Source organism: Pedobacter zeae (assembly GCF_014196715.1).
Taxonomy (GTDB): domain Bacteria; phylum Bacteroidota; class Bacteroidia; order Sphingobacteriales; family Sphingobacteriaceae; genus Pedobacter; species Pedobacter zeae.
The window spans coordinates 1,264,627-1,379,969 of the sequence record NZ_JACIEF010000001.1; the positions used below are offsets into that span (position 1 = coordinate 1,264,627).

At 40.1% G+C, this 115,343-nt stretch carries 99 protein-coding genes, 1 tRNA gene and 1 other RNA gene (2 of these 101 only partly in view); 53 read left to right on the forward strand and 48 right to left on the reverse strand.

Annotated features, from left to right (window positions below):
* Positions 1 to 1,880 carry the 5' portion of a glutamate synthase large subunit gene (gene gltB, locus GGQ60_RS05310; RefSeq protein ID WP_183760581.1) on the reverse strand. The gene continues 2,620 nt to the left of window position 1, outside the view, so 1,880 of the gene's 4,500 nt are visible here — the first part of the coding sequence; its start codon is at positions 1,878 to 1,880; its stop codon lies beyond the left edge, outside the window.
* A 425-nt stretch (positions 1,881 to 2,305) separates the two neighbouring features.
* Here gltB and ffs point away from each other — a divergent pair.
* Together ffs and fsa are read left to right on the forward strand one after the other, a co-directional pair.
* Positions 2,306 to 2,405, forward strand: an RNA gene (gene ffs, locus GGQ60_RS05315) — signal recognition particle sRNA small type.
* Between the two features lie 90 nt (positions 2,406 to 2,495).
* Positions 2,496 to 3,155 carry a fructose-6-phosphate aldolase gene (gene fsa / locus GGQ60_RS05320; RefSeq protein ID WP_183760583.1) on the forward strand — a complete coding sequence of 220 codons (660 nt, stop codon included), beginning with the start codon at positions 2,496 to 2,498 and terminating at the stop codon, positions 3,153 to 3,155.
* Positions 3,156 to 3,316: 161 nt separating this feature from the next.
* On the opposite strand, the gene GGQ60_RS05325 is transcribed toward fsa, so the two are convergent.
* The 3 genes from GGQ60_RS05325 to GGQ60_RS05335 all read right to left on the reverse strand — a co-directional run bounded on the left by GGQ60_RS05325 (position 3,317) and on the right by GGQ60_RS05335 (position 6,484).
* Positions 3,317 to 3,823 carry a D-glycero-alpha-D-manno-heptose-1,7-bisphosphate 7-phosphatase gene (locus GGQ60_RS05325; RefSeq protein WP_183760585.1) on the reverse strand — a complete coding sequence of 169 codons (507 nt, stop codon included), beginning with the start codon at positions 3,821 to 3,823 and terminating at the stop codon, positions 3,317 to 3,319.
* Between the two features lie 155 nt (positions 3,824 to 3,978).
* Positions 3,979 to 5,265, reverse strand: a complete 1,287-nt coding sequence (locus tag GGQ60_RS05330; protein WP_183760587.1) for a sugar MFS transporter — start codon at positions 5,263 to 5,265, stop codon at positions 3,979 to 3,981.
* 103 nt (positions 5,266 to 5,368) lie between these two features.
* The gene (locus GGQ60_RS05335) at positions 5,369 to 6,484 is read right to left on the reverse strand and encodes a formylglycine-generating enzyme family protein (protein ID WP_183760589.1); all 1,116 of its coding nucleotides are present in this window, start codon (positions 6,482 to 6,484) and stop codon (positions 5,369 to 5,371) included.
* Positions 6,485 to 6,667: 183 nt separating this feature from the next.
* Between GGQ60_RS05335 and GGQ60_RS05340 the strand changes: the two genes are divergently transcribed.
* The 17 genes from GGQ60_RS05340 to GGQ60_RS05420 all read left to right on the forward strand — a co-directional run bounded on the left by GGQ60_RS05340 (position 6,668) and on the right by GGQ60_RS05420 (position 23,243).
* A tRNA-Lys gene (locus tag GGQ60_RS05340) sits at positions 6,668 to 6,740 on the forward strand.
* A 456-nt stretch (positions 6,741 to 7,196) separates the two neighbouring features.
* Positions 7,197 to 7,565 (forward strand): GNAT family N-acetyltransferase, encoded by a 369-nt coding sequence (locus GGQ60_RS05345; protein ID WP_221235879.1) that lies wholly within the window; start codon positions 7,197 to 7,199, stop codon positions 7,563 to 7,565.
* 151 nt (positions 7,566 to 7,716) lie between these two features.
* Positions 7,717 to 8,193 carry a nuclear transport factor 2 family protein gene (locus GGQ60_RS05350; RefSeq protein ID WP_183760591.1) on the forward strand — a complete coding sequence of 159 codons (477 nt, stop codon included), beginning with the start codon at positions 7,717 to 7,719 and terminating at the stop codon, positions 8,191 to 8,193.
* A gap of 251 nt (positions 8,194 to 8,444) precedes the next feature.
* Positions 8,445 to 9,125 carry a hypothetical protein gene (locus GGQ60_RS05355; protein WP_183760593.1) on the forward strand — a complete coding sequence of 227 codons (681 nt, stop codon included), beginning with the start codon at positions 8,445 to 8,447 and terminating at the stop codon, positions 9,123 to 9,125.
* A 33-nt stretch (positions 9,126 to 9,158) separates the two neighbouring features.
* Positions 9,159 to 9,860, forward strand: coding sequence for a hypothetical protein (locus GGQ60_RS05360; protein WP_183760595.1), 702 nt, complete (start codon positions 9,159 to 9,161; stop codon positions 9,858 to 9,860).
* A gap of 257 nt (positions 9,861 to 10,117) precedes the next feature.
* Positions 10,118 to 11,008 (forward strand): alpha/beta hydrolase, encoded by an 891-nt coding sequence (locus GGQ60_RS05365; RefSeq protein ID WP_183760597.1) that lies wholly within the window; start codon positions 10,118 to 10,120, stop codon positions 11,006 to 11,008.
* Between the two features lie 96 nt (positions 11,009 to 11,104).
* On the forward strand, positions 11,105 to 12,805 hold the full coding sequence (locus GGQ60_RS05370; RefSeq protein WP_183760599.1) for a ribulokinase: 1,701 nt from the start codon (positions 11,105 to 11,107) through the stop codon (positions 12,803 to 12,805).
* Entirely contained in the window at positions 12,802 to 13,503 is a 702-nt protein-coding gene (locus GGQ60_RS05375; RefSeq protein WP_183760601.1) for an L-ribulose-5-phosphate 4-epimerase, read from the forward strand. Before GGQ60_RS05370 ends, GGQ60_RS05375 begins: the two co-directional genes overlap by 4 nt.
* Positions 13,504 to 13,692: 189 nt before the next feature.
* Positions 13,693 to 15,183 (forward strand): L-arabinose isomerase, encoded by a 1,491-nt coding sequence (gene araA, locus GGQ60_RS05380; RefSeq protein ID WP_183760602.1) that lies wholly within the window; start codon positions 13,693 to 13,695, stop codon positions 15,181 to 15,183.
* A 270-nt stretch (positions 15,184 to 15,453) separates the two neighbouring features.
* Positions 15,454 to 16,104 (forward strand): SCO family protein, encoded by a 651-nt coding sequence (locus GGQ60_RS05385; protein ID WP_183760604.1) that lies wholly within the window; start codon positions 15,454 to 15,456, stop codon positions 16,102 to 16,104.
* Positions 16,105 to 16,226: 122 nt separating this feature from the next.
* The gene (locus GGQ60_RS05390) at positions 16,227 to 16,553 is read left to right on the forward strand and encodes a c-type cytochrome (RefSeq protein WP_229685093.1); all 327 of its coding nucleotides are present in this window, start codon (positions 16,227 to 16,229) and stop codon (positions 16,551 to 16,553) included.
* Positions 16,554 to 16,836: 283 nt separating this feature from the next.
* A complete protein-coding gene (locus GGQ60_RS05395) occupies positions 16,837 to 18,132 on the forward strand; it encodes a TolC family protein (RefSeq protein WP_183760608.1) in 1,296 nt (431 codons plus the stop codon).
* Between the two features lie 44 nt (positions 18,133 to 18,176).
* Complete coding sequence (locus tag GGQ60_RS05400; protein ID WP_183760610.1) at positions 18,177 to 19,373, forward strand: efflux RND transporter periplasmic adaptor subunit; 1,197 nt, start codon at positions 18,177 to 18,179, stop codon at positions 19,371 to 19,373.
* Positions 19,370 to 20,116: an ABC transporter ATP-binding protein gene (locus GGQ60_RS05405; RefSeq protein ID WP_221235880.1), complete on the forward strand. Its 747-nt coding sequence runs from the start codon at positions 19,370 to 19,372 to the stop codon at positions 20,114 to 20,116. Before GGQ60_RS05400 ends, GGQ60_RS05405 begins: the two co-directional genes overlap by 4 nt.
* An 11-nt stretch (positions 20,117 to 20,127) precedes the next feature.
* Positions 20,128 to 21,351 carry an ABC transporter permease gene (locus tag GGQ60_RS05410; RefSeq protein ID WP_183760613.1) on the forward strand — a complete coding sequence of 408 codons (1,224 nt, stop codon included), beginning with the start codon at positions 20,128 to 20,130 and terminating at the stop codon, positions 21,349 to 21,351.
* A 129-nt stretch (positions 21,352 to 21,480) separates the two neighbouring features.
* Positions 21,481 to 22,548, forward strand: coding sequence for a sensor histidine kinase (locus tag GGQ60_RS05415; RefSeq protein ID WP_183760615.1), 1,068 nt, complete (start codon positions 21,481 to 21,483; stop codon positions 22,546 to 22,548).
* On the forward strand, positions 22,545 to 23,243 hold the full coding sequence (locus tag GGQ60_RS05420) for a LytR/AlgR family response regulator transcription factor (RefSeq protein WP_183760617.1): 699 nt from the start codon (positions 22,545 to 22,547) through the stop codon (positions 23,241 to 23,243). The genes GGQ60_RS05415 and GGQ60_RS05420 overlap by 4 nt, the downstream gene beginning before the upstream one ends.
* A 49-nt stretch (positions 23,244 to 23,292) precedes the next feature.
* Here the strand turns inward: GGQ60_RS05420 and GGQ60_RS05425 are convergent, their stop codons facing one another.
* Both GGQ60_RS05425 and GGQ60_RS05430 read right to left on the reverse strand, forming a co-directional pair.
* Positions 23,293 to 24,609 (reverse strand): nicotinamide mononucleotide adenylyltransferase, encoded by a 1,317-nt coding sequence (locus tag GGQ60_RS05425; protein ID WP_183760619.1) that lies wholly within the window; start codon positions 24,607 to 24,609, stop codon positions 23,293 to 23,295.
* Positions 24,610 to 24,991: 382 nt separating this feature from the next.
* Positions 24,992 to 25,426, reverse strand: coding sequence for an Hsp20/alpha crystallin family protein (locus GGQ60_RS05430; RefSeq protein WP_183760620.1), 435 nt, complete (start codon positions 25,424 to 25,426; stop codon positions 24,992 to 24,994).
* Between the two features lie 68 nt (positions 25,427 to 25,494).
* On the opposite strand from GGQ60_RS05430, the gene GGQ60_RS05435 reads away from it, so the two are divergent.
* On the forward strand, positions 25,495 to 25,977 hold the full coding sequence (locus tag GGQ60_RS05435) for an acyl-CoA thioesterase (RefSeq protein WP_183760622.1): 483 nt from the start codon (positions 25,495 to 25,497) through the stop codon (positions 25,975 to 25,977).
* Positions 25,978 to 26,075: 98 nt separating this feature from the next.
* Here GGQ60_RS05435 and GGQ60_RS05440 read toward each other — a convergent pair whose 3' ends face one another.
* Complete coding sequence (locus GGQ60_RS05440; RefSeq protein ID WP_183760624.1) at positions 26,076 to 27,479, reverse strand: FAD-binding oxidoreductase; 1,404 nt, start codon at positions 27,477 to 27,479, stop codon at positions 26,076 to 26,078.
* Between the two features lies 1 nt (position 27,480).
* Complete coding sequence (locus GGQ60_RS05445; protein ID WP_183760626.1) at positions 27,481 to 27,849, reverse strand: dihydroneopterin aldolase; 369 nt, start codon at positions 27,847 to 27,849, stop codon at positions 27,481 to 27,483.
* A 113-nt stretch (positions 27,850 to 27,962) separates the two neighbouring features.
* On the opposite strand from GGQ60_RS05445, the gene GGQ60_RS05450 reads away from it, so the two are divergent.
* The 5 genes from GGQ60_RS05450 (at position 27,963) to GGQ60_RS05470 (ending at position 31,204) form a co-directional block, all read left to right on the forward strand.
* Positions 27,963 to 29,153 carry an acyl-CoA dehydrogenase family protein gene (locus GGQ60_RS05450; protein ID WP_183760628.1) on the forward strand — a complete coding sequence of 397 codons (1,191 nt, stop codon included), beginning with the start codon at positions 27,963 to 27,965 and terminating at the stop codon, positions 29,151 to 29,153.
* A 142-nt stretch (positions 29,154 to 29,295) separates the two neighbouring features.
* Positions 29,296 to 29,676 carry an SRPBCC domain-containing protein gene (locus GGQ60_RS05455; RefSeq protein ID WP_183760630.1) on the forward strand — a complete coding sequence of 127 codons (381 nt, stop codon included), beginning with the start codon at positions 29,296 to 29,298 and terminating at the stop codon, positions 29,674 to 29,676.
* 8 nt (positions 29,677 to 29,684) lie between these two features.
* Complete coding sequence (locus tag GGQ60_RS05460) at positions 29,685 to 30,497, forward strand: hypothetical protein (RefSeq protein ID WP_183760632.1); 813 nt, start codon at positions 29,685 to 29,687, stop codon at positions 30,495 to 30,497.
* 42 nt (positions 30,498 to 30,539) lie between these two features.
* Positions 30,540 to 30,755 carry a hypothetical protein gene (locus tag GGQ60_RS05465; RefSeq protein WP_183760634.1) on the forward strand — a complete coding sequence of 72 codons (216 nt, stop codon included), beginning with the start codon at positions 30,540 to 30,542 and terminating at the stop codon, positions 30,753 to 30,755.
* A 257-nt stretch (positions 30,756 to 31,012) separates the two neighbouring features.
* Positions 31,013 to 31,204, forward strand: coding sequence for a pinensin family lanthipeptide (locus tag GGQ60_RS05470; RefSeq protein WP_183760636.1), 192 nt, complete (start codon positions 31,013 to 31,015; stop codon positions 31,202 to 31,204).
* Between the two features lie 167 nt (positions 31,205 to 31,371).
* Here the strand turns inward: GGQ60_RS05470 and GGQ60_RS05475 are convergent, their stop codons facing one another.
* Genes GGQ60_RS05475 through GGQ60_RS05490 form a run of 4 tightly spaced genes read right to left on the reverse strand, consistent with a single transcriptional unit; the run spans position 31,372 to position 38,943 of the window.
* Positions 31,372 to 33,243 carry a lanthionine synthetase LanC family protein gene (locus GGQ60_RS05475; protein ID WP_183760638.1) on the reverse strand — a complete coding sequence of 624 codons (1,872 nt, stop codon included), beginning with the start codon at positions 33,241 to 33,243 and terminating at the stop codon, positions 31,372 to 31,374.
* A gap of 2 nt (positions 33,244 to 33,245) precedes the next feature.
* Complete coding sequence (locus GGQ60_RS05480; RefSeq protein ID WP_183760640.1) at positions 33,246 to 34,079, reverse strand: thiopeptide-type bacteriocin biosynthesis protein; 834 nt, start codon at positions 34,077 to 34,079, stop codon at positions 33,246 to 33,248.
* A gap of 7 nt (positions 34,080 to 34,086) precedes the next feature.
* Positions 34,087 to 36,729, reverse strand: coding sequence for a lantibiotic dehydratase (locus GGQ60_RS05485; protein WP_183760643.1), 2,643 nt, complete (start codon positions 36,727 to 36,729; stop codon positions 34,087 to 34,089).
* Positions 36,730 to 36,741: 12 nt separating this feature from the next.
* Positions 36,742 to 38,943 (reverse strand): peptidase domain-containing ABC transporter, encoded by a 2,202-nt coding sequence (locus GGQ60_RS05490; RefSeq protein WP_183760646.1) that lies wholly within the window; start codon positions 38,941 to 38,943, stop codon positions 36,742 to 36,744.
* A gap of 93 nt (positions 38,944 to 39,036) precedes the next feature.
* Between GGQ60_RS05490 and GGQ60_RS05495 the strand changes: the two genes are divergently transcribed.
* The 4 genes from GGQ60_RS05495 to GGQ60_RS05510 are packed head-to-tail and all read left to right on the forward strand — an operon-like array spanning position 39,037 to position 44,883.
* Complete coding sequence (locus GGQ60_RS05495; protein ID WP_183760648.1) at positions 39,037 to 40,476, forward strand: ABC transporter permease subunit; 1,440 nt, start codon at positions 39,037 to 39,039, stop codon at positions 40,474 to 40,476.
* On the forward strand, positions 40,463 to 41,887 hold the full coding sequence (locus tag GGQ60_RS05500) for a DUF3526 domain-containing protein (RefSeq protein WP_183760650.1): 1,425 nt from the start codon (positions 40,463 to 40,465) through the stop codon (positions 41,885 to 41,887). The genes GGQ60_RS05495 and GGQ60_RS05500 overlap by 14 nt, the downstream gene beginning before the upstream one ends.
* Positions 41,888 to 41,922: 35 nt before the next feature.
* On the forward strand, positions 41,923 to 44,178 hold the full coding sequence (locus GGQ60_RS05505) for a TonB-dependent siderophore receptor (protein ID WP_183760652.1): 2,256 nt from the start codon (positions 41,923 to 41,925) through the stop codon (positions 44,176 to 44,178).
* A 9-nt stretch (positions 44,179 to 44,187) separates the two neighbouring features.
* On the forward strand, positions 44,188 to 44,883 hold the full coding sequence (locus GGQ60_RS05510; protein WP_183760654.1) for an ABC transporter ATP-binding protein: 696 nt from the start codon (positions 44,188 to 44,190) through the stop codon (positions 44,881 to 44,883).
* A 116-nt stretch (positions 44,884 to 44,999) separates the two neighbouring features.
* Here GGQ60_RS05510 and lysA read toward each other — a convergent pair whose 3' ends face one another.
* Both lysA and GGQ60_RS05520 read right to left on the reverse strand, forming a co-directional pair.
* Entirely contained in the window at positions 45,000 to 46,172 is a 1,173-nt protein-coding gene (gene lysA, locus GGQ60_RS05515; RefSeq protein WP_183760656.1) for a diaminopimelate decarboxylase, read from the reverse strand.
* A 318-nt stretch (positions 46,173 to 46,490) separates the two neighbouring features.
* Positions 46,491 to 47,804: an aspartate kinase gene (locus GGQ60_RS05520; protein WP_183760658.1), complete on the reverse strand. Its 1,314-nt coding sequence runs from the start codon at positions 47,802 to 47,804 to the stop codon at positions 46,491 to 46,493.
* 184 nt (positions 47,805 to 47,988) lie between these two features.
* Here GGQ60_RS05520 and GGQ60_RS05525 point away from each other — a divergent pair, with 184 nt between their 5' ends.
* Entirely contained in the window at positions 47,989 to 49,725 is a 1,737-nt protein-coding gene (locus GGQ60_RS05525) for a phospho-sugar mutase (protein ID WP_183760660.1), read from the forward strand.
* A gap of 193 nt (positions 49,726 to 49,918) precedes the next feature.
* Here GGQ60_RS05525 and fabF read toward each other — a convergent pair whose 3' ends face one another.
* From fabF to GGQ60_RS05545, 4 genes are all read right to left on the reverse strand, one after another.
* A complete protein-coding gene (fabF, locus tag GGQ60_RS05530; protein ID WP_183760662.1) occupies positions 49,919 to 51,169 on the reverse strand; it encodes a beta-ketoacyl-ACP synthase II in 1,251 nt (416 codons plus the stop codon).
* 151 nt (positions 51,170 to 51,320) lie between these two features.
* Complete coding sequence (locus tag GGQ60_RS05535) at positions 51,321 to 52,091, reverse strand: SDR family oxidoreductase (protein ID WP_183760664.1); 771 nt, start codon at positions 52,089 to 52,091, stop codon at positions 51,321 to 51,323.
* 13 nt (positions 52,092 to 52,104) lie between these two features.
* Positions 52,105 to 52,590 (reverse strand): PaaI family thioesterase, encoded by a 486-nt coding sequence (locus tag GGQ60_RS05540; protein WP_183760666.1) that lies wholly within the window; start codon positions 52,588 to 52,590, stop codon positions 52,105 to 52,107.
* Positions 52,591 to 52,628: 38 nt separating this feature from the next.
* The gene (locus tag GGQ60_RS05545; protein WP_183760668.1) at positions 52,629 to 53,216 is read right to left on the reverse strand and encodes a TetR/AcrR family transcriptional regulator; all 588 of its coding nucleotides are present in this window, start codon (positions 53,214 to 53,216) and stop codon (positions 52,629 to 52,631) included.
* Positions 53,217 to 53,363: 147 nt separating this feature from the next.
* Between GGQ60_RS05545 and GGQ60_RS05550 the strand changes: the two genes are divergently transcribed.
* The 3 genes from GGQ60_RS05550 to GGQ60_RS05560 all read left to right on the forward strand — a co-directional run bounded on the left by GGQ60_RS05550 (position 53,364) and on the right by GGQ60_RS05560 (position 56,255).
* Positions 53,364 to 54,275 (forward strand): helix-turn-helix domain-containing protein, encoded by a 912-nt coding sequence (locus GGQ60_RS05550; protein WP_183760670.1) that lies wholly within the window; start codon positions 53,364 to 53,366, stop codon positions 54,273 to 54,275.
* 89 nt (positions 54,276 to 54,364) lie between these two features.
* Positions 54,365 to 55,198 (forward strand): SDR family NAD(P)-dependent oxidoreductase, encoded by an 834-nt coding sequence (locus tag GGQ60_RS05555; RefSeq protein WP_308421184.1) that lies wholly within the window; start codon positions 54,365 to 54,367, stop codon positions 55,196 to 55,198.
* 205 nt (positions 55,199 to 55,403) lie between these two features.
* Entirely contained in the window at positions 55,404 to 56,255 is an 852-nt protein-coding gene (locus tag GGQ60_RS05560; RefSeq protein ID WP_183760673.1) for an SDR family oxidoreductase, read from the forward strand.
* Between the two features lie 208 nt (positions 56,256 to 56,463).
* On the opposite strand, the gene arsB is transcribed toward GGQ60_RS05560, so the two are convergent.
* From arsB to GGQ60_RS05580, 4 genes are read right to left on the reverse strand one after another with little or no spacing between them, the layout of a single operon-like run.
* Positions 56,464 to 57,525, reverse strand: a complete 1,062-nt coding sequence (gene arsB, locus GGQ60_RS05565) for an ACR3 family arsenite efflux transporter (protein WP_183760675.1) — start codon at positions 57,523 to 57,525, stop codon at positions 56,464 to 56,466.
* Position 57,526: 1 nt separating this feature from the next.
* Positions 57,527 to 57,946 carry an arsenate reductase ArsC gene (locus tag GGQ60_RS05570; RefSeq protein ID WP_183760677.1) on the reverse strand — a complete coding sequence of 140 codons (420 nt, stop codon included), beginning with the start codon at positions 57,944 to 57,946 and terminating at the stop codon, positions 57,527 to 57,529.
* A 19-nt stretch (positions 57,947 to 57,965) separates the two neighbouring features.
* A complete protein-coding gene (locus GGQ60_RS05575) occupies positions 57,966 to 58,529 on the reverse strand; it encodes a DUF6428 family protein (protein ID WP_183760679.1) in 564 nt (187 codons plus the stop codon).
* 37 nt (positions 58,530 to 58,566) lie between these two features.
* Positions 58,567 to 58,896, reverse strand: coding sequence for an ArsR/SmtB family transcription factor (locus tag GGQ60_RS05580; RefSeq protein WP_183760681.1), 330 nt, complete (start codon positions 58,894 to 58,896; stop codon positions 58,567 to 58,569).
* A gap of 145 nt (positions 58,897 to 59,041) precedes the next feature.
* Here GGQ60_RS05580 and GGQ60_RS05585 point away from each other — a divergent pair, with 145 nt between their 5' ends.
* Positions 59,042 to 59,455 (forward strand): EamA family transporter, encoded by a 414-nt coding sequence (locus GGQ60_RS05585; protein WP_183760683.1) that lies wholly within the window; start codon positions 59,042 to 59,044, stop codon positions 59,453 to 59,455.
* A 181-nt stretch (positions 59,456 to 59,636) separates the two neighbouring features.
* On the opposite strand, the gene GGQ60_RS05590 is transcribed toward GGQ60_RS05585, so the two are convergent.
* Positions 59,637 to 61,922 (reverse strand): GH92 family glycosyl hydrolase, encoded by a 2,286-nt coding sequence (locus GGQ60_RS05590; RefSeq protein ID WP_221235882.1) that lies wholly within the window; start codon positions 61,920 to 61,922, stop codon positions 59,637 to 59,639.
* Positions 61,923 to 62,498: 576 nt separating this feature from the next.
* Between GGQ60_RS05590 and mnmA the strand changes: the two genes are divergently transcribed.
* The gene (mnmA, locus tag GGQ60_RS05595; protein WP_183760685.1) at positions 62,499 to 63,590 is read left to right on the forward strand and encodes a tRNA 2-thiouridine(34) synthase MnmA; all 1,092 of its coding nucleotides are present in this window, start codon (positions 62,499 to 62,501) and stop codon (positions 63,588 to 63,590) included.
* A gap of 123 nt (positions 63,591 to 63,713) precedes the next feature.
* On the opposite strand, the gene GGQ60_RS05600 is transcribed toward mnmA, so the two are convergent.
* Together GGQ60_RS05600 and GGQ60_RS05605 are read right to left on the reverse strand one after the other, a co-directional pair.
* The gene (locus GGQ60_RS05600; RefSeq protein WP_183760687.1) at positions 63,714 to 63,884 is read right to left on the reverse strand and encodes a hypothetical protein; all 171 of its coding nucleotides are present in this window, start codon (positions 63,882 to 63,884) and stop codon (positions 63,714 to 63,716) included.
* 87 nt (positions 63,885 to 63,971) lie between these two features.
* Positions 63,972 to 64,286, reverse strand: a complete 315-nt coding sequence (locus GGQ60_RS05605) for a hypothetical protein (protein ID WP_183760689.1) — start codon at positions 64,284 to 64,286, stop codon at positions 63,972 to 63,974.
* A 288-nt stretch (positions 64,287 to 64,574) separates the two neighbouring features.
* Between GGQ60_RS05605 and GGQ60_RS05610 the strand changes: the two genes are divergently transcribed.
* Positions 64,575 to 64,937, forward strand: a complete 363-nt coding sequence (locus tag GGQ60_RS05610) for a response regulator transcription factor (RefSeq protein ID WP_183760691.1) — start codon at positions 64,575 to 64,577, stop codon at positions 64,935 to 64,937.
* A gap of 67 nt (positions 64,938 to 65,004) precedes the next feature.
* Here GGQ60_RS05610 and GGQ60_RS05615 read toward each other — a convergent pair whose 3' ends face one another.
* Positions 65,005 to 65,700 (reverse strand): DUF4142 domain-containing protein, encoded by a 696-nt coding sequence (locus tag GGQ60_RS05615; RefSeq protein ID WP_183760693.1) that lies wholly within the window; start codon positions 65,698 to 65,700, stop codon positions 65,005 to 65,007.
* Between the two features lie 162 nt (positions 65,701 to 65,862).
* Between GGQ60_RS05615 and GGQ60_RS05620 the strand changes: the two genes are divergently transcribed.
* Entirely contained in the window at positions 65,863 to 66,171 is a 309-nt protein-coding gene (locus GGQ60_RS05620) for a hypothetical protein (RefSeq protein ID WP_183760695.1), read from the forward strand.
* A gap of 120 nt (positions 66,172 to 66,291) precedes the next feature.
* On the opposite strand, the gene GGQ60_RS05625 is transcribed toward GGQ60_RS05620, so the two are convergent.
* Positions 66,292 to 67,143: an SDR family oxidoreductase gene (locus tag GGQ60_RS05625; RefSeq protein ID WP_183760697.1), complete on the reverse strand. Its 852-nt coding sequence runs from the start codon at positions 67,141 to 67,143 to the stop codon at positions 66,292 to 66,294.
* 195 nt (positions 67,144 to 67,338) lie between these two features.
* On the opposite strand from GGQ60_RS05625, the gene GGQ60_RS05630 reads away from it, so the two are divergent.
* Together GGQ60_RS05630 and GGQ60_RS05635 are read left to right on the forward strand one after the other, a co-directional pair.
* Positions 67,339 to 68,688, forward strand: a complete 1,350-nt coding sequence (locus tag GGQ60_RS05630; RefSeq protein WP_183760699.1) for an alpha-L-fucosidase — start codon at positions 67,339 to 67,341, stop codon at positions 68,686 to 68,688.
* A gap of 165 nt (positions 68,689 to 68,853) precedes the next feature.
* Entirely contained in the window at positions 68,854 to 69,573 is a 720-nt protein-coding gene (locus GGQ60_RS05635) for a DUF481 domain-containing protein (RefSeq protein ID WP_183760701.1), read from the forward strand.
* Between the two features lie 104 nt (positions 69,574 to 69,677).
* Here GGQ60_RS05635 and GGQ60_RS05640 read toward each other — a convergent pair whose 3' ends face one another.
* Positions 69,678 to 70,286, reverse strand: coding sequence for a molybdenum cofactor guanylyltransferase (locus GGQ60_RS05640; RefSeq protein WP_183760703.1), 609 nt, complete (start codon positions 70,284 to 70,286; stop codon positions 69,678 to 69,680).
* Between the two features lie 254 nt (positions 70,287 to 70,540).
* Here GGQ60_RS05640 and GGQ60_RS05645 point away from each other — a divergent pair, with 254 nt between their 5' ends.
* Positions 70,541 to 70,741, forward strand: coding sequence for a hypothetical protein (locus tag GGQ60_RS05645; protein WP_183760705.1), 201 nt, complete (start codon positions 70,541 to 70,543; stop codon positions 70,739 to 70,741).
* A 160-nt stretch (positions 70,742 to 70,901) separates the two neighbouring features.
* Here the strand turns inward: GGQ60_RS05645 and GGQ60_RS05650 are convergent, their stop codons facing one another.
* On the reverse strand, positions 70,902 to 71,576 hold the full coding sequence (locus GGQ60_RS05650) for a competence protein CoiA family protein (RefSeq protein WP_221235883.1): 675 nt from the start codon (positions 71,574 to 71,576) through the stop codon (positions 70,902 to 70,904).
* A gap of 189 nt (positions 71,577 to 71,765) precedes the next feature.
* Between GGQ60_RS05650 and GGQ60_RS05655 the strand changes: the two genes are divergently transcribed.
* From GGQ60_RS05655 to GGQ60_RS22960, 5 genes are all read left to right on the forward strand, one after another.
* The gene (locus tag GGQ60_RS05655) at positions 71,766 to 71,984 is read left to right on the forward strand and encodes a DUF6965 family protein (protein ID WP_183760707.1); all 219 of its coding nucleotides are present in this window, start codon (positions 71,766 to 71,768) and stop codon (positions 71,982 to 71,984) included.
* 303 nt (positions 71,985 to 72,287) lie between these two features.
* Positions 72,288 to 74,375: a phosphate acetyltransferase gene (gene pta, locus GGQ60_RS05660; protein ID WP_183760709.1), complete on the forward strand. Its 2,088-nt coding sequence runs from the start codon at positions 72,288 to 72,290 to the stop codon at positions 74,373 to 74,375.
* 2 nt (positions 74,376 to 74,377) lie between these two features.
* A complete protein-coding gene (locus GGQ60_RS05665; protein WP_183760711.1) occupies positions 74,378 to 75,574 on the forward strand; it encodes an acetate/propionate family kinase in 1,197 nt (398 codons plus the stop codon).
* 44 nt (positions 75,575 to 75,618) lie between these two features.
* The gene (locus tag GGQ60_RS05670) at positions 75,619 to 76,692 is read left to right on the forward strand and encodes an aminotransferase class V-fold PLP-dependent enzyme (RefSeq protein WP_183760713.1); all 1,074 of its coding nucleotides are present in this window, start codon (positions 75,619 to 75,621) and stop codon (positions 76,690 to 76,692) included.
* Between the two features lie 135 nt (positions 76,693 to 76,827).
* Entirely contained in the window at positions 76,828 to 76,962 is a 135-nt protein-coding gene (locus tag GGQ60_RS22960) for a hypothetical protein (RefSeq protein WP_260300580.1), read from the forward strand.
* 256 nt (positions 76,963 to 77,218) lie between these two features.
* On the opposite strand, the gene GGQ60_RS05675 is transcribed toward GGQ60_RS22960, so the two are convergent.
* From GGQ60_RS05675 to pxpB, 5 genes are read right to left on the reverse strand one after another with little or no spacing between them, the layout of a single operon-like run.
* Positions 77,219 to 79,780, reverse strand: coding sequence for a M1 family metallopeptidase (locus tag GGQ60_RS05675; protein ID WP_183760715.1), 2,562 nt, complete (start codon positions 79,778 to 79,780; stop codon positions 77,219 to 77,221).
* A gap of 11 nt (positions 79,781 to 79,791) precedes the next feature.
* Positions 79,792 to 80,976, reverse strand: a complete 1,185-nt coding sequence (locus GGQ60_RS05680; protein ID WP_183760717.1) for an NRAMP family divalent metal transporter — start codon at positions 80,974 to 80,976, stop codon at positions 79,792 to 79,794.
* Positions 80,973 to 81,734, reverse strand: coding sequence for a 5-oxoprolinase subunit PxpA (locus GGQ60_RS05685; protein ID WP_183760719.1), 762 nt, complete (start codon positions 81,732 to 81,734; stop codon positions 80,973 to 80,975). The genes GGQ60_RS05680 and GGQ60_RS05685 overlap by 4 nt, the downstream gene beginning before the upstream one ends.
* Entirely contained in the window at positions 81,731 to 82,729 is a 999-nt protein-coding gene (locus GGQ60_RS05690) for a 5-oxoprolinase subunit C family protein (protein ID WP_183761306.1), read from the reverse strand. The genes GGQ60_RS05685 and GGQ60_RS05690 overlap by 4 nt, the downstream gene beginning before the upstream one ends.
* A 2-nt stretch (positions 82,730 to 82,731) precedes the next feature.
* The gene (gene pxpB, locus GGQ60_RS05695) at positions 82,732 to 83,472 is read right to left on the reverse strand and encodes a 5-oxoprolinase subunit PxpB (RefSeq protein ID WP_183760721.1); all 741 of its coding nucleotides are present in this window, start codon (positions 83,470 to 83,472) and stop codon (positions 82,732 to 82,734) included.
* Between the two features lie 360 nt (positions 83,473 to 83,832).
* On the opposite strand from pxpB, the gene GGQ60_RS05700 reads away from it, so the two are divergent.
* From GGQ60_RS05700 to GGQ60_RS05710, 3 genes are all read left to right on the forward strand, one after another.
* Positions 83,833 to 85,419 (forward strand): 7TM-DISM domain-containing protein, encoded by a 1,587-nt coding sequence (locus GGQ60_RS05700; protein WP_183760723.1) that lies wholly within the window; start codon positions 83,833 to 83,835, stop codon positions 85,417 to 85,419.
* 547 nt (positions 85,420 to 85,966) lie between these two features.
* A complete protein-coding gene (locus tag GGQ60_RS05705) occupies positions 85,967 to 86,284 on the forward strand; it encodes a hypothetical protein (protein WP_183760725.1) in 318 nt (105 codons plus the stop codon).
* Positions 86,285 to 86,297: 13 nt separating this feature from the next.
* Positions 86,298 to 86,681, forward strand: coding sequence for a response regulator transcription factor (locus GGQ60_RS05710; protein WP_183760727.1), 384 nt, complete (start codon positions 86,298 to 86,300; stop codon positions 86,679 to 86,681).
* A 16-nt stretch (positions 86,682 to 86,697) separates the two neighbouring features.
* Here GGQ60_RS05710 and cysM read toward each other — a convergent pair whose 3' ends face one another.
* The 4 genes from cysM to GGQ60_RS05730 all read right to left on the reverse strand — a co-directional run bounded on the left by cysM (position 86,698) and on the right by GGQ60_RS05730 (position 93,139).
* On the reverse strand, positions 86,698 to 87,570 hold the full coding sequence (gene cysM, locus GGQ60_RS05715; RefSeq protein ID WP_183760729.1) for a cysteine synthase CysM: 873 nt from the start codon (positions 87,568 to 87,570) through the stop codon (positions 86,698 to 86,700).
* 12 nt (positions 87,571 to 87,582) lie between these two features.
* The gene (locus GGQ60_RS05720; protein WP_183760731.1) at positions 87,583 to 88,395 is read right to left on the reverse strand and encodes a serine O-acetyltransferase; all 813 of its coding nucleotides are present in this window, start codon (positions 88,393 to 88,395) and stop codon (positions 87,583 to 87,585) included.
* A gap of 222 nt (positions 88,396 to 88,617) precedes the next feature.
* The gene (locus GGQ60_RS05725; protein ID WP_183760733.1) at positions 88,618 to 90,396 is read right to left on the reverse strand and encodes a heparinase II/III domain-containing protein; all 1,779 of its coding nucleotides are present in this window, start codon (positions 90,394 to 90,396) and stop codon (positions 88,618 to 88,620) included.
* Positions 90,397 to 90,532: 136 nt separating this feature from the next.
* Positions 90,533 to 93,139, reverse strand: a complete 2,607-nt coding sequence (locus GGQ60_RS05730) for a DUF7133 domain-containing protein (protein WP_183760735.1) — start codon at positions 93,137 to 93,139, stop codon at positions 90,533 to 90,535.
* A 467-nt stretch (positions 93,140 to 93,606) separates the two neighbouring features.
* On the opposite strand from GGQ60_RS05730, the gene GGQ60_RS05735 reads away from it, so the two are divergent.
* From GGQ60_RS05735 to GGQ60_RS05750, 4 genes are all read left to right on the forward strand, one after another.
* Complete coding sequence (locus tag GGQ60_RS05735; protein ID WP_183760736.1) at positions 93,607 to 93,777, forward strand: hypothetical protein; 171 nt, start codon at positions 93,607 to 93,609, stop codon at positions 93,775 to 93,777.
* Between the two features lie 442 nt (positions 93,778 to 94,219).
* Entirely contained in the window at positions 94,220 to 94,807 is a 588-nt protein-coding gene (locus tag GGQ60_RS05740) for a GDSL-type esterase/lipase family protein (protein ID WP_183760738.1), read from the forward strand.
* Between the two features lie 67 nt (positions 94,808 to 94,874).
* On the forward strand, positions 94,875 to 95,603 hold the full coding sequence (locus GGQ60_RS05745) for an esterase family protein (RefSeq protein ID WP_183760740.1): 729 nt from the start codon (positions 94,875 to 94,877) through the stop codon (positions 95,601 to 95,603).
* Between the two features lie 248 nt (positions 95,604 to 95,851).
* A complete protein-coding gene (locus GGQ60_RS05750; RefSeq protein ID WP_183760742.1) occupies positions 95,852 to 96,634 on the forward strand; it encodes an HAD-IIA family hydrolase in 783 nt (260 codons plus the stop codon).
* A 433-nt stretch (positions 96,635 to 97,067) separates the two neighbouring features.
* Here GGQ60_RS05750 and GGQ60_RS05755 read toward each other — a convergent pair whose 3' ends face one another.
* The 10 genes from GGQ60_RS05755 to GGQ60_RS05800 all read right to left on the reverse strand — a co-directional run bounded on the left by GGQ60_RS05755 (position 97,068) and on the right by GGQ60_RS05800 (position 114,653).
* Complete coding sequence (locus GGQ60_RS05755) at positions 97,068 to 98,570, reverse strand: alpha-L-fucosidase (RefSeq protein WP_183760744.1); 1,503 nt, start codon at positions 98,568 to 98,570, stop codon at positions 97,068 to 97,070.
* Positions 98,571 to 98,586: 16 nt separating this feature from the next.
* Positions 98,587 to 100,179 carry a beta-N-acetylhexosaminidase gene (locus GGQ60_RS05760; RefSeq protein ID WP_183760746.1) on the reverse strand — a complete coding sequence of 531 codons (1,593 nt, stop codon included), beginning with the start codon at positions 100,177 to 100,179 and terminating at the stop codon, positions 98,587 to 98,589.
* Positions 100,179 to 101,567 (reverse strand): alpha-L-fucosidase, encoded by a 1,389-nt coding sequence (locus GGQ60_RS05765; RefSeq protein ID WP_183760748.1) that lies wholly within the window; start codon positions 101,565 to 101,567, stop codon positions 100,179 to 100,181. Before GGQ60_RS05765 ends, GGQ60_RS05760 begins: the two co-directional genes overlap by 1 nt.
* A gap of 53 nt (positions 101,568 to 101,620) precedes the next feature.
* The gene (locus GGQ60_RS05770) at positions 101,621 to 102,991 is read right to left on the reverse strand and encodes a M60 family metallopeptidase (protein ID WP_183760750.1); all 1,371 of its coding nucleotides are present in this window, start codon (positions 102,989 to 102,991) and stop codon (positions 101,621 to 101,623) included.
* A gap of 6 nt (positions 102,992 to 102,997) precedes the next feature.
* Positions 102,998 to 104,437, reverse strand: coding sequence for a zinc metalloprotease (locus GGQ60_RS05775; RefSeq protein ID WP_183760752.1), 1,440 nt, complete (start codon positions 104,435 to 104,437; stop codon positions 102,998 to 103,000).
* A gap of 214 nt (positions 104,438 to 104,651) precedes the next feature.
* Positions 104,652 to 106,442, reverse strand: a complete 1,791-nt coding sequence (locus tag GGQ60_RS05780) for a RagB/SusD family nutrient uptake outer membrane protein (protein WP_183760754.1) — start codon at positions 106,440 to 106,442, stop codon at positions 104,652 to 104,654.
* 17 nt (positions 106,443 to 106,459) lie between these two features.
* The gene (locus GGQ60_RS05785; protein ID WP_183760756.1) at positions 106,460 to 109,588 is read right to left on the reverse strand and encodes a SusC/RagA family TonB-linked outer membrane protein; all 3,129 of its coding nucleotides are present in this window, start codon (positions 109,586 to 109,588) and stop codon (positions 106,460 to 106,462) included.
* 12 nt (positions 109,589 to 109,600) lie between these two features.
* Entirely contained in the window at positions 109,601 to 111,349 is a 1,749-nt protein-coding gene (locus GGQ60_RS05790) for a RagB/SusD family nutrient uptake outer membrane protein (protein ID WP_183760758.1), read from the reverse strand.
* Between the two features lie 11 nt (positions 111,350 to 111,360).
* On the reverse strand, positions 111,361 to 114,075 hold the full coding sequence (locus GGQ60_RS05795; protein ID WP_183760760.1) for a SusC/RagA family TonB-linked outer membrane protein: 2,715 nt from the start codon (positions 114,073 to 114,075) through the stop codon (positions 111,361 to 111,363).
* A gap of 143 nt (positions 114,076 to 114,218) precedes the next feature.
* On the reverse strand, positions 114,219 to 114,653 hold the full coding sequence (locus tag GGQ60_RS05800) for a CHRD domain-containing protein (RefSeq protein WP_183760762.1): 435 nt from the start codon (positions 114,651 to 114,653) through the stop codon (positions 114,219 to 114,221).
* Positions 114,654 to 115,225: 572 nt separating this feature from the next.
* Between GGQ60_RS05800 and GGQ60_RS05805 the strand changes: the two genes are divergently transcribed.
* On the forward strand, positions 115,226 to 115,343 hold the beginning of the coding sequence (locus GGQ60_RS05805) for a hybrid sensor histidine kinase/response regulator transcription factor (RefSeq protein ID WP_183760764.1). It continues 3,863 nt past the right edge of the window; only the first 118 of its 3,981 coding nucleotides appear in the window; it begins with the start codon at positions 115,226 to 115,228; its stop codon lies beyond the right edge, outside the window.

Here is a 115,343-nt window from a genome sequence, read left to right on the forward strand (position 1 = left end):
CTTAATACAATAACCTGGAAACCATCCTCAACTGCATCAACCGCGTAACGGCATAAACGGTCTAAAGCTTTTGCCATTGCCCCCGGCTTGCCATCGGCCCTGAAATAAGTTTGCAGCGTTTTAGCCTGAAAAACACCGGTATCGATACTTCTCAGTTTCTCTAATTCCTGGTTGGTTAAAATAGGATGTTTGATGGCAACGCAGTGTGCCTGACGTGGATTTTCATCTAACAGGTTACCGTTGCTGCCCATAAAACTGGCCAAACTCATTACTACCTTCTCACGAATGGGATCGATTGGTGGGTTGGTAACCTGGGCAAAAAGCTGTTTAAAGTATGAAGATAAGTGTTGCGGACGTTGTGATAAGATCGCGAGCGGTGTATCGGTACCCATTGAGCCGATCGGCTCCTTGCCCTCGAGAGCCATTGGTTTAAGTAACAGCTCTACATCTTCCCTGCTGTAACCAAAAACCTGCTGGTATTTAAAAATAGATTCTGAGGATAAGCCAGTAAACATTAAACGTGGCTCTGGCAATTCCTCTAAACGGATCTGGTATTGGTTAATCCAATCGGCATAAGGACTTCCTCCGCAAACCTGGGTTTTAATTTCCTCATCGCTGATGATCCGGCCCTGCTCCATGTCTACAACGAACATTTTACCAGGCGTTAAACGGCCTTTCTCAATGATCGTACTTTGATCAATCGCTAAGGCACCTGCTTCAGAACCCATAATTACACGGTCATCAGAGGTGATGGCATAACGTGAAGGACGTAAACCATTACGATCTAAGGTGGCACCAATTAATTTACCATCGGTAAAGGCAATGGCTGCCGGTCCATCCCATGGTTCCATTAAGGTAGCATGAAATTCGTAGAAGGCTTTTTTAACAGGATCCATATCATCGTTACCATCCCATGCTTCAGGCACCAACATCATTAAAACATGAGGCAAGGTTCTGCCGGCATGAAACAATAATTCGATCACATTATCTAAACAACCTGAATCTGAGTTGGTTTCATCAATAACAGGCAAAAGCATATCCAGCTCTTCCGGCGTAAAATGTGAAGAAGCCAATGATTTGACACCTGCCCTGAACCAGTTTAAATTTCCCTGTAAAGTATTGATCTCGCCATTATGTGCAATAAAACGGAACGGTTGGGCCAACCTCCATGAAGGGAAAGTGTTGGTTGCAAAACGCGAGTGTACCAAACCCAGGGCCGAAACCATGCGCTTATCGCTAAGATCAGTAAAATAGGTACGTACCTGTAGTGAAGTAAGCTGACCTTTATATATTATAGTCTGAGCAGAAAGCGAAACAATATAAAAGTCTTTACCACCATGAACGGTGTTTACGATCAGTTTAATCAGGTAATTTTTAAAAATATAAAGTTTACGTTCGAAATCTGCACCAGGCGCTACTGCATATGGGCGGGCAATAAATACCTGCTCAATTTCAGGCTCCACAGAAAGGGCCATATTGCCAATGTCTGTTGTGTCAACATCAACTTTTCTAAAACCTAAAATTTCAAGGCCTAGTTTTTCGGCGGCACGGTAAATCAATTCTCTGCACTCTTCTCTGGATCTGATATCCTTTGGCATAAATAACATGCCTACACCATAATTATTGGTTTCAGGTAAGCTAAAGCCAGCTTTTAAACATTCGTCATAAAAAAATTCGTGCGGAATCTGAATCATAATACCGGCACCATCGCCTGTATTTGGTTCCGCTCCACATGCCCCTCTATGATCTAGATTCTCTAAAATAGTAAGTGCATCAGAGATGATTTGATGCGATTTTCGCCCTTTCACATGTGCAACGAACCCAATACCGCAGGCATCGTGTTCAAATTGCGCATCGTACAATCCACTGTTTGGTTCCATTCTTTGCTCGTTAGTTGTTAGTGTATAGGAAACACTAAGATACAGAAAAAATAGTTTAAATTACAGAGTTGGCATAATTTTTAGAAAAATTCTAGTCCTTAAGTAATTTAAAGCATTTAAATTAAAAAAATGACAAAGATGTTGTGTGATATTTATCAAATTCATAATGGTTATATTGTGCAATAAATGCCCTTTTTAACGCTAAAATTAACTAGGAATCTTTTTGAGGACAGATTTATTTATGAATATATTTTTTTCATATAAATATTGTACTCCAAAAAACTGGATTAAACTGGATTTTCTTCAACCTGTTAAAACTTTGTATTTCGATTTTATTAATTTACTAATCAGTAAGATAGCAATAATCTATAAAAAATTAAAGAAATGGGTTTTGCAAAACAAGTTCTTTTTCTACCTTTGTGCCCGGGCAAGTCTTTTACGACCAGCTCCCTTTGAACTCCCCCAGGGTGGGAACGCAGCAAGGGTAGAAGGTTGTAGCGGTGCGATAGAAGGTGCTTGCCCTTTTTTACCCCCTTAATCCCCTGAAGGGGGGATACTAAATTCTTCAGGGGTTCCAACAGCAGAACCTAATAATCATTTTAAGAATTTATAAACATGAAATTTTTTATTGACACAGCAAATCTTGATCAAATCAGAGAGGCGCAAGATCTTGGCATTTTAGATGGTGTAACCACCAACCCTAGCCTAATGGCTAAAGAAGGTATTACCGGCGATGAAAATGTAATTAACCATTATAAAGCTATCTGCGATATCGTTGACGATAACGTAAGTGCAGAAGTTATTTCGACCACTTTTGATGAAATTGTAAAAGAAGGTGAAGCTTTAGCAGCTTTAAATCCTAAAATTGTGGTTAAAGTTCCGATGATTAAAGATGGTGTTAAAGCCATTAAATATTTCTCATCAAAAGGGATTAAAACCAACTGTACTTTAATTTTCTCTGCAGGTCAGGCTTTATTGGCAGCAAAAGCCGGAGCAACGTATGTTTCTCCGTTTCTGGGCCGTTTAGATGATATTTCAAGCGATGGTTTGGTATTGATCGAAGATATCAGGACTATTTTTGACAACTACGGTTACGAGACACAAATCCTGGCAGCATCAATCCGCGGGCCATTACACATTGTAAACTGCGCTAAATTAGGTGCCGATGTAATCACAGCCCCATTGGCTGCAATTGTAGGTTTATTAAAACACCCATTAACAGATACCGGTTTGGCTACTTTCTTAGCTGACCACGCTAAAGCAGCAGGTAAATAAGTTTGGAGTTTTCGGCCTGGAGTTTTGAGCTTCAGGCGCATAAAAAAAGTCCTGAGTTATTATTTAACTCAGGACTTTTTATTTAATGAATATTTTACACAGTCTGGATCTTGCGGTTTGGGTGTTTTGCTTATTCCAACCTTCCAATGCGAAACTCTGAACTAAACTAAAGATTCTCTTTTTAATACCTCTTTAACTTTTTCATAACTAATCTGTTCATCAGGTTCAATTAAAATTCCCTTCACTCCTGCCCCGTTTGCGGCTTCAACATCCCGGGGTTTATCACCGATCATAACCGATTGTGCCGGGTCAATATCGTACATATCAATGGCATCAAGGATCATTCCGGAGGCAGGTTTTCGACATTTGCATTCGCCGCCAACTGTTGGGTGATGCGGGCAATAATAAAACCCTGCAATATCTGCCCCTTTGGCCAAAAATGCATTTCTTAACATCTGGTGCATAATGGCCAGTTCCTGTTCTGTATAACGTTTAAGTGCAATGCCACCCTGGTTAGTGATGACGATTAATAAATACCCTTCGTCAAAGAATTTTTTGAGTACAGGGATCTGGTAATCTAATATTTTAAAATCTTCAACCCGGCAGATATAATCATAGATTTCGTGGTTAAGGACTCCGTCGCGGTCGAGAAAAATAGCTTTGTTCATTATTGAGATATGTGTATCGTGACATTAAGAGAATCAAGATTTAACTATCGAGATTCAGCCATTGTTATAATTTAGCCAAAATAACTGAAAATTAAGGATAAAAGAAAACCCGATCTGATTAAAGACCGGGCTTGAACATAAATTTATTAGTTTGCCTATTTGAGCTTTAGTCCTACTTTATGGCCTTTTATTGCAAAAAACAAAATATAAAGATAGCATGGCAATACCGTTAGCAGATAGGCCAATTGGAAATTGATGTGTAATTTTTCATTTAAAAAAGCATACAATAGAGGCATTAAAGCACCACCCGCAATACCCATGATCATAATGGCTGAACCAATTTTGGTAAATTTCCCCAAATGACTGATGCCAAGTGGGAATATAGCCGGCCACATTAATGAGTTTGCCAAACCCAGCAAGGCTACAAAAATTACCGCAAACCAAGTAGATATCGCGAAAGATAAAATGGCGAAAATGATTCCTAAAATGGCGCAAATACGCAATGCCTTTTGCTGAGAGATGTATTTTGGAATGGTAATGATACCTACTATATAACCGATTAACATGCTAAAAAGCGTAATCGACGTTAATTTTCCACTGATTTCAGGACTAATTCCCAATTCACGACCATAAATTCCGATAATATCACCGGCCATCACTTCGGCACCCACATAAACAAAAATACATAGCGAACCTAAAAACAGGTGTGGAAACTGGAAAACACTGTTGTGTTTGATCACTTCGCCCTTGGTTTCGTCAACCACGTCCTCTTCGACCTCTACTTCAGGTAAATCGGTAAATTTAATCACCACCGCAAAAACACAAAAAACAATGGCCAGTACGATATAAGGTATATTAACACGACCTAAAACCTCATTTAGCAATTGTTCGTGTGCAACGCCGGTTGCAGCCTGTATCTGCTTTTCAACCTCCGATGCATTTTTTAAGAACAGGCTCCCCATGATTATTGGCACTATCATTCCTGCAAATTTGTTGCAGATACCCGCCATACTAATTCGTTTTGCAGCACTTTCTATCGGGCCAATAATGGTTAAATAAGGATTTGAAGCGGTTTGGAGCAAAGCTAAGGCAGCACCTTGTACAAAAATACCGGTTAAAAAAAGACCGAAAGTACGGGTCTGAGCTGCTGGTATAAAGATGAGAGAACCTAGGCCCAAAATAACCAGGCCTAAAACAATCCCGTTTTTAAAGCCAACTTTTTTAAGTATCCAGGATGATGGCAGCGCTAAAAAGAAATAAGCCATATAGGAGGCAAAGGTTACGAAGAATGCCTGTAAGTTTGACAATCCGAAAGATAATTTAAAGAAAGGAATTAAAGTTCCATTAGCCCAGGTTACAAAGCCAAAAATAAAGAATAAGGCACAAATAATAATAAGTGGCTTTGGCCCTTGCGCATGGCCGGATTTTGTTGTTTGTTGCATAACGTTTTTGGTTCGGGTTAGTTTGTTTGGGCCAAACTAAACAATATTATTTAATAAAAATCAATCAAACGTTTGTGTAATTTTAAATTTAACAAAAAAGGTTCTAGTTGTCGCTCACACACCTGAAGCCCGTATGTTCCAAGCCTGTATCAACAGAAGTTTTCATTCTCGAAGTTACGCGGTAACCTTTACAATAAGCTGCATTACACATAAAGGAACCACCTCGTACTACGCGTTTTGGTACTGTTGGTTCCATCGGGTCGTAGCTATCGGCAGGCCCTTTAGGGTTATTGGCAACTCCTGAAAGTTTAGCATAATAATCCGGGCGATACCAATCGCTGCACCACTCCCAGACGTTACCGGCCATATCATAAAGGCCATAGCCATTGGCTTTGAAGCTTTTTACAGCTGCAAGACTGTTATATCCATCCCAATCCGTATTTTTTATAGGGAAACTGCCTTGCCAGGTATTGGCTTTGGGCTTACCTTTTTCTATATCTTCGTTGCCCCAGGGATATTTATTGTTTTTTAAACCGCCACGTGCAGCAAATTCCCATTCGGCCTCAGTTGGCAAGCGCTTACCCGACCATTTGCAGTAAGCCATAGCATCATCCCACGATATATGTACTACAGGAAAGTTTTCTTTTCCCTTAATGTTGCTATTTGGACCTTGAGGATGTTTCCAATCGGCTCCTTTAACCCAACGCCACCACTGTGACGCATCATTTAAAGAGATAACCTTTTTAGGTGCATAAAAAACCAACGATGCGGCAACAAAAACACTGTCAGGTGGTTTGGGTGTGCCAACCGGAAGTTGTTTTTTCATTTCTTCCCAATCTGGCTTTCGTTCAGCAGTAGTCTGGTATCCGGTAGCATCAACAAATTTTTTAAAACTGGCATTGGTTACTTCGGTAACATCCATCCAGAAAGAAGATACTTTAACCTGGTGTTGTGGGTATTCATCAGCTCTCCCCTCCTGGTCAGAAGCGCCCATGGCAAATTGGCCTGCCGGGATTAAAACCATCCCCTCGTGACTTACTTTATTATTGGCAAAATTCGATGAGTCTTTTACTGCACCAAAACGGCTGGGCATATTTTTTTCGCAAGATGCCAGCGAATCTTGCCGGTGCCTTGCCTCTTCTTCTTTAGCTTTATTCGGTTGGCAGGATAATAAGGAGAGGATAAACAAATAAAGTAAGGCAAGAAGTGATCTTCGCATGGGCGGACATTAAATTTATAGCGATAAAAATATCAAATCTATTTAAAAAAGAGAAGGCAGATAATTAATTCGCCTATAAATCAATATACTAACGCATTCCTCGATTTTTTATTTGCATGAAAGCGTCTTTAACTCTATATTTGCACCACTTTAAAGGAAACGGATAACGTTTTAAATAAAGTAGATTCCGTAGCTCAGCTGGTAGAGCATTACACTTTTAATGTAGTGGTCCTGGGTTCGAATCCCAGCGGGATCACAAAAAACCTCACAGAAATGTGAGGTTTTTTTGTTTTATCATCGCAAAAGCACCATTTTCGGCAAAAATTTTGACCTTACTATTGGAATCCTGACAACAGGAATGCTGCCATCCTTAGTGAAATTAAATACTTATGCATTTTTAAGGTTAATGTAGATTATATTTACAACATCATAGCTGGCGACGATCATTTGTGCATCAATAAAATCGTCGCCGGGTTTGAATTTTCAGAAGATAGCCACCTGAATAAGATTTTAAAAAAGTACAAAGGCGCAAGCCTGATGCGTTATACAAAAGTATTTAGGTTATAAATAAAACAACTGAAATGCTAGATGAAATTACAATCAGAACCGAACTGAGTCCCGGAGATATGTCGTATGTGGTCTATAAACAAACCTTGCTCTACCAACAAGAACATGATCTGGGATTGAGTTTGAATCTTATGCTTTTGCCGGCATGCATGAATTTTGCGAGAACTATGATCCCGAAAAAGACAGGGTTTGGGTTTGTGAACATAGGAAAAAGATCATTGGCTTCATTTTACTGATGCACCGCGAAAACAATTCTTCGCAGCTTCGTTATTTTTATATCGATGCTGAATACAGAGGTGTTGGATTGGGTAAAAAGCTTATGCATCTGTATATGGATTTTTTTAAGGAGAAAAATTACCAATCTTCTTATTTATGGACTTTCCAGGGATTGGACGCTGCCATTTCCCTGTATACAAGGTACGGCTTTAAACTGACGGAAGAAAAATTATCTGAAGCATTCGGGAAGCTGGTGAATGAGCAACGTTATGATTTATGGATCGGTGACGAAGGCTGAAGGACTGGCTTTTAATTCATTTCATTTTTATAATAAACCTGGTTCGCCTTACTAGGATACTGATCTCCCCTGTTTAACCTGCCTTTGGCCTGTAACAAAAATGACCCTGCTACGTCAAAAAAAAAACATTAATCCTAAGCAAAATAGTTCCATGATGTTCAAGAACAGTCTTTTCTTTTTTTTCTTGTTCCTGTTAATAGGCACCATCACAAAAGCCCAGCATCCTTTTCAACCGAAAGATCCCTCTCTGCAGCAGACCATTTTCAAGCAGGACAGCCTGCTTTTTGATGCTTTCAACAGGCAGGATATCAAAGCCCTGGGTACTTTTTTTTCACAGGATTTGGAATTCTACAATGACGGTGGCGGAAAAACAGACCTTAAAACGGCCATGGAAAACTTTGGGAGCCTGTTTGCACGCAACAAGGCCTCCAACCTGCGCAGGGAACTTGAAAAAGCCAGTCTGGAAGTCTATCTCATTCCAGGGTACGGCGCAATTGCCCTTGGTAATCACCGTTTCCTGCACACCGAAAACGGAAAGCAGGAAATAGGCAAGCAAAAATTCATCATCACCTGGAAATTAGACAATAACCAGTGGCTGGCAACACGGATCGTTAGCCTGGGACACTAGCCTTCCTCCTATTAGGAACAGTTGCTGATCAAGACGGGGCTAAATTCACTGTTCTTTTAATGGATAATAGGCAATATTGTGTAGGTATGTAGAGACATCCTACTTAAATTCAGATATTTCATTTTATATATAATTTTATAAGTCTACTGATTATCAAATCACAATTTATTTCCCGTTAGTTTTTGTAAAAATATTTAATAAGTGCTCAATCATTATTCTATATTTGCGCCCAAAATAAAATAAATATGTATATGAAATCAAAATTAACACTCTTAATTCTTCTTACTGTAGTTTTTATCGCTTGCAAAAAAACTACCAATGTTGACGTTAAACTTTCTACCAGCGGAAAACTGACTTACAGGCTAACTGATGATGCCGGAAAAGGACTGGCAAATGTAAAAGTATCTCTATTTGACCGCGCAGACGGTTACTATTCGAACTACAACATCCTGTTGGAAACCCGCGTAACAGATCCGAACGGTTTGGCCGACTTTGGAGACCTTAATCCAAACAATTACATGCTTGTTACCGATTCTGCAAAAGTTAACAATGTAGCGTATCTGGTTCAGGAGTATGTTCAGGTGATTACTGGTGCTGCCAAAGCTAAAGAAACCAAAGTGACAGATTTTTCTGGAACGTTTGCATTAACAGTTAGATCTTATAATAATCAACCTTTAAAAAATATAGGAGTGATTATGATCCCGTCTAATAAGTTCAATTATTCATCAACTACAGCTGCCAATTTAAAAGTAGCCGATTTTTCAGGGGTTACCAATGATGCCGGTTTGATCACTTTCAGGATTCCTTCAGCCAAGCAATATTTGGTATACCTTTATAATACGGTTACCAATGCTTCTTACAATTATAATAATGGCATTTCGGTACAAAAGGATGCTACGGTTAACTATTCAATGAGTATCTATCAACCATAGTTAGATCTTAACCGGACTTAGTTTTATAAGAATATGAAATGTAAAATCATGTTCCTGTTGGGACTGTTTATTTTAATGCTTTCCTGTAAAAAGATTACAAATGTTAATTTGGTTGATGGAGTGAATTCAGGCAAACTAAGTTATAAACTTGTAGATGATGCAGGGAAAGGTTTGCCAGGGATCAAAGTTTCGTTATACGATGCGCAGCAAGGTTTAAATACAAGTTCCCAAAGTTCCTATGCTGCAATAGCTTCAATAAAGACTGATCAGGATGGTATAGCTTATTTTTCGGGCTTATTGCCTAAAAACTACCTTGTAGCGTGCGATACCGCCGTTATCAACAAAGTAAGGTACCGTACTGATGAATTTATTCAGGTTGTTGCAGATGTAGAGAAAAAAAAGAGTATTAAGGTTTCTGAATTCTCAGGCCTTTTAAACCTCACATTGATATCTAACATCGATTACAGAACTCCATTAAGAAATGTGGGCGTGGTGGCTTATCCGGTCAATGCGATTAACCTTAATTCAGGTAATGTATTTGAGGTGATTAATTCTTCAACCCTTAAGGGGGTGACTGATGCTAACGGTTTTGTGTCAATAAAAGTGCCATCCAATATTAATTTCAGTTTTATTGTATATAACCTCACAAACAGGAATCTTGGTTATGGGTATAATACTTATAATGTGACAAAAGATGCTAAAATTAACGCTACGATCTACTCGTATCCGTTTTAACATAATGTATTCTAGATCAGAAGGTTGCTCATAAGAAAAACAAAGGGGTGTTCGAAAGAGATCGGACACCCCTTTTTAGTTTCATTCCTGAATATGGGCAGTCTGTAAAACAATCGCTCTGCCATATCAGAATTAAGATCAGTTAAATAAATGGCTTCCATCCTATCCAGATTGAAAATTTATGAATAGATCCGCATAAATTCTTAATTTTCGGCAAATCTGATCAATAAGACAGATTCTACTTAAAAAGCCATTTAATGAAAGTAAAACTACATACCTATAAAATTGCTCTCTTTACGTTACTTATTTTTTGCCAGCTAACGACTTTAGGCCAAGCTAAAAACCAGAAAACGGTAAACCGCGATAAACCTTTTGTACTTGGTGTGATAGACGAGATTCAATCAAAAACATTGTCAGAGAAAAGAATCCTGAATATCTATCTTCCGGAAGGTTATCAACCAAATGACACGACGAGATATCCGGTAATTTACTTGCTTGATGGTTCAGCTGATGAAGATTTTATCCATATTGCAGGGCTTGTACAGTTTAATAGTTTTGAATGGGTTAACCAGGTTCCAAAATCGATTGTGGTAGGTATTGCAACGGTTGATCGCAGAAGGGACTTTACATTTCCTACCACTATTGAAGCAGATAGGAAGAAATTTCCTACCGCAGGTCATTCCGATCGGTTTATTGCTTTTATAGGTAATGAACTGCAACCTTACATTGAAAAAAAATATAAAACAACAAGCAGTAAAACCATCATCGGACAATCGTTAGGTGGATTATTGATCACCGAGATTTTGTTTAAAAAACCTTCCTTATTTAATAAATATGTAATTGTTAGCCCCAGCTTATGGTGGGATAATGGTTCACTGTTCAATCAGGATTCGAAAATCAGTGAAAGCGCTTTTAACCCGCAAACCAGGGTTTACATTGCCGTTGGTAAAGAAGGGTTAACACCAACCGAAATCCCCAGGGTAATGGAGGTAGATGCAAATCTGCTGGCCGAGAAGATAAAAGGTTTTAATAATCAAAACGTAAAAGTGTATTTCGATTTTTTACCACAGGAAGACCATGCCACGATCATGCATCAGGCAGTCTCCAATTCTTTTAAACTCCTGTACCCTAAACCGAAAAAAGAATAGTGCAACCATCGCCTTAAATTGTTGTTTTTGATTAAAAAATCAATAAAATTTTTTAATTCAAATAAATAAACGTTAATTAGACATTTATTTATTGTTATGAGCACAGCAAACTATGTAATTGGAGTAGATTACGGGTCAGATTCTGTCCGGTCTGTTCTAGTCGATACCGCAAACGGAAAAGAATTGGCTTCATCAGTTTTTCTTTATCCAAGATGGCAGAAAGGGTTATATTGTAAACCCGCTGTTAATCAGTTCCGCCAGCATCCCTTAGATTATATTGAAGGTTTAACCCATACCATAAAAGACTGCCTGGCCAAAGCTGGCGGAGCAGAAATTGCACCTTTGGTAAAAGGTATTTCGGTTGATACAACCGGTTCCAGCCCGGTTGCTGTTGATGCAACAGGTACTCCACTTGCTTTGACTAAAGATTTTGAAGAAAATCCAAATGCGATGTTCGTGCTTTGGAAAGATCATACCTCAGTTAAAGAAGCAGCTGAAATTAATGACCATGCTGCAAAATTCAATACCAATTATCTTAAATATGTGGGTGGCATTTATTCTTCAGAATGGTTCTGGGCCAAATTGTTACATATTTTAAGGGTTGATTCAAGTATTAAAAAAGCAGCAGCATCGTGGGTTGAACACTGTGACTGGATTCCATTTTTACTTTGTGGCGGAAAGGATATAAAAGAAATGAAGCGCAGCCGTTGTGCAGCTGGCCATAAGGCACTTTGGGCCGAAGAGTTTAATGGTCTTCCTCCCGAAGATTTCTTTAGCAGCCTTGATCCTCTTTTAGCTGGCTTTAGAGATAAACTATTTGTAGATACCTATACTTCTGATATCGCTGCAGGAACCCTAAGCGAAGAATGGGCATCGAAATTAGGTTTAAGTACCGATGTGGTGGTGGGTGTAGGCGCGTTTGATGCACACATGGGAGCCGTTGGCGGTCAAATTGAACCTTATTACCTGAGTAAAGTAATGGGTACCAGTACCTGCGATATATTGGTGGCTCCCAACCAGGATCTGGATGGCAAACTGATCAGCGGTATCTGTGGACAGGTAAATGGTTCGGTAATTCCGGGTATGGCCGGATTAGAGGCCGGACAATCGGCTTTTGGCGACGTGTATGCCTGGTTCAAAAATTTAATCAGCTGGCCTTTAAATCATTTGCTAAGTGAATCTGATTTAATTGACGAGGCAACCGCAATGGCTTTGAAAGATGAATTGGAAGGAAAAATTATAGCAAACCTGAGTAAGCAAGCCGAAGCTTTGGAAGATGTAGATTATGCCGAACTCGCTATAGACTGGCTAAACGGCAGAAGAACCCCGGATGCCAACCAGGAACTAAAGGGTGCAATAACCGGATTAGGATTAGGAACTGATGCGCCAAGGTTTTTCCGTGCGCTTGCTGCAGCAACCTGTTTTGGTGCCAAAGCCATTGTAGACCGCTTTAAAGAACAGGGAGTTCCGGTAAAAGGGATTATTGGAATCGGTGGTGTAGCTAAAAAATCTGCATATATCATGCAAATGATGGCTGATGTATTGGAAATGTCGATCAGGATTCACCGTTTCGAACATACCTGTGCCTTAGGTGCGGCCATGTTCGCTGCAGTGGCAGCTGGTATTTATCCAAATGTAGAAGCAGCCATGGCTGCTATGGGAACAGGTTTTGAAAAAGAATATAAACCCGATGTGAAAAAGCAAAAACTTTACCGCCAGCATTACCAGCAATACTTGGGCTTGGGCCGTTACCTGGAGAAATACAATAAAAAAGAAGTAAAACCTTATTTATCATGAGCAATTATCAGGATATAAAAGTGCAGGCTTATCAAGCCAATATGCAATTGCCCAAATTGGGATTAGTACTATTTACTTTTGGTAATGTGAGTGCTGTAGATCGTGCTAAAGGCGTTTTTGCCATTAAACCGAGTGGTGTTCCTTACGAAGATTTATCTCCGGATGATATGGTGATCGTGGATTTCGACAGTAATGTCGTTGAAGGCCGTTTAAGGCCGTCGTCTGATACCAAAACCCACGCCGTTCTATACAAACACTGGGAAGATATCGGCGGCATTGTACATACACATTCTACCTATGGTACGGCCTGGGCACAGGCACAAAAAGCCATTCCTATTTTTGGCACCACGCATGCCGACCATTTAACGGTAGATATTCCATGTGCGCCACCCATGGCCGATGAAATGATCAAGGGGAATTATGAATATGAAACAGGTTTCCAGATTATGAATCATTTTGAAAATTTAGGGCTGAGTTATAAAGAGGTAGAAATGATTTTAGTGGGAAACCACGCGCCTTTTACCTGGGGTAAAACTGCCGAAAAAGCGGTATACAATAGTGCCGTATTGGAAACTGTTGCACAAATGGCGCTGCTAACACAACAGATTAATCCCCAGGCCCCGAAATTGAAAGATTCCTTAATTAAAAAGCACTTTGAACGGAAACACGGCGAAGGTGCTTATTACGGACAGAAATAAGTGGTTAGTTTGGAGCTTTGAGGATTTGGAAAGCAATTACAGTAGTGCTTCAGGAGCGAAAGCCCCGCCATTCGCTATAGTTCTGATGAAAACAGAACCTCGCTTTTCAAAAAAAGAAAATGTATAACGGCCTGTGAGAACACAGGCTACAGAAGAGGATTGAATAAATTAAAAATAACATAAATAGTAATGATTGATTTAAAAAAATTACAAGTTTGGTTTATTACCGGCACACAGCATTTGTACGGAGAAGAAACCTTAAAACAAGTGGCAGACCATGCAAAGCAAGTAGCTGATTCCTTAAACGAAAATGGAAATATCTCGGTTTCTGTAGTTTATAAGCCGATTGTGAAAACAACGGAAGAAATTTTTGAAACTTTACAACAGGCCAATACCGACGAAAATTGTATCGGTGTGATTACCTGGATGCATACTTTTTCGCCAGCTAAAATGTGGATAAGGGGATTAAATGTGTTGCAAAAACCTTTATTGCATTTACATACGCAATTTAACCGCGATATTCCGTGGAATACCATCGATATGGATTTTATGAACCTGAACCAAAGTGCTCACGGCGACCGCGAATTCGGCTTTATAGTTAGCCGCATGCGTAAAGACCGTAAGGTGGTGGTTGGGCATTGGCAGGATGAAGAAGTGGCAAAACAGATCGATACCTGGTGCAGGGCCGCTGCCGGATGGAATGACTGGCAAGGTGCTAAATTTGTCCGTTTTGGCGATAACATGCGTTACGTAGCGGTTACCGATGGCGACAAAGTAGAAGCCGAAATGAAATTCGGTTTTGCGGTAAATACTTATGGTATAGGTGATTTAGTGGCCGTAATTAATGGAATAAGTGAAGAATCTATTCAGGCATTGCTAAAAGAATACGAGGAGACTTACGAAATGGCTGCTGATTTAAAAGCAGGCGGGGCCAGACATTCATCGGTTTATGAAGCAGCTAAAATTGAACTGGGCTTAAGGAAATTCCTGGAAGATGGTGGTTTTAAAGGTTTCTCTGATACTTTTGAAGACCTGCATGGTATGATCCAGCTACCAGGAATTGCAGCACAACGTTTAATGGCCGATGGCTATGGTTTTGCCGGTGAAGGTGACTGGAAAACTGCCGCTTTAGTGCGTGCCTGTAAAGTAATGGGTGCAGGTCTGCCAGGAGGAAACGCATTTATGGAAGATTACACGTATCATTTCGATCCTGAAAACTCGATGGTTTTAGGCTCACACATGCTCGAAGTTGATGCTTCACTGGCAAGTGGCAAAGCAAGTCTTGAAGTTCATCCTTTAGGTATTGGTGGTAAAGCAGATCCTGCACGTTTGGTATTTAACGTTGCCGGTGGCGATGCCTTAAATGCATCTTTAATTGATATGGGTAACCGTTTCCGTCTATTGGTGAACGAAGTAAAAGCTGTTGAAGCTGAGCATGATTTACCGAACTTACCGGTAGCGCGTGTACTCTGGAAACCATTACCCGATATGAAAACAGGTTGTGCAGCCTGGATCTATGCCGGTGGTGCCCATCATACCGCTTATAGCCAGAATTTAACTGCCGAACACTTATCAGATTTTGCTAATATTGCCGGCCTGGAATATGTAAATATCGGTGCCGATACCAAAATCAACCAGTTCAGAAATGAATTGCATTGGAACGAGGTTTTTTATAAATAATTTTTGATAAAATTCTGCTTAATAAGAGATGGTATCATAAATGCCTGTTTATGATACCATCTCTTTTTTAGTTCGATCTGTTTACATTTAAATACCACTCTACCAGGGGAAAACAGGTTTTATTGTTATTTCTCGCAGGGGTATTGATAGTGATCTTATACCCTCGATTTATTCCTTGGCCTTTGATTTTAAAAGCTGCTGCAGACTTTTCCAAACAATTCATGTCCGGGAAAAGAATTACCTTGTATATTTGTGCTTTAATATAACATCATGAATAAAATCACTGCCTGTTTAGCTACTGCGCTTTTTGCTATTTCTATATTTACCGCCTGTAAACAAGAGAGAAAACTTCCTTTTTACGGCGAGCGTCATGCCGAAACCGTTAGGGATGCTGCCGGCATAGAAAAAATAGATACGGTTTATCAAACCATCCCTGACTGGTCTTTTTTAAACCAGGATAGCGTGGTAACGACCAACAAGGTAACCGATGGTAAGGTTTATGTAACCGATTTCTTCTTTACTTCCTGCACCACCATCTGCCCTACCATGCATCGGAATTTAATGACGGTTTATAACGATTTTAAAACAAATCCTGATGTGATGTTTGTGTCATACACTATTGATTTTAAATACGATAAACCCCATGTTTTAAAAAAATATGCACAAAAACTAGGGGTTGATGGACCGAAATGGCAGTTTCTTTATGGTACTAAAGATAGCGTATATACATTAGCTGAAAAGAACTACCTGGTGGCAGTTGGCGAAGACAGTACCGCTAAGGATGGTTATATTCACCAGGGATACCTGGTTTTGATTGATAAAGACAGGCGTATCCGCGGCGCGTACGACGGTACTAAGCCAGAACAGGTGGCGCAATTAAAAAAGGATATTCCGGTTTTATTAGCGGAATATAAAAAGTAGCGTTGTAATTTTATTTGTTATTTTCCATGCGCAGGTATCTCATCTATTCAATCTTTTTTCTTTCCATTATAGGCATTATAGTATCTTGCCAAAACCAAGAGACCATTGACTTGCAAAACTACATGTCGAACGGAAAAGATATTTATAAAGCCAAATGTCAAAACTGTCATGGTGAAAATGGTGAAGGGCTTGGCCAACTTGCGCCTCCCCTAACCGATTCCGTTTTCCTCAAGGCAAATAAAACACGTTTAGCCTGTTTTATTAAAAACGGAGCCAATGAATCTTTGATCATTCACGGAAAAGAATATAAGGAGAAAATGCCTGCATTTCCAGAACTGGCAGATATCGATGTGGCGCAGGTAATGGTTTATATTACCAATTCATTTGGCAATAAGCAGGGATTTGTACCTTATACGCAGGTTTCAAAAGATTTGCAGAACTGCAAATAAAAATCATGATCCCCAATTTACTTATTCATCATATTGTGCTTCTCTTTTTAGAAAGAACCCATTAAGTTTTACAGGATTGACCTTAAGCACTACAGTTTTTACCATACAATGTTGTGTTTAATACAATGCATTCCCTGGATTTCTATTAAAAGTTATGGCAACTGATCTCAAAGTTCGACTGCTTCGTCGCAGCATTTCCGATGTTGGTCTCAATTGCTAAAAAACGGCCTTAAGCGGATATATTTTTGTGTTGGATAGCACTATAGACACAAATTTATTCGCCATGAGCAGATACATCAAATACATTGTCGTAATCATCTTGCTTATTGCATCCCATGCAACTGAGGCTCAGAATATACCCCAGGTTTGGGATCTGAAAACCTGCATTGAGTATGCCAAAGAAAAAAATATAAGCATTAATACTTTAAAACTAACTTCCCAGACTGCTGAACAGGACTTAATAGCTTCAAAAGCTGCAGTACTGCCAAATTTAACCGGAAATGTCTCGCAGGCCATTACCAATTATAAATCTGGCCTGCAGAATACCAGCGGTTTTGGCATAAGTTCGGATATTACGCTATATAATGGAAGTTATTTAAAAAACGATATCAAAGCGAAAGAGCTTAGCTTGCAGGCTGCAAACTTATCTGTAGAAGCAGCCAAGAACGACATCACCATTTCAATTACTCAGGCCTACCTTAATATTCTGCTGGCCAGAGAAAATATTACCTATTTAAAAGATTTGTTAAACACCAGCGAGGCGCAGGTTAAACAATCTGAGCAGCAGTTTAAATTCGGAACTATTGCTAAAAAAGATCTTCTACAATTACAAGCTACCTATGCCAACGATAAATATACGCTGGTTGCCGCTCAAAACACCTTACAGCAGAATATTTTAACCTTGAAACAACTGTTGCAATTACCTACAGCAACCCCTTTTGAAATAAGTACAACCGATACAATAGCTGTAGCACCGGCATTAGATAATTTAGCTTCGGCACAGGACAAGGCATTACATACCCGTCCGGAAGTTAAAAGTGCCGAATTGAATATTCAGCTTCAAACCACCGAACTGGCCAAAGCCAAATCTACCTTACGTCCGACTTTAAGTTTAGGCGGATCGTTAAACACGGGTTATAACAACAATAACATGGGAGGTTATGGTTACCAACTGAACAATAGTTTTTATCAAAATCTGGGTTTAACATTATCAATCCCAATTTTTGATAGAAAAGTAACCAAAACCAATGTGGCAAAAGCCAATATAGGCATTGAACAGGCCCGTTTAGCACTTTTGGATACCAAAACAACGCTGACACAAAATGTAGAACGGGCTTACATCAACGTGCAAAATGCCAATAGCCAATATGAAGCCGCACAAGAGCAGTTTAATTATACCGGCGAAGCTTTGCGGATTTCAAATGCGGCCTTAAAAGAAGGCACCAATAATATTGTAGAAAACCTGCAGCAGAAAAATTTATATGTACAGGCTTTACAGGCTTTTATTCAGGCCAAATATACCGCCAGCCTTTACACTAAGATCTATAATTTTTATACGGGTGTACCTATTACCAATTAAATGCATAATGAAGGCTATTACCCGCTCTATTTAATATTTGAATTATGAAAAAGAAAACAATATTTATTATAATCGGTATCTCAGCTGCATTAGTTGCAGTTTGGTACTTTGCTTTGCGCAAAAAAGAACAAGTGCTCGTTCTTCAGACCGAAAAACTTAAAATAGGTTACATTTCTGAAAATGTTACAGCAACAGGCAAGGTTCAGCCGGTTGATACGGTGGCTGTAGGTACCCAGGTTTCTGGAACCATTAAAACCCTATACGCCGATTTTAACTCGAAGGTTAAAAAAGGTGAACTATTGGCCGAACTGGATAAAACCTTGTTCGAAGCTGCCGTGAATCAATACCAGGCCAACCTCGTAAGTGCCCAAAGTGCATTGGTTTACCAGCAGGGCAATTTTAGCCGGCAAAGTAACCTGTATAAAGTTGGTGCAGTGAGCAAAGCTGATTATGATAATGCACTTTACACCTATAATGCCTCAAAAGCATCTGTTAACAGCATTAAGGCGCAGCTTGCCTCCGCACAAAAGAACCTTTCGCTGGCCAGTATTTATTCACCTATTGACGGGACTGTTCTCTCCAGAAGCGTGAGTGAAGGCACCACCGTAGCGGCCAGTTTCAGTACACCAACCATTTTCAGTATTGCTAAAGACCTTACCAAAATGCAGGTAGAAGCTTCTGTAGATGAGGCTGATGTAGGCGATATCACAAAAGGCGAAAGGGCAACTTTTACCGTAGATGCCTTTCTGAACGATACTTTTAAGGGTACCATCCAGGAAATCAGGTTAAGTCCGTCGGTATCATCTAATGTGGTTACCTACAAAACCATTATCAATACCTCGAACGATGCAAACAAGCTTAAACCGGGCATGACAGCAAATATTACCATTTTTGCCAAAGAAGTAAATAATGCGCTTCTTATTCCAACCAAAGCCATTAAATTTTCGCCAGACTCTACTTTAGCAGGCAAATATCAAATGACCTGGGTTAATCCCGACAGAAAACCTGCAAGCGCAGACGAGGCTTACGTTTGGGTACAAAAAGGCCCGAAAATGCTGATTCAGAAAAAAATTAAAACCGGTATAAACGACAATACACATGTTGAAGTTTTATCCGGCTTAACAACGCAAGATATAGTTATTACAGGTTCACAAAGCATGGGCAAAAGTGCAGTAGCAACCCAAGGTCAATCTAGTCCGTTTATGCCAAAACGCCCAGGAGGTAACAGAAGAAGATCATGAAACAGAAAATATTGGACATCAGCGATTTAAAACGAGATTTTGTAATGGGCGATCAAACCGTTAGGGCCTTAAAAGGAATCACTTTTGATATAAAATCCGGCGAATTTGTAACCATTATGGGCAGCAGCGGATCGGGCAAAACTACGCTTTTAAACATACTGGGCTGTTTGGACAAACCTTCTGGAGGCAGCTATCTGCTTGATGGGGTTGATGTAAAAAGCTTAAACCGCGATGAACTGGCCGGTTTGCGTAATACTAAAATTGGTTTTGTTTTTCAGGCCTATAACCTGTTGCCAAGAACATCTGCTTTGGAAAATGTAGAACTGCCTCTTTTCTACAACAAAACCATTACTGCGGAAGAACGCAAAGAAAGGGCCATTAAATCGCTCGAATCGGTTAAGCTGGCCGAGCGCTTCGATCACACCCCAAGTCAGCTTTCAGGCGGACAGCAACAACGTGTAGCCATTGCAAGGGCTTTGGTAAATCATCCCGTTATGATTTTGGCCGATGAGGCTACCGGTAACCTGGATACCCGCACCTCTTATGAGATTATGGCTTTGATGCAGGAATTAAATGCAGAGGGAAAAACCATTGTTTTTGTAACCCACGAACCAGACATAGCGGCCTTCAGCACCAGAACCATCATGCTTAGGGATGGTAAAATCCAAAAAGACAGCATTAACCAGAATCAGCGTTCGGCCAAAGAGGCACTGGCCAATTTACCAGAAACAGACGATTATTAATTAAAAAGGTCATGAGCATTATAAATTTATTGAGGATTGCCTTTAGGGCACTAAAAAGAAATAAGCTACGTGCTTTTTTAACCATGCTGGGTATTATTATCGGTGTTGCAGCAGTAATTGCCATGATGGCCATTGGTGAAGGCTCGAAACAGAGTATCAGGTCTCAGTTATCAGGTATGGGGTCTAATATGATTACCATTATGCCCCAAAGTAACGAGCCCGGTGGTGTACGTTTACAGGGAAGCAGCATCCAGACCCTGAAACTGCAAGACATTACAGCCATTAAAAAGCTGCAGTCTAAAAACATAAACGGACTATCTCCCGTGGTTTCTACCAGCGGACAGGCTATAAAAGGGGGCTATAACTGGCCAACCACCATTACCGGGGTGAGTCCCGATTATTTAAATATCCGTCAGTTAAAACTTCAGGATGGTATTCTCTTTTCCGAAAACGACGTGAAACGTTTCGCCAAGGTTTGCCTTTTGGGTAAAACTGTAATCGATAATTTATTTCCTGACGGAAGCAATCCTATTGGTCAGATTATCAGGTTTAAAAACATTCCTTTTCAGGTAATTGGTACTTTAGTACCTAAAGGGCAAAGTAATTTCGGACAGGATCAGGATGATATTATCATTGCGCCTTACACCACTGTACAAAAGAGGATTACGGCTACCAATTACCTGCAAAGTATTTATGCCTCTGCAACCACTGAAGCTTCGAGCGATGCGGCAACCACCGAAATTTCGAATGCCATACGGGAAAGTCACAGGTTAACCGCGGCAGAAACTGATGATTTTCAGGTACGTACACAGGCCGAATTAATCAGCACCATCAGCTCTACCAGTAGTATGCTTACCGTTCTTTTAACTGCCATTGCAGGCATTTCGTTGTTTATAGGTGGTATTGGAATTATGAATATCATGTACGTTTCAGTTACTGAACGAACACGTGAGATAGGTTTACGAATGTCTATAGGTGCCCGCGGACAGGACGTTTTAATGCAATTTTTAATAGAGGCCGTTTTAATCAGTATCACCGGTGGTGTTATAGGGGTTGTTTTGGGGGTAAGTTCTGCTTATCTTATCTCCTACTTCTTGAACTGGCCCATTTTAATAGCCGAATCGTCGATCGTAATTTCCTTTGTGGTATGTGCCATCACCGGTGTTTTCTTTGGTTACTACCCGGCAAAAAAAGCATCCAATTTAGATCCGATTGATGCATTAAGATATGAATAACAACCAGTACCTGGGTGCAGGATTATGCTATGCCAGACTGCCATGGCCTTAAAATATTTACTATTATCGCGCCGGATAAATTCAGCTTGATGAAAACGCTGAAAGAACATAATAAATAATAACTTAGTGATGCAAAGCGCCAAAGAAAAAATAATGACGATTAATTTCTCCAAAAAGTGGATAAAAATTTCACTGCACATATTGGTATGGGTGGTTTTAATCACACTACCATATATTGTTAATGTGAACAGAAGCCGCCCGCCGCGTCCATTAAATAACGATGAGGAAACACAGTTTTTACGCTTAAATTTCATCAATTACTTTTACCTGATCGCTGTATTTTATTTAAACAACAAAGTTTTAATACCATCATTCTTTTATAAAAAGAGATATGTATGGTACGGTTTATTGTTTATCGGTTGTTTACTCCTGTCTATTACCATTCATTCTATATTATTCCGGATTTTACTGCCCGATCTTAATTTCAACCTCGGCAGAACCCTTTGGTTTAACACCCCTTCTTTTTTATTGACCATTGCAGCCAGCACCGCTTTTACGATGATTTCTGATCGTATTAAGGAAGAAAAACGATCTTTACAGCGCGAACAGGAAAATATGAAGACTGAACTTTCTTTTCTGCGTTCACAGATCAGTCCGCATTTTATTTTCAATGTGCTCAACAATATTGTGGCACTGGTAAGGTTAAAAAGCAACGAATTGGAACCCACTGTAATGAAATTATCGGGTTTGATGCAATATATGCTGTACGAAACCGATGAAGAAAAAGTTTCAATCAAAACAGAAACAGAATATCTGCAGGCTTATATCGATCTTCAGGAACAACGTTTCGGCAAAAAAGTAGCGGTAAAAGCAAACATTGAAATTGAAAGTGAGTTTGATGAAATAGAGCCGATGTTGTTGATACCATTTATCGAAAATGCCTTTAAACACGGTGTCGCGATGATCGAAAGCCCAGAGATATTTATTGATTTAAAAACAGAAGATGAGTTTTTGACCTTTGTGGTGAGAAATAAATTCAATAAAGATCAAAATGAAATAAAAGATGGCGCATCGGGCATAGGCCTTGCAAATGTGAGCCTGCGCTTAAATCTGCTATATGGGAAAAACCATCACCTGGAAATTGAAAAAGAAAATGGCTGGTTTAATGTAAACCTCAGTTTAAAATTAACCGTATGATAAAGTGTCTAGCCATTGATGATGAGCCTTTGGCCCTGAAGTTACTCGCTGATAACATTAGCCGTATTCCGTTTTTAGAGTTGGTAGCCAGCTGTGATGATGCTTTTGCAGCCAATAAGATTATGCAGGAACAATCGATAGATCTCATTTTTATAGATATCCAGATGCCTGGTATTACCGGGTTACAGTTTATACAAAGTTTGATCAAAAAACCCATGGTGATTATTGTAACCGCCTATAAACAATATGCTTTAGATGGTTTCGCACTTGATGTGATGGATTATCTGATGAAACCCGTATCACTAGAGCGTTTTATGAAAGCCTGTAATAAGGCAAAAGATTTTTACGAGCTTAAACAAGCTGCCAAAAATACCAGTCTCGCCCAGCACGATTACATGTTTGTAAATGTGGGTTACAGTTTAATGAAGATCAGTTTCGGCGACATTACCTATATTGAAGGACTCAAAGATTATATCCAGATCCATACTTCAATCAGCCCTAAGGCCGCGGTGGTACGCATGAGCATGAAAAATGTAGAAGATCAGTTACCACCGTATTTTGAGAGGATCCATAAGTCCTTCATCATAAATATCAATAAAATAACTGCAATCCGGAAAAATTCATTATTTATAGCAGAAAAGGAATTACCTGTAAGTGAAACTTATAAACAGGTAATCGAAAAGTTGTTAAAATAAGTACATTTAAGAGATACAGTAACTGAAGAAATATTGCGACCTAAATTCTTTAAACCGTCTTCACTTCATCTTCGTTGTAATCCTCAATATCTGTAATATAGCCGTTTATCAAAAGGAAATCAAATAAAGGTTTTGCTTCCGGTGTAACAGGCATATTTGCTGTGGTAATTACCTGATTGGTCTTTTTATCGAGAAATGGATAGGCAAATAAACGCACATTGGTATTGAACATATCGTTCACATAACTTAATAATTGGCCTGAATAGTTTTCGCCGGTGAAATTCTTCGAGTTGAATACAAACTTCAGGTTGTTAATATTCGTCGCCAAACCCACACTTTTCGGTTTACATCTTGCAAGATATTTAGCCAAACGGTTATGCCTTGTGAAATTAGAAACAATGACAATATTCCCTGTGTCGCACATTTCCTGTGTACGTCTGGCAACGCTTTCAAGATCTACATCATCAGGGGTTTCCTGTGCATCTGTTAAAACGTTAGTAAGCAATACCTCTATCATTACTGCCAAATTCCCTTCCTCTACTTTGTTGGTACGTTTAAACTGGTCAGTAGCTTTATTGAACAAATTGAAGTTAGGCAACGATTTCTGGCCGTATTTGGTACGCAGGATCATGATGTCTTTCTTGTACAAAAGATCTTTAGCCTGCCGCGGATGTGCATCTGCATCAAAAATAGCTGCTGCAGAGAAATCTTTCATAATCATATAAAGGTTAAGCAGGATATTATCCACTCCTAGGAAAGCCGGACCTTTAACCGAAATCAGATCGATTTCTACTGAGCCGATGGTTAAATTATCGGCCAGTGATTCTACCATTAACTTTGGATCGTGGTAGTGGTAAAAAGCAGCATAAAGTAAATTTACGCCAATAATTCCTAAAACACGCTGTTGCATGTTTACATCGGTATCCAACAAACGCACATGGAAAAATATTTCGTTCGGAAAACCTCCCGGATCGCTTTGAAAGCGGAGCCCAACCCAGCCATGTGGCTCGTTGGTACGTTTATAATTCAGGGTAGTAACGGTATCGGCAAAGGCAAAAAAAGTACGGCTTTCATATTTTTCGCCCGATAAACGTTCGTTTAGCAAACTAAACTCATGATCGAGCATCCGAAGAAGCCGGTTCTGACTTACATAGCGGCCGTTTGTTTCAGCCCCATAGATGGCATCGCTGAAAGTCATATCATAGGCCGACATGGTTTTGGCAACTGTTCCAGATGCTGCGCCAGCATTAAAAAAGTTTCTTGAAACTTCCTGCCCAGCGCCGATTTCGGCAAAAGTACCATAAATCCGTGGGTCGAGGTTTATTTTTAGTGCTTTACGTTTGGTGTCCAGAATTTCTCTCTCCATGCCGCAAAAGTACAAAAAATGCCGTTAAGGTAATTTTATGAATGCAACTTAAAATCGATCTAAATACTGTATCTCTCAAAACGCAACCCTGAATTTATTTCAGCGGCTGTTTGCAGGAAAGATGCTGGCCACAAATAGCTACAAGGCAATTGGCAATACTATTTCTACTTATAAAATAAGTTCAGGATGATGACCGGGGTGGAATGAAAAAAAAATAAGGTTAATGCCATCCGGCATTAACCTTATAAAACCTAAACCTAAATCATTATGAAACTTACACCGGCTTTTCAATCACCTCTACCAACCCATTGGCCGGTGCAAGCTTCATAAGCTCTAAAAAAAACTAAACTATTATGAAAAATTCCCTCCGGGAATATCTTGATTACGATACTACAATTTCCTTGTGTTGTAATTTAGCATCGTCTTTTTTGCTGATATTGATCGATAAAATACCGTCTTTGTATTCAGCGGTAATGTTATCTCCATCTGCACTATCAGGTAAATTAAATGATCTTGCAAATGAGCTGTAATCAAACTCTTTACGTGTAAAATCTTTGGTTACCTGGGTTTCGTCCTTTTTAACTTCTGCCCAAACCGAAAGGGTATCTTTTTTTAAATTGATCTGAAAATCTTCTTTTTTTAAACCTGGTGCAGCCAATTCGATCACATAAGCATTTTCTTTTTCGTGGATGTTCACATTTGGTGATTTATCAACCAATTTATTTTTAGTGATCGCATCGCTAAACAATGAATCAAAAACATTGTTAAAGTAAGGGGCCGTGTTGCGGGTTCTGTTGTTAAAATTTACTAGTGTCATATCGTTTACTCTTTAATTTTTAAATTGATATTTCACCTTATTCAACTTACATACCAAACCAGATATTTATGATTTTAAAGACATTTTGGCAAAATAAATCAAAAAATAAAGACAAATTGGCAGTTATTAAGTCTTTTTCAGACAAATTCAACTATAAAACCAATATCCATTTGCGCTTCATTGATTTTGATATGATGGGACATGTAAACAATTCAGTTTACTTTACCTACCTCGAAATTGCCAGAACGAAATATTGGGAAGAAATTATAAAATGGGATTGGAAGAAAACCGGTATTGTGATCGCACATGCTGAACTTGATTATATTTTGCCTATTGTAATGGATGATAAAATTGCCATTCACGTAAAAACATCAAGAATTGGTACAACAAGTTTCGACCTGGATTATCAGATTGTTAAACTAAGAGGAAATGAAGAAGTAATCTGCAGCAAGGGAAAAACCGTTTGCATCGCAATGGATTATAATACCGGCAAACCCACCGCCATTCCGGAAGAAGAAAAACAGAAAATGCTGGGTTTTGAACAATTGTAAAAAGCACGGGCCGTCATGCTGAATTCATTTCAGCATCTTAACATGCCAGTTATTAAGACCCTGAAACAAGTTCAGGGTGACGGATAGAGCGTGTGAAATCAATCAGGCATAATCTTTCCCGGATTTAATATGCCATTAGGATCGAAAACCTTTTTAATCCCCCGCATCAAATTAAGATGAATTTCGGAATATTTAATTGGCATAAATTCTTTTTGCACCAAACCTATTCCATGTTCACCAGATAGGGTTCCGCCCAAAGCTGTAGTTAACTCAAATATTTCGGCGATACCGAACTTAAGTTTGTTTTTCCAGTCCTCATCGCTCATTCCGGCTTTGATGATGTTTACATGCAGGTTTCCATCTCCGGCATGCCCATAACAAACACTTTCGAAACCGTATTTTGTTCCGATTTCTTTAATGCCTTTAATTAATTTTGGTAATGCTGCGCGAGGCACAACGGTATCTTCTTCTTTATAAACTGAATTAGACTTAACAGACTCGGCCATGGTTCGGCGCATGCGCCAGAGTTCTTCTTTTTGGGCAGCTGTATCAGCAAATAAAACCTCTGTGCAGTGATGCGCTTCTAAAACCGTGTTGGTTTTTTCGCAGTTTTTAAAAATATCGTCCAGGTCATCGCCGTCAAATTCAATCATCAGCAGCGCTGCAACATCATCTTTTAAATCAAACTTTATATCATCGAATTTAATTACCCACTCCACTCCTTTCCGCTCCATAAATTCTAATGCCGATGGGGTAACCCCAGCCCTAAAAATTGCCGAAACCGCCGCACACGCATCTTCGTTATTACTAAATGAGCCCATCATTAATACCGATTGGGTCGGTTTAGGCAAAAGCTTCGTCACAATTTTGGTCACCACGCCCAACGTACCTTCCGAGCCGATCATCATCTGGGTTAAATTATAACCCGAGGCATATTTTAAGGTGTTTGCACCAGTCCAGATAATATCGCCGTTCGGTAATACCACTTCCAGGTTCAGGATATATTCACGGATCGTTCCGTATTTTACCACCCTGGGTCCGCCAGATCCGTGTGCTACGTTACCACCAATAAAGCACGATCCTTTGCTGCTTGGATCAACAGGATACAAAAGTCCTTTTTCCGCCACAGCATTGATAAATTCTTCAGTAATCACTCCGGGTTCAACAATGGCCTGCAGATTTTCGGTATCAATGTCGATAATGGCCTTAAATTTTTCCATAGATAAGGAAACGCCACCATAAACAGGCAGGGCAGCACCGCTTAGCCCTGTGCCACCTCCCCTTGGGGTTACCGGAACATGGTATTCGTTACAGATTTTCAATATAGCAGAAATTTCTTCCGGCGAAGTTGGTTTCACTACAATTTCTGGCTGGTAATGCAAATCTTCTGTTTCGTCGTGACTGTAACGATCTAAACTTTCTGCATCAGTAAAAACTTTATCTGCGCCGATTGCTGCTTTAATTTCTGCTAAAATTTCAGGATTTATCTTGGTAAAGTTCATTTTATTTGGCTGATGTATAAGATAGTTTAACAAACGAATGCCCGACCTGGCCCGGCATAGGGGGATTTAATTTTTTAATGCTTGCCTGAACAGTATCAACGAAAGGATACAGTGCTGTTACTTTGGAAATGATATTATTCAAAACAGTTTCTAAAAGTTTCTGTGTGTTTTTCATTTCTGCGAGGATGATATTATTTAGTTCCTCGTAGTTGACCGTTTGTGCCAGTTCATCATCAAAGCCCTGAGGTGTAAATTCTGTTTCCAGGTCTACAATAAAATGATTCCCGGTCAATTGCTCTTCTGGATAATAGCCATGAAGGGCAAAACATTTTACATCTTTTAGGGCAACGGTTTGTTTTAAATGGCTCATGTTTGTGCTGTAAGCTGCAAAAATAATTTTTTATTCACGAATATAATGCCCCTTGCCGTAAATTGTTACCTTTGAAATTATCGCGATTTCTTAACCAGATAACACGAAATTACATGAGCAAATCAGCAAAAAAAGACCTTTATGAGGCACCAGACTACTATTTATTAGATGAATTATTAACTGACGAGCATAAACTGATCCGTGCAACGGCCAGGGATTGGGTAAAAAAAGAAGTTAGTCCGGTGATTGAAGATTATGCACAAAGGGCAGAATTTCCAAAGCATTTAATAAAGGGCCTCGCTGATATTGGTGCATTCGGACCGACTATCCCGGTTGAATATGGTGGCGCAGGTTTAGATTATATGGCTTATGGAATTTTGATGCAGGAAATTGAACGCGGCGATTCGGGTATCCGTTCTACCGCATCAGTTCAGGGTTCGTTGGTGATGTATCCTATTTATGCCTATGGTACGGAAGAACAGCGTAAAAAATACCTGCCAAAACTGGCCAGTGGCGAACTGATGGGCTGCTTTGGTTTAACAGAACCCGATCATGGCTCTAACCCCGGAGGAATGGTAACAAACATTAAAGATGCAGGAAGTCATTATATATTAAATGGTGCCAAAATGTGGATCAGCAATGCACCTTTTGCAGATATTGCCGTGGTTTGGGCCAAAGATGAATCGGGCAAGATCAGGGGGATGGTGGTAGAGCGTGGCATGGAAGGCTTTTCGACCCCCGAAACGCATAATAAATGGAGTTTACGTGCTTCGGCTACGGGCGAACTGGTTTTCGATAACGTTAAAATACCAAAAGAAAATGTTTTCCCTGAAATAAGTGGGTTAAAAGGTCCGTTGGGTTGTTTAAACCAGGCCCGTTATGGTATCGCCTGGGGCGCCCTTGGCGCAGCAATGGATTGTTACGATACGGCTTTACGTTACTCAAAAGAACGCATCCAGTTTGGAAAGCCCATTGGTGGTTTCCAGTTACAGCAAAAGAAACTGGCCGAGATGGTAACCGAAATTACCAAAGGCCAGCTGTTGGTTTGGCGTTTGGGCGTATTAAAGAGTGAGAACAGGGCTTCTGCCGAGCAGATATCAATGGCCAAAAGAAACAGTGTGGAAATTGCGCTGGATATTGCCCGCAATGCCAGGCAGATGCTGGGCGGGATGGGCATTACCGGTGAATATTCAATCATGAGGCATATGATGAACCTGGAATCGGTAGTAACTTACGAAGGTACGCACGACATACATTTACTCATTACCGGAATGGACGTAACCGGATTAAATGCTTTTAAATAACATTTTGCATGGTAACTGGTATTGGCGCAACAAGCCATCAGTTTTTAAAAACAACTAAAATTAATTTTATAAACGGCCGGATCGGAAAACACATTTTTTAGCTGATGATAGCCTAAAAATCTAAATCCGGCAAAACTTGATCATGAAAGACTTTAAAAAATATACCTACATACCTGCCCCACCCGAAGAGGTTTACTTAGCGCTTACCAAAGATATCAGCATAAAACTATGGACTGGTGCCGAAGTGGAGTTTGAAGAAATACCGGGTACCGAATTTTCTTTTTGGGATGGTGATATTACCGGCAAGAACATTGAATTTATATATGGTAAACAGATTGTGCAACAATGGTATTTTGGCGAAGAAAACGAGCCTTCCATTGTAACCATTAAACTGCACGAAGATAAAAAAGGAACTTCGCTTGAATTTAGGCAAACCAATATCCCTGACGAAGATTATGAGGATTTTACAGCAGGGATACAGGAGTATTATATAGGAGGACTTTTTGATTTCTTTGATGAATAAGCCAAAATATGAAAACTAAAATTATCGCTCTTTCTTCTTTACTTTTCCTTGCCGCTTTTACTTCCTGCACATCGTACCTTACCCCGGCTATATTAGGTAGCAATATGGGCTACATGCCAAAAGCAATGGGTGCAGACAGTATTAAAACCTTTACCAATATATCGGCAAGTTATGCTGGTTCTATTTCTCCCAGCACCGGTACTGATTTTGTATTTGGAATGGCAAATGTAAGTCGTTCAAATACCTTCCAAAAATGGAACATTTCTTATGGTGGCTATGGTTATACAGGAAGAGCATCTGGAGGAGATATTGATAGCCGTCCTGAAAATTTAAAAAATTATCTTCCTTCATTTCAAAATTCTATCAGTGGCATGGGGTTAAGGCTGTCTGCCGGACTTCATAACACTTCAGCAAACGGGAATACAGATTTCAGGTATATTAACATCGAAAATGCACTTAGTTTTGAAGGTGGTGCTTACACCAAATTCAGACAGGAGGTATATGGTAACCCTATTCCGGATTATGTAACGGTAACAAACAGAACGGTACTTTGGACAACAGGATTATCTACAGAAGTGATCTGGAGAGCCAGAAATGAACACAATATAAGGCACGCTTTCAGACTTTTTCTTGGCGGTACGCCCAATTTTGCAAGTAGTTTCAGGTCGGGAGTAAAGGCCTACGACGAAATTCATGGAAAAAACTCATTTGGCTGGGTTTTTAACTACTTCTTATACGTTAAGCGATTTTCTCTGTCTTATGAGCTGGCAGATAACGTTAATTATGCACAAAAAATAAGTTTTGGCTATTTATTCCGGTAAAACATATTGGATTAGCAACTGTTCTCCTATAAATAAAACGTTATGAACAGAACATTAGGAATAGTATTAATTGTTGTGGGCATTGCCATGCTCATCTGGACGGGCTTCTCTTACACCAAAAAAGAAAAAATTGTAGACGCAGGCCCTATTCAAATCTCTGCAGATAAGGAAAAATCAGTGAATTGGCCTCCTTATGCCGGGGGTATTATTCTGATAGCAGGCGTGATTGTGTTTGTGGCTTCCAAAAACAGGAAATAATTATCTAAAGTCTTTCCTGCATATCATTTCAATTGAGTTTTAGTCATGAACGGAGTTATTATCTCTTTTTATGAGATTTAAGTAATTGGTTTATAGTTAGTTATTGGCTTTTAAAAAATAATTTCGCAACATAGTTGCAAAATTATCGATCTTTATTTTGCAACTATGTTGCAATTAACTAACTTAGTGCTGTTGCAACCGGAGATAAGCCGAAACTCCGTAACCACCAGTAGGCATCAACATTAATCAATTATTTTATGAAAAATCAATCAGAAAAAATCACTTTAAGCCTGGAAGACCTTCAATTAGAGAGCTTTGTAACCAGTATTGATAGCGAAGTGGCTATGCGTTTATCAGGCGGTTTAGGTAACCTGTCTGAGCCTACCCACACTGAACAAACAGATGACCACCACACTCCTCCTGTAAGGTGTACCACTGTTATCTGCTAATCGATATCAGGTGTTTTCATTTCAAGGCGCTTCAGGGCGCCTTGTTTGGTTAAGCGCAGCGTGGTTAAAGCTTTTCGTGGTGTAAGGCGATTCAACATGATTACCCGGTTAATTGATTTAACCAATTAACCTTAAAGTTTAATTCATATTTTTATCTACCTTATAAACTAATGAACCATCACAAAGCCCGCTTTAATCAATAACCTGATCTGCTTAACCACTTTATCAGCTAACTCAATTAAAGACGCTTGGGTTAAATTCTCCTCAAAAAAAAGAACCTGAAGCGATTTTACCAACTCCGCTCCTGTTAACCTCTTCTTTGAAACTACAGTTAAAATTGTAGCAGCGAATAACCCCACACTTAACTCTTTTATTCCATTCTCATCACTGATCAGTAAAAGGATATTTGAATCATCACCATGATGAAGTTCTACATGCCCGGTTAAGCCAAAGGATTTATCCATTAAAGCCTGATCCGTTAATGATAGGTTTTCACCGGCCATTTTTTTTAAATGCTTATGTTTCTGCACAAAACTGAAATAGCCTTTGTGCTGTTTCCATAAGCCAGCCAACCTGCTTTCCAAGTCAAATATTTTTTGAATTTTTGTATTGCCTGAAGTTAACAATTGCGATTGCAGTTTCCCTTTAAAATTATTGATATCTTTTGCATCATAAACTGTAGAATCAACTGCAGGCAATTCCCCTAATGTTCTCGCGTAGTATTTTGAAAAAACTGATTTTTTAATTTGTTTTTTACTGTATTTATCTTCAAAAACAGATTTTTTATGGTTTTCAGGTAATCCTGGTGCTAGTATACTGTCGATGGTTTTATTGTTCAAAACACTCAGGATGATATAGCCAATACCTGATTTTCCTGATAATAATCCAAAATCATCACGTCCGCATGACACGTAGCTGTTGTAAGCATTTGTTTTTTGATGATGTACCCTGGCCTGATCCAATACGAAAAGAACCTGTGCTTTCTTATCCAGGTTTAATAAAAAAGGAATCATACCGCTATAACCGCTTACCAGCGTAAAATCTGCCCGGTCTAATCTTTCTAAATCATTCAAACACCGTTGCAGAACATGGTTACAGTCTAATCTGTATGATTGCTGTCTGGTCAGTTTTAATGCAATTTGCCTTGTAATGCCAATGCCGGCCGCACCATGAGCCCAGGCATTAACATCGGTCATTTCCGCCAAAAAGGTTTGCAGTTCCCACTGGTATACATTGGGCTTATTTAAGCGATGAGGCCCAAGGCGCAGGTCTAACCAGTTTTTTGCCGGCCTGTAATAATATTGCATTTCGTATTTTAAAGCCTCTTCTGCAAGATAGATTAATCCGGAAGCGTTAAAATATTGGCCAACCTGCATGAGCACCCAGGCAATACCGGCTGCGCCATGCGAAAAGCCCGTCATGCTATCGTAGGCTTTTTTTGCCTTGGAATAGTCCCATTTTAAGCCCTGCCCTGATATTCGTGCTTCTGCAATCAGCCTTTCAATCAATAAGTTAATCATCATTAAAACCTCATGATCATCAGTATGATGGTAAAGCAAGGTCAACATCAATAAATTACCGCTATATCCGCTTAAAAGATCAGCCTTCGATAAACCTGCTGTTAATTCCTGTTTATTAGCCAGAGCAAGTTGAAGTGCTTTATCTTTGTAGAGCGTATTGCCGGTAACCTCAAAAATCTTTAAACAGGTATATATAACACCACCTAATCCGGTATAAAGTGCAAAAAACTCCGGATGTTGTAAGGCATCAGCGTTTAAGATCCGGTGCATCCCTTTATTAACTATCCTTAAATGATCCCTGTTCCCATCGAACCGGTATAATTCCAAAAAGAACAGGATAATGCCGCAGTTACCGTTAAAAAGGTCGTAACTTTCCCTGAACTCATACTCATCGGGATTGATGTAGAATGGCGTTGGCCACCAGATTTCCAGTTTATTTTCTCTAAAGCCGGAAATTAATTCTCTGTAAATTTCGTAAAGCTGAACTTTCAGTCTTTCGGTCTCTTCTACAGTAAACATACTCAGGATTGTTGGATTGAATTTTCATGTATAAACTGCAGGCACGCTCTAATAACATACATGATGTATGCTTCCTCATCATTAGAAATACCCAAACGGTTATTGTTCATGTGCATAAAGCCCGAAATCACCTGAAACATCTTCTTTTTTTCAAAATCCATCTTTTGGTACGAACTTATCACTCCAGTTGTTTTTAATAAATATTCCATTAAATTAAGCTCTGCAACAGGGCTGTTAAGTTGCTGCCAAAACTGGCTACAGGCCTGCAGCGTTTGATTTTTAACCGGAACAAAAACCTTTTCAAACTGGTTTAACCAAAATATCCGTTGTTTTTCTTTCGGATCGGCCGGGTTGTACAATTTTGGTAGCCAACCCGCTAAGAAGAAATTACAAAGCTCTACCAATGCCTCATCATCCCATTTTAAAGTATGCAGTAAGGTGAGGTGCAGTTTTATTGCCTGGGCAATGACCGACTGATTTATCTCTCTTTTTACAAGCCAATTCAATATATATTGAGACGAACATTCGAAATATTGTTCTGCCCAGGTTATACTTTCATCATTTCCATACCGATCTATTTCTGGTTCGTATTGGGTAGTCAGGATCCTGGTAACTGCTGCATTATCCAAACTTAATGCCTTTATAATAGCCTCATGCTCGTTTTCTGCTGCTTTTAGCCTTAAGCGGATATGATTCCCCCCTTCCCAATAACGGATAAAAAACCAGGGGCGATGCCATTGCCTGATAAAAGGATATATAAGTTCTTTTAAAAGCCCGTCCGCGTTTTCATTATAAAATATATATAATGAAAGCCATTTTTCTTCCTGTTTATTCATAAGCCGATCAGTTATTGTACCATTGGATGAGGTATTCGCGCACCGTATCCTCATCAGGTTTAGGAAAAACTTCTTCTAACGTGATGTATTCGCCTGCCCTTAAAAGGAGTTTTTTGAACATCCCGATCAATAAAGGATTATTGAAAGAGAGGTATTGCGGTTTATAATCGTCATGCAATCCTTCGCGTTTACCATCAGCCTTTAGCTGATAGGCCCGTTTTCTCAGAAAAAGAAAAACCTCTTTAGGAATTTTATTCTTTGCTAACCAGCCGCCTAACCTGATAAAATAGCCGAAATCAGCTTCAGCCTGTCCCTGAACAGGGATAACTTCGGTTTTTATCCGCCAGGTTTTTCGCCTGATCACCACATTTTCTGCATAAACAATCCGTGGCAGAACGAATACATCAGGCGCTGGAGCGGGTTGTTTATCCCGGTAAAACCGATCAACCAGTTGAATAAAAGGCTGTAATGATACGCGGGCATCGGGATTGAAATGCGCAAGCAACTGATAAAGATTGGATCGGTTATAAAAAGACTCTAAACTTAAATCGTAACAAAATAATTCTAGGTTACCAGAGTGCAGTGTGAGCATTTTCCATTCGCTATTATACCTGACTTTTAAATTCCGGATCGTAAAGCGCCGGGCTAAGGGATATATATTATTCCCGCCCGGAAGTTCGAGTTCATGTGCCAATAAAGGCGGATGAATATTGGCATTGAATGTTGAAGCGTCGTTAAGTTCTACCTTCATCTGACCGGGAAAAAGCTTTTCGTTATGTTTAACAAGACTTAGGGTAACTTCCGGATCAAACAATGATAAAAACCTGCCGCTTACCTTGCCCATGCCAGGTAAAAGTGCATTGATAACACCTGAAAAGCCCTTGTTAGTCGCTGAAAACTGTACAAACATACCCATCGCTGATTTTTGGGCTAAATTTTGGCTTTTTGGCAGGTCGGCAAAAAAATCGAGATTAAACTGAACTAAATCTTCGTTGATATGGATTAATTGAGCAATTTTTGCCAAAACAGCTTCCTCCCATTGCCTAAGTGCCAAATGATCCGTTTCTTCCTCTATTTTATGCTCTTTTTCGGGCTTTTTAACATAGAGATAATAGTCTTTGTAGTAAGTTGTCAAAGCTACCTCCTCATCATTTGGATAGTGTTTCAGAAAGAAATCGGTCATTTTTTTCCGTTCTTTCCGCATCACATCGAGTGGAAGTAAATAACGGATCAGTTCATCGGTTTTCGACACAAAATCCTTAACGGGTTGAGCCGGAAGCACTAAATTCTCTGGCGTAAAACAGTCTTCGTAAAAGATATGCCTGGCCGAAAAGTAATACGGATTAAACTGATTTGTTGAGAAAGTTGTTGTTTCGGGTTTTTCAGCGACCGATTTTTGATCGGATGGACCGGTATGCAATGGGAGGCCGGCTTCTTGCTGCAGATCGGCAAAAACGGCATTTAGCTGCTTCTCAGCGTCCTGAAGGATGGTGTAACGTTCAAAAAGATCGGCCGATTGATATACCGTTCTATACGCTTTTAACCGTTCAAAAAGCGAAATCATCGCCAAAGCTGAAGGCTCTTCTCCTTTTAAGTCAGTAAGAAAAATCAATAACTTATTGTCCCAATGCTCATCCATTCCCGAAAATCCGAAGTTCATTTCGAGCATTCCACTTTCAACCAGTTTGATCAGGTAAACCTTTATGTTTTCGTGGCTGGGATTTTCCAGATATGATACACATTGATCGATCAGATTTTTCAGGGTAACAGGGGCCTGATGGCTTTCCAGGTATTGGTAAACAAGCAACTGTAAAGCGCTTGCATTGATCTGCTGAAAAGATTCAACGTTGTTGAAATTACTTAAAAAGCAGATCTTATCCTGCCTGATTTCTGCTGTTAAATTAAGTTTAACTAACAAATGCTCATTTAACAACGGGTGCTTTTTGATAATGGCTTTAAGATATTCGAAAATGGCGTTGTTTAATTTTAACCTGCTTTTAACCGGGTGCATGCCACTTATGTTATTAAAAGCGCCCAGCTGATCTAAAGTCATTATCCCTGTATAGGTAAACCTGCTAAATGGCGAAGTTTTAAATGCCATTCTGCTGAGGTACCTTAACAAACTAAAAAGGATGCGCTGTTCCTTTTGTTTAAAGTTTTTGCTGTCTTTTTTAACAAAACTGTTTAATTGTGCGTAAAGTAAGGGGCTTGATAATAAAAGTCCTTGCTGCAGTTCCGGATTTAATGCCATTTGCTGTAGCCATTTCCGCTGAAGATCTTGTTCATCTTCAAATTTGGAAGCACTTTCACTCAGCAAAAATGCCATCTCTTTAGCTTTATCCAGGTAACTTTTCAGCTTATTTTTTACGGGGTCGGGCAGATGGGAAATATGTTCATGATCGATTTTTTTATCATTGAATACCTGCCGTTTAAGGTTAATTAACTTCTGCCTTACTTTATCGTCAGTTTGCCCGTTGATGACCGGATATAGTGCATCGCAAAACATATTTTTTAATTCTTCCTTTTCATCAGTGAGTTTGTTTAAAGTTCCCAGCAGGTTTTCGGTATCTTTTAAGTTCAAATCGTTAAAAAGTTGATGGTGCAATCCGGCATAACGCACTAATGAATAAGGAAAAATCTGTAAGCTCATATTGATCGGTATTTATTTGCCTAGTTCGAGTTGGTTTTTGATCAGGTGGTAATAACTTCCTTTTTTAAGCAGCAAACTTTCATGGGTTCCCTGCTCCTGGATTTCGCCCTGGTTCAGTACTATAATCTGATCGGCATGTTTAACCGTACTTAACCGGTGTGCTACAATCAGCACGGTTTTGCCTTTAAAAAAAGTATTCAGGTTATTTACGATCGACCGCTCATTCTGCGCATCAAGTGCATTGGTAGCTTCATCTAAAAACACATATTCTGGATTACGGTAGATCATCCGAGCAATTAATAAACGTTGTTTTTGCCCTTCACTAAGTCCGTAACCGTCTCTCCCCACCACAGTATTGTAACCAAAAGGCATCGAAGAGAAAAAATCGTGCATATTGGCCATTTTGGCCGCTTCATAAAGTCTTTCGAAGTCTTTCACCGCTGCACCGGCAAAAATGTTATTGGCAATAGAATCCATAAACACGTAACCATCCTGCATGACTACACCACAGTGTTCTCGCCACGATTTTGCTTTCACATGGGCTAAATTTTGGTTACCCAGGTTGATTTCTCCCCCGGTTAAGCCATAAAATTTTAATAAAAGCTTAATGAGTGTGGTTTTACCACTACCGCTCATCCCTACAATCGCTGTAATTTTCCGGGCAGGAATTAAAAGGTCGATATTCTTCAAAACGAATGGAGAATGCCTGCTTCCATACTGAAATGATACCTTATTCAACGAAATATCAACGGGATCATGATCTTTCAATTCTTCTTTTTGTTCCAGGTCTTCTTCCTCTTCCTGTTGTACCTCCTCCATCCGCATCAAACTGAATTTGGTGTTTTGTGATACTCTCGAAAATTCGACCAGTTGATTTACCGGTGCATTTAGCTGTCCGCAAACGTAAGTAACCGCCAGCATGCCACCAAGTGTAATCTGATCATTGATCACCAGCATGGCTGCTGCATAGGTAATCAATACGTTTTTTACTTCGTTTATAAAAGCCCCTACTCCTTGCATGCGTTGATCGAGTTGAAGTGCTTCAAGTTTTAAATCGAACGACTGATCCTGAAGGCTCTCCCATAGTTCTTTTTTATCTTCTTCGCTACCGGTGAGTTTGATTTCCTGCATCGCATAAAAAATCTCTAAAAGCAATTGTTGATTTGCTGAAAGGACTTTGAATTTCTTTTGATCGATGATTTTACGTTTCTGTTGAAACGAATCCGACCACAGGATGCTGATGGCGGCGCCGATAATAAAAAGCAAAAATATTTGCCAGTTGTAATAAAAGAGCACGCCACCGAGCACCACTAAAGTAAGAGCAGAGAGGATAAAATTGATGAGGAAATTGGTCAGAAATTCTTCTATGCGCTGGTTATCATTTACCCGTTGCATATTATCGCCGGCCTGCCGGTTATCGAAAAAAGAAAAGGGAAGTTTCATTAATTTGGCCAGAAAATCTTTCAGCATTACGATACTTGTTCTGGCCCCGATGCGAAACAGAATCCTGGCACGCATAAAATCCATTAACATCTTTCCTGAAAAAAGCATTAACTGACCAAGGCAAATAAGCAAGAGTAAGTTGGTATTTTTTGCATGGATCCCTTTATCAACTACCATTTGGGTAAGCAAGGGAATAATTAATGAAAAACCACTGGCCAAAAGCAGGCTGATGAATATGGGCAGCCAGCCTTTTCGGTGCATTTTAAGATATGGCAATAAAGACCATAAAGAAGTTTGATGCTCTTTAATCTCTTTAAGGTCTTTGAAGGCATGGCCTGGCTGAAGCAGTAAAACCCTTCCGCTTTTCTTTTCCGGATGTATGGCCCAGGCCGCTAAAAAATCTTTATGACTGAGTTTTACTTTACTGTTCAACGCCGGATCGGCCAAATAGCAATACTGATCATTTACTTCATATAATACTATATAATGTTCTTTTTGCCAATGTAATATGCAGGGTAATGGAACATTTTCTAATTTATCGAAAGGCAATTCTGCCGCTAATGTTTTAAAACCCAGATGGTCAGCAGCATCGACCAGATCGAGCAAGGTTGTTCCCTGCTTTCCAATCCCACATAACTTTCTTAAGTACTGCATGGAAAGATTTTTACCATGATAGGCTGCAACCATTTTTAAACAGACAGGGCCGCAATCCATCGCGTCGGGCTGCTTATAAAAGGGGTATTTATTTCTACGTATAAAATCTTTTAGCATGAAAAAACAAAACAGGTAAATGCAATACAGTTGCAAATATGTAAAATATAATGCAACTTTGATGCATTAAATAAATATAAATTTCAGATGAGAATGGAGGGTTTTTCCACCTGGCACATGCTAATTAAAAAAGAATTATTGCAGAGTTACCGGAACAAAACGGTTCTGATTTCGGCGATTGTGATATGGTTGCTGTTTATTGCTGCTACCATTTGTACTTTCTTAAATTACCATGTCAACAATAAACAGCGGCAAGCTGCCAATGCCCTGTTTAGGCAGCAATGGGAGCACCAACAGCGTAATCCGCATGATGCAGCGCATTTTGGAACCTACCTGTTCAAACCTGTTCACCTCCTCAATGTTTTTGATTCGGGCATTAACGATTATACCGGCAATACCTATCGCGTTGAAGCGCATATCCAGCACGAGATTAGTAATAGTGAAGCTGAGAACAGCGATACGGCCATGCGTTTTGGCAACCTCAGCTTTGCGCTTATCCTACAATTATTTGTGCCTTTGTTTCTTTTGTTCATTACCTCTAACAGTATTACCGGCGAAAAAGAGCATGGTACCCTTAAAATGCTTTTAGCCCAGGGCTTAAGCAGCCGCAAACTCATCTGGGCTAAGGTTTGGGCAAATTACCTGCTCATCATAGTGATTATACTTCCCATTTTTATCATCATGGCCATTGCTCTTCTATTTTCTGGCGATATGGACTTGCTTTTTTGCAGGTTCTTGTGGATTCTCCTGACTTGTTTAGTGTACTACCTGCTCGTCGCCTTATTGGGTACCATCATTTCGGCAGTTTCCAACCAGTCAGGAAAAGCACTGTTAAGTGCCTTATGTTTCTGGATTTTCATGAGCATTATTTTTCCTAAACTAATAACAGGTATAGCCAACCGAAGTTATCCGCTAATGTCGCGGGCAGTTTTTAGTGATCTAGTGGAACAGGGTTACAGAAAAGGCTTAAATGGAAAGGATCCCTATGCTGCACGTGGCGTACGTTATATCAATAGTTTATTAAAAAAATACCAGGTAAATCGCATTGAGGACTTACCTTTTGACATAGACGGTATGACCCTCCAGTTTAATGAAGATTACCGTACCATGGCCTTTAACCACTATTTTAAGGAAGTTGAAAATAGCTTTAATCAACAACAGCACTTTTTATGCTTATCCGGTATTTTCGATCCCTTTCTATCAGCCAAACGCCTTTCGATGGCGCTGGCAGGTTCTGATTTTTATCATCATGAACAGTTTTTTAAACAGGCACAGGCTTACCGGAACGACCTCATCAGAAAACTGAACATGCAGCTGGCTGTGCATGGCAAGGACGTTAAGGGTGAATATGTGGTGGGGCTCAGGTATTTTGGCCAGCTCAAAGATTTCAGCTATCAGTTACCACCACTCTCCAGGATATTACAGTTAGAAAAAATCGCTATCATTTCCCTAACGGGTTGGATTCTCCTGCTTATCCTTTTACTTCAATTTATTGCTTCACGTTCATTAGCCCTTAATTATGCAGCTGTTTAAAACCATATTATTATTTGAACTGAAGTTATTGGCCAGGCAAAAATTTTTGCTTGTCCTGATCGGTTTTTTCTTTGCAGCCGGACTCTATAGTATTTATGAGGGTTACCGTTTTACCCAAAAACAGTTATTGGCCATTGACAGCCTCCGGCATGGATATCAAAAAAAGTATCAGGAAGCTGTAGCCAGTTTTTCGGCAGATACCACTACCACAGCGGGAAAAACCTTGTTTAATCAAGCGGGGATACCTGCCGTAATTGAATATAAAAATCCTTTATATGCCATCTATCAACCTCATCCGATAAGTATTTTATCGATCGGACAACGGGACCTGGTACCCTATTATGATTTGATAACCCGCAAACGTAATTTCATACAGGGAACTGATGCAGAAATCTCCAATCCTGAGGTGCTTGCTTCTGGCAATTTCGATCTTGCTTATGTAATTATCTACCTGTTGCCCTTACTCGCCATCGCTTTAACTTACAATACTTTATCGAAAGAAAAGGAACAGCAGACGGATAAATTGCTTTCATTGCAGGGCCTGTATTTTGGCAGGATAATTAGCTATAAACTGGTTTTTAGGTTTATGCTGATTGGTGTTATGGCCTGGCTGCTCAGTATAACCGGTTTTATCAGTTCTGCATTCCTGATTTCTTTCGATCCGTCCGCTGCTATTTTATGGCTGCTTAGCATCAGTGCCTATCTTTTCTTTTGGTTTGCGATTATTTTTTTCATCATCAGGTGGAGTCAGAGTTCCGTGCACAATGCCCTTTATCTTTTAGGGTTGTGGAGCTTCTTTTTAATGCTTTTACCTGCATTGTGCAACGCCCTGGCGCGTTTATATCATCCCATTCCTTTAAAAACTGATGCAGCCGTTGCACTAAGGGAAAATAGCGAAGCCGTTTGGGCTTTGCCGCGCAAGCTGCTTATCGATACCTTTTACCTGAATAATCCTAAATACAGCCATTTAAGGACAAGTTCAGACACGAGCGAAAACAGCAACAAACGCTTTGCAGCCTATTATTACCTTTTGGGACACCGAATGACCCAGGTTATTGAAAACTATAACCAGTATCCCGAAAAACAAAATGCTGCAGCCATTAGCCTAAGCTGGATTAACCCGGCAACAAAAACGCAATACATGCTGAATGGAATTGCAGAGAGCGGATGGAAAGATTACCTCTCTTACCAGGACCAGGTGAATGCCTTTCAAAAGACCTGGGTTGATTTTATGAATGATTATATTGTGTCAGATAAAAAGCTAAGCCTAAATGATTTAAAAAATCTACCTGAATTTAAACTCAAGGAAAAAGCTAATAAAAACCAGCATATTTTATTTGGCATCTTATACCTGTTTGGTATCGGTTTCTGCATCATCTTGCTCGCAATAAAACTCCCCATTAAAATTTAACTCAAACCATTACACATTAATAACACACACAAAAAATGAAGAAAAAATTTTACCTCATCTTGTTTTTATTGACTTTGATCCTACAGGTTTATGCCCAACACGATAAACATAACAGACCGGTACTGGATTCAACTGCCAAGGTACGCCAGCTTAATGAGGTTCGCATTGATGGTCAGAAAGCCGTTAAACTAAAAAAAGATACCTTATCCAATAGCTTGAGGATGCAGGTACCGCTATTGCAGATGCCACAAAATATCATCAGCATTTCTTCTTCCCTGATACAGCAGCAAGGCGGATTACAGTTAAAAGATATGGCCAGAAATGCCAGCGGTGTATATTTTGGATATAACAGCTCGCCTTTCGATAATTCTGCTTCTATAAAAGTGAGGGGATTTAATGCTGCCACCACAATTAATGGTATGCCAAACCGCCTGGTTTTGGGTGCAACACTGGATGATGAATCATTAATCGAAAACCTCGAATTTATTAAAGGTCCGGCAGGCTTTATAAGTGCTTTAGGAGAACCCGGTGGGACTTTAAATATTGTAACCAAATCGCCGAAGGAAAAACTATTGAATGTACAGCTTAGCGGTGGTAATTATAATCTTTTGCGCGCTACTGCAGATATTGGAAGTGCTTTAAAAAACAAGGGTTTATCTTACCGTTTTAATACGGCGTTTCAGCACCAGGATTCGTACCTGAATTACATGAAAACCACCAAATATGTATTTGCACCTGTGTTGCAATACAACTTCAGTCCCTGCACTTACCTGATTGCTGAGTACAATTATATTCGTGGAGAGGTTAAAAACGGCTCATCCATTAACAAATTACGCCAGGATAAAGATGTATTACAGGATCCGGTCGGTCTAAATTTCAGTGCCGGTATCGGCCTGCCATTGAGTGTTTCGCAAACCCATACGTTCAGGTTTAGTGCCGTTCATAAATTCAACGAGAACTGGCAACTGACCTCCCAGTCAAATTTTGTCAAATCGCCAGCCAAGCAATGGTACATGGTATCGGCAAATAACCGGACATCGATCAGTTTTAACGATCAGGGCAAAACCAGCCGCATTGCAAGCAACTCAAACCTGTTGGGCGAAACTTATAATACCAACCTGTTTTTATCGGGAAAATTTAAAACCGGTGCATTTAAGCATAATTTACTGGTCGGAAGTGATTATACCAAAGGTAACGACTCTTTATCTACCTACTATGGCGTCACTTCTACCCCATTTGACAGGAATAATCCTAATTTTTATGTAGACCCGAATACAGTGAGTATTACCAAAAGATCAATCAGGCAGGAGAACCACATCCACTATTCTGCAGCTTATATTTATGACAATATCACGCTGGATAAATTTCTACTCACTGTTGGTGCGCGTTATACAGATTACCGCAACCGCAATATTTTAACCACAACCAGAGGTCCGCGTGTGCCCGACTACTATAAACAACATGCTTTTTCGCCCAGGGTTGCATTAAGTTTCATGCCTGATTCTACATCTTCTGTTTATTTTCTATTTGATCAATCCTTTGTACCCAAGACGGGCCAGGTGGTTACCGAAACTATTGATGGTCCGCAGTCCGGACAAAAAACGGTTACAGCCTCAAAGCCCGTTGAGCCCGAGTTAGGCACTAACCTTGAACTTGGCCTTAAAAAGAACTGGTTTAATGGCCGTTTGCTGACGACAATAAATGGTTTCCATACCGTAAAAAGGAATGTAGCGGCAAGAGATTTCAGGAATTACGCGGCCTCTGCAGGGGCAATTGCCTATTATCTTCAATTAGGTGAAGTAGTGAGCAATGGTTTTGAGATTGACGTAATCGGAAATATTACCGATTGCCTCTCGCTGATTACCAATTACACTTATGTAGATGCCAAAGTTACCAAAGACAATAACTTAAATCCAACAGCCGACGATCCATCAATTGTGGGCCAGAAAATGCCCGATGTGCCTCAACAGGTGTTTAATACCTGGTTGCAATACAGTATTTCTTTAAAAGGTTTTAACAAAATTTCGATCAGTGCGGGGCAAACCACCATCGCCAAACTTTCAGCAATCAGCCAGAAGGATACCTACCTGCATAACTATACCAAATTTGATGCAGGTTTGAGTTTTAGCAATCCTAAATACATGTTCAGGTTAATTGCAGATAATTTAACCAACAAGCGTTATATGGCATCTGGAGACATTACTACAGATTTTCCATACCCGGGTAACAATTATTTCTTTATCGAAGGTGAGCCTTTTACCATCAGACTTTCGCTAGGTGTAAAATTTTAATCTTTTCATATGTTAGAAGCCATTGGATTAACCAAAAAGTACCAGGAGCATGTTGCGCTAAACAACCTGAATTTAAAAGTAGAAGCTGGGGAAGTATTTTGTTTGCTTGGACAGAACGGAGCAGGTAAAACCACTACCATCAACCTTTTTCTGGGTTTCACGGCAGCCAGCAGTGGCGAAGCCAGGATAAACAATATATTGGTTAGCCCTAACAATGCACAAACCAAACAGTTTTTAGCCTATATCCCGGAAGTGGTTATGCTTTATGGTCACCTGAGCAGCATAGAAAACCTCGATTTTTTTAGCCGTATTGCAGGTTACAGCTACACCATAAATGAGCTTGAAGCATTTTTGCTTAAGGCTGGTTTGCAACCCGAAGCTTTCCATAAAAGAGTAGGCCAATATAGTAAAGGAATGAGGCAAAAAGTAGGGATTGCCATTGCTGTGGCTAAAAATGCGAAGGTTATTTTAATGGATGAACCTACAAGTGGCCTGGATCCCAAAGCGACCGATGAGTTTAGCGAAATTGTAAAACAGCTTTCTCGTGATGGCAGAAGTGTTTTTATGGCCACACATGATATTTTTAATGCCGTTAATGTGGGAACCAGGATTGGGATTATGCGACAGGGAACGCTGATGCATACATTGGAAGCCAAGGATATTTCGGCCGTTGATCTTCAGAAACTGTATTTGGAGACGATCTGATTGAAAGAAAAAATCGTCATCTCGACCGGAACGCAGTAAAGCGGAGAGATCTGCCAGAATAGATTTCCCGACTTCGTTGCACTCCGCTCGAAATGACGACCTTTTTAGAATGGTAATTATATCTCGTAACTATAAACGGATCTTATCGCATCTCTTAGGTTATATTTTGATGCCATTACTTCTCCATAAGCACCTGCACTGCGGATCGCGAAAATATCGCCTCTGAATGATTCAGGTTGTTCTACTTCTTTGCCAAAACAATCGGTACTTTCACAGATTGGCCCCACTATATCATACTTAATCAAGTTTGGGGTTTGGAGTTTGGAGTTTGGAGTTTTTGAAAGATTCTCGATTTTATGGTAAGCCTGATATAAGGCTGGGCGCATCAATTCGGTCATACCTGCATCTAAAACGACAAAATTCTTCTTCTTTCCGTTTTTAATGTACAGTACCCGCGTAATTAATGAAGCCGATTGACCTACCAATGCTCTTCCCAGCTCGAAATGTACTTCCTGGCCAGGTTTAACCGTCAAAAACTCGTTAAAAATCTTAAAATAAGATTTAAAGTCAGGAATTTGGTGATCAGGATGGTAATAATCGATACCTAAGCCGCCGCCAACGTTTAATACTTTAAGGCTAAATCCTTTATCTTCAAACCATGCAGCGAATTCGTTTACCCGTACACAAAGGTTTTTATATACATCGAGGTTGGTAATCTGCGAACCGATATGAAAGTGGATACCTATAAATTTCAGGTTCGGCGAAGCGTTTAAAGTTTCAGCACACTCTGGCAGGTCCCAGGAGTTAATCCCGAATTTATTTTCGTCCAGGCCGGTGGTAATGTTGTGGTGGGTATGGGCATCAACGTTAGGATTGATGCGGATGGCAACCTGGGCAATTTTACCTTTTTTACCGGCAAGTTCGTTAAGTACTGCCAGTTCCTGGATAGATTCTACATTAAAGCAGAAAATGTCAAGATCAAGCGCTTCATTTATTTCTTTATCTGATTTGCCTACCCCGGCAAATACGATTTTTTTATTGTCGAAACCAACCTCAACGGCCCTTCTCACCTCTCCTGCACTCACACAATCGGCACCGAAACCGATTTCTTTGATCTGGTTTAACAGTACAGCATTGAAATTTGCCTTTAATGCATAGTGGATATGGAATTTATACGGAGCTGCTGCAGTGGCACAGGTGTGCAAGGTTTCCTGTAACAGATCGGTATCATAGTAGTAAAAAGGTGTTTCAATATTGTTAAACTTTGATATATCTTTATCGGCGAACATGTTCAGATTCCTTATTATAATTTTAATTTTATTCTTTGGGCTAATTTATTTAGGTAACTACCTGGATTTAAAGCATGGAAGAATTACCCGGAAGCAATACAATGGAAAAATCAGGTTTTTTATTGTTTTACTCTTTATTGTATTGTTTCTTTTATTTATCAAAAAATGAAGATAGCGGCTGCCCTATTTATTATCCTTATTCTTTCTGCAGGGTTATTCAATTCCTACAAAAAGCATAAAAATGGACTGTTACCAGCAAGCTTTTTGGCTTTTCATTTCCTGATCGGCCTGCTGGTTGTTATGGGAGCCTTTTTCCTCTTATTCGAATAAGCGGTTATGGAGGCTTCTTAATGCCTCGGTTTTATACTCGCTCAAAATCAGAAGCGATACATTATAGTTGCTTCCCCCGTAAGAAATCATACGGATCGGAATGTGTTTTAAGCCTTCCAAAACCCTGCTGGCAAAACCGTGTTTCTCCGAACCGAAATCGCCCACCACGCATACAATGCTATGGTCGGTATCGACTTCAACTGTTCCGAAGCTTTCCAGTTCTTCGATAATCTGTGGCAAATGAGCCGTTTCATCAATCGTTAATGATACGGCAACCTCCGAAGTGGTAATCATATCAATCGGGGTTTTATAGCGTTCAAAAACCTCAAAAACACGTCGTAAAAAGCCATAAGCCAGTAACATCCTGCTTGATTGGATACGGATTGCCGTAATGCCGTCTTTAGCAGCGATTGATTTAATCTTACCTTTCTCGCTGTCGTGGGTAATTAAAGTACCTGCCGCTGAAGGTTCCATGGTGTTTAATAAACGAACCGGGATTTTATATTTCTGTGCCGGGAAAACCGATTGTGGATGCAAAATCTTTGCTCCAAAATAAGCCAGCTCGGCGGCTTCGTCGAACGATAACTGGGCAATAGGTTTAGTCCCTTTCACAATCCGCGGATCGTTGTTGTGCATGCCATCAATATCTGTCCAGATCTGAACTTCCTCGGCCAGAATTGCCGCACCCAATAATGATGCGGTATAATCGCTGCCCCCACGGCGTAGGTTATCTACTTCGCCAAAACTGTTACGACAGATGTACCCCTGTGTAATGAACAGTTTATTGCCTTTATGCTGCTCAAGCAAAGGTGTTAAGTGTTTGGTGGTAAAAGGAATATCGGGTTCATTGTCTTCATCTGTTTTCATAAAATCTAGTGCTGGCAACAATACCGATGAAACACCGATTGATTTTAAATAAATATGGTATAACGTGGTAGACAATAGCTCGCCCTGTGCCAACACTACTTTTTCTTCAACTGAGGTGAAAATATCGTTCGCCAATCCGGCCAGGAAACCGAAATGATAATCGATCACTTCATTTCCCTGCTCCTGGAACCCGGCAGCAGGCAATAACTCCACAACAAAAGTTTTATATTTTTGATACAGATTTTCGACACACTCGCTTCCCTTCTTCTTATCTCCAGCTAAAAAATAATTTGCAATTTCTACTAAACTATTTGTAGTACCAGACACGGCTGATAAAACTACAATCTGCTCTTCATTTGGATTAATAATATCCAACAACTTCGTCATGCGCTCGGGACTACCTACAGAAGTACCCCCAAATTTTAATATTTTCATTTTTAATACTGGAATATGTAATTTTCTTTATTATTGTATCGGGGCGTGAAAATAAGCAAAAGCAACTTAAAAGCAACACCCTCAACAAAATAAAATTTGGATGCATAGAAATAAATGGCTTTAAACCAAACATCATCCGTTAAAATTTGTTCAACACCAGAAATTAAATTAAATAAACAGCTCAATGCAGGCAATTGACCAATCAACACAAGCCACAATCAATCAGTGGTTAACTGGAAATTATGATGAAAATACCAAGGCAGAGATACAGGCCCTTGTAGATAAAAATGCAACTACCGAATTAACTGATGCATTTTATAAAAGTTTAGAATTTGGAACAGGTGGTTTACGCGGCATTATGGGCGCGGGTTCTAACCGAATCAATAAATATACCGTTGGTACGGCTACACAAGGGCTTGCCAATTATTTGAACAACAAATATCCCGGTGAAAAAATCAGCGTAGCCATTGCGCATGATAGCCGTAATAATTCTGATTATTTTGCTAAAATTACGGCAGATGTTTTTTCGGCAAACGGCATCCAGGTTTATTTCTTTTCTGCTTTAAGGCCAACACCAGAACTGTCATTCGCGGTGCGTTATTTTGGTTGTAAAAGCGGGGTGATGTTAACGGCATCACATAACCCTAAAGAATACAACGGCTATAAGGCTTATGGTGCCGATGGCGGCCAGTTTACTTCTCCTGATGATAAACTGGTGATCGATGAGGTAAACAAAATTAAAAGTATCGACGAGGTAAAATTTGACCGTGTAGATGCCAATATCCAAGTCATTGACGAGGATGTAGATAAAGCTTACCTTGATGGCATTACTGCACTTTCTATTTCTCCTGAGGCTATTAAAAGACAGCACGATTTAAAAATTGTATACTCTCCTATTCATGGAACGGGTATCACCCTGGTACCGAAGGCGCTTAAGCAATTCGGTTTTACCAATGTAACCATTGTGGAAGAACAGAGCGAGCCGGATGGAAATTTCCCTACCGTGGTATACCCTAACCCGGAAGAAAAAGAAGCTTTAACATTAGCAATGGGCAAGGCAAAAGAAATTGATGCCGACCTGGTATTGGCAACTGATCCGGATGCTGACCGTGTAGGTATTGCAGTAAAGGATAATAATGGCGAATGGGTATTGCTTAATGGTAACCAAACCGGTAGTTTATTGATCAATTATTTGTTATCAGCCTGGCAAGACAGCGGTAAATTGGATGGTAACCAGTTTATTGTAAAAACCATTGTAACTTCCAACCTGATCGAAGAGATTGCCAAAAAGAAAAATGTAACCTATTATAATACTTTAACCGGATTTAAATACATTGGCCAGTTAATGACAGAGCTGGAAGGTAAAAAATATTTTATCGGTGGCGGAGAAGAGAGTTACGGTTACCTGATCGGCGATTTGGTACGCGATAAGGATGCCGTGGTTTCTGCTGCGTTCATTTCAGAAATGACAGCCTATTACAAAGATAAAGGTGCAAGTTTATATAATGCATTGCTGGATATGTATGTAGAATATGGCCTTTATAAGGAAGACCTGGTTTCGCTCACCAAAAAAGGTAAATCAGGTGCCGAAGAAATTAAAGCCATGATGGTTAAATTCAGGGAAAATCCGCCCGCGAGTTTAGGCGGATCGAAAGTTTCAGTATTGAAAGATTACGAACTAAGCCAGGAAACTGATTTAGCAACGAGGAAAGTAACCAAATTGGATTATCCAACTTCTGACGTTTTACAGTTTATTACCGAAGATGGCAGCATTGTTTCTGCACGTCCGAGCGGTACGGAACCAAAAATTAAATTCTATTGCAGTGTTAACGCACCTTTAGCTGACAGAAAAGATTTTGATACTGTTAATGCTCAGCTTGGAGAAAAGATTAAAGCAATAATGGCTGATTTGCAGGCATAGTTTTACTATAGTGTGTGCAAACACATTGTAAATCAAAGAATAAGCACAGATAAATAATTTTTATCTGTGCTTTTTTGTATCATTTCATTATTCCTTTAGGATAGCTGTCAGATGAGGGACAACCATAAGGAACCGTTACAAAAAAGGCCCTAGTATATACTAAGGCCTGTCAATCAAATTAATGTATAAGCTACTAAGCTTTATACTTTTTAAAAATAGTACTTGCCGTATGCCCACCGAAACCAAAAGTGTTATTCAGCACATAATTAATTTCTTTTTTAATCGGTTCAGCCAATACTATGTTTAGTCCTTCCGGAATATTTTCGTCAAGATTTTTAGTGTTAATGGTAGGCGGAATTACATTATCCCTGATGGATAAAACACTGATTAAACTCTCAACGGCACCGGCAGCCCCTAATAAATGACCTGTCATGGATTTAGTTGCACCAATTACCACAGGTAGCCCATTAAAAACAGTATTAATCCCCTGTAATTCACTTAAATCGCCTAATCCGGTTGAAGTAGCATGAGCATTAATATAATCGATTTTATCTGCAGTAATGCCAGCATCGTTCAACGCTTTTGTCATTCCCAGAGCAGCACCTATCCCATCAGGTGGCGTTCCGGTAAGGTGATAGGCATCTGCAGCCATTCCACCACCAACAATTTCAGCATAAATATGCGCACCACGTTGTAAAGCATGTTCCAGCTCTTCTAAAACCAGGGCCCCAGCACCTTCGCTCATCACAAATCCATCCCTGTCTTTATCAAACGGTTTAGATGCGCCTTTCGGATCTTCATTATTTTTAGATAAAGCCTGGGCTGCATTAAATCCACCGACTGATGATTTGGTCAGAGCCGCTTCCGAACCACCTGCGATCATGACGTTTGCCTTACCTAAACGAATGGTATCAAATGCATTAATAATTGCAGTATTTGATGAAGCACATGCCGAAACCGTACAATAATTTGGTCCGCGTAGTTTATGGCGGATAGAAATAGCACCGGCGGCAATATCAACAATCATTTTCGGAATGAAATAAGGGTTAAACCGCGGCGTTCCGTCTCCGGCATGAAATTCTTCCAGTTGCGATTCAAAAGTACCGATACCGCCGTTCCCTGTTGCCCAGATTACCCCAACTTCGGCTAGCTGATCGTTGCTCATATTGCCGAAATCCAATCCTGCATCTTTTATCGCCTGATCGCTCGAGCCAATCGCATATTGGGTAAAAAGGTCGTACTTTTTAATTTCTTTTTTCTCCAGGTATTCTTCAGGATTAAAATCCTTTACTTCGCCTGCAAATTGCGTTTTAAATTTAGCCGGGTCAAATTTTGTAATCGGGCCAATACCGCTTTTACCAGCTAAAATCTGTTGCCAAAACTGCTCAACAGTATTGCCAAGCGGGGTTATAGCGCCCAAACCTGTTACTACTACTCTTTTCATTTTATTTTTTTTAGTCACGAAGCTCAAATAACCACACAATGTAATAAGTTTGATCATTTGAGCTTTTTACACTTATTGCCGCGAAAGTAAACATTCCTGCGGTGAAAAATGTCATAATAAAAGCAAAGGAAATCCTTGCCTGATTTTAAGGTTAATGCTGAATAGCATCAATCGCAGCTTTTCTGCTCGCATTCATTACATTTAAAGCATCAATGGGCGACTGCCTGAACAATTCGTAAATCTTTGCCGTATCGCCTACCCTGATTTCATATTCGTCATTGGCCAATGCAGCCAATAAATCATCTGCTACAACAGATGGTTTGATACCATTGTGTCCACCGATTTCTTTTGAAAATTCAGTATCTACCAACGGAGGCATCAATTCGAAAACCTTTACAGGAGTTTCTTCTAAACTTAATCTTAATGAAGTACTATACGAATGAAGTGCGGCTTTACTGGCTGCATAAGTAGGCAAACTTATTCCCGGAACATAAGCCACAATTGATGAGACATTAACAATTGCAGATGATTCCTGTGCTAACAAAACAGGCAATAACTTTTGGTTAATCCTGATGATTGATAAATAATTGGTTAACATTTCATCTTGCGCATTAGTAAAAGCATCCTGGTTTGGATCGGCCAGATTGTAAAGAATTGCCCTACCCGCATTATTGATCACGATATTCAATTGAGGAAATTCAGCTTTGATTCGGTTTACCAACTGCTCTACATCATCAGCTTTGCTCACATCAGAAAGAATAGTCGTTACATTTTGTAATGATGCAGCTGCCGCATCCAGCCTGTTTTGGTTTCTGCCGGTAATAATGACATGATTATCCAGAGCGGTTAACTGTTTTGCAATTTCTAAACCGATACCAGCTGTTCCGCCGATCAATAAAACGGTATTTTTTGAAGTTTTCATTTTTTATATTTTTTTAAAATTTTAAGATTAAACAGGTGCTCACCGCGTGAGCGTAAACTGCATTATTTTCATCAAGCAATTGGGCTTCTATCAATGCGGTCCGGCCACCCAGGTTGATCACCTTACCCAGGGTTTTTAGTTTGCCGGTTTTTATGGTAATGGCTTTCAGGAAATTTACCTTCAGCTCTAAAGTGGTATAGCCTTTACCGGCAGGTAAAAGCGAATGGACCGAACAGCCCATAGCCGAATCTAAAATAGCAGTGATTACCCCACCATGCACGGTGCCGATCGGGTTGTAGTGAAATTCCTGAGGTGTAAATTCAAAAACTACGTTTCCCGCTTCAATCTGGCTAACACTAAAGTCTAATGTATACAGAAGCGGTGGCAAAGGAAGTTTATGATCGCTCATGGCCTGTAAATAAGCAATTCCATCCATCTTCATGGCTTCTTTTGCGCCCTCCATGGGGTCGTTCCAGGTGATTGTTCTGCTTCTTTTCATATTAAAATACCAATCGGTATATTTTTGGTTAAAATTTTTTAGCTCAGGCTGTTCACGTATTTTTTTAACGAATCCATAATTAAATCCCAATGTGAAGGCTTTGCTGTTAACCTGGAGATCATAATTCCGCCTTCTATTATGGCAATAACCGTGAGCGCAACCTGCTCCGGATTGTGATCTGCACTGATTTCTTTGTTAGCAATACCCGTTTCAATCAGTTTAATAATCTTATTTTTCCAGCCCATCACTGCCTTTACTGCTCTCGCTCTTAGTGCCGGATGGGTATCATCGGCGTCAATGGCGGTATTTAAAATCGGGCAGCCACCTTCCGTTACTGTGCCGCTAAGAAAATTTTGATAAATCATGATGTAAACCAATAATTTCTCTTTGATGCTGGCCTGTTTATCCATTTCAGCGTCTATCCTGGATGAGACTGTTTTTAGGTTATAATCGAAAGCAGCCAGGGCTACTTCATCCTTATTGGCAAAATTTCCATAGATACTGCCTTTGGTTAAACCAGTAGCCGCAGTTATATCATTTAAAGAAGTACCTGCATAACCTTTCATATTAAAAATGGGTGCTGTTTTCTCTACAATGAAATTTCTGGTTTTTTCTGCCTTGGTCATGATCATTTAAAATTGACGAAGCAAATATATACCAATCGGTATATTAAATGCAACTATTTTTATCATCGCAATCTCCTTTTCATGGTAACCCTTGCTTTCATTATTGGTATAAATTTGTATTCCGTTTGAATTTTGTAACTTTGATGCATGAACAAGCCAGAAACCATTGAAGATTTTTATCAGAACAAATTTAAATTCCTCCCGGATAACCTGCAGAATGGCGTAGGCCATTTTAATGTTTTTAAACTGGAAGATTGCTTGCGCGATGATACTAAGCCAATGAGTTATAACCGCAGGGATTATTATAAAATCTGTCTTACGCGCGGACATAATGTTTACCACTATGCCGATAAGAGTATCGAGATTAACGGCACGGCTTTAATTTTCTTCAATCCGCTGGTGCCCTATACCTGGGAGCTTGCAAGTGGCAAACAAAGTGAGGTAACAGGCTATTTCTGTATTTTTACCGAAGCTTTTTTTACTGAAAAGATCCGTGGAAACATTGGCGATCTGCCGATGTTTACGCCTGGCGGGAAACCTGCATACATCCTGAATGAACAGCAGGACAGGCAGATAGAGGCAATTTTTGCTAAAATGTTTGAGGAAATTAATACCGATTATATTTACAAATATGATCTGCTCCGCAACTATATAACAGAAATTACCCATTTTGCATTAAAAACAGAGCCATCGGAGAATTTATTCAAACACACCGATGCCAATACCAGGATCACTTCTGTTTTTACCGAATTACTGGAACGACAATTTCCAATAGAAACCACCAGTCAGAGGTTTACCATGCGCTCGGCCAAAGATTATGCGTCGCAGCTTTCGATACATGTAAACCACTTAAACCGTGCAATAAAAGAAACTACAGGTAAAACGACTACCCATTATATTACGGAACGTTTATTAAGTGAAGCAAAAGCTTTACTGAAGCATACAGACTGGAACATATCAGAAATAGGTTATTGCCTCGGATTTGAAGAACCTACTCATTTCAACAACTTTTTCAAAAAGCTGACCAACCACACTCCTACTTCTTATCGAATTGTTTGAATTTCGTAATCATTGGTTTGATTAACGTAATAAAATAAATTCATTGGTACCCTAATTTTGTCTTAACAAAAAAGGATAAAACTATGGGCATGAAAAAAGTTTGGTTTATTACCGGGGCATCAAAAGGCTTGGGATTAAGTTTGGTAAACCAATTGCTTAAAGCTGGCCAATCTGTTGCGGCCACTTCAAGAAATATTGATGAACTTAAGAAAGCAGTAAATGCAGATGCGGGAAAATTTCTTCCACTGGCCGTTAACCTGGCTGATGAAAAAAGTGTGGAGGAAGCAGTAAAAGCCACTATTGCAAAATTCGAAAGGATTGATGTGGTGATCAATAATGCGGGCTATGGTATCGGGGGAAGCATTGAAGAATTGACTGATGCCGAAACACGCACTAGTTTTGATGTTAATGTTTTTGGAACACTAAATGTGATCAGAAAAGTTACCCCCTATTTAAGGGCACAACGGGCCGGTCACATCATTAACATTGCATCAATTGCGGGCATCGCTGGTGCAACCGGTTGGGCCATATATGCTGCAACTAAATCGGCGGTAATTGCTTTGTCGGAAGTATCGGCCGAAGACCTTAAGGAATTTGGTATAAAGGTAACGGTTGTGGCTCCCGGTGCATTCAGAACCAGTTTCTTAACCCCCGATTCGTTAATTTTGGCAGCCAACCCTATTGCCGAATATGAAGAAGTACGGGCGATACACAGCAAATACCTGAAAATGGATGGTCAGCAGATCGGTGATCCTGAGAAAGCTGCCGCTGCCATGATCTCGTTAGCCAGTATGCCAAACGCACCGGTTCATTTACTGTTAGGTAACGATGCTTTCCAGAGGGCAAGTAACAAGATAGAAGCTTTAACAAAAGAGTTTCAGGATTGGAAAGCCATCACGATTTCAACCGATTTCGACAATTAATCAGATGCTAAAAGCGAATTAGTAAGCGAAAAAAGGTTGTTTCGTAACTACAGAATTGTCATTCGAAGCCTTGTTGAAGGAACTGCCATAAAATGTCTAAAGTGTTTTTGTCAGGCTCAGTAAAGGCCGAGCTCAACGTGACAAATTCTCAGATAAACTTCAGGATTCAACCCCGATAATTCATTTCATTCTAAAAAACAATATCATGAAAAATCAAAAAGTATGGTTGGTAACCGGCGCATCAAAAGGCCTGGGACTTACCTTAGTAAAAACATTATTAAACAATGGCTTTAATGTAGCCGCAACTTCAAGAAATTTAAACGATTTAATCAAAGCGGTAGGTGAAAATGAAAACTTCTTACCTTTAAGTGTTGATTTAATCGACGAAAGCAGTGTAGAAACAGCAGTTAGCCAAACCATCACCAAATTTGGCCAGATAGATGTGGTAGTAAACAATGCGGGCTATGGCATGCTTGGTGCGTTGGAGGAGTTAAGCGATAAGGAATCGCGTCAAAATTTCGATGTGAACGTTTTCGGTTCCTTAAATGTGATCAGAAAGGTGCTTCCACAGTTACGAAAACAACAATCTGGGCATATCTTTAATATTTCATCCATAGGTGGCTTTTCAGGCAATTTCCCGGGTTTCGGCATTTATTGCGCCACTAAATTTGCGGTAGCTGGCTTTACCGAATCGCTGGCTGCTGAAGTAAAATCAATGGGAATTAAAGCAACAGTTGTAGAACCGGGTTATTTCAGGACTGCATTTTTAACTGAAGGATCTTTAGCTGTGCCAAATGCACCGATTGAGGCTTACAAAGAAGTACGCGCATCGCAGGCCACACACCAGAACGACATCAATAACCAACAGCCCGGCGATCCGGCCAAAGCAGCTGAGGTGATTATTGAAGCTGCAAAAAGCGAAAATCCACCGCTCCATTTATTTCTTGGACCTGATGCTTACCAGGTTGCCGATGCAAAAATTGCAGATGTACAGAAAGATATGGCCAATTGGAAATATTTAGCAACTGCCACCAATTTTGATGAGGTGAATGCTTAAAATTTGAAACTGTCGCCGTCACAAAATCCAATTGCTAAAATTGAATAATTAAATGATGACAGCCGCCCAGTGATCGTCATTTCGAGCGGAGTGCTACGAAGCCGAGAACCCGAAGGCTCAGCGAAGCTAAATCTACCAAAAGGGATCTCTCCCCGCCCGTTTAGGGGCGGGCATTTCGCCGCACTTCAGTCGAGATGACGATTATCTTCTAACTGAAATATCTCTTCCTGATCCCTTTCGCTAAATTTACCAAAGCAATTAGAGCAGGAACCTCTACCAAAGGGCCAATTACACCGGCAAATGCCTGGCCTGAATGGATACCGAATACACCAATGGCTACAGCAATAGCCAATTCGAAGTTGTTTCCTGTAGCGGTAAAAGCAATAGCGGTACTTTTGCTATAATCAGCGCCAAAATATTTACCTGTGAAGAAACTGATTACAAACATTATCACAAAATAAATGATTAAAGGTAAGGCGATCCTCAACACGTCGAGCGGGATCTGTACAATCAGTTCTCCTTTTAAACTGAACATCACCACAATGGTAAATAGCAAAGCAATTAGCGTTACAGGCGAAATTGCAGGAATGAAGATTGTGCGGAACCATGTTTCTCCCTTCCATTTAATGAGGATTTTTTGACTTAAAATGCCTAATACAAACGGAATACCCAGGTAAATGCCTACGCTTTTTGCAATCTCTAAAATTGAAATTGATACCATTAAACCTTTTAAACCAAATACAGGTGGCAAAATGGTGATAAAGAAATAGGCGAATACACTGTACAACAATACCTGAAAAATACTGTTGAGGGCAATCAAACCGGCAGCATATTCGCGGTTTCCGTCTGCCAGTTCATTCCACACTACCACCATTGCTATACATCTTGCCAGGCCGACCATAATTAAACCAACCATGTATTCGGGATAAGCATGTAAAAAAATAATCGCCAGAAAAAACATTAAAAATGGGCCAATAACCCAATTTAAAATCAAAGAAACTCCTAATACCCTGGTGTTTTTGAATACTTCGCCCAGATTTTGGTAATTCACTTTTGCTAAGGGTGGGTACATCATCAGCATTAATCCGATTGCTAAGGGAATGTTTGTGCTCCCACTGGAAAAAGAATTGATCAAAACAGCAGAGGAAGGAAATAAAAAGCCCAGTGCTACTCCTAAAAGCATCGACAAGAAAATCCAGATCGTTAAATACCGGTCCAAAAAACCTAGCTGTTTCCGTTCAGCTACCGGAGTACAATTATTTGCCGACATCTTATTTTTTTAAATTTTCATTTACAAAATTCTCGATGTAAGCTTTAACCAAATCTCTCGTACTTCTGAATTGTGCCATAATTTCTGCTTCAGTACCTACGGCTTTGGCCGGGTCGGGAAAGTTATGGTGGAGTTTTATTGCCTGAGTTGGAAAATACGGACAATTTTCTTTGGCATGATCGCATACGGTAATCACATAATCGAAAGGAACATCAATATATTCTTCGATGTTGTTAGACGTTTGCCCGGAAATATCGATTCCATCTTCGGCCATTATTTTTATAGCCCTCGGGTTAACGCCATGCACTTCGATACCCGCGCTATAAATTTTTGCGCTGTTTTGAGCAAAGTATTTTAAATACCCCTCTGCCAGTTGACTCCTGCAACTGTTACCGGTGCAGAGTACCAACACATTTTTCATTGATATAAATTTTAAGTAATTAACAACAACCACTGCCCGGTGTACAGCTATTTTGACCGGCTGCCAGGTTTACCAATTCGATCTTTCTTTTTACAGGTTGTGCAGGTGCACAACATTCTTCACCTGCTGCAGTAGTACCACAACTTCCACCGCGGTTTATCGCCTTACATTGTGTGGCATCGGGCGTCAGGTTTATGATCAGATTGTTTCCATCAGCTTTAAATTCACCAGGATACATCTGCCTGGTATCAAATTCAGAATTGCCGAATTCAATTTTCACAATCCCGGTTGGGCTTAACAATATTTTGCTTTCTACCAACTCAATGATCGATAATGCTTTTTTAACCTGCATGGCCCTGCCTTCTTCCGCTTCGGCCGGCTCCCATAACTGAACAATAATTTCTGTCCAGGTATTCATTACACCTCCACAATCTACAGAGGTAATTGGCGCTTGTTTAATTTCGGTAATGTGGTAATTGGCATTTACCCATTTACCGGTAGCATATTGGAACTGCAGTGACGATTCGGGATGTTGTTGAAGTTTAGCTTTGAAGCTGCTCCAATCTAAAAATGTATTGATCATAATATTGCAATTTAACGATTAATTGATGTAAAAAATTTTAACAGCAGTTTTGTTCGCCTTTGTATGATGAGAAGAAACCCTCCAACTGGTTTTGGAGCAATTTCCACATTTTAGGTTCTATACAATAACAAACGCTTACCCCTTCAATAGTGCCTTGTATAATGCCGGCATTCTTAAGCTCCTTTAAGTGTTGTGAAATGGTTGCCTGCGCTAAACCCAATTCGTCGACCAGATCGCCACAAATACAGGTGTTGGATTTGAGGATACGCTGAAGAATGGCTATCCTGGCCGGATGCGCCATCGCTTTTAGTAAAGCTGCCATCTGATTCTGCTCTTCCGTAAAGATTTCAGTTTTGGTAAGTCCCATAATTTATATCGCAATATTACGATAGATAATCCGGATATCAAAATTTATATTTAATTAAATTGATTCAAACCCGTTAAAAAATTCCTGGGATAAGAAGCTTTACTTCATACGTAAATATTTTGTATTTTGAATTAAAAATTAAATCATGTGGAAATTTTATGCAATACTTTCTGCTGTGTTTGCTGCTGCCACAGCCATTTTAGCTAAAGTTGGGCTAAAAGGTGTAAATGGAAATATGGCAACAGCCATCAGAACTATAGTCATTCTTTTTATAGCCTGGGGCATTGTTTTAGCAACCGGAGAAATTTCCCAGCTTAAAAATTTGAGTAAAAACAACCTGATATTTCTGGGATTATCTGGATTGGCAACAGGATTATCATGGATTTTCTATTTTAAAGCCCTCGAAACGGGAAATGTTTCTAAAGTAGCTCCGATTGATAAATTAAGCGTAGCGATTGCAATGGGCCTGGCTTTTCTGATCTTAAAAGAACCCATTGATGCTAAAACATTAATTGGTGGCAGTATGATTGTAGCCGGTAGTCTGGTGATTTTGCTTTGAAGATTTGGTGCTATCTTTTATCATTAAGCATTACTGAATAAGTTAATTTAAGGTTAATATTCCGAAATCGGCAGTACCGGAGTATATTATAGCTTTTGACTATCAACCATCGACTAATGAACCATAAAACAAAACGCCGGCTACTATGGCCGGCGCATTTGTGGTACAGGATGAGAAGAAATTATTTTTTAGGTTTTGCGCTCATGTAAAAAGTAAGCTTTCCACCGTTGGTGATATCTGCGTGTTTAATTTTATGATCGGTAATTTCTTTTCCGTTCAATAAAACCTTCTCTACGTAAATATTTTTATCACTTTGTTTAATGGCTTCAACCGTAAAGGTTTTACCGTTTTCCAGATTAATTACGCCATGGTTTACCAATGGGCTACCTAAAGCGTATACATCAGAACCTGGTGCTACCGGGTAAAAACCTAATGAAGAGAACATGTACCAGGCGCTCATTTGTCCGCAATCATCATTTCCGCCTAAACCATCAGCAGTAGGTTTATACTGCATGTTTAAGATGTGGCGAACCTGGGCCTGTGTTTTCCAGGGCTGATCGGTCCAATTGTAAAGATATACAATGTGGTGCGCAGGTTCATTTCCATGTACATAACCACCAATTATGCCTTCGCGGGTAATATCTTCAGTATGCGCAAAAAACTCATCAGGTAAATGCATGGTGAACAAAGTATCTAAACGCATGGCAAATTTCCTTTTACCACCCATCAGATCGATCAGCGAGGCCGGATCTTGCGGCACGAAAAAACTGTAGTTCCAGCTGTTTCCCTCAATAAAACCCTGCCCCTCGGTATCTTTTGGATCAAATGACTTTTTAAAAGTACCATCAGACAATTTCGGACGCATAAACCCTGAAGCACTGTCATAGTTGTTTTTCCAGTTGTTTGAACGTTTAATAAATTCGTCGTAAATATCCATACGGTTCAATTTCTTCGCCAATTGCGCAATCGACCAGTCATCGTAAGAATATTCCAGGTTATTGGAAACCGAAATTCCCGATTTTTCGGCAGGGATGTAACCTTTATCCATGTAATAGCCAATTCCTTCATAATCGCGATGTTTAGCTGTGGCAACGCAGGCATCCAACGCTTTATTGGCATCACCGGTATAAGTGCCTTTAATAATGGCATCAGAAATTACCGAAACACTGTGGTAACCACTCATACACCAGTTATCGTTGGCATAGTGCGACCAGATCGGCAACATGTGCAGGCTGCTTTGATCGTAATGTGCCAACATTGATTTCACCATATCGTTACTACGTGAAGGCTGTGTAATATTAAAAAAAGGATGTAGTGCACGATAAGTATCCCAAAGAGAGAACGTGGTGTAATTGGTGAAACCGTCTGCTTTATGTATTCCCTGATCTAACCCCTTATATTCACCGTTTACATCCGTATAGGTGGTCGGATTAATATTGGCATGATATAAAGCCGTGTAAAAGTTTATTTTATTATCGTTAGAAGTGCTTACCTGAATTTTGTTCAGTTCTTTGTTCCATGTTGCCTGTGCCTGTGCTTTTACTTTCTCAAAATCCCAGCCCGAAATTTCTGCACGCATATTCTGCAAGGCATTTTCCTGGCTAACCGGCGATAAAGCAAATTTAATTTTGATCTTCTCTCCTTCCTGCGTATCAAAATCAAAGAACATTTTTATTTTTTTGCCTGCAATTTCCGGGAAGTTCTGTTCCTGGTTAAATTTACCCCAAAATCCCCTGTATGCCTGTTTAGGATCATAACTTTTACGGCCGTAGCTTTTAAAAGGTTTAGAGAAACTCATTGCAAAATATACAGTTCTTGTTCTGGCCCATCCATTGGTTTGACGGTAACCGGTAACCAGGGTATCGTTTACCACCCGAACGTAAGTCCACACGGTTTTATCTTCGTAATTGTAGATACCTGCCATTAAATCGAGGATAATGTGCGACTGATCAGATTTAGGGAAAGTATACTGGTGCATGCCTACCCTTGTGGTTGAGGTCAGTTCTGCCGTGATGTTATCGTCATCGAGCTTCACCCTGTAATAACCTGCCTCAGCAACTTCATTGGCATGCGAATAGGCAGAACGGTAGCCGCCCTTAGGATTTGAGGCCACTCCGGGATTTAACTGTAATTTACCCTGCGTAGGCATAATAAGAAAATCGCCCAGGTCAGAATGACCAGTGCCGCTAAAATGGGTATGACTAAAGCCTGTAATGGTTTTATCTTCGTACTTATAGCCTGCACAATATTTATATACATCACCATTATATTTGCCATTTACCTCGTAAGATAAAGTATCCGTTTCAGGGCTTAACTGCACCGCACCAAAGGGAACGGTTGCTCCGGGGTAAGTATGCCCCATTTTTGAGGTGCCGATAATGGGCTTCACATACTGCACCAGGTTCTGCTGTGCCGATGCCATCATCGATGAAAGCAAAAGACAAGGCAGGAAAACTTTTTTGATCATATTGGTTTAAAATTAGCTTGTTTTGTTGAAAATTCTAAGGTATAAATTTATCTTCAAATATGCATAAATCACAAGACTAAAACGTTTAAGTAAAATAAAAAATACATTTTAGATTCCTGAAGATACATTTTATTGCGGTATCACAGTCTGCAGATTTGAAAAACAGTTTCTGCGGTTCGTGGATTGCAGCAATCCCAACTCCTGCTTAATCCGTATTGAATATGTTTTTCAATTGAAACTGATCTTTAAATCGGGATAACATGGCCGCCCGGGTTTATCGAATTCAATACCATCGTTCTTTTTACAGAAAACCCCGCAGATTTATGCCCCTGACTTTTGTTCAATAAACCTGATAGAACGGAAAACCCGGAGCGAAGTATGAGTGAGGATTTGTAGTGATAGCAGGACTACAGGCCGCCATTAAGGCAGAACCGCTCATTTTCAAAAAAATATTAACCTCCTTAGCACTCCTTTTTATAAACTACCTCATTTAGTAACCGCTTTTTACAAGTAACTGACTTCCTTTAAATAATTTCAGCTAAATAAACCTTATTTTTGCATCCTTATATTTTTAAGATGAGTAAACACGGTAGAATTCTGGTTGCCATGAGTGGCGGGGTTGATAGTTCGGTAGCGGCTGTAATGTTGCATGAGCAGGGTTATGAAGTTATTGGTTTAACTATGAAGACCTGGGATTATGCCAGTTCTGGCGGTAGCAGTAAAGAAACCGGCTGTTGCTCTTTAGACAGCATCAACGATGCACGTACACTTGCTGTAAACTATGGTTTTCCGCACTATATTTTGGATATACGTGATGAATTTGGCGATTATGTAATCGATAATTTTGTGGATGAATACCTTGCCGGAAGAACGCCTAACCCCTGCGTATTGTGCAATACCCATATTAAATGGGAGGCACTTTTGAAACGTGCCAATAAACTCGACTGCGAATTTATAGCCACCGGACATTACGCCAACATCCGCCAGCAAGATAACGGGCGTTATGTAATTTCGAAGGGAAAAGACGAAAACAAAGATCAGTCTTATGTATTGTGGGGTGTTTCCCAGGAAAACCTCTCCAGAACGAAATTCCCTTTAGGTAGTTTTGCCAAATCTGAAATCAGGCAGATGGCCCTGGATATGGGACAGGAAGAACTGGCCAAAAAATCGGAGAGTTATGAAATCTGTTTTGTGCCTGATAACGATTACCGGGCATTCTTAAAGCATAAGGTGGAAGATTTAGAAGACAGGGTTGCCGGCGGAAATTTCATTTTAAGCAATGGAATGGTAGTTGGACAGCACAAGGGTTATCCTTTTTACACCATAGGGCAGCGTAAAGGCCTGGGCATAGCATTCGGCGAGCCAATGTTTGTAACCCAAATCCTTCCCGAAAGCAATACGGTAGTTTTGGGCCGGGCTGAAGAACTGGAACGTAAAGAAGCGATGGTACGCAATATAAACCTGGTTAAATATGCCAGTATTGAGGAGCCCATGAATGATGTTATTACAAAAATACGTTACAAAGATGCGGGCATGCTAAGCACTATAGTACAGGAAAAAGATAAAATGCGCGTAGTGTTCGATCATCATGTTTCGGCCATTGCTCCCGGTCAATCGGCTGTATTTTATGAAGGCAATGATTTATTGGGCGGTGGCTTTTTAGTATAATAGACTTTATCTGTACAGCCTCCTGAAAGCCGGGACAGCGACCGGAAAAACAAAAAACGAGTTATCAAATGACAACTCGTTTTTTTTTATTAAAAATTTTTAGATATCGGAATGTGATCAGAGTTATTGGGAGTATTTCTGGTCATTTATATCAGCGATATACCTATCAATGGCATCAATCAAAAGTTCGTAAAAAGGATTTGCTTTTAGAATCAACATATAACCATAAAAGATTTCATCATTATACCTGGTATCTTTTTTCAGGTGAACAATATCTCCTGAATATTCTTCCATGATACCCTTTACTAAAAACTATACTTCTATGCCTAGCCAGCTTATCAAACGACAAACAAGCGATTTAGTTTTACAATTAAAACAAAGTTATTCACTCCCTTTAAAAATATTAATGGCAGCGGTTTTCCATGGGATATAACCTAAATTACCACAAATTTGGGCCACAAAATCCTCTACTTCTTCCGGAACATCATTAACTACACGCCACCTGATTTTATATTTGGGATTATAGCTGATATAAACCACCAAATCATCATTTCGTTGCCCAATTGCATGTAATTGCTGTAAATGGATATCCTGTAAATCTGCCGCAGCGATCCTCAATCTCTCATTCATGATCTTGCCTAATGAAAGATCCGGTCTAAAATCTGTTTCGAATATGGCTAAAACGGTAACGGTCATAAAAAATCAACTATATCAGCAAGTAAACCAGGCCAAAAACCTGTGTCTGAATTCTTCAATTAATACGAAATTATCTTTGAGATATTTCCGTATCCTGTCTCTCTGAAAGCAAATTTATACTAAAAAAATTAGTATCAAAATAAATTTTCATATTTTTTTAGTGAATATCAAAATTAGAGAAACCTATGACATGGGCAACTGGGCAGGTTAATAACCCTGGTTTTGTGAATAACTATCTTAAACATCTGACAGCTAGGCGAGTTATGTAAATATTAATGTATAAAGCTTATGAAAAAGTGCATTTATGTAGTAGAGGATAATCCCAGCATCAGAGAGATCATCGAATTTTTGTTAATTGAAGAACTTTACGAGGTAAAGACCTGTCCAACCATTAGCGATTTCTGGCTTGAAATGAACAAACATCTGCCAGATATGGTAATTCTAGACATTATGTTGCCTGATGGCAGCGGACTGGACATCTGTAACAGGTTAAAGCAAAATATTAAAACACATCGTATTCCGGTGATGATGATGTCGGCCAATAACCATTTGAACGCCGTTAAGGCAAAATGTGATGCGGAAGATTTCATTAACAAACCTTTTGACCTGAACGATTTTGCCAGCAGGATTGAAAGGTATCTGGCAGCTTAGTCTTTGGCCGAATGAAATGATTAGCCAATTTACTCATAAAATGGCCTATTTCTTTCGGGACCAAGCCCTATTTACCGGATTTGCCAGCCAATGCACTTGCCTGCTTTAAATGCTTTTTGAGTATAGGTAAATATTTTCCGGCATATGCTTTAATGTCAGCATCTGACGATTGGGAAGCTTTTTCAAACAAATAAACAGCTTTTTGATGATCTGAAACCATCATTTCCACATAAGCTTTATCAAATGAACTTCCTCTTAGTTTTTTTAACTGGTCAATTGCCTGAATTACTTCAGCTTCTGTTGTGCCGCTAACTGTTTTTTTTGCCAAACCACTGTTTCCTGCTTCACCTTCGGCATTCCTGGTACGGGAAGTATCTTTCATATTTTCAGGAGATGAATCAACCCTGCCATCCGGCCTTTGCCCGCCGTCGGGAGTGCTCATAGGCAGCGCCACTTTTTTAAGTTTTGCCAATGCCCTTAATTCTTCATTGGCTTTGTTATGGTCATCAACCATCATCTGGCCATATGCCTTAATATTTCTATCTGTTGCTTTATCTGCAGAAAGTTTTCCCGTTAAAACCTCTTTCATTCCTGCAATTGCTGCCTGTTGCAAAAATTGTGCAGCAGTTAAGGTATCTTGTGGGTGAGTATGCTCAGTTAAGGTTGGATAAAGCCAATCGGCTTTAGCAATTACATTAAATGAAGTAGCTGAAATAATCATTCCCACTACTGCTATTTTTCTGGTTTTAAAACGGTTTTTCATAACGATTAATTAAGTGTAACGCATTAATAGAACCCGGTTGGCATTTAAAAAGTTTGGATAAAGCTGATTATTTAAAACCATACCACAACAGGATCTGAGATTTTAAATTTCTACTAAACTTAATTCAATTTCGTCCTGTTCTATTATTAAAAAACATATACTATGGAAAATCAAGAAAACAACCAACCGGAAGAAGAAATTCAGAATATTGAACAATTTCAGATCAACCGCTCTCAGGGAAATGCGGCTGATGGACATGCACCAGAACCTGATAGCGACAATGACTATACTGAAGATGAGGTACCTTTTGCCGATGGCAAGGGAACACAATTAGATGAGGAAATTGAGTATCCTGAAGATGGAGAAGATGATGATGAACAGGAGGAAACAGATGACTACAATGAATCTGACATCGAAGAATTGGACAAAGACCCCAATGCTTATGATGAGGAAGATAGCGAAATGCTTTAAACATTTCTCATGTTACGAAAAATGCCAGGCTTATCATTGTCTGGCATTTTTATTACAATATCGTATAAAATAGCTATAAACAAGGAATTGACCCAATATCATTTCCTATCTTCAGCGAAATTACCCGTTTACCACTTCGCCTCCGTTAACATGTATTACCTGCCCCGTAATAAAAGAAGCATCATCAGAAGCTAGAAATACATAGGACGGCCCAAGTTCTGAGGGCTGCCCTGCCCTTTGCATTGCCGTTTCAGAACCGAACGATTTTATTTTTTCCTGATCAAAAGTAGATACAATGAGCGGTGTCCACACGGGGCCCGGTGCCACAGCATTCACACGGATACCTGTTTTGGCCAGATTGGTAGCCAACGAACGGGTAAAAGAAGTGATTGCTCCTTTAGTTGATGAATAATCGATCAGGTTTGGCGAAGAACGGTAAGCTGTTACCGAAGTGGTATTGATGATGGTATCGCCCGCCTTTAAATACTCCAATGCTTCGTGTGCAAAATAAAAATAGCCGAGTATGTTGGTACGGAAGGTATCTTCCAATTGTTTATCGTCGATCTTTTTGGGATCTTTCTCCGGAACCTGCATCCCGGCATTATTTACCAGAATATTGATCTTCCCAAGTGTTTTAACTGTTGTTTCTACTGCTTTTTTGCAAAATGCCGGCTTTTTAACATCTCCTTTAATCAATAAGCACTTTTTACCTTCAGCTTCAACCATTTTTTGCGTTTCTTTCGCATCGATGTCCTCGTCCAGGTAAACAATGGCAACATCGGCGCCCTCCCTGGCAAAATGTACTGCTACCGAACGGCCAATCCCACTGTCTCCTCCGGTAATCAGTGCTACCTTATCATTCAGTTTACCTGCCCCCTTATAGGTTGCTTTAATTACTTCAGGTCTCGGATCCATCATGGCTTCTATCCCGGGTTGTTTATTTTGTTTTGCAGGTGTTTTTTGAGTTTTCATGGCTTTTTCTATCTAATTATGTTCTACGCAATACTGATCTTTAAACAAGGCTAACTTCTTCAAAGTTTTAGGAACTTCAATCTTATCCATTAACATTTAAACCAATTTAACTTAATATTTTGCTCATATTCCATCATTTTGAAAGGATATACCTCAGTAAATTAGGCCATTAAATGCTAACCAAAAGAATTTGAAATGAGAAAAACAATTTTATCTGCTTTGCTCCTGCTGGGCTTAACCTTACCTGGCCTGGCCCAAAAACGATTAGGCAATGAAACCGCCTCCCAAAAAACCAAAAGAATGGAATGGTGGACAGATGCCCGCTTTGGCATGTTTATCCACTGGGGACTATATGCACTGCCAGCCCGCCACGAATGGGTTAAAAGCAATGAACGCATTACCGACGAAAACTACCAGAAATATTTTGAACAGTTTAATCCCGATTTATTCGACGCTAAAAAATGGGCAAAAGAAGCTAAAGCGGCGGGAATGAAATATGCCGTACTCACTACCAAACACCATGAAGGCTTTACCTTATTTGACAGCAAATACACCAATTATAAAGCCACCAATACGCAGGCCAAAAGAGACCTGGTAAAAGAATTTGTTGAAGCTTTTCGTGCTGAAGGGATTAAGGTAGGTTTTTATTATTCGCTTATCGATTGGCACCACCCTGATTTTACAGTTGACAGGTATCATCCTTTAAGGCCAAATAAAGATAACGACGATGAATATGCAGCACTGAACAAAAACAGGGACATGGCTAAATATCGTAAATACCTGTACGATCAGGTAACGGAACTGTTAACCCGGTATGGAAAAATCGACATTCTTTGGGCCGACTTTTCATACCCTGGTAAACACGGTAAAGGCCGTGACGATTGGGGTTCGGTAGCCTTGCTTAAGCAGATCAGAAAGTTGCAACCCCAAATTATAGTAGATAACCGTTTAGATCTTAATGATTACGAAGATGGTACGGATTTCGAAACACCTGAACAGGTTGGTACGAAAGAACTGGAAAAATACCGTGGAAAAGTTTGGGAAACCTGCCAGACCTTTTCTGGATCGTGGGGGTATCACCGTGATGAAAATACCTGGAAAAGCAATAGAAAATTACTGGATCTATTAATTACTTCGGTGGCCAATGGAGGTAATTTATTGCTTAATGTTGGTCCCACCGCCCGCGGTGAGTTTGATAACCGGGCTAACATTGCTTTAGATAGCTTAAGCCTTTGGATGCACGCCAATTCGAAATCTATTTACCATTGTACCTTTGCACCGGAAGAATTTAAAGCGACTGAAGGAACAAAACTCACCTATAATAAAGACACCAGAAAATTATATGTACACCTGTTCGAATATCCAAATACCGGTTACATTACACTGGATGGATACAAAAACCAAGTAAAATACGCTCAGTTTTTACATGATAACTCTGAAATACAAATTGATAATGAAAAATCTGCTGGAAACTCACTTGTATTAAAACTACCTAAGAAAAAGCCCGATTTCCAAATTCCGGTAATTGAATTGGCACTGAAATAATCTACCTATATTCATCAGCAAGTTGACCGTATAAGGAATTCAACTTGTATTTGTCACGTTGAGCTCAGTACAAACTGAGTTTAACGTGATAACTTAGATGTGAGATTACCATTTGAGATCCAAGCGCTGACTAAACATATTGATGGTAATAAATGTTAACGTTTTATGAAGTTGACTGTATTGCCATTTTTCTTTTTCCTATGCTGCTTTAAATTATATGCCCAATATACGGATAGCACCAACCATCATGTTGTACTCACTTCAACCGGATCCATTAACCACGCCAATGAAGACCGTGCCTATTTATTAAACAATGCGCTTAATTTTGGCATGAAAAAGAAAAGTTTTGTTCTAAATTCCACTACCGCATGGCTTTATGGCAAACAGAACAGTGATTTAACCAATAACGATTTTTCTACCACATTAAACTTTAACCTGTACAAAACCTTTCCGCATTTTTATTACTGGGGTTTGGTGAATTACAACACGAGTTATTCATTAAAATTAAAAAACCAATTGCTGGCGGGAGGCGGTATTGCCTATAGCATATTAGATAAACCTAACGCCTATATTAACCTGAGCGATGGTGTATTATTTGATCAAAGCAGCCTGATTGCAGGCGATAGCTACCACACTTACCGGAACTCATTAAGGTTACAGTATCATTTTGCCATAAAAGAACTGATTACAATTGATGGAAATCATTTTTTGCAAAATGCTTTTGATAGACAAGGTGATTATATTATCCGCTCAACCACTACACTTGGATTAAAACTTCGTAAATGGATAAGCCTCACCACTGCATTGAATTATAATAAACTTAATATTACCCGTAGCGAAAACCTGAACCTCACGTATGGATTAACGCTCGATAAGTATTTTTAGAACGCTAGGAATCATCAACGAAATCTTGAATCGATCGTTACCAATTGTCACTGTATTTTGATCAATGTAACCGGTAACACCAAGTATTTTGGCGAATTCAAAAGTTAAAGTTTTGGAGTGTTATCTGGTGATGTCCCCTTAATATCCTCTTTCGAGTTAAAATTACCGAAATACTTATAATCCTGGCTTTCGAGAGTAGTTTCGCAGATCCGTAAATTACTCAAAACGCATTTCATGCTGTGCCTGGCCAAAGCATTGGTTTGAAGCAATCGTACAATTTTTTTCAGTCCCTTAGCTTTATAAATGCCACATAACGGTTCTTGCCGGCTATCTTGGCTGAAAATATAGGACTCAAAATTATCATCTGGTTTAAACAGCTTTATAAGCTTTTCCATTAGCCTGATTTCCATCAGTAGCATATCGCAGGCCAATAAAAACAAATCTTCTTCCGGATTTGATAGGTGTACAGAAAGTACGCCCAGCAAAGGCCCTCTTACATCAAGCAAAGTATCGTCAATGATGAGCTGCCCCTTTCCAAGATAAGCAGCATAAACTTCCTGTTGAGATGGATTGACCGAAAATTTTACAGGGAGATTTAACGATGCCAGTTTCTCAGCCGCCACTTGTGCCCAAATCTTATTTTGATGATCAAGCAATCCTTTATCAGTACCCATGCGCAAACTCTGCCCGCCACATAAAACGATTCCTAACATATTGAAGAGATAATACTAAAAAACTTATTGTCCATCGCCACTACAATTTTTCTTCATAATTTATAAAGGGTGTTGGATAAAAATAGCAAATGATTACAAATTTTATCTCATCACACGCAGATTCAGCATTTCTTCACTATTGTTGAAAATTTTATCAGAATAAAACTCCTTGAATCAGAACACATAGCATTTTTTATGCTCAGGCTTTGCCTAAAGAAGTTTAAAGATTTGCCGTCAAATCATAATTTTGTGCCATGGCAAATACCAACGTTAGAAAATCAATCCAAAATAAGATCGAATCAATAAGTAAGGAGATCGAAACCTTACAGGGTGAACTCAAAAAATGGGAAAAAATCGCAGCCGATTATGAAACAAATTCGGAAAGCATTGATCTGATTTTATCGATACAGTTACCTGAAAAATCTGAACCAAAAGCCAAAAAGGTAAAGCTGTAAAGCATAAAAAAAGAAAGAGGCTCTATCACAAGGTGTAATTTCGCTTCAATTTGTCACGTTGAGCCAGTCGAAACGCCTTCAAGACAGTTAAAATAAGTCCTTTGGACAGGATGACAATTTTATACTGATGAAACAGCCTCTTTCTTGTGCCATCTTCACCTTAAATTTCTGGCGGGGTATGCCAGTCAATAAAGGTTTTCCTGCTGATCATTTTTAAATAAGGGTAATTTCCATTTAATTGTTTGCGCTGTTTAAGCTCGTACAAGAAATGCCCGCCTAAATCAATAATGATTTTAGCAGTGGCTGAATACCATACGCTATGCGGTTGTTTCCAGCAGAAAGAATATAAGTTTGAGGTAAGCTTAACGCCCTTCAGTTCCGGATGATAAAAATTAAGTATTTTCGGATTGGGTATCTCCTGTATAATCTCCGTTTTCCTGACCATTGAAAGGTGATCTGAATGACAGAATTCATATCCCTCTAACCTCGGATCATCCACATCCGGCAAGTGTTTCAATATTTTAAAGCCCTTAAATTTTTTGCCGTTTAATACCCATATCAAATTGGGATAAAAAGCCTCCCTGCTGTTGAGTTCGGCAAGTGTAATGGGCGAATTTTGAAACTCGATGGTATAACCGGAAGGCGTAAATATGTCTGCCCGGTGAATATTGGAGTTGGCTGTATCTGAAAAAGCAATTTCTCTAAATGAAGCCGGGAAAGCCAGTTTCCAATCGCGGTGCCATGCGGTTTCTTTCCGGTAATATTCTTTTTGACGTGAAACACCTGGAAAAATTTCAACACCAGGGATATCTTTTCTCATTTCGCTATTATCCATTCTCTGGCCACACCGTAAAAAAACAATTAGTTGGGAACACAAATTTAAACTAAAATTTTCAGTACTAAAATTCGAACCTGGAGTATTTATAACCAGGGCTAAAATTTATTTGGATTGAACACGAGAGACATACTTATTCCTGCTTCATTTTGTTTGGCTCAATTCATTACATAATGATAACTTTGCAGCATGACCATCCAAGAAATACAGCAGCTGGAAGATTTTTTTACCCAAGCAGGAAAGCAACAGGTTCCAATTTATCTAAATCAGGCTACCGTAATTACCGATTATGAACATTTTTTAGAGAGTCATTTCACCCCTCTGAAGCTTAACCCTGATGCAAAAGTGAATCAGCCGCTTATTCATCGTTTAAAGATGTTAAAGCTCCTGATTGAATCAAATGGCTAAAAAAAACGTAGAAAAGCCATTACTTCTATAAGTGTAGCAGATGGACTATTTACTGTAGCTAAAGGTTTTCACTATGGGTAAAGATGCTACGCCGAAGGTTATAAATCCTTAGTTTTTATTTATATCGATTGGTGGATCATCAAATGCAATAAATAGCGGTTAGTGTTTATTTATAGTGATTGGAACATGCAGATTCAGGTTTTTTAAGCAAGAATTAAAAACTTAACCTGCTTTAGTTTTTAAACTAAAAATTTCCAACTATATTGAGCATAATTGGTTATTCCTTTACATTGATCCATATTTATGACTAAAAATATATTTATTGCATCGGCCGAACCCTATACTGGTAAATCAGTAATTGCTTTCGGGATGATCAATATGCTATTGGCAAAAACCCAAAAAGTGGGTTATTTTAAACCCATTATTGCACAGGACGATCAGGGTAAAAAAGATGAGCATGTAGAAGCCATGCTGGATTATTTTTCGCTTCCTGTTAACTATGAAGATGCTTTTGCTTTCACCCGTCAAGAAATACTGCATCAATCGGATGATGGTGGCACAATCATCAATACCATTATCAGTAAATATAAAAAACTCGAAGATAATTATGATTTTACGGTAATTGAAGGAAGTGATTTTTTAGGTGAAGGTATGGCATTTGAGTTCGAATCGAATGCTTTGGTAGCTAAAAACCTTGGGGCGCCTGTTTTAATCGTGGTGTCGGGAAAAAATAAAACGGCAAGCCAGCTTTTTAAATCGGCCATCAATATCTACCGTAACTTCCTGTTGCGCGATGTACAGGTATTAGGTGTAGTGGCCAATATGGTGAATCCGGAGGAAGCCGAACGGATTAAGCAAGCTTTGACCAATCAATTGCCCGCTGAATTACTTATTGCCGTGATTCCGACTGAAACAGGCCTTCAAAGCCCGACGATGAAAGAGATTACATTGGCACTGGGAGGCGAAGTGCTCTTCGGTACTGAACTGATGGATAACCAGGTTGATAATTTTGTAACCGGCGCCATGATGCTGCCCAACTTTTTAAGGCACATCAAAGATAACCTGCTTATTGTTACCCCTGGCGATCGCGGTGATATTATTATCGGCGCGCTTCAGGCCAATTTATCGGCCAGTTACCCTAAAATTGCTGGTATTGTTTTAACTGCAGGCAGCTTACCTGACGAACCGATCATCAAACTGATCGAGGGCTTGCAGACGATTATCCCGATTATTGCCGTACAAAAAGGAACTTTCGAAACCACAACAACCATTGGAGGTATCCATTCGAAAATTACAATTGAAAACAAAAAGAAAATTGCCCTGGCCATAGAGCTTTTTGAAAAGTATGTCGATATAAAAGCCCTTGATGATAAAATTATAACCTTTAGCTACCAGGGCATCACGCCACATATGTTCCAATACCAGTTGGTTAAATGGGCTAAACGCGATAAAAAACATATAGTATTGCCCGAAGGAAATGATGAACGTATTTTAAAAGCAGTTGAAAAACTTATTGCACAGGATATTGTAGACATAACCCTTTTAGGAGACCCGGTAGAAATTACCGGTAGTGTAAAAAGACTTGGCCTAAATTTAGATCTCAACGCTTTAAGGATACATGATCCTAAACAATCCACTCAATATACCGATTATGTGGAAACCCTGTATGAGCTGCGCAAAGCTAAAAACGTGAATATGGAAATGGCGAGGGATATGATGACAGATGTTTCCTATTTTGGAACGATGATGGTTTACAAAGGCGATGCCGACGGAATGGTTTCGGGGGCAGTGCACACCACTCAACACACCATCAGGCCTGCCTTACAGTTTGTAAAAACCAAGCCGGGTGTATCAGTAGTTTCTTCTATTTTTTTTATGTGCCTGCCTGAGCGTGTTGCCATATTCGGCGATTGTGCGGTTAACCCCAATCCTACTGCCCAGCAATTAGCAGAAATTGCGATTTCTTCGGCAGAAAGCAGTGCCAAATTTGGTATAGAGCCGCGCATAGCCATGTTGTCTTATTCCTCCGGCACATCAGGCGAAGGTGAAGATGTAGAACGTGTAAGGGAAGCTACTGCCATCGTTAAAGCCAGGCACCCGGAATTAAAAATTGAAGGACCGATACAGTATGATGCTGCTGTAGATCCATTAGTGGGTAAACAAAAATTACCGGGATCGGAGGTGGCTGGCAGGGCAAGCGTACTCATCTTCCCCGACTTAAATACAGGTAACAACACCTACAAAGCGGTGCAACGCGAAACCGGTGCTTTAGCCATAGGCCCGATGTTACAGGGCTTAAACAAACCGATAAACGATTTGAGCCGGGGTTGCACAGTAGATGATATTTTTAATACCGTTGTCATTACAGCGATCCAATGTCAAGACATTTAGATATGAACATTTTAGTAATCAATTCGGGTAGCAGCTCCTTAAAATACCAGCTTTTTAAAATGCCCGAAAAAAATCCCGTTTGCAGTGGACTGGCAGAGCGTATCGGTATAGAAGGCTCTTTTATAAAACATACCGTTTATATCCGTAACGAAAAATACAGCATAGAAGAAACCGGTTTTATATCTAACCACAGTGAAGCATTAAAACAGGTATTGGCATTATTAACCCAGGGAGATTACGCTGTAATTGCAAGTCCGGATGATATTGCAGCGGTTGGTCACCGTGTAGTACATGGTGGCGAACGCTTTTCTGGCCCAACAATTATTACCGACGAGGTAAAACATCAGATCAAAAGGCTATTTTCTCTTGCCCCATTGCATAACCCTGTTAACTATAAGTGTATTGAAGTAGCTGAGCAAACTTTTGTAAGAGCTAAACAAATTGCAGTATTTGATACGGCTTTTCATCAAACCATACCAGAGCAGGCTTATCGTTATGCTATCCCGGAGTGGTACTATAAAGAATATAGCATCCGGGTATATGGATTTCATGGAACCAGCCATAAATATGTAAGTGAACAGGCCATTAATTGGCTTGATAAAAAAGACAGCAAGATAATCAGCATTCACTTAGGTAACGGCTGCAGTATAACGGCAATTAAAAATGGCAGATCGATAGATACCAGTATGGGTTTTGGTCCTTTAAGCGGCCTAATGATGGGTACGCGTTCAGGAGATATCGATCCCTCGGTTATTTTTCATTTAATGGAGCATTCCGGATATACCTTAGAACAACTGAGTACCCTGGTTAACAAGCAGTCGGGACTTTTGGGTGTGGGTGGTTCGAGCGATATGCGCGATATCAGAAAAATGGTAAATGAAGGAGATGCAGCTGCAGCCTTGGCCATTAAGCTCTATGCTTACAGGATAAGGAAATTTATTGGTGCCTATGCTGCTGTTTTAAATGGCATTGACGCCATTATATTTACGGCAGGTGTAGGCGAAAACGACAGCAACATGCGTGAAGCTGTATGTTCAGAACTCAGTTACCTGGGTATTGAATTGGATCTAGCTCGTAATACCGGTTATAAAGGTGAACTAAAAGAGATTAATACCGCAGATTCAAAGGTTAAGATATTGGTTATTCCAACTAATGAGGAATATGAAATTGCGCATCAATGTTTTGGGCTGCTAACCTGACATCTGGATTATTTTTTTAGTGCAGAATTCCTTTAAATTTGAATATGAACCTATCTTTCCCGATCCTCAAAGAATATACCTACCTCAATACGGCCAATTCAGGCATTTTATCGACTAATCTGGCTGAATGGCGGGCGCAACATGACCAAGCATTTATTGCAGGCGGAAGCATTTTCAGAATGGAAAACCTGCCCATCATTACTGATCTCAGGAACAATATAACGGCACTTTTTGGCTCAAAACCAGAAAACACTTATCTCGTTCAGAATTTCTCGGTGGGCTTCAATATTTTATTGAGTGGACTGGATAAAAGTCATCGTTTTTTGCTTTTAGAAGAAGAATATCCATCGGTAAGTTACCCGGTAATCAGCATGGGTTTCGATTATTACAGCATCAAAATCGATGAAAAACTGGAGGAGAACATCATTCATGCCATTGATAAATTTAAGCCTACCGTACTAGCATTTAGCATGGTGCAATACATTAGTGGCTTCAGAATGGACGATGATTTTATCCAGCAACTAAAAGCAACCTACCCTAACCTGCTATTGGTTGGAGATGGTACCCAGTTTTTGGGTACTACTGCCTTTAATTTTGAAAAATCAGGTTTAGATGCATTGATTGGCAGTGGATACAAATGGCTTTTAGCCGGATATGGAAACGGCTATGCTTTTCTTTCCGATCAGATGAAAGATGTTATATATGCAAGAAACAAATTGGCTGACTTACCTACAGCACCTTTTTTAAAAGGAAAAGATCATTTATCGATGTGTTTCGAACCTGGGCATCTAGATACCTTAAACTTTGGTACATTGAACGAAAGTTTAAATTATCTTGCTTCCTTCGGCTTGGATCAGATTGAAAAAACTACACAAACGCTAAGCAATCAGGCAAGATTGGAGTTAAATTCGCGAGGGTTAGTACCCGACTGGATGCTTGACAGAAAGTATCAATCAACGATTATGAGTATGCCCTTGACCCAAAATACAGCAGATAAACTTTCTGCCGCCAAAATACTTTGTTCGCCACGGGGAACTGGTACAAGGATTTCTTTTCATTATTACAATACAGAAGAAGACTTAAATTATTTATTACAGGTTTTAGATCACCACAGATAATCTATTTTCAAGGTGATGAGCAGCTGAAGGGATTGATTTAACCCAACAATTAAAAAAGTTACAAACTATATCTAAAAAGCGACGTTAAATAGTTACAGATATTTAATTGATAAACATAAATCAGCCCAATCTAGTATGTACACCCAAGCCACAGAAAACACAAACCTAACCGTTTATATCCAGGACGATATTTCTATTGCAGATAAAAGAGAAATTTTATTGAATGGTTTATTGGATGACCTGAACAACGAAACTGAATCTTTCAATTAGAAGACCGATTATTAGATTCAATTTTTTAATGCGGGGTATAAATGTAAACCCGTTTGCACTATACCGTTGCACTGAACCTGGCATTGGTGAGCTCATCATAGATGATGCTGAAACAAGTTCAGCATGACGGTTAAAATGATTAAAAAAAGAAAAGGGCAAACAAATTAATGCTTACCCTCTTCAAATCTAAATTAACGCTCTCGCGACAAAAGTATAAATTCTTTTCAAACCTGTATGTAACAAATTTAGTTACGATTCAGTTCATGATCTTCTGTGCCCGTGCAAGGTTGTCTGTAGTTTGCAAAATCTTATTTTTCAGTTTTTGATTGTATCCTGGATGGGATTTTAAAAAATCCTGTACCACTGCATTGGCTTCTTTGCTGTTATAATTTGAGAAGATAGCGGCCAGCCACGATTGCGGGAAAAATATATCCCCTGTTTTCTGTATTTCTGCCAGCAGGTCTAAACTCTCTTTCAGGTAACGAACAGATGTTTTTTGCCTGATGGGGTGATGCAGATAAGATAAAGCCGTAGTTACCCATGCTTCTTTCTGGCGGTTTTTACGCTCCTTCAAACCATCAAAGAAATGATCTCTTTCGCTAACGTCTAAAGATAATGCAGGCATTAAATAAATCAAGCGGTTTTTGCGGTCTTCATTTTTAGTGCGTGCCAACTGTTCTTTTAAGATGGTATTGGCGGTATCTGTTTTAAGTGCCAGTGTTAAAGCCAGCGCACTGTAATCATCTTCCAGCAATTTAACGCCATCTGGTGCAGTTTGCTTAAGCCAGATTTGATACATACGCTTTCCAGCTTCAGCACTCAGATATACATTTTGATACGTATTGAACAAAATTTTCCTATTATTTTGTGTTTGCTGTTGTTCCATTGCAGTCCATATCGTTTTCTCCATACTTTCAAGCCCGGCATTCCGTTCTTCGGTAGTGATAAAAGTCCAGTAAATATTTGTCAGGTAACCTGCAATGAGCCTGAGGTTCATTTCGTTTTTCTCAACTGCCAACCCCTTTAAGAACACAGTTAAAAGTTCTTCAGGTTTATTGCTTTTGCCCGATAGCATATTTTCGTAGGCATTGATATAAGCTGATGCACGTTCTAACGGATCGGCAATGTGGTAAAGGTTAAGCATTGCTTCTTTATCAACAGGAAAAAGCCCATATCCGCCTCCATTTGCATTAAATAAAATATACTGTGGCTTTGGAAGGCCTTTTGCCTCCATTAAATCCGTCTTGGCGTGCGCAGCATTTACGGTTAAAAGCTTACTATAAGTGGGGTAAACCAGCTTAACGGTAAAAGACTGTGGCCATACTCTGGCCTCTCCCGTCTCACTGCTTTGGCTTAAGCTTAAATTGCTTATTTTATCGTTATTATACTCAATGTGATAACTAAAAACCGGCATTCCGGGTTCATTTACCCAAACCTTATTCCAACTCAGGAGATCCTTTTTACTGTGTTTACTTAAAATAGCAATCAGATCATTCCAGGTAGCATTGCCATAACTGTATTTTTTTAAATATTCCCTTATTCCCTGCTGAAAATTCCGCTTACCCATTAATAACTCTAATTGGCGCATCATAATGGGAGCTTTATGATAAATGATATTTCCATACATCGATCCGGCTTCCTCAAGGTTATCCAGTTGCTGGCGGATGGGATTAGCCCCTCTTGTCCTATCTACCCCATAGGCGGCAGGATAGTGATCCTGTAAAAACTTAAGATCGAAAGTGTTTTTACCCATTAATTTTTCAGTCACCTTATCGGCCATAAAATTGGCAAAAACCTCTTTCATCCACACGTCGTTAAACCATTTCATGGTAACCAGGTCGCCAAACCACATGTGTGCCGTTTCGTGTGAAATCAGATTAGAACGCGAAATGAACTGATCTTTAGTGGCCCCCTGATCTAAAAATAATGATGATGCTTTATATTGTACCTCACCAGGATGCTCCATCCCACCAAACTGGAAATCAGGGATACCAACGAAGCCTATCTTCTGAAAGGGGTATTTTATCGCTGTCCAGTCTTCCAAAAAGTCGATGGCATCACGATGTGCTACAAAAACAGAATCTACACTGAATTTAATCTTGGCAGAATCCGTTTCCCGGTAAAGGAATTCCATCTTACGGTTTTTCATTTCCCGATTAACCTGCGTGTATTTTCCTGCAGTAAAAGAGAATAAATAGGTGGGTAATTTATCCGAATTATCAAAATGATAGGTGGTAGCGCTTCCTTGTACCAACGAATCTTTTTTAACAGCATTAGCCATTACTTTCCAATCAGTTGGAACGGTTAATGAAAGTAAAAAGTTAGCTTTTAAATCTGGTTGGTCAAAACAGGGAAATACTGTCCTGGCGTGATCGGGAACAAAAAGTGCATATAAAAAATCCTTATTCCTGTTCAGTGATTCGTTACCCGCTATAAATTCAACCGCGATGTGGTTATTCCCTAGCTTTAAATATTCCGGCTTCACTAAAATATGTTCTGCTCTAAAATCGATTGGTATAGTTTTTCCATTAACCGAAACCTGTTTTAAATGATCTGCATTTTGTTTAAAGTCTATTTGCAGATAAATTACCTTATTTAACTTAAAGCCAATGCTTTCTGTTGCTGTAATTGGTGCTGTTTGCGCTTCTGGCACAGTAAAATAAAGCCGGTATTGAATAGTAGTTATGGCTGCGCTCCTGGAACTTGCCAAAGCCATGGAAACGCCTGGTTCCACCGCTAATGTTTCTGTATGCTGCTGGGCAAAACAGCTTATACCTAATAACTGGAAAAACCAAAAAAATCTTGTTATTGTATTCATTTTATAACTATTTATTCGCCGTTTATCATTTGGATAATTGTACCGTAACTCATCCAAACCATGGTTAATACCACAGCCAGGCCAGTTAAAGTTAACCAGAACGGTTGTTTGTAATTTGCAATAATTTTGGTTTTATAAGCTGCAATAAGCATAATACCCAGTGCAATTGGTAAAATAAAACCATTTATGGCTCCTACCGTAAGTAGTGTTTTAACAGGTTTACCGATAAGGATAAAAATAATGCAGGAGATAGATATGAAGGCAATGATAATCGTTCTGTTAAACTTTAGTATCAGTGGATGAAAACTCTTAACAAAAGAGATGGAGGTATATGCAGAGCCTACAACCGAAGAAATACCGGCAGCCCATATCACTACACCAAAAATCTTATAGCCTATTTCGCCGCTGGCCAGTTTAAATACTGATGCTGCCGGATTAGCGGGATCTAATGTAAAACCTTTGCTTACCACTCCTAAAGCAGCAATAAATAACAGTAAACGCATAATGGATGCGAGTCCGATGGCACTTAATGCGCCTTTGTTTACTGCACCCAAATTCTGTATTCCGGTTTGTCTGGCATCCAATAAGCGATGGGCTCCTGAAAAGGTAATATAACCACCAACCGTTCCCCCAACAATGGTTAATACAGCCGTAAAACTAAACTGTGTAGGATTTACAGCCCTTAATGCTGCTTCTGCCAATGGTGGCGAGCTGGTGTAGGCGATAACCAAGGCAAGAATAATTTTAATGAGCCCCATAGTTTTGGCAAAAACGTCCATCGCTTTGCCAGCCTCTTTGTAAATAAAGATCCCGATGGCCATAATGGCACTTATTACTGCGCCCTGCCCTACAGTGATGCCAAATAGTACATTTAAGCCCAGGCCTGCGCCGGCAATATTCCCAATGTTAAAGGCCAGGCCTCCCAAAAAAACCAGAAAAGAAATAAAGTAACCCAGGCCCGGAAATACCTTGTTGGCAATATCTTGTGCAGGTTGATCTGCAACTGCAATAATCCGCCAGATATTTAGCTGTGCAATGGCATCTAATATGATGGACAACAATATTACAAACGCAAAGCTTGCCCCCAACTGTTGGGTAAAAACTGCTGTTTGCGTTAAAAAACCAGGACCAATGGCCGATGAAGCCATTAAAAATGCAGCTCCTAAAAGTACACTCCAGTTATATTTTGCTTTCATATTGCCGCGGCTTTAATTACAATACCTTCTTTTTGCAGCCTTTCGGTTATTAATTTAGCAAAAGCAACAGCGTGTTCGCCGTCGCCATGCAAACAAACCGTTTCGGCCTTAACCCGGATGTGATTTCCATTTACGGTTCTTACTTCCTGCTTTAAGGCAAATCCCAGCACCTGGTCAATAGCCTCTTCCTCTCTGGCAATCAAGGCGTTGTCTGCAGATCGCGGGGTGAGTAAACCATCATCCTGGTAGCTACGGTCGGCAAAAACTTCTGATGCGGTTACCAGCCCATGTTTTGCGGCCTCATCGATCATCTTGCTTCCTGCTAAGGCATACAGGATTAATCCCGGATCGAAATCTGAAACGGCCTGCACAATTGCTTTTGCTAAAGCGGTATCCTTTGCAGCCATATTATACAGCGCACCATGTGCTTTAACATGATGCAACTTTCCGCCGGCAGCTTTTACAAAACCACTAAGGGCGCCGATCTGATATAAAGTAAACTGGTAAGCTTCGTTTGGGCTAATTTTCATTTCTCTCCGCCCAAAACCTTGTAAATCCGGCAAACCCGGATGCGCACCAATGGCTACTCCTTTTTTTAAAGCTAAAGCCACAGTTTGCTGTATAACAGCAGGATCCCCTGCATGAAAACCACAGGCAATATTTGCCGATGAAATATAATCCATCAGCTTTTCATCATTGGGCATGGTATAATTCCCAAATGCTTCTCCCATATCACAATTAAGATCAATCATCTTCATGTTTTATTATATTTAAGGCTTATTGCCGTGGTAATCAACGATAAATCGTGTTCGCGTTCAAGGTAAAGTTCTTCTGCCTCATCTCTCGAAATTTCTGAAAATCGAACTTCATCGCCCGGTTTAAGCTGTGCGCATAAGGGCAGGTCGACTGCCGCAACGTGGGCAATACGCGGGTAACCACCTGTTGTCTGACAGTCGGCCAAGAGTATAACCAAATCGCCACTCCCGGTTACCTGGATAACCCCTGGTGTTACTGCTGTACTGAGCAATTCTTTTTTAACCTTCCTTACCAATGGCTTTCCGGATAAATGATAGCCCATACGGTTACTCTTTAAATCAATGGTATAGGTATTGGTTAAAAATGAAATGATGGATGGCGCGTCGAACCAACTGATTTCATTGGCCAGAACAACCCTAAGCTCTTCCCTTTTCACCGGTAATAAACTTTCGCGCGAAATACGCCAGTTTGGATAAGTCAACGACCGTTCGGTCAACCGATTCAATATTTCGCTTGATATCTCGCTAAGTAAGGTACTGCTATGTAACACATCCCCTTTTTGCAATGCCCTTCCCTTAAAACCTCCAAAAGCAGCGGTAAGATAAGTGCTTTTACTTTCCATTACATCAGGTACATCCCATCCACCGGCAATAGCCAGATAGGTACGCATCCCCAAGGGGTTATTAATCAATGTTATAACAGAGCCTGCCAAAAATAACAAGGGCTTTTCAGCGGGCATTACTTCACTATTGTAAAGCAAGAAAGCACCATCGCCAGAATAAGAAATCAAAATTGTTGTTTCTGCTTTAAATGAGGCATCGGCATAGGTAAATTCGATAGTAGCATAATGATCATCGTTGCCAACGGCTTTGTTGGCTAACCGGTGAGCCAGCTCATCCATCGCCCCTGAAACCGGTACCGCTTGCGCGAGATACCGGTACCGTCCCCTGTCCTGAATGGTACTTAATAGGCCTGGTTTAATGATGCTGATCTTCATACTCATATTTCAACATAAGCATTAAACTCGTTTAGATCAATGGCTTTAAAAGTAACCTTGTCGCCTCCCTGTAAAAGCGATGGCTGCGAACGGTTTACATCAAACATCTTTAAGGGGGTTTTTCCGATAATCTGCCATCCGCCAGGTGTTTCCATAGGATAAATACCGGTTTGGTTGCCGGCAATACCAACCGACCCTGCAGGGATCTTAGCATTCGGAACCGCTTTTCTGGGCGTCGATAACCTGGTATCCATGCCACCCATATAGGCAAAACCTGGTACAAATCCGATCATAAAAACGGTATATTGCCCTGCTGTATGTATATCAATTACCTCGGCTTCGGAAAGGTTATTGGTGCGGGCCACAGTTAAAAGATCCCGGCCAAAATCGCCCCCATAATATACCGGAATAAGCACTTCATTGGCTGTTGTTTTAGATTTTTCCCTTTCAGTCTGTGCAATTCGGTTTAAATGTGCCGATACCTTTTCGAAACCACTTACGCCCGGAAGATCGGATAGCATGACGGTTAATGGATCAAAAAAAACAGTTAACGTTGTATATGCCGGAACGGTGGTTATTAAACCGGAAAAAGGATTTCGCAACAGCACACGGTTAAAATCGGTAATCAGGTCCAGCAAATCGTTTTCAATTGTGGTTCCGAATATTATTGTAACCGATTTTTCACTCAATCCGTAAATTTTTATGGGAATGTTTGTTCCAAAAGGCCCTACCCGCTCATTCATACAACAACAGTAAGATTTAACAATTAATAATCTTCATAAAAACTGGCTCGACAACTAAACTGCCGCTATAAAAATGGTTATATATTATCAAACTCGCAAAGATTTTGATGTTAGACCGCTTAAAACTATTTTGCTGGCAACAAATTATTAAATTAAACCAAATAACAGGCAATTTTTTTTGCCTCAAAACACTTTTACCAATTGTAATAGTTCTCGTTGTTTGTAATTTCGATTGGAATACCAGCCTATGGCAGGCTTTAGCGTTATATTGTTTTTGAGATAAAATTTGGATTTTCTATTATAAAACTATAATTTCTCCTTTGTAATAAGTCATCCCAGCTTTTTTACATTGGTTAATTAATGAAGACCATTTTTATTCTCATTGCCTTCGTATTAGAAGGTGGCTTTTGCGTAGCTCAACCCTTAATTCAGGTAGAAAAACAAAGTTTTGTTAACGTTGGTAAAGCAGGATATTTTTGGCAGGATACGCTCAAAACAACATCCTTTGAAAAAGTAGCGCAATTAAAGGCAGAAGATTTTTCGAAAGGCAGGTCAGCAATTTTTAATGGCGGATCCAGTGGAAAAGTATGGTGGATGAAACTCCGTTTTACAGAGAACAGCCCAACCACTCCCTATCTTTTTATCGATTACGCTAATATTGATACCATCAACGTATTTTACCGTGATGAAAGCGGAAGAGTAAACCAGATTAACGCAGGTATGTTTAACCTAAAGGAAAATGATAACATTCTGGGTACCGGTTTTGTATTTCCTTTAAAACAAGTGAAAACACCCGTTGGCGAAGTGTATGTAAGGATGCGGGCAATGAACACTTTACTTGTACCCGTTAAGCTGGTTACCGAATCGGTATTAAACCACGGTTTATTTAAAGCACATAGCGTACAGCCTATTTATATAGGAATTGCACTGATGATTGTTATTTTCCATGTTTTTATGTTTGCTGTTACCCGGAGTAAGCTCTTTGCGCTTTATATAGCACGGATCATTTTGCTTTATTTCATCGTAATGGTGTGTTACCTTCAGGGCTATGGTTTATTGCTCGGTGTACCAATAGCCAGGTTTATTCTGGTGCATGCCCATTTTTTTATTGCAGTGGGTTACCTTGTAACGATTTTGTTTAACAGTTATTTCTTAAAGCTTAAGCGTCAACTTCCTCAACTCGATAAATTCTTTAAGGCTTTAATGTTTGGATGGGGTTTAATCCTGATCTGCTCTTTATGGGACGCCAGAATCCTCACGAATATACTCACTCACGTTTTATTTTTATTCACCTCATTGCTTTTTCTGTTTAGCAGTGTTAAAGTGATTATTGTTCGCGGCTATGCCAAAAACAATCCACTCATCTGGTGTTACGTACTGGGGTGGATTCCGGTAGCCGTTGCTTCCATTTACCTTGTTTTTTGTTTATCGAGATTTATTCCCTTTCAATCATACAGTTATAATTTACTCTCTTTAGCCGGAATAATTGAAGGTATACTCATCAGCCTTGGTCTTTATGGACAGCGGCTGAGGTTGTTAACGAGGCATAACGCCCATTTTCGGAAACAACGCATCCTGCTCCAGGAACAGGTAGAAGGCTATCGTAAACAACTCGATGCAACAAAAGAAAAAGTCCATGAACCGCTCTCTTTAAAAGCGCTGATCGAACTCGCCCATTCCGGAGACCCATCATTTATGAAGCGGTTTAACGAAACCGAACCGGTCTTTATCGAAAAACTCCTTCAGATCGCTCCTCAACTGCTACCGGCAGAATTAGTGCTTTGTGCTTATATCAGGCTAAATTTCGATACTAAAGAAATTGCCAGATCCTGTAAGCTCAGTGTACGTGCGGTAGAAAGCAGAAAATACAGAATCCGTAAGAAGCTGGGAATAGACAGCGAAACAAATGTGCACAGCTGGATGTCGGCGATCGCCAAAACGTCCTAAATAATATACAAAAAAAATGGCTGGTTTTTTTTAACGATAAGTTAACCAATAAATCGCATAACTTATGCAACATGCTTTAAAACAAATACTTGTGAACTCTTGCGTAGAAATGCGTATAATCAAAAACAACCTGCCGCACCCTCTTTGCATATAAGCATTAGAGTGCAGGCGGTGCGATGCCGTTATTTAAACAAACAAGCTTAATGCTTTTGTCTGATTTGTACTTACATTTTAGCCATGTCGACAGAAACGGTCTTTTCCGGGATGATTTGTTACACGCCTGGCGGCATGGCTTATTTAAAATGCTAATTGATCAAAACACATATATAATGAAACGAACAACAATCACAATTTATTTCCTGCCTTAAATCCAAACATTTAAAGCTTAGGCGTAATGCGTGGACAAAAACTTTCGTAGGCCATAGTGCGCTATCTTTTTGTCCCCCATCATTAAAAAGAAAACATTTAAAATAAAATATTGTGCTGCAGGAGGCCTGGATATGGGTCTGTATAACCCTTCTGCACAACAGCATTTGTAAAACCAAGCATGAAAACGAATAACACCCCTGCTATAATTATTGGTAGCATACAAGAATTTTATAACGGTAGAGAACCCGAGGAAATTTATACCGCATTAGAAATAGATAAAAATTGCTTTGATGGCTGGATTAGAGATTTTGGCGATATCGCTAATGAACTTTTAAAGCTCAAAGATGAAAATGAAACACTGAGAACCATGTTTACCAATTTAAGCCTGGTCAATCATAGCCTACGCAACTCTCTCGATAGCCTTACCAGAAAAGATGCGAGTGTATTTGATCTATTGCTAAAAAAACGGGGCAAAGGTAATCTTAGCTATCCTTAATTACTACTAAAAAATGTTCTCACTATCCCAACCAAAAATATTAATTATCGAAGATCACCTTGCAACGCTTGATGCCATCAGGATGATCTTCGAATTTGAAGGCTATTTTACGATGAATCTTTCTGATACGATAGATTTACATGCCAAAATTGCTGCCTTTCAGCCCGACATTATTTTAATCGATACTTTGCTTGGTATGACTGATGGAAGGGCGATTTGTACAGAGCTAAAATTATCTGTTCATGCCTCTATTCCTATTTTACTTATGTCGGCACGCAATGGCATTAATAATAGCACTTACTATAGAACACATTGGGATGATTATATAGAAAAACCCTTTTCAATGGATGCCATTACCCAAAGGGTCCGGATGCTTTTATCAAAAAAGGCCCATTAAGATTAATAATTTTTGCTCAACCAAAAAGATCGCTGCTTAGGTAGCGATCGCCCCGATCGCAGGCGATAAAGACAATGGTTCCCTGATCCAGTTCGCCAGCGAGTTTCAGCGCAGCTGCGCAGGCACCACCGGAGCTCATGCCGGCAAATAAACCTTCTTCTTTAGCCATTCTTCTCGACATTAAGGTCGAATCTTCCTGTGCAATATCGATTATCCGGTCTACCCGTAACGGATCAAATATTTTTGGCAGGTATTCTTCAGGCCAGCGCCTGATACCTGGAATGGAAGAGCCTTCAGTAGGTTGGCAACCCACAATCTGAATATTGTTATTTTTCTCCTTGAAAAATCTCGAGCAGCCCATAATGGTTCCTGTTGTTCCCATGGCACTTACAAAATGTGTAATCTGCCCCTTGGTATCTCGCCATATTTCTGGTCCGGTTGTCTTATAATGAGCCATATAATTATCCGGATTAGCGAATTGATTTAATAAAAAGTACCCTTTTGAACTGCCTTTTTCCTCTGCATAATCCCGGCATTCCTCGATACTTTCCAACAGGGTAACTTTTGCACCAAAGGCTTCCATCGTTACTTTACGTTCGCGTGTTGAATTGGCTGGCATAACCAGTTCGATTTCCAGGTTAAATAAACCCGCAATCATGGCCAGTGCAATACCGGTATTACCACTTGTTGCCTCCACCAGTTTGGTTCCCGGAGTTACCTCACCGCGCTCTATCGCACTCCTGATCATATTGAGCGACGCTCTGTCTTTAACACTGCCACCCGGGTTGTTTCCCTCTAATTTGGCAAATACCCGCACAGCCGGATTAACATTCAGCTTTTGAAGTTCAGCCATTGGCGTATTCCCGATCAGATCTATTATTCCTGCCATATTTTTTTGTATTTAATTCGTTTCCTTATGGTTTCTGATGTTAATTATTGGCGAATGATAAGCTGTTGAAAAAGCGGGTATACTTTCGGTAAGCCACACGTTACCCCCAACAATGCTATCGTGGCCGATAATGGTTTCGCCACCCAATATCGTCGCACCGGAGTAAATCACAACCCGGTCTTCTACTGTTGGATGGCGTTTGCTCCCGGCTAATGTTTTCTTAACACTCAATGCGCCCAGTGTTACCCCCTGGTATAATTTTACATAACGTCCAATTGTGCTGGTCTCGCCGATAACAATCCCGGTCCCGTGGTCTATATGAAAGTATTCTCCAATGCTGGCTGCAGGATGGATGTCAATGCCGGTTTTAGAATGGGCATACTCGGTAAGTATTCTCGGGATAAGCGGTATGCCGAAATTATACAGCATATGTGCAATCCTGTAAAAACAGATCGCATAAAAACCCGGGTAGGTTCTAATTACTTCATACCTGCTCTGTGCCGCCGGGTCGCCTTCGTAAATGGCTACGATATCGGTATTTAAGATCCGGTACAGTTCAGGCAGCCTTTCAAAAAACTGACCAGCAGCATTTTTACATTCATTGTTCTTAAGTTTGCAACTGGCTGATATAATATCGTAAAGCTCAAGCTCCAAAAGGGCTATGTATTCCTTTACTTCTGCGATGGTTAAAAATACCCTGGGGGAATTTTCCTGAAAAAGTACCTGGATTAATTTTTCGGCCCAAAGCGATACCGTTTCATTGGATGGAATATTTGGTTGTTCAAGAGGATTCCTGATAATTTGTTCAAAAAAATGGTCTTCCATAACTGGTGGTCTTACCTATCCGATCTGCTCATCGACTAGGTATATAGATTTAATCGCTAAATGTAAGTTTTGTTTTTTTAAACCAAAACAACTGGCGCATTTTTATGATAAAAATTGCCCGGTGATAACAATAAATATCGATCAGTATAATTTTTAAAAAGAATTATCAGTAAAATCAGGCCTTAGCACGCTGAGCTGAAATACATCAGCAATTATGCTTAGTTATTTTTTAGGCCAGCTGGCTATAGGTTTAGCAGATAAGTTTTTTTGTGGCAGATTTTCAGCATTCAGAAAAACAGATATGGCCTGTTTACTATCCGCTTTGAGTTGTACTTCGAATCCTACAATAGAGGTTCCCGGATTTTTGGCATCATAAGAGGTACCCGGGTCTGTTGACCAGGTTTTCAGTTTAACTGCGCTTTCGGTATCTACGTAGAGGTAACATTTTTTGTTTTTATAACTTAATTCGAGGGTATGCCCGTTAATAATTTGCACTGTTGCCGGTGTAACCATCGACCACCGGAGTGTAACATCCGCATTTCCTACCGTTATTTCATCCCTGATGAGCACCATAGTCTGATCAACCAGGGCTACACCCCGAATTGATTTTTTTAGTTTACCGGCATATAAGGTACTCAGATCGGCAACGGCGTTCATAAAATGGGGATCATCAGCATGACTGATAAAAGCAGCATCTCCCTGAACATTCTGCAGAGTGCTGTCAATTGAAAGGGTATTGTGTGCAAGATTATTATAACGGAATATTTTCCAGCGTTGCGAATTTTGTTTACTGTCCCAAAGGTTAATGCCTTTTGATTCGAGCGATTCGTAATCCTGCATCCCAAAATCCATTGCCCAGCGCACACCTTGCGATTCCATGATGAAAGACCCTGCATCCATATGACCATGACTAACAGATGGCGAACCACCTTTAAAACCTACAAAAGTAGCCAGCGGATCGGTCCACGAGCTTCGCATCAACGCAACCGGGTTCGGACCATTTCCGATCCAAAATTTAGCATTTTCTGGTTGAATGTTGTTAAGCGATAGTTTTGCACCCCAAATCATTGCTGATGGCAATAACCTATTCTTTAATGGCATTTGCTTATCAAGTTGTTTTTGGGTTATCCAGAGTAAAGCAGGATCGTTCAATTTTGATGCAAACCAAAAAAGTGCAGGATTAAATTCAGCATTGGTCCCGCAGTCAGAATAGTTAAAGGGTTTGCCCGTAGGCGCCATCATATTATCCAGATAATTAGCTGTTTTAAGAAAACCGGGCTGAGCACTTAAGCCAAAATCCTTATGAAAAATATTTTCCAATGCACTGATAAACATTACATTAAATGTAGTTCCGTATTCCCAGTACCCATAACCCTCCGGGTAAGCACCGTCGGGAGCATACTGTTTCATAGGCAGGGTTATGCTTTTTATTGCGCGGTTAAGAAGTTTGGCCGATAAGCTTGGATGTTCTTCAAAAGTAGCTATTGCCCCAAATGAAATGCCCGCATTGCATACCTGATTCCAGTTATTGGTAACCTTTAACCAATTATTGTATTTATTATCAGTTGAAGGCTGTATTCCTTTTTCGAGAATGGCAAGGGCAACTGTATTTCGGGTTGATTGGGATAAATCCTGATATAACCAATCGTAACCTATTGACAAAGCCATTGTCATTTCGCCCACATCAAGAAAATGACTGGGGTTCCAATCTTTAAAGCCAGATACAGCAATCAGTTCTTTTTCTGCCCTGGCAATATACTTTTTATCTTGGTTGAGCCTAAAAGCATAAGAGAGGTAATAAATCCTTTTAAGTGCTTCTCTCGATACATCCAGCAAACGTTTACCGATCATTACCCGTTCCAATACAGCTTTATTTAAAACATCATCTGCTCCTGATAATATGGCCTGATGGATTTGTTTAAACTTCAGATCGTGCTTTACATTTTCTAAAAGCTGTTTTTCAAGATCAGGACTTATCAATAACCTCGGATGTGAAGGCATTTTAAAAGTCGAATCAATTTCCTTGTTTTGCCCTACTGCAAGCGTGGGGCAAAACAAGGTTATACTGATCCATATGAGGGTGACAAGCTGATTTTTTTTAAGAAACTGTATCATACTTACCACATTTCATTAGAAACTATTTTTTCTGTTCAGATAAGAAAGAAACCAACGACGCCAGTTCTTCGTATGATAACGAATTGGCCAAACCTTCTGGCATCATCGAGTTTTCCATTTCTTTGCGCGATAAAATATCGCCTGTTTTAATCGTAAAAACTTCGCCGGCAATATTGCGCAGAACTACTTTAGCGGCAGTTTCTTCAGTAATAAAGCCCATATAGGTACGGTCGCCTTTTGCACTGATCATTACAGTAGCAAAACCCTGAGAGATTGAAGCACTAGGTTTTAAAATCGATTCAGCAATCTGTTCGCGGTTCATGATCGAACCGATCTGTCCCATAAACGGACCCTTCATTTTTTCGGTTTTACTTAAGCTGTGGCAGGCAATACATCCCTGGTTATTAAAGATATTTCTGCCTTTTAAAGGATCACCCTGTAATTTATTGATCGCTAAAAGCACATCTTCGATTGATGATTTACCAACCTGTCCCTTTTTGTTTTTAATTTTCTCCAAATCAATTTTGGGCTCTTCTACTGCAGCAACTTTTTCTTCTACGGTAAATTCGGGAATCTCCATCCTTTGACGGGAATTTAAATCAACATAAAATTGTTTTCCCTGGGCACCTGCTTTTGCAGCCTCTTCTTTCAAAAATTTCTCAATAGCAGGAGAACCTTCCCATGAAACGGCCTTGAAATAAGGGCCATGAGAGTCAGGGCGCGTGCCCCACCACCACGAGGCATCGTAAGCAATTTCTTTTTTATACAAACGCCCCAAAGTAACCAGGATCTGTTGTTTTAATTTCTCATCTGTTGATTGTTTGTAGCTGGCAATTAAACCATTAACTACTTTTTCATCATGCATGTAACGCAATGCCCAAAGTGCGAGGGTTGCGTTCTCAGTTTTAAGAGCAGCAAGTAGTGCATCAACGGCATTAAGCTCAACCAAAGCGCGTACTGCCAGGTGCGGCAAAATAATGGCTGCGTTTGGTGTGGCATGCGGTCCTTCTGTACCTTTTGCAGGGGCTACAAATGAAGCCGGAACCTTGGTCTGTAAAAGTGCATTGGCAACTTCCGGCCTGCCTAAACGGTTTAAACCAATAATCGCAGCAGCATGAACACGCGGTGAAGCATCTTTTAGTCCTTCTAAAAAAGGTTCAACAGGTACTTTAGCTATGTAGGTTTTACGGTCGGCAAGTGCTTTTAACGCAAACTCTTTTAACGCGCTATCTTTGGTAAATCCGATTAAAGTTTCAATGCCGTTTTCTTTGGTCAGCTGTGCATAAGTATAAAGGCCGGCAATACGTACGTCGAGTGCTAAACTTTGGTCGGCAGCAGTTTTTAAAGCCGCTTCGATTGCCTGTTTATTGTTCCGCGAAACCAGTTCCTGCGAGGCATTTAACCGCGCCACTGCGCTGTTCGATTTTAATAATTCTGCCAGTTTTTTAATGGAAAGCTCCTTCACATCCGGAAAAGCTTTATAAGTCCAGTTGTTTGGTACAGCGCGAACGATATAACCTTTATCCGGGCTTCCTGAATAACCTGCACCATCCCATGCTGAAAGGTAAAGCCTTCCTGATCCATCTACATCCAGATCGGTAATCTGCGCAAGTTTGATAAATTCTTCGTCTTTTTGCGTAAAAGTTGGCCCATCGGCTGTAACCCTGTGGATATAAAGCATGCTTCTGCCCCAATCGGCCATCATGGGTACATGGTTGTATTTTTCAGGCCAGTTTGGTTCATCCATAAATAAGGCACCTGTTCCCGACCCTCCACCTAAATCGGCAAGTGCCGGAATAATTTCATCGGTAAAATTCTGGAACAGAACCGGGTAGCCATATTCTCCTGATTGGATATGATGCGAAAAGCGTACGTTCCATCCCCCGCCATCGTTGGTATTTTCCCTGGTAAAAACATTCATGTATGGATCGATGGCTACATCATATACGTTACGCGTGCCGTGTGTAAATACCTCCATCTCCGTTCCATCAGGACGTACACGTAAAATACCGCCCCCTAACATGGTCAGTTTTTTACCCGAGCGGTCTACTGCATCATGAAAACCAAAATCTCCGACAGAAATGTAAATCCACCCGTCGATCCCCATCCTGATACCATTGGTGGCATGGTCGGTACCGCGCTCGCGGATATATTTTGCATTACTAATGTGTTCAATAAGGGGTTTTTCAGGACCATCGGCTTTTCCATCGCCATCTTTATCTTCGAAAACAACTAAATTCATGCCTGTGGCCTGCTTAGTTTCTTTTGAAAAAGTGGTATGTAATACAAATACCTGGCTTCCCTGTACAATGATTCCGCGGGGATTATCTACTTCAGCAAAATCGATATGCTGATCCATTTTACCATCATTGTCTTTATCAATGAGTTTAAGAATATGGCCTTTGCCGGGCTCTTTACCCAGCGAGCCGATCATATCAACACCTACATACACCTCACCTGTAGGGGCAACTGCCAAACAAGCAGGACTGGGCGTAACATCGGGACCTGCAAAGTTGGTTATGGTTAATTCTGATGGTGGTACAGGCTGTACCTTTGGTTCGTGAAAAAAGCTTTTTATTCCAAAAAAGAACAAAGCGAAAGAAATTAAGCTAAGAGAAAATTTGATCATTTGTGTGTTATTGTTTCTTGGTTGGTTGTGTCGGTAAACTTACAAAAAAATATAACTCTCCCAATGCCACAATTTTATGATGTTCTACCCAATTATTATCCAATTACTCCCCATTTTCATCAAATTCAAACAGACTACATGTTTTTAATCTGTCAATAGCATTACAATTCTCAATTTCAAATTAATTTTCGCTTAATTTTAAAGTAAAACCGCTTTACATACGTCTTCCAAACTAAAGCCCGATTTAAATTCAGCTTAGAACTGAAATGTAAACATTTCAGCACTCCAATCTTAAGTTATCAAGCTCTCAACCAATTAAAAAACAGATAAATGCACATAAAACATCATATAAAAGAGATAATTAAGCCATTTTATCACATTCTGGTAATTTATTTCTATAAAAAATTGATTCTAAGGAGATATTTTATTATATTTACTAAATCCAACATTCATTAAATCAGTACGTTATGAAAAATATTTTTTATTTCTTCCTGACTGCCCTGATCTCCTCCATTGCGTTGTTATTGACCAGGGATTCATTTGAGCCCGAATTGGTTTACAGCACTGTGGTGTTAATATGGATTCTGTACATTTGGTACCATGTTTATGCTGCTGATAAGAGGAATTACAGTGAGTAGTCTTTAACCTTTCAAAGTTTAAAATCCCAGCTTAAATAGTTGAGGACGGAAACCTTGCGAGTTTAAATGCCTATGACCGGTTAGCCCATTATTAGTTTCAATTTAGCTACATTAACTATTTCGACGATTAACTGGTTAGCAGTTTTCAATTAGCAGCTTGCAGTTAAGGAACCGCTCTGATATTTCCTTTATAATGGCGCAACAGCTAACGGTAATCAACTTCAATCTATTCCTCTATAACCATAAAAAAATCGGGGCATTAACTTTTGTTACCATCAGGGAGTTAACAAAATAGAGTTTAAACGATTGCTCTAAACAATTTGGCTATCAACGATGAACCAATGAACTAATGAACCAATGAACCCATAAACCAGCATCTGATAACATAAACTTAACCTGTAATACATTTCTTCACGAGGTATATCTTTTTATCTTTAACCGCATGTACTGGTACGAAGACGAAGTTAAACAATTGGAAAAAGCGCATCGCTTAAACCGGGAGCATCCGGGAGTTATTTTTTATGGCAGCTCATCTATCCGCTTATGGAACAGTCTCGAAGATGATTTTGATTATATGAAAGTAACTAATTTAGGTTTTGGCGGCGCTACATTAGCAGCATGTGTGTGGTTTTTTGAGCGGATCATGATCAGCTACAAGCCGAAGGCGCTGGTGGTGTATGCGGGCGATAACGACCTGGGAGATGGAAGAAATCCTGAGGAGATATTTATCTTTTTCCAGCAGTTGATGGTTAAAGTTAACCAGCAGTTTGGCGTACTGCCCTGTTATTTTATTTCCCTGAAACCCAGCATTACCCGTTGGCAAATGGCCGATCAGTTCAGGTATACCAATAACCTGATCGAAAGCGAAATTATTAAACGCGACGGCAATTGGAAGTTTATAGATATATTTAAAAAAATGCTCGATAAGGAAGGCCAGCCAAACCCGATACTTTACGACCATGACGGGCTGCATCTGAGCGAAGAAGGTTACCGTTTATGGACATCAATTGTTAAAGAAAAACTTGGTTAATCATTACGCTTAATTAATATTTCGATAACATGCATGCCTTAATTTTCCCCAAAAAGAATGGAAACCGATGAACAGGGAATATTATAAATGGTTCAGTCATCATCTTCAACGGGAAATGGAACTCCTGGTTTTCGGTCATGCCGGAAGAGCAGTTATCTTTTTTCCTACCAGAATGGCCAGATTTTACGATTACGAAAACTGGGGAATTATTGCTTCTTTAAGTGCACAGATTGAAAACGGGGAGCTTCAGGTCTTTTGTGTGGATAGCATAGATGGAGAGAGTTTTTATAACGAGGACGTATTTCCATCAGCAAGGATAGACCGGCACTTACAATATGAAAAATACCTGCTTGAAGAGGTATTATTGCTTATTTACGAGAAAAATCACGGCGATTATATAGAAACCGCTGGCTGCAGTATGGGCGCTTACCACGCCATAAACCTGGCCATGAAATACCCCTGGTTGTTTAAAAAAGCGGTTGGTATTAGTGGAAGATATGACCTTACAGACAATATAGGAGATTTTAAAGACCTGCTGAACGGATTTCATAGCGATGAGGTTTACTTTAATATGCCGGCCCAGTATATGGCTAACCTGAGCGACGACCGGTTGTTATCGGCAGTCAGGAATATGGAAATTATCCTTGCCGTGGGTGAAACTGATCCATTTTTAAAAGGAAACCAGCAACTGAGCAGCTTATTGTGGGAGAAAGGTATTCCCAACCAGTTCCATACCTGGAAAAGTAATGCGCACCGCCCCCATTACTGGCGAAAAATGGCACCTTTATATATCTGATTAGCTTTTATATAAACGCCTCAGTCAGGTTTTTCGGTTGCTACCGCAACAGGCACATCGTCTACCTGTTTTTCTGCTGAGCCTTCACGTTAATTAATTGCTTTATTTCCCTGAACCGTAGCTGGCTGCAATAAATAACCTTCAGGCACAGCGATAAGTTAGATTAAAACCGGGTGCCTGATACGTTATTTTAACATCGATTGAACAAGAAACAGTAAGTTTGCATAAAACAGATTAACCGTTAACATATGAAACAAGGATTATTAATAGATATGGATGGGGTGATTTATAGTGGAGAGGCGCTGATAACCGGAGCTGATAAATTTATTAAAAACCTGATCGACGAGGCCATTCCTTTTGCATTTATGACCAATAACAGCCAAAGAACCCCATTGGAAGTTGTCAGAAAATTAAAAGGACTGGGGATAAAGGTTGAAGAGAGCCACGTATACACCAGCGCTATGGCTACGGCTAAATTTCTTTCAGATCAAAGCCCGAAGGGTACTGCTTATGTGTTAGGAGAAGGTGGCTTACTCAGCAGTTTGCATGATTATGGTATTACGCTGGTAAATACAGATCCGGAATTTGTGGTATTGGGAGAAGGGAGAAATTTCACATTGGAAATGGTTCAAAGAGCAGTTGACATGATTCTTGCGGGAGCAAAATTTATCACTACAAACCGAGATCCTTCCCCTAAAAAACCGGGCTGGAATAACCTGGGTATTGCGGCCACCACAGCCATGATCGAAGAGGCAACCGGCAGAAAAGCATTTGTTACCGGTAAACCAAGCCCGGTGATGATGCGTTCGGCCCGTAAATTTTTGGGATTGGAAACCAGCGAAACGACCGTTATAGGCGATACCATGGAAACCGATATTCAGGGAGGTGTTCAAATGGGATATAAAACTATTTTAGTGCTTTCGGGCATATCAAGCAAGGATACCTTAGGCCATTATGCCTTTAAGCCCGATATGATTGCAAGTTCCGTGGACGAAATTAAATTTCCGTTGACCTGGTGGGAAGATAAGTAGTGTTGGATTTTCAAATTTAAATTGCTGTTTGATGTTGCCATCTGGTGTCAAAGTATGTTGAATTCTAAGCATCTCAGATAGCAATATCTCACACCACGAGCGTGGCTTCGAAATTTAAAAGCGTTGTTGATGATATCGAAAAAAGTTAAATTAAGATTGCGTAGAAACATCCATCGCTACGCAATCATTAATTAACCAAATAAATGCACTTACCAGGGTAAACATCAGGTAACCAGACTGATACATGGTAAAGATGATAATTCAGGGACTAATCCAGACCTGTAATTATCATGTTTTTGCATTTAAATCTTCAATCAAATCCAGTTTTATATTTCCCTGGCTAATTTTTCCATTTAGCAGGCAGTATGGTTTGATCACTTATAACAGTTTTTTCTATCACTACAGAAAAGAAGCAAATAGCTTTTCATTCAGCTTACATTTTAGCATCCATTAATTTTGCTACTTTTCCTTTTGGAGCTACCAATTTCATTTTAATCACAAAGGCCTTTTCGGGTTGGAAGTCTTTTGGCAGTGTTACATCGTAATAAGTATTTTTATCCAGATCCAATCCGATGTCTGATTGTTTTACTTCCAAACTTTTACCTGTAATTAAAAGTGTAGCCGTACCCGGAACCTGTGAGGCATTTTTAGGTACTGCAATGCGTATAATGCTATTTACCGGCCTGTTAAATACAGTTAGGTATAAATTATCATCTTTTTGTGTAAAATACCCCAATTTTGACGGTGGTAATACTGCATGCCGTACTCCATAAAGGGCTTCTGCATTCTGTTTTGTCCATTCGCCTATTTCCTTTGCGATTTTATCTTCTTCAGGATGCATGTTGCCATTGCCATCAGGGCCAAAGTTTATTACGAAATTGCCGTTCATTGATACCGAATGCATCAGCATATCCAATAAATCGTCGGTGGTTTTGGTATAAATTGCCGACCAATCTTTCATATATCCCCATCCATTCGGCGGAATAGTCATTACAGCATCCCAATCATTACCGTTTAGCCATTCGAACTCAGCGGGCAGTTTACGCTCCCAGCCCTGTTCATAATCGCCCAGGATATTCCCATTTGAATCGAAATGACGTGATCCATGCTCATCATTACGAAAACGCGACCCGATGATCAATCCAGGATGTTTCTCACGGAGTTCTTTTTCCAGGTTATAAGTAAATTCATAGGCACTTTTCCATGAAGCATCCCAGGTACCATCAAACCAGAAACCTTTAATTTTAGGGTAGTTATGCAGCTGTTCCAATAGCTGGTTACGGGTATATTGAAGAAATTTATCGAATTTCGCTTTTTCTTCGTCCGTCTTGGGCACTCTGCTCATGTAGTTTGGATTATTCCACTCCAGGATGGAAAAATACAGGTATACATCAATACCTTCGGCAGTGTAAGCATCTACAATCTGCTTTACGATATCTTTTTTATAGGGAGATGCCGCAATGTTATATTCAGAATATTTTGTAGGCCAGAGCGCAAAACCATCATGGTGTTTGGTGGTAAAAATAACATACCTGGCTCCCATCTCTTTTGCCTGTCTGGCCCAGCGTTTCGCATTGAAATTTTTAGGGTTAAACTGTTTATAAAGATTATCGTAGGTTTTGGTCCAGTCTTTCGGCGCGGTTGGTCCACCCCAAGATCGGATCCACTCAGAAGCCGCGGCACCTCCCCTTGCACTTACTCCATTCCATTCATTACCAGCGATGGAATATATTCCCCAATGAATAAACTGACCTAAACCATAACTTCGGAAAGCCTGCATATCTGCATCGGTACGATGAGGTGGTGTTAAGCTCCCGTATTTTACTTCAACCTCTTTGGCAGGTTGTTTTTTAGGCCCTGTCCACTGTGCATCCGCCTGGTTTACAGCAGCTGTGGTTGCAATGGCAAGCCATATATATTTTAGTTTATTTTTCATATTTAAATTTTGCGTGTTAGTCTTTATAGTTCAGTGGCTTCTTCTGTTTTACGGGAATTTCAGGATGCAACAATGTTTTTGAAGGGTCGTAATAATATAATCCCGCTTTGCTGTATAGCGCCAAATGCCCGGTTAAATTGGTACTGAACGTTTTAAAATCTTTCTTTTCCTGAGGTACCCAGGCCGCTTCGGCAAGGGCCGCAATCCTCGGAAAAAGCAGAAAATCCAGTCTGCGGTCATGATCTACTGTTTCTGTCCACAGATTGGCCTGAATACCTAAAATAAGTGACTTCTCTTGGTCATTTCTGGCATATGAGTAAGCATCGAAAGCGTAAACCTGCTGAATAGGATTGTATAATTTATTCCATTTACGGCCATACTGGTGTGTGCTATCCTGAACAAAATCGAAATACAGGGGCAAACGTGGGCATAAAACCGTATTATAGCCTTTACGTAATGCCGTTTGCAGTTGTTGGGGTTTTTCTTGTCGCCACCAGAACATAATGGTTTTATCTTTTGGAAGATCGGTATCGGCCATCTCATCCCAGAAAATGGCTTTTGCATGCAGCTGATACAATGAATCGGCCATGCGTTTTATAAAATAATGTTCTACTGCAGCGTTGTCTTGCAGGTTTTCTTGTTGACGGAGTTTTAATATATCTGGATTGGTATTCCACTTTTCATTGCCAAAACTCACTTCATCTCCCCCAAGATGAATGATTCCGGAAGGAAAAAGGATATTGGTTTCTTTTAAAATATTGGTTAGGTAAGTGTATGTTTTCTCTAAACCGGGATTAAAAGTAAATTCGGGGTGACCTGCCGACCCGCCGCCTGAATATTCAGGGTAGGCTTTGTTGGCTGCAGTAGCATGTCCGGGCATATCAATTTCAGGAATAACCTCGATGTAACGTTCTGCAGCATAAGCAATAATTTCCTTAATATCAGCTTGCGTATAAAACTGTGCAGGCAAATCGGGATTCAGGTAATCGCCAATTCCTCCAATCAGGGCCAGTTTGGGGTATTTTTTTATTTCTAAACGCCAGGCTGGCTCATCGGTCAAGTGCCAGTGAAAAGTATTGAGCTTGTAGAAAGCCATCCAGTTTAAGATGGATTTTACTTTTTCTTTACCAAAAAAATGACGCGATTCGTCCAGCATAAAACCCCGCCAACCGTATGCAGGGGCATCACTTATTTCGGCAACCGGAAGCTGATTGCTTTTACCGGTTAGCGCAAGTTGAAGTAGTGAAATTGCCCCATAAAAAATCCCTTTTGGATGATTACCTGAGATAATCACCTGATCGGGTTTAATGCTAACCTGGTAAGCATTCGGGTCGCTTTTTTTCTTTGTGGGTTTTAATACGAGCAGAATATTTGCTGAGCCGTTTTTTTGCTGGATGGTAATGCCCTTCTGGCGCAACAGTTCATACTGAAAGTAATGGGCAACTGCCTTTAATTGCTCGTCAGTGTAACCGATGGTAACTTTATTGTTCAATGTAAAAAGGCCCTTGCCGGCAACGAAACCTGCAGGCATAGGAATAATAGCTGCCTGCTGTTGTGCCTGCGCAGAAATATAAATAAACAATGTAAATAATGTATATAAAAACCTCATTAATTGGTTGTTATTTTTAAAACGTATATAGGGATTTGTTCTCCTTTTTTGAAATCTACTGGTAAATTCAAGTCAAGTTGCTGATCTGTTATTCTCCAACGAACCTGGTTTTTATTGCCTAATAATTCAATATCTTTAATGCTTAAGTTCTTTTTGTTGATCTGTTTGAGCGTTACTTCTCCTGTTTGCCAACTCCTTAAAAAAACATATACGGTTTTATCTTTTGCTGTATAATACACATCGGGTGTAATGTTTTTTGGGGTACCATCAAAAACAGCATCTTTAATGGTATTCTTACTTTCTTCTATCGGTATATTTTCTTTAACAATAGTCATATCTTCTTTAACCACCAACCATGGTTGGCTTTCGTAAATGGCTTCATGATTAACATCCATCCACTTACCAACAGCCTTGAGGCGTTCGGTAGCCCAATCAGGAAAATTTCCATCACCTTTAGGGCCAACGTTTAATAAAAGGTTACCTCCATTGGCAACCACTTCTACCAGGTGCCTCACTAATACTTCCGGCGATTTCCAAAGGCTATCGTGACGGTTGTAGCCCCAGTTCTGCCCAATGGTCAGGCATGATTCCCAGGCTTTTTTTGATGAGGGCGTTAAGGATTGTTCTGAAATGGAAAAATCGCCATATCCATTTCCAATCCGGTTGTTTACCAAACAATTGGGTTGTAATTTATTAACCAAAGCTTTAAGTTCTGCACTTTCTTTTTTACTGATGAGTTCGGGGGTATCGAACCACAATACACCAATAGGGCCGTAATGGGTTAATAATTCTGTAATCTGTGGTTTAACCTTTCTTTCGAAATAGCGGCTAAAAACCTTTGCATCTTCATTGGGGTAATCCCAGGTGTTGCTTCTGCCCGCTTTTACGGGCCAATTGGTGGGTACATCCGGGTCTTGCCAATCCCTGCCCAGGGAGTAATAAAGACAAAGGGTAATTTTGTATTTTTTACAGGCTTTAGCAAGTTCTGCTATAGGATCGCGTTTAAACAGGCTTCTTTTTACGATATTATAATCACTACTGGCTGAATTGTACATGGCAAATCCATCGTGATGTTTCGCTGTAAAAACAATGTACTTCATACCAGTTTCTTTGGCTTGCTTTACCCATCTGTCGGCGTCAAAATTAACAGGGTTAAACTGGCTGGCAATGGTTCCATATTCCTGCACTGGAATACGTTCGTAAAGCATAAAATGCTCACCGCCTTTTACTTTATGACCTTTCCAGTCGCCTGCAGTCTGGGCATACAATCCCCAATGTAGAAACAAGCCGAATTTATCAGCTTTAAACTGATCCAGCGGATTCGCTTGCGCAAACAAGTTTGCTGCCAGACCTATCATCAATAATGCAAACAAGTATTTTTTCTTCATTAACTTATATTTTACACTCCGGAAGCAATTTTCCGGAGTGTATTATTTTTAATTTAATCCCTCAGGGTTGTCAAATCAACTGCAGGTGCCGGTAAAGCCAGCGCTGCAATTTCATCATAAACTGATTGGGTTACCGGCAAACCCCATTTTTTAAAAAAATCGCTTAAATCGTTTCCACTAATTGTGCAGGCCTTTAACATAAAATAACGCATTTTAGCGGCATCGTTAGCTAACGATGGATTTTCGGTACGGGTTTGCTTATGAAGTGTAATATAAAAGCTGTCGCCGTATTTAAGCCATAACTGATAAAACATACCCAACCTGGTATCGTTAGCATTGGCCACTGTACCATTAAAGTTACGGTTAGCTTGAGCAATACTAAAATAATTATCCACCGAGGCCCATTTACCATCGCGGTTCATGCGCGAAGGTGTAACACCAAAATACCGTTCTGCAGCCAGCGAATATAGGTTTACAGTAACCTCTGTTAAGCCTGTCCAGGTCCACGGTGCTTGTTGATGAATATGCCCAACCTCATGCCATAAGCCCCAGCCCGAAACCCCGCTTATATTTGCATTTTGCAGTATGCGATAGGTTAAGGAACGGACATAAAAAATACCAATCCCTGCAGCCATATAGTCGCCTGAATTTGCAGGGTCTCTAACGGTAATCAGATATTTGTATGGTCCGGCGGTATGCAGGGATGTGGTCCCGTCAATACCACTGAATGCATCTTCTGCCTCAATAATCTGATCAATTTTATTACTTATAGCCTGCTGATCGTCGCTTTTATAGGTAATTGCATCATCCTTCCTTGCAACCACAATGGCACGGCTGGTTTCGATTATAACATCAGGCACATTACTCAGGCTATCGAGCATGGTAATCCAATCGGCATTTGAAGTAACATTTTTCTTAAAATAAGGTACAGGTTTAAAACCTTTACCGAAGCTAAGGCTTGCAGAAGCTGCCGGGGTAGCACTACTTACATATTTTACCCAGGCCATCCCGCCATATTGATCGGCTTTAATCTTATTTAAACCTACCTGTAAAGTATAATAGGTACGCACTGGCCTAATATTATCTCTAAAAGGTGTACCTAATACCAGCTGAGGCAAGCGGGTTCCGCTTGTTTGGGCAACCGTTACATAAATAGAATCGTTTGCAGCCACATAATATCCAGTAGGTAACATTTCGTTATGATTGGACTGAATGAGTCTGTTGGCTACAGCCTGGCTTCCTACGTTTTCGGTATAGGTCTGCGTAACAGGGGCAACCAAAGCTGATACTGGACCTGTTGCAGTAAGCTTATTTTTTAAACTTAAAGTATCGGCACTGTCAGCTGATTGATTTGCCTTTTTACAAGATAATACGGAGAGTGAAAAAGCAACGCTAACTAAGCCAATTTGATATAGATTTTTCATAACTATTTAGTTTATTGCGATTACTTTTATAGAGGATGCCTTATCGTTAAAGGTAGAAAGATATGAACTCGAAGAAGTTAATTCGATGCTGCTTCCGGTAAAGTTATCTCCATCATAAAGAATTACTTTCACTCCCAAACCTACATTAACGGATGAAACATCGTTATTGCTGATGCCACGGCTGATCAGATCGGCAGTTGTATACTGGCCTACCGGTAAGGATACCCCATAACCACCGTAACTTGCATTTTGGCAAAATTTAGCCGAACCGTTTGCGCCGATCTGTGGTACACCGTTCAAAAAGGAGAAGGTATAGGTTTGAGTAATTACGTTTCCATTTTTAAGCAAAAGTTTGGCTTTTAACTCATAAGGTTCATTATTTTTATAGTAAAGCTCGCTTAGTGGAATGCTTCCGGTTATGGTATTCCCTGTTCCAGGTGTAAACCTCCAGGTAACTGCATTATAATCTTTGTTCACCCCTGTACCTTCGTTATTCACGTTGGGATCCATATAAATCAAAATATCGCTCACATCTTTATTACTGGTAAAACTACCCGATAAATTAAAGGCCTGCGTGCTGCTATTAAAAGTGGCATTGGCATTAATGGTAGTTGTGGCACTTTCGTAAGGAATTTCTATTGGTAAAGGGTTTTGAAAAACCTCATTACGGTTTAAAATGGCCGCATCAACCTCGGTTAAAAAGGTAGGCTGACCTTTGCTAAAACTTACGTTTCCTGATCCCATTAAAGATGTGCCTAAGGTAGGTTCTTCAGAAGCATATTTTGCATGATCGTGTGGAAGATTTAAACCGTGCCCCAGTTCGTGCAGCATTCCACCCAGATAATTAGAGTTTGGATTAGGAATTTTATCAACTGCCATGTTTGCGTTATCCAATGCAAAGCAATTTTTACCCCAGCCATAAAATGGCTGACCGCCGCCATCGGTCCTTTGCGGCAATAAAATGAGCATGTGGGATGAATTCGAAAATTCTGATGCGTGTGTTGCTTTGTAAGTATTTATCTCATTTAGGATCTTACTTGCGGATATACTCGAATCATAGGGATAATCTGCCTGTGGTCCTGCAGCAGGAATCTCTATAAATTTAATGAGGTTGGTAGAATCGACCCTTGCTAAGCCTAAATACTTGTCGTACCCGTACCTTAACATTTCGGTATGGAACCAGTTTTGAAAATGTGTAAATAAGGTTGTTAATCTGGTTTTGTAATCAGGAAGTGCCGGGTTATCGGTAGGCACAAACATGACGATGTTTAAGTTTTTGGTATTGGTTACAAAGCTTGGAGTGGTGGTTGAACGAAGTGCTGATTTAGGTAATTTTGCCTGATCGGTTTCAGCTTCTGAAACCGGAGCTTTTTTACAGCTACTCATTAGAATGCCGCTCGAAATCGTTAAGAGCAAGGCAAAACAAAGTTGTTTTTTGTTTTTCATTGTTAGTGGTTTAAAGGTTTATGGTTAGTTGATTATTAGTTTAATGTTGATTGGTCATTCGTTCAATGATTGATAGTGATTGTTTAATTTTAATTCCTTAACTTCTTAATGGTCAAAACTGTAACAGGGGTAGCGGGAGATCTATCTAAACAGCTCTCTCCGCTCCACTGCGTTTCAGTTGAGATATCCGGCATGATTTATTCCTTACTCAATATTACCACCCCGGGTTCTGTAATAGCGTAGCCGATTTATCTATCTCCGTTTGGGGTATCGGTGCCAGGTATGCCCTTGGCTGCCAGTTAACCGATAAAGCCAGTTTTGTTCTGTCGTAGGTAAATGTTCCGTTAATTTCTTTTGAGATATAGGTTTGCATGATGTTTTTGCTTTCGGTTACTTCTGCGGTGCGCCAACGGCGGGTATCATACCAAAAATGGCCTTCAGCGAAAAACTCCGCAACCGATTCTTTTTGAAGCAGTGTTCTGAATGCAGTTTGCGATATGCCCGAAACAATACCGTAACGGTTATCAGATCCGGCTGTGATCCCTGCACGTTTTCTGATCTTAACCAGCCATGAAACAGCCTGCTCTGTTTGCCCCAGTTCGTTCAATGCCTCAGCATATCCCATATACATTTCGGCGAGGCGGATAACCGGCAAACATCTTTCTATACTGGCCGATGTACCGGTCGAATCGTTAGCCATTTTTCTCGAGTAGTAACCTGTTTTGGTATAATAGGCCTGTATCCCATCGGCTGCTAATGCATTGGTCGATTTGTTAAAATAAATGTCAACCGGAACCAAGGTAGTACCCGATCCACTTTTCCATAAAGGTGCCTGGTTATAAATAATAGAAAAGTAAAAACGTGGATCACGGTTTACATAAGGATTATTGGGATTATAACCCGAAGCCGGATCATCAATGGCTTTGCCCTCTTTTGTGCCAAAATTTTCTACAGCAGATTCGGTCGGGTTGCAGAACGTATAAGTGGTAGACTGGCGGCTTCTCGGAAAACGGTAAGATTCGAAATTTGTTCCACCCAAAAAACTCACTGCTCCAGACGATACCACAAAAGGAGTAATTACCTCAGTATTTTTTCTGCCTTTGATAAACATTTTCCAAAAACCGTGTCCGGGGCGGGTTACATTATCCTCTACCAATGCATAATCCGGAAGGTCTATTACGGCTTTAAGGGCGTCAGCAGCTTTCTGCCAAAGTGTGGCATTGTAGCTTACAGAATAGGTAATATAAGGCAATAATGCAGCGTCAGTACTATGCGATTTCCCATTAAATAATGGGCTTGCAGCTGTTAATAACACCCTCGCCTTTAAAGCAAGTGCGGCACCTTTGGTAGCATGTCCGTATTCGGCAGGTTCCTGTGCTAAGGCATTGGGTAAACCTTTTGCAGCTTCGTCCAGTTCAGCAACGGCATAATCAACACATTCTTTATAGGTATTGCGCTTGGATACTAAAATATCTTCGGCATTGAGCGGAGCATCGGGCATTAGCTGTACTCCGCCATAAAAACGGATCAAACCGATGTAAAAGAAAGCCCTGAGGTAACGCGCTTCAGCAATTAACCTGTTCTTTCGTACTGCTGATATTGGCGTTTTACCAATATTCTGCAAAAAGAGAGAGGCCTGCCTGATTTTTCTGTAATAAGTGGTCCAATAATTATTAAGTGAGTAATTTGCAGCCGTATAGGTACCCTGGATTACGCCCGTTTGTGGCGTACTGTAATAACTTAAAGCTAGGCTTGTCTGTTCGTCAAAACAGGCCCAATCATTTCCATTCGGACTGGTAATGTAACCTGCACGCTGTAAAACAATATCCTGCCCGGTATAAGCATACATATCATTTACAAAACCAATGGTAAGCGCACTATCAGCAAAAACCTTGTCCTCGGTTAAAGTTTCTGTTTTCCTATCCAAAAAACTAGATTTTTTACATGCCGCCAGACTAATAAGCCCTACTGCGATGATATTGATGATATAATGTTTTCTTCTCATTTCTTTGTCTTTTTGAATTATAACCCAAACTGGATCCCAAAATTGAATATGCTCTGCTGAGGATATTCGTTCACATCGCCAAGATTTGTGGTACTGGCTGTTCCGGTAACCGACTCGGGATCGATAAATACAGGCAATGCGGTGTAAAGCAAACCAAGGTTGTAGCCATTGGCATATACCCTGATGTTATTCATATGCAGCTTTTTAGCAAATGTGGTGGGTAATCGGTACCCGATTTCTACGTTTTTCCACCGGATATAATCGCCTCGTTTTGTCCAGTAAGTAGAAAACACACCGTTTTGAGAACCACTTCCGGCCAATACCGGAAAAGTGGCATCCTGACGGGTGATTGGTGTCCAGCGGCCCAGGTTATAAGGGATCGACTGGTTCTCGGGACGGCTATAACCGATTACCCCACGATTGATATTGATGAAATATTTAAATGAACTTTGAAATAAGGTGCTGAAATCGAAGTTTTTGTAAGAGAAACCAAAACTTAAACCAGCAATGTATTCGGGCTGATTAGTACCAATGTACCCTAAATCATACTGATCAATAATGCCATCGCCGTTTAAATCAACCAGTTTAACACCTCCAAGTGATAAATTGCTTAATGGTGTGGCAGTAATTAACTTTGGGCTATTATATAAATCGGACAATGATTGGTAAAGCCCTGCGTCCTGATAAGCGAACAATGCGCCCACCGGTTTTCCGGTTAAACCTAGCCAAGGATAGCGCACGGCACCTTCGTCTCTGAAAATTACTTTATTTTCTGAATGACTGATTTGCGCATTAACAAAATAAGAAAGTTTGTTCGAGAACAGGTTATCTTTATAGGTTAACTCTACCTCGTAACCCTTATTGTCAACAATGCCCAGGTTAACATAAGGCAGCGATGCGCCGAATGCGGCGGCAACAGACGCACGCTGTGTTAAAATGTCTTCACGGCGTTTCTTGTAAAAATCTACATTTAAACCTAATCTGCCCTTAAACATCCTCAGTTCCAATCCAATATTGGCATCGCGCTGGGTTTCCCAGGTAATTTCGGTATTGGCCAATGTAGGTTCAATTAAACCGCTATAGGTAGTATTGCCTGTTTCTCCAAAAATATAGCCCTTACCGCTTCCACCTACATAAGTTTTCTCGTACGAGTATACAGAAGATCCGATCCCATCGTTACCTACCATACCATAAGATCCCCTTAATTTTAAATTATCGATAAAGTTGATATTGTTTTTAAAAAAGGGTTCTTCACTGATGTTATAAGCCACACTTACAGCAGGAAAAAACTGGTATTTCTTACTCGATTGGAATTTATCAGACCCATTATAGGCACCCTTAAAATCGAGCAGGTATTTTTGTTTGTAATTATAGCTCAATGAGGTAACAATGCCCCTTACGTTATATGGATCGTAGGCAATGGCACTCGTTTCTTCAGTTTTTGTAGTCTGGTTAAGCAATACAAAAGCATTTACATTATGGTTGTCAAAACTTCTGTTGTATTTTAATGAGGCCTGTAGGTTGGTTAAACGGTTAGATCCCGTATAACCGCCACTCCTTGTTAACTTGCCCAAACGGTAAAGGTTATTTACCACTGGTTGGTAACTGCTGGTATTGGCATCATAATAATAAGTAGGAATTTCTGATGAGCTCCTTTTTAACGAACGGTTAAAGCTGTAATCGCTGGCGTAGGATAATAACAGGTTTGCGGTTAACCCTTGTGTAATAAAATTCAGTTTCTGATCTACCTGTGTTACAAAACCAAGATTATTGGTGTAATCGCGGCTATAGCCCGACCACCTTAAATTGGCAATTGGGTTGATTTTTGTAGATCCGCTGGTGGAACCGCCGTAAGTACCATTGGCATTATAAGCCGGATAACCGAAAGCAGAAAGTTGCCCGTTCCACAAATACTGCAGGGTTGGTGCGCCACCGTTTCCCGGCGAATCATTGGGCGAATTGGTTACGCCAAACCTACCGGATAAATCGAAGCGGATATGCAGGGTTTTATTAGGATCCAAATCTACGTTAGAACGGAAATTGTACCGATCGAACTGATAGTCGCCATTATAACCTTCATCTTTGGTAAAATCTTTATACATCCCGCCCTGGCTGAAATAACCAAGTGAAACAAAGTATTTTGTTTTTTGTGTACCGCCGCTGATATCGAAATTGCTCCGGTTCTGCATACTGAATTTTTTGGTCAGCTCATCCCACCAGTCTACAAACGGATAATTGTATGGGTCATCCTGCAGGCGGTAATGCTCCAGGTTATTTCCCGCAAAGAACTTAGGATATTGCGAAACCGGATCCATGTACTGCTCCGTGGTATACTCATTCAGCATCTTAAGTGTCGTATAACCATCGTTGGTTTTAAAATTAACAGCCGAGCGCGTTAAACCGGTTTCCTGCCTGAAGGTTAGTTGGGGCTTGCCTGATTCTCCCCTGCGCGTACGAACCACCACAACCCCGTTGGCTCCACGTACGCCGTAAACAGCGGTTGTAGAAGCGTCTTTTAAAATGGTTAAACTTTCAATCTCATTCTGATCGAGCATGTTGATCTGATCGGCAGTTACCTCAATATCATCTACAATAATCAAGGGTGTGGTAGTTCCCTGGTAAGTGCTGATCCCACGGATCTGAAAAGCTGCACCATCTTTACCAGGCTGACCACTTCTTTGCTGCGAGAAAAAACCAGGCAAGCGTCCTGCCAATGAGTTTTGGATACTTGCGGTAGGACTTTGTCTTATTTCCCTGCCCGAAATAGAACTCACCGCACCAGTATTGGTAATTTTCTTGGCTTTTTCGCCGAAACCCAAAACCACTACTTCTTCCAGTCCCTTGGCATCTTCTTCAAGGGTAATGTTGATGCTGGTTCTGTTACCTGTGCCAATTTCCCTGGTCAGATAACCTACAGATTTAACGATTAATACACCACTGGTACTTTTTAATTTAAGCGTAAACTTACCGTCCTGATCGGAAGTGGTACCGTTGGCGGTGGCTTCCTTTTCGTAAATACTGGCGCCGGGTATCGGGCCGCGGTTATCGGAAATTATACCCGAAACCGTTTTTCCTACCTGCCCATAAACGGTTTGCACCAAAAGGGCAGATAATAATATGATATATGTTAAAATTTTTTTCATCATGTTGTTGATTAGCTACCAGTTTGGATTTTGAACCATATTGCTATTGGATGCCATTTCTTTAAATGGTATCGGGTAGTGGTACATTTTGGCCGCTTCGAACTTAGTGGGTGCTGCCGTTACAATAGAATAGGTCACCGTGTTGCCGTTTAGCGTACCTTTAATACCATGTAAAGTGCCGTTGAATACATTTTCGGCAATTTTCCAGCGGCGGATATCCCAGAAACGCTGTTCTTCGAAAGCCATTTCAACTCTGCGTTCGTGGCGGATACGTTCGCGCATCTGCTGTTGGTTAAGTCCTGTTGGTAAAGCAGGCATGTTTACCCTCGCCCTGATGGCATTGATGCTTTTATATACATCAGCATCTGGACCTACAGCCTCGTTTTGGGCCTCAGCAAAGTTGAGGAGGATTTCCGCATACCTGAAAATCGGAAAATTGTGGTTCTGTGCAGTATAGGAACTCTCGCTGGTGGTACCCGTCATAAATTTACGCAGGTAGTAACCTGTCCTGGTTTCGTCTGACACGGCATTTCCATATCCTTTCGGCCTGTCTTTACCCCCATCGTAAGTTTGAACATTGCGGTTAAGCCAGAATAAGCCATCAAATGAAACTGTTCCGGCCAAACGTGGGTCGCGGTTATAGTACGGCGCTGTGAGCGTATATCCTGAGCCCGATTCCTGAATGGCTTTACCGGCAAAAGTCTCAAACTCATCAACCAATTCCTGCGTTGGGTTAGTGAGGCCCAAACCCTGGCGGGTGTAGCCTACAGGTTCATTGTTCTGCTCTACATCTGTAGTAGTGGCCCTCAGGTAAGGAAGAATAATCTCAGCATTATACCTTGAAGAAAACACATTTAAAAATTTATTTACCCCTGCTACATAATTGGTTAAGGATGCTGCCGGCGCCAGCGCACTCATATTGCTTGTTGTATAATGTGCTGTTGCCGTTGAAGTTGATAAACCATAAACAAATTTACCTGTAGTTACACTATCCATTAAGGCTTTGGAGGCCAAAGCGGCCGCAGTCCATTTTGAAGCATCATTACTGGTATTATTTAGCGGACTGGCCGCATACAACAACAACCTCGATTTTAAGGCCATGGCGGCGCCCCGTGTAAACCGTCCGAAATAAATGGTCGTATAGCCACTGGTTGCATTTGGGCTCAACAAGTCAGGCATTGCAGCATCAAGTTCGGATAGAATATAGTTTACGCAGTCCTGATAGTTGTTGCGTGGCAGGTTTACCTGGTCATTCAATTCGAAAACCTTATTGCCGATTAAGGGTATACCGCCCCAGCGTTTAAGCAGTTCGAAATAAAACATGGCCCTCAAGGCACGTGCCTCTGCCTTAAAACGCTTTTTAAACCCTGCGGTCTTTATGGGCACCTGGTCGATGTTTGCGAGGAAAATATTCACCTTTCTGATGCCCGCATAATTGGCATCCCAGGTATTATCTGGCAAGGCCACCTGGTTAAAGGCACCGTTTGAATAAAACTGCACCTGTGCGGAGGTTGAAGACGGAATGGCATCATCTGTACCCGCATCAAGCATATTGGACGATACCCGGTTGAAACCATTTGGCAGACTCGAATAGGTATTATTGAGGAAAGCCTCGGCATAAACACCAAGCGAATCGGTCGGATCAAATACAAGATCTTTATTGGCATTTTCCAAAGGTCCATCCTCGATCATTTTTTTACATCCGCTGGCAAACAGAATGGCCAACAGAACATACATTAGGGTAATTTTATTAAAATTCTTCATCTTGGATACGCTTATAATTTAAGTGATAAACCACCATTGATAATCCGGTAGTTGGCAAAGCCTGATAAGCCGGTCTCGGGATCGAAATAATCGAGTTTGCTCCAGGTAAGGAGGTTATAACCATTCACAAAAAACCGCAGGTTGCTGATTTTAACTTTCGCCAGTAGCTTTACCGGCACAGTATAACCTATCTCTACGTTTTTGAGGCGTATATAGTCGGCTCTCCTGTACCAAAAACTCGAAGTTTGGGTGTTGTACGTATTGTTGCCAAGTGTTAAACGTGGCAGTGTTGCATTTACCGGGTTTTGTGGTGTCCAGCGGTTTTCTGTAGTATAGTCAAGTACATAACCATAACCGTTGCTGAAAGCCAGCATTGAAGAAGGGTTATAATAGATTTCCCTTGGTAACCTGCCCTCAACCAATGCATTAAAATCAAAACCTTTATAGGCAAAACCGAAGTTTAATCCAAAAATAAAGAGCGGACGGGTATTAAGTGCTTTAGTGTCCAAAAAGTTGATTACCCCATCGTTGTTCAGGTCTTTGTACTTAATATCTCCAGGACTTGGGGTATAACCGGGTATGTTGGCTGTTTTACTGATATCTTCGCCTACCTGGTAGAATCCGATGGCTTCATAACCAAATGTGGTAGAAGGTTGGCCTGCGCGGTACATCCATTGGTAAGGATAATTACCTTCCTGTAAACTGATCACCTTATTTTTAGCGTAGGTAAAATTACCTTTAACGAAGTATGAAAAGTCTTTACCGTGATCGGCGAACTGAGCGGTTGCCTCTATCCCATTGTAACGGCTGCTTCCGCCGTTTACAGTTGGATAACTCTGCCCGATAATGCCCGAAGCATAGCCGTTTGCAGGTGTAATCAACTCATCCGTATATTTATTATTATAATAGTTAACTTCTACATTTAAGCGTTTCTTTAAGAACTGTGCTTCAATTCCGGCATCAAGTTTTAAAGCTTTTTCCCAGGTGATGTTGGGGTTTTTAAGGGCATTTTCCAAACTTCCTGAAACCGCAGTAGCCGTAGCGCCGAAGTTATAACCGGTTGATCCGATGGTATAATTTTGTAGATAAGTATAGTAATTCCCCGGATCGGCCCAGGCGGTCTGACCAATGCTTCCGCGTATTTTCAGGAAATTAACTACTTTACTGTTAAACCAATCTTCTTTAGACAGCACCCATCCTAAACCAGCCGAAGGTAAAAAGCCCCATCTTTTGCCCGGCACATAACGGTTGAATCCGCTATAAACCATCGAAACTTCAGCAAGGTATTTCTGATCAAAATCGTAATTGGCGCTAACACCAGCATTCTGATAAATCTGGTTAAGTTGGGTATAAGAATCGATCAGGTTGGTGAGGTTAAAGGTACCCAGCACATTCAAAGTGCTTTTTCCAAAGCTTCTGTCGTAACCCAACAATCCATTAACAAAGGTCTGTTTATTCTGCGTGCCCAAGGTTGGCGTACCGCTGTTAGCGATAATGGTACCATCGCTACCCACCTTAGTATAACTGGTACCTGTGCCAGTGGTGTTGGGATAATAAATGGCAAAAGTTTTACTACGCGAAATGGTTTGCAGGTAATAATTATTTATCGATAGCAACCCTTTTGCCCATAATCCTTTGGTTAGGTCATCCAGCTTAAATTTTAAACTTACATCGGCGTTTAAAGAGCGTTCATTAAAGCTATTATATCCTGAACTGATGGTACTGGCTAAAATGTTATTGCTGTACTGACTGCTTCCACCATAACTTCCATCAGCATTTCTTGCAGGATAGCCAAGCGGCGAAGTCTGAAAAATGCTGTTCATAATGTTCGAAGCAAGACTGCCAGGCTCATTACTGTTTTCTATTGAAGCAAAAATGTTCAGCCCCAGCTGGATGTTATCATTAAAATCGATCTGTGCATTGGTCCTTAAGTTATAACGTTTATAATAATTGGTCGTTTCGTAGGCATTATCCGGACCTGAAATAAAGTTTCCATCCTGGTTAAAATGCTCTACCGAGGTATAATAACGGTAGTTTTTCCCATTTCCAGCTGCGTTGATGGCATAACGCTGCTGTGCGGTATTCTTTTTATAAATGCTATTGTACCAATCGTTATTGGGCTGTAAAAATGGATTATTGGTGCCGTTTTTATAAGCAGCAATTACATCAGCAGAATAGGTTGGCACAGCGCCAGGAAAAGTATTCTGTTGCGCTTCATTATACAGCTCGGCATAATTCCCCCCGGTAATAAAGTTCGGCCTTTTAAACTGATTCAGCACGCCATTCTGTACCGAAAAGTTCAGTTCGAAAGGTTTATCAAGTGATTTGTCTTTTGTGGTGATGTAAACGATTCCGTTAGACGATCTTAAACCATACATATTGGTTGAAACCGCATCTTTTAATACCGTGATGCTTTTGATATCATCTAAATTGAAACTCGTGAACGAACGCACAACTCCATCTACCACAATTAGTGGCGACTGACCGCGAAGCGTAAAAGAAGAAACATCGAAGAGCGGACCGGTTCGTCCGGAACTCCTGTTACTGTATAAACCAGGAATTCTTCCTGAAATAGCATTGGTAACGTCGGATACCGGAGTAGTATTTACATCCTCACTGTAAATGGTGGTTGTACCGGCAACATTGCGGAGTTTCGAAATCGTTTTAAACCATTGGTCTATATGTCTGTCCTGAACAGGCAGTTTTGCCATCACAGAATCCTTCATCAACGAGTCATTTTTTCTTTGGGCATACAACATATTATTGCCTAGTGCAAAAAGGAAACAACATATCCAAAGTGTTCTAAAACCCTTCCCCCGATTTTGAAAAGTAATTGTTTTAATCATTTTGTTTGGTTTAGGTTTTTATTTTAGTTAAGCTGTCCACGCACCAATCCATTTGGTTGCTGAACAGAAGAAATCTGCAGGTATATTTTTTCGCTCTGCAATTTGGTGGCTGTGGCGGCATCAACCGGAACTGATCCTTTAGTCTCGCGTTCAGCATTAAATGCAGGTGTTTTCAGGTCAATGAAAACTGCGCCCGAGGTGGTTTCGGCACCCAGATAGATCTTAGCATTTCCAGGAGTATCATTATTTTCGAGTGCTTTATCGAAATAGATATCGTAATGTACTTCCATGTTATCCATCAGGTACACCATTGCTACGGCATGGTCTGTTCTGCCACTAATAGCAGGTAAAACCTTCGATGCCGATAGGTCTACTTTCCATTGTTTCTTTACAAAAACATCAGAAGTGTAGGTGTCTTTTTTGCAACCGCTAAAAAACAGCATCGCAAGCGCAGGCATTAGGCAATACCTTTTTAATGTAATTAGGTTCATAAAATTTAGGTGTTGATAGTTAACAATCTTTATTAACTCGTTATTCGTTTCAGTTGGCCATTCTGCAGGAGCAGGTTATGCCGGCACATCAACGTTAAATGCCTAAATTTAAAAGGCACTGCTTTTGGTGAAAGTAATTTTTGTTTCATAATTGGTTTGGTTAATAGTTACTGTTGGCTTCCGGATAGGTACTATCAGATCTGCCTTGAGTTTGGTTGTTGTTTAAATTTGGTTAAGTCAATACAGAAATGGTTAATTCCTGTTGGTGATTGCTCCTTTTATCACCCTGTATTTGCTTTATCAAAACTAGCTGGGTGTAAAATGAAAAAGGTCGAAAATTGTAATTGAAAGGGTAGAAAAACGGCAATTCCTCCATATTTTGATCAATTCGCCCTATATTTAAAGTGAAATACAACGGTTCCATTAAAAAAATATACCCAATGATGAAGCTGCGTTTAAACGCGATAGGATTCTGTATGATGTTTTTGATATGCACATCTTTACATGCACAAATACCGATCGTATTTAATCACCTGACCATGGAAAACGGCCTTTCGCAAAATTCGGTAATGGCCATCGCGCAGGATAAAAACCAGTTTGTTTGGATGGGTACCCGGCACGGGCTCAACCGCTATGATGGTTACCGTTTTAAAATTT

What these genes read in the sequence shown, in the direction of transcription:
- fsa (WP_183760583.1), top strand. Translation starts at nt 2,496, where the DNA reads ATGAAATTTTTTATTGACACAGCAAATCTTGATCAAATCAGAGAGGCG.
- GGQ60_RS05325 (WP_183760585.1), bottom strand. Translation starts at nt 3,823, where the DNA reads ATGAACAAAGCTATTTTTCTCGACCGCGACGGAGTCCTTAACCACGAA.
- GGQ60_RS05330 (WP_183760587.1), bottom strand. Translation starts at nt 5,265, where the DNA reads ATGCAACAAACAACAAAATCCGGCCATGCGCAAGGGCCAAAGCCACTT.
- GGQ60_RS05335 (WP_183760589.1), bottom strand. Translation starts at nt 6,484, where the DNA reads ATGCGAAGATCACTTCTTGCCTTACTTTATTTGTTTATCCTCTCCTTA.
- GGQ60_RS05345 (WP_221235879.1), top strand. Translation starts at nt 7,197, where the DNA reads ATGCATGAATTTTGCGAGAACTATGATCCCGAAAAAGACAGGGTTTGG.
- GGQ60_RS05350 (WP_183760591.1), top strand. Translation starts at nt 7,717, where the DNA reads ATGATGTTCAAGAACAGTCTTTTCTTTTTTTTCTTGTTCCTGTTAATA.
- GGQ60_RS05355 (WP_183760593.1), top strand. Translation starts at nt 8,445, where the DNA reads ATGAAATCAAAATTAACACTCTTAATTCTTCTTACTGTAGTTTTTATC.
- GGQ60_RS05360 (WP_183760595.1), top strand. Translation starts at nt 9,159, where the DNA reads ATGAAATGTAAAATCATGTTCCTGTTGGGACTGTTTATTTTAATGCTT.
- GGQ60_RS05365 (WP_183760597.1), top strand. Translation starts at nt 10,118, where the DNA reads ATGAAAGTAAAACTACATACCTATAAAATTGCTCTCTTTACGTTACTT.
- GGQ60_RS05370 (WP_183760599.1), top strand. Translation starts at nt 11,105, where the DNA reads ATGAGCACAGCAAACTATGTAATTGGAGTAGATTACGGGTCAGATTCT.
- GGQ60_RS05375 (WP_183760601.1), top strand. Translation starts at nt 12,802, where the DNA reads ATGAGCAATTATCAGGATATAAAAGTGCAGGCTTATCAAGCCAATATG.
- araA (WP_183760602.1), top strand. Translation starts at nt 13,693, where the DNA reads ATGATTGATTTAAAAAAATTACAAGTTTGGTTTATTACCGGCACACAG.
- GGQ60_RS05385 (WP_183760604.1), top strand. Translation starts at nt 15,454, where the DNA reads ATGAATAAAATCACTGCCTGTTTAGCTACTGCGCTTTTTGCTATTTCT.
- GGQ60_RS05390 (WP_229685093.1), top strand. Translation starts at nt 16,227, where the DNA reads ATGTCGAACGGAAAAGATATTTATAAAGCCAAATGTCAAAACTGTCAT.
- GGQ60_RS05395 (WP_183760608.1), top strand. Translation starts at nt 16,837, where the DNA reads ATGAGCAGATACATCAAATACATTGTCGTAATCATCTTGCTTATTGCA.
- GGQ60_RS05400 (WP_183760610.1), top strand. Translation starts at nt 18,177, where the DNA reads ATGAAAAAGAAAACAATATTTATTATAATCGGTATCTCAGCTGCATTA.
- GGQ60_RS05405 (WP_221235880.1), top strand. Translation starts at nt 19,370, where the DNA reads ATGAAACAGAAAATATTGGACATCAGCGATTTAAAACGAGATTTTGTA.
- GGQ60_RS05410 (WP_183760613.1), top strand. Translation starts at nt 20,128, where the DNA reads ATGAGCATTATAAATTTATTGAGGATTGCCTTTAGGGCACTAAAAAGA.
- GGQ60_RS05415 (WP_183760615.1), top strand. Translation starts at nt 21,481, where the DNA reads ATGCAAAGCGCCAAAGAAAAAATAATGACGATTAATTTCTCCAAAAAG.
- GGQ60_RS05420 (WP_183760617.1), top strand. Translation starts at nt 22,545, where the DNA reads ATGATAAAGTGTCTAGCCATTGATGATGAGCCTTTGGCCCTGAAGTTA.
- GGQ60_RS05425 (WP_183760619.1), bottom strand. Translation starts at nt 24,609, where the DNA reads ATGGAGAGAGAAATTCTGGACACCAAACGTAAAGCACTAAAAATAAAC.
- GGQ60_RS05430 (WP_183760620.1), bottom strand. Translation starts at nt 25,426, where the DNA reads ATGACACTAGTAAATTTTAACAACAGAACCCGCAACACGGCCCCTTAC.
- GGQ60_RS05435 (WP_183760622.1), top strand. Translation starts at nt 25,495, where the DNA reads ATGATTTTAAAGACATTTTGGCAAAATAAATCAAAAAATAAAGACAAA.
- GGQ60_RS05440 (WP_183760624.1), bottom strand. Translation starts at nt 27,479, where the DNA reads ATGAACTTTACCAAGATAAATCCTGAAATTTTAGCAGAAATTAAAGCA.
- GGQ60_RS05445 (WP_183760626.1), bottom strand. Translation starts at nt 27,849, where the DNA reads ATGAGCCATTTAAAACAAACCGTTGCCCTAAAAGATGTAAAATGTTTT.
- GGQ60_RS05450 (WP_183760628.1), top strand. Translation starts at nt 27,963, where the DNA reads ATGAGCAAATCAGCAAAAAAAGACCTTTATGAGGCACCAGACTACTAT.
- GGQ60_RS05455 (WP_183760630.1), top strand. Translation starts at nt 29,296, where the DNA reads ATGAAAGACTTTAAAAAATATACCTACATACCTGCCCCACCCGAAGAG.
- GGQ60_RS05460 (WP_183760632.1), top strand. Translation starts at nt 29,685, where the DNA reads ATGAAAACTAAAATTATCGCTCTTTCTTCTTTACTTTTCCTTGCCGCT.
- GGQ60_RS05465 (WP_183760634.1), top strand. Translation starts at nt 30,540, where the DNA reads ATGAACAGAACATTAGGAATAGTATTAATTGTTGTGGGCATTGCCATG.
- GGQ60_RS05470 (WP_183760636.1), top strand. Translation starts at nt 31,013, where the DNA reads ATGAAAAATCAATCAGAAAAAATCACTTTAAGCCTGGAAGACCTTCAA.
- GGQ60_RS05475 (WP_183760638.1), bottom strand. Translation starts at nt 33,243, where the DNA reads ATGTTTACTGTAGAAGAGACCGAAAGACTGAAAGTTCAGCTTTACGAA.
- GGQ60_RS05480 (WP_183760640.1), bottom strand. Translation starts at nt 34,079, where the DNA reads ATGAATAAACAGGAAGAAAAATGGCTTTCATTATATATATTTTATAAT.
- GGQ60_RS05485 (WP_183760643.1), bottom strand. Translation starts at nt 36,729, where the DNA reads ATGAGCTTACAGATTTTTCCTTATTCATTAGTGCGTTATGCCGGATTG.
- GGQ60_RS05490 (WP_183760646.1), bottom strand. Translation starts at nt 38,943, where the DNA reads ATGCTAAAAGATTTTATACGTAGAAATAAATACCCCTTTTATAAGCAG.
- GGQ60_RS05495 (WP_183760648.1), top strand. Translation starts at nt 39,037, where the DNA reads ATGGAGGGTTTTTCCACCTGGCACATGCTAATTAAAAAAGAATTATTG.
- GGQ60_RS05500 (WP_183760650.1), top strand. Translation starts at nt 40,463, where the DNA reads ATGCAGCTGTTTAAAACCATATTATTATTTGAACTGAAGTTATTGGCC.
- GGQ60_RS05505 (WP_183760652.1), top strand. Translation starts at nt 41,923, where the DNA reads ATGAAGAAAAAATTTTACCTCATCTTGTTTTTATTGACTTTGATCCTA.
- GGQ60_RS05510 (WP_183760654.1), top strand. Translation starts at nt 44,188, where the DNA reads ATGTTAGAAGCCATTGGATTAACCAAAAAGTACCAGGAGCATGTTGCG.
- lysA (WP_183760656.1), bottom strand. Translation starts at nt 46,172, where the DNA reads ATGTTCGCCGATAAAGATATATCAAAGTTTAACAATATTGAAACACCT.
- GGQ60_RS05520 (WP_183760658.1), bottom strand. Translation starts at nt 47,804, where the DNA reads ATGAAAATATTAAAATTTGGGGGTACTTCTGTAGGTAGTCCCGAGCGC.
- GGQ60_RS05525 (WP_183760660.1), top strand. Translation starts at nt 47,989, where the DNA reads ATGCAGGCAATTGACCAATCAACACAAGCCACAATCAATCAGTGGTTA.
- fabF (WP_183760662.1), bottom strand. Translation starts at nt 51,169, where the DNA reads ATGAAAAGAGTAGTAGTAACAGGTTTGGGCGCTATAACCCCGCTTGGC.
- GGQ60_RS05535 (WP_183760664.1), bottom strand. Translation starts at nt 52,091, where the DNA reads ATGAAAACTTCAAAAAATACCGTTTTATTGATCGGCGGAACAGCTGGT.
- GGQ60_RS05540 (WP_183760666.1), bottom strand. Translation starts at nt 52,590, where the DNA reads ATGAAAAGAAGCAGAACAATCACCTGGAACGACCCCATGGAGGGCGCA.
- GGQ60_RS05545 (WP_183760668.1), bottom strand. Translation starts at nt 53,216, where the DNA reads ATGACCAAGGCAGAAAAAACCAGAAATTTCATTGTAGAGAAAACAGCA.
- GGQ60_RS05550 (WP_183760670.1), top strand. Translation starts at nt 53,364, where the DNA reads ATGAACAAGCCAGAAACCATTGAAGATTTTTATCAGAACAAATTTAAA.
- GGQ60_RS05555 (WP_308421184.1), top strand. Translation starts at nt 54,365, where the DNA reads ATGAAAAAAGTTTGGTTTATTACCGGGGCATCAAAAGGCTTGGGATTA.
- GGQ60_RS05560 (WP_183760673.1), top strand. Translation starts at nt 55,404, where the DNA reads ATGAAAAATCAAAAAGTATGGTTGGTAACCGGCGCATCAAAAGGCCTG.
- arsB (WP_183760675.1), bottom strand. Translation starts at nt 57,525, where the DNA reads ATGTCGGCAAATAATTGTACTCCGGTAGCTGAACGGAAACAGCTAGGT.
- GGQ60_RS05570 (WP_183760677.1), bottom strand. Translation starts at nt 57,946, where the DNA reads ATGAAAAATGTGTTGGTACTCTGCACCGGTAACAGTTGCAGGAGTCAA.
- GGQ60_RS05575 (WP_183760679.1), bottom strand. Translation starts at nt 58,529, where the DNA reads ATGATCAATACATTTTTAGATTGGAGCAGCTTCAAAGCTAAACTTCAA.
- GGQ60_RS05580 (WP_183760681.1), bottom strand. Translation starts at nt 58,896, where the DNA reads ATGGGACTTACCAAAACTGAAATCTTTACGGAAGAGCAGAATCAGATG.
- GGQ60_RS05585 (WP_183760683.1), top strand. Translation starts at nt 59,042, where the DNA reads ATGTGGAAATTTTATGCAATACTTTCTGCTGTGTTTGCTGCTGCCACA.
- GGQ60_RS05590 (WP_221235882.1), bottom strand. Translation starts at nt 61,922, where the DNA reads ATGATCAAAAAAGTTTTCCTGCCTTGTCTTTTGCTTTCATCGATGATG.
- mnmA (WP_183760685.1), top strand. Translation starts at nt 62,499, where the DNA reads ATGAGTAAACACGGTAGAATTCTGGTTGCCATGAGTGGCGGGGTTGAT.
- GGQ60_RS05600 (WP_183760687.1), bottom strand. Translation starts at nt 63,884, where the DNA reads ATGGAAGAATATTCAGGAGATATTGTTCACCTGAAAAAAGATACCAGG.
- GGQ60_RS05605 (WP_183760689.1), bottom strand. Translation starts at nt 64,286, where the DNA reads ATGACCGTTACCGTTTTAGCCATATTCGAAACAGATTTTAGACCGGAT.
- GGQ60_RS05610 (WP_183760691.1), top strand. Translation starts at nt 64,575, where the DNA reads ATGAAAAAGTGCATTTATGTAGTAGAGGATAATCCCAGCATCAGAGAG.
- GGQ60_RS05615 (WP_183760693.1), bottom strand. Translation starts at nt 65,700, where the DNA reads ATGAAAAACCGTTTTAAAACCAGAAAAATAGCAGTAGTGGGAATGATT.
- GGQ60_RS05620 (WP_183760695.1), top strand. Translation starts at nt 65,863, where the DNA reads ATGGAAAATCAAGAAAACAACCAACCGGAAGAAGAAATTCAGAATATT.
- GGQ60_RS05625 (WP_183760697.1), bottom strand. Translation starts at nt 67,143, where the DNA reads ATGAAAACTCAAAAAACACCTGCAAAACAAAATAAACAACCCGGGATA.
- GGQ60_RS05630 (WP_183760699.1), top strand. Translation starts at nt 67,339, where the DNA reads ATGAGAAAAACAATTTTATCTGCTTTGCTCCTGCTGGGCTTAACCTTA.
- GGQ60_RS05635 (WP_183760701.1), top strand. Translation starts at nt 68,854, where the DNA reads ATGAAGTTGACTGTATTGCCATTTTTCTTTTTCCTATGCTGCTTTAAA.
- GGQ60_RS05640 (WP_183760703.1), bottom strand. Translation starts at nt 70,286, where the DNA reads ATGTTAGGAATCGTTTTATGTGGCGGGCAGAGTTTGCGCATGGGTACT.
- GGQ60_RS05645 (WP_183760705.1), top strand. Translation starts at nt 70,541, where the DNA reads ATGGCAAATACCAACGTTAGAAAATCAATCCAAAATAAGATCGAATCA.
- GGQ60_RS05650 (WP_221235883.1), bottom strand. Translation starts at nt 71,576, where the DNA reads ATGGATAATAGCGAAATGAGAAAAGATATCCCTGGTGTTGAAATTTTT.
- GGQ60_RS05655 (WP_183760707.1), top strand. Translation starts at nt 71,766, where the DNA reads ATGACCATCCAAGAAATACAGCAGCTGGAAGATTTTTTTACCCAAGCA.
- pta (WP_183760709.1), top strand. Translation starts at nt 72,288, where the DNA reads ATGACTAAAAATATATTTATTGCATCGGCCGAACCCTATACTGGTAAA.
- GGQ60_RS05665 (WP_183760711.1), top strand. Translation starts at nt 74,378, where the DNA reads ATGAACATTTTAGTAATCAATTCGGGTAGCAGCTCCTTAAAATACCAG.
- GGQ60_RS05670 (WP_183760713.1), top strand. Translation starts at nt 75,619, where the DNA reads ATGAACCTATCTTTCCCGATCCTCAAAGAATATACCTACCTCAATACG.
- GGQ60_RS22960 (WP_260300580.1), top strand. Translation starts at nt 76,828, where the DNA reads ATGTACACCCAAGCCACAGAAAACACAAACCTAACCGTTTATATCCAG.
- GGQ60_RS05675 (WP_183760715.1), bottom strand. Translation starts at nt 79,780, where the DNA reads ATGAATACAATAACAAGATTTTTTTGGTTTTTCCAGTTATTAGGTATA.
- GGQ60_RS05680 (WP_183760717.1), bottom strand. Translation starts at nt 80,976, where the DNA reads ATGAAAGCAAAATATAACTGGAGTGTACTTTTAGGAGCTGCATTTTTA.
- GGQ60_RS05685 (WP_183760719.1), bottom strand. Translation starts at nt 81,734, where the DNA reads ATGAAGATGATTGATCTTAATTGTGATATGGGAGAAGCATTTGGGAAT.
- GGQ60_RS05690 (WP_183761306.1), bottom strand. Translation starts at nt 82,729, where the DNA reads ATGAAGATCAGCATCATTAAACCAGGCCTATTAAGTACCATTCAGGAC.
- pxpB (WP_183760721.1), bottom strand. Translation starts at nt 83,472, where the DNA reads ATGAATGAGCGGGTAGGGCCTTTTGGAACAAACATTCCCATAAAAATT.
- GGQ60_RS05700 (WP_183760723.1), top strand. Translation starts at nt 83,833, where the DNA reads ATGAAGACCATTTTTATTCTCATTGCCTTCGTATTAGAAGGTGGCTTT.
- GGQ60_RS05705 (WP_183760725.1), top strand. Translation starts at nt 85,967, where the DNA reads ATGAAAACGAATAACACCCCTGCTATAATTATTGGTAGCATACAAGAA.
- GGQ60_RS05710 (WP_183760727.1), top strand. Translation starts at nt 86,298, where the DNA reads ATGTTCTCACTATCCCAACCAAAAATATTAATTATCGAAGATCACCTT.
- cysM (WP_183760729.1), bottom strand. Translation starts at nt 87,570, where the DNA reads ATGGCAGGAATAATAGATCTGATCGGGAATACGCCAATGGCTGAACTT.
- GGQ60_RS05720 (WP_183760731.1), bottom strand. Translation starts at nt 88,395, where the DNA reads ATGGAAGACCATTTTTTTGAACAAATTATCAGGAATCCTCTTGAACAA.
- GGQ60_RS05725 (WP_183760733.1), bottom strand. Translation starts at nt 90,396, where the DNA reads ATGCCTTCACATCCGAGGTTATTGATAAGTCCTGATCTTGAAAAACAG.
- GGQ60_RS05730 (WP_183760735.1), bottom strand. Translation starts at nt 93,139, where the DNA reads ATGATCAAATTTTCTCTTAGCTTAATTTCTTTCGCTTTGTTCTTTTTT.
- GGQ60_RS05735 (WP_183760736.1), top strand. Translation starts at nt 93,607, where the DNA reads ATGAAAAATATTTTTTATTTCTTCCTGACTGCCCTGATCTCCTCCATT.
- GGQ60_RS05740 (WP_183760738.1), top strand. Translation starts at nt 94,220, where the DNA reads ATGTACTGGTACGAAGACGAAGTTAAACAATTGGAAAAAGCGCATCGC.
- GGQ60_RS05745 (WP_183760740.1), top strand. Translation starts at nt 94,875, where the DNA reads ATGAACAGGGAATATTATAAATGGTTCAGTCATCATCTTCAACGGGAA.
- GGQ60_RS05750 (WP_183760742.1), top strand. Translation starts at nt 95,852, where the DNA reads ATGAAACAAGGATTATTAATAGATATGGATGGGGTGATTTATAGTGGA.
- GGQ60_RS05755 (WP_183760744.1), bottom strand. Translation starts at nt 98,570, where the DNA reads ATGAAAAATAAACTAAAATATATATGGCTTGCCATTGCAACCACAGCT.
- GGQ60_RS05760 (WP_183760746.1), bottom strand. Translation starts at nt 100,179, where the DNA reads ATGAGGTTTTTATATACATTATTTACATTGTTTATTTATATTTCTGCG.
- GGQ60_RS05765 (WP_183760748.1), bottom strand. Translation starts at nt 101,567, where the DNA reads ATGAAGAAAAAATACTTGTTTGCATTATTGATGATAGGTCTGGCAGCA.
- GGQ60_RS05770 (WP_183760750.1), bottom strand. Translation starts at nt 102,991, where the DNA reads ATGAAAAATCTATATCAAATTGGCTTAGTTAGCGTTGCTTTTTCACTC.
- GGQ60_RS05775 (WP_183760752.1), bottom strand. Translation starts at nt 104,437, where the DNA reads ATGAAAAACAAAAAACAACTTTGTTTTGCCTTGCTCTTAACGATTTCG.
- GGQ60_RS05780 (WP_183760754.1), bottom strand. Translation starts at nt 106,442, where the DNA reads ATGAGAAGAAAACATTATATCATCAATATCATCGCAGTAGGGCTTATT.
- GGQ60_RS05785 (WP_183760756.1), bottom strand. Translation starts at nt 109,588, where the DNA reads ATGATGAAAAAAATTTTAACATATATCATATTATTATCTGCCCTTTTG.
- GGQ60_RS05790 (WP_183760758.1), bottom strand. Translation starts at nt 111,349, where the DNA reads ATGAAGAATTTTAATAAAATTACCCTAATGTATGTTCTGTTGGCCATT.
- GGQ60_RS05795 (WP_183760760.1), bottom strand. Translation starts at nt 114,075, where the DNA reads ATGAAGGATTCTGTGATGGCAAAACTGCCTGTTCAGGACAGACATATA.
- GGQ60_RS05800 (WP_183760762.1), bottom strand. Translation starts at nt 114,653, where the DNA reads ATGCCTGCGCTTGCGATGCTGTTTTTTAGCGGTTGCAAAAAAGACACC.